99 protein-coding genes and 1 riboswitch (2 of these 100 only partly in view) are annotated in these 115343 nt (G+C 66.7%); of the genes, 38 read left to right on the top strand and 61 right to left on the bottom strand.

Annotated elements, in window-relative coordinates; all coding sequences use genetic code 11:
* Both METUNV2_RS0101610 and METUNV2_RS0101605 read left to right on the top strand, forming a co-directional pair.
* Positions 1-8596, top strand: the 3' portion of a protein-coding gene (locus METUNV2_RS0101610; protein ID WP_018227772.1) for a non-ribosomal peptide synthetase. The gene continues 1652 nt to the left of window position 1, outside the view; only the last 8596 of its 10248 coding nucleotides appear in the window; its start codon lies beyond the left edge, outside the window; the stop codon is at positions 8594-8596.
* Positions 8586-9284 (top strand): 4'-phosphopantetheinyl transferase family protein, encoded by a 699-nt coding sequence (locus tag METUNV2_RS0101605; RefSeq protein ID WP_018227771.1) that lies wholly within the window; start codon positions 8586-8588, stop codon positions 9282-9284. Before METUNV2_RS0101610 ends, METUNV2_RS0101605 begins: the two co-directional genes overlap by 11 nt.
* Positions 9285-9302: 18 nt before the next feature.
* On the opposite strand, the gene METUNV2_RS0101600 is transcribed toward METUNV2_RS0101605, so the two are convergent.
* From METUNV2_RS0101600 to METUNV2_RS0101565, 8 genes are all read right to left on the bottom strand, one after another.
* A complete protein-coding gene (locus tag METUNV2_RS0101600) occupies positions 9303-9854 on the bottom strand; it encodes a cohesin domain-containing protein (RefSeq protein ID WP_018227770.1) in 552 nt (183 codons plus the stop codon).
* A gap of 47 nt (positions 9855-9901) precedes the next feature.
* Positions 9902-12850, bottom strand: coding sequence for a fibronectin type III domain-containing protein (locus METUNV2_RS0101595; protein ID WP_018227769.1), 2949 nt, complete (start codon positions 12848-12850; stop codon positions 9902-9904).
* Positions 12851-13059: 209 nt separating this feature from the next.
* Positions 13060-13632: a PqiC family protein gene (locus METUNV2_RS0101590; RefSeq protein ID WP_018227768.1), complete on the bottom strand. Its 573-nt coding sequence runs from the start codon at positions 13630-13632 to the stop codon at positions 13060-13062.
* The gene (locus tag METUNV2_RS0101585; protein WP_018227767.1) at positions 13629-15278 is read right to left on the bottom strand and encodes a PqiB family protein; all 1650 of its coding nucleotides are present in this window, start codon (positions 15276-15278) and stop codon (positions 13629-13631) included. Before METUNV2_RS0101585 ends, METUNV2_RS0101590 begins: the two co-directional genes overlap by 4 nt.
* Before the next feature lie 4 nt (positions 15279-15282).
* The gene (locus tag METUNV2_RS0101580) at positions 15283-15924 is read right to left on the bottom strand and encodes a paraquat-inducible protein A (protein ID WP_018227766.1); all 642 of its coding nucleotides are present in this window, start codon (positions 15922-15924) and stop codon (positions 15283-15285) included.
* A complete protein-coding gene (locus METUNV2_RS0101575; RefSeq protein ID WP_018227765.1) occupies positions 15921-16544 on the bottom strand; it encodes a paraquat-inducible protein A in 624 nt (207 codons plus the stop codon). Before METUNV2_RS0101575 ends, METUNV2_RS0101580 begins: the two co-directional genes overlap by 4 nt.
* A gap of 65 nt (positions 16545-16609) precedes the next feature.
* Complete coding sequence (locus METUNV2_RS0101570) at positions 16610-17071, bottom strand: tellurite resistance TerB family protein (protein WP_018227764.1); 462 nt, start codon at positions 17069-17071, stop codon at positions 16610-16612.
* Between the two features lie 80 nt (positions 17072-17151).
* The gene (locus METUNV2_RS0101565) at positions 17152-17817 is read right to left on the bottom strand and encodes an SDR family NAD(P)-dependent oxidoreductase (RefSeq protein ID WP_018227763.1); all 666 of its coding nucleotides are present in this window, start codon (positions 17815-17817) and stop codon (positions 17152-17154) included.
* Between the two features lie 158 nt (positions 17818-17975).
* Here METUNV2_RS0101565 and METUNV2_RS0101560 point away from each other — a divergent pair, with 158 nt between their 5' ends.
* Entirely contained in the window at positions 17976-18929 is a 954-nt protein-coding gene (locus METUNV2_RS0101560) for a LysR family transcriptional regulator (protein ID WP_018227762.1), read from the top strand.
* A gap of 17 nt (positions 18930-18946) precedes the next feature.
* Here the strand turns inward: METUNV2_RS0101560 and METUNV2_RS0101555 are convergent, their stop codons facing one another.
* Positions 18947-19894: a LysR family transcriptional regulator gene (locus METUNV2_RS0101555; RefSeq protein ID WP_018227761.1), complete on the bottom strand. Its 948-nt coding sequence runs from the start codon at positions 19892-19894 to the stop codon at positions 18947-18949.
* Positions 19895-20030: 136 nt separating this feature from the next.
* Between METUNV2_RS0101555 and METUNV2_RS0101550 the strand changes: the two genes are divergently transcribed.
* The 7 genes from METUNV2_RS0101550 to METUNV2_RS0101520 all read left to right on the top strand — a co-directional run bounded on the left by METUNV2_RS0101550 (position 20031) and on the right by METUNV2_RS0101520 (position 24674).
* On the top strand, positions 20031-20897 hold the full coding sequence (locus METUNV2_RS0101550; RefSeq protein ID WP_018227760.1) for a pirin family protein: 867 nt from the start codon (positions 20031-20033) through the stop codon (positions 20895-20897).
* A gap of 110 nt (positions 20898-21007) precedes the next feature.
* Entirely contained in the window at positions 21008-21628 is a 621-nt protein-coding gene (gene ycaC, locus METUNV2_RS0101545) for an isochorismate family cysteine hydrolase YcaC (protein WP_018227759.1), read from the top strand.
* Between the two features lie 153 nt (positions 21629-21781).
* The gene (gene sigJ / locus METUNV2_RS0101540; protein WP_018227758.1) at positions 21782-22651 is read left to right on the top strand and encodes an RNA polymerase sigma factor SigJ; all 870 of its coding nucleotides are present in this window, start codon (positions 21782-21784) and stop codon (positions 22649-22651) included.
* Positions 22652-22731: 80 nt separating this feature from the next.
* Positions 22732-23196 (top strand): carboxymuconolactone decarboxylase family protein, encoded by a 465-nt coding sequence (locus tag METUNV2_RS0101535; RefSeq protein ID WP_018227757.1) that lies wholly within the window; start codon positions 22732-22734, stop codon positions 23194-23196.
* The gene (locus METUNV2_RS0101530) at positions 23193-23606 is read left to right on the top strand and encodes a cupin domain-containing protein (RefSeq protein ID WP_018227756.1); all 414 of its coding nucleotides are present in this window, start codon (positions 23193-23195) and stop codon (positions 23604-23606) included. Before METUNV2_RS0101535 ends, METUNV2_RS0101530 begins: the two co-directional genes overlap by 4 nt.
* A 79-nt stretch (positions 23607-23685) precedes the next feature.
* Complete coding sequence (arsC, locus tag METUNV2_RS0101525) at positions 23686-24054, top strand: arsenate reductase (glutaredoxin) (RefSeq protein WP_018227755.1); 369 nt, start codon at positions 23686-23688, stop codon at positions 24052-24054.
* Positions 24051-24674: a 3'-5' exonuclease gene (locus METUNV2_RS0101520; RefSeq protein ID WP_026187784.1), complete on the top strand. Its 624-nt coding sequence runs from the start codon at positions 24051-24053 to the stop codon at positions 24672-24674. Before arsC ends, METUNV2_RS0101520 begins: the two co-directional genes overlap by 4 nt.
* 131 nt (positions 24675-24805) lie before the next feature.
* Here METUNV2_RS0101520 and METUNV2_RS0101515 read toward each other — a convergent pair whose 3' ends face one another.
* The 7 genes from METUNV2_RS0101515 to METUNV2_RS0101485 form a co-directional block, all read right to left on the bottom strand.
* The gene (locus METUNV2_RS0101515) at positions 24806-25306 is read right to left on the bottom strand and encodes a GNAT family N-acetyltransferase (RefSeq protein ID WP_232415581.1); all 501 of its coding nucleotides are present in this window, start codon (positions 25304-25306) and stop codon (positions 24806-24808) included.
* Positions 25307-25396: 90 nt separating this feature from the next.
* Complete coding sequence (metH, locus tag METUNV2_RS0101510; protein ID WP_018227752.1) at positions 25397-29080, bottom strand: methionine synthase; 3684 nt, start codon at positions 29078-29080, stop codon at positions 25397-25399.
* An 86-nt stretch (positions 29081-29166) separates the two neighbouring features.
* A riboswitch (SAM riboswitch) is annotated at positions 29167-29245 on the bottom strand.
* Between the two features lie 52 nt (positions 29246-29297).
* Entirely contained in the window at positions 29298-29681 is a 384-nt protein-coding gene (locus METUNV2_RS0101505; RefSeq protein WP_018227751.1) for a c-type cytochrome, read from the bottom strand.
* A gap of 171 nt (positions 29682-29852) precedes the next feature.
* Positions 29853-30227 carry a hypothetical protein gene (locus METUNV2_RS0101500; RefSeq protein WP_018227750.1) on the bottom strand — a complete coding sequence of 125 codons (375 nt, stop codon included), beginning with the start codon at positions 30225-30227 and terminating at the stop codon, positions 29853-29855.
* Between the two features lie 47 nt (positions 30228-30274).
* Complete coding sequence (locus METUNV2_RS0101495; protein ID WP_018227749.1) at positions 30275-31489, bottom strand: THUMP domain-containing class I SAM-dependent RNA methyltransferase; 1215 nt, start codon at positions 31487-31489, stop codon at positions 30275-30277.
* A gap of 36 nt (positions 31490-31525) precedes the next feature.
* A complete protein-coding gene (locus tag METUNV2_RS0101490; RefSeq protein ID WP_018227748.1) occupies positions 31526-31954 on the bottom strand; it encodes a CopD family protein in 429 nt (142 codons plus the stop codon).
* Between the two features lie 11 nt (positions 31955-31965).
* Positions 31966-32904 carry an NAD(P)H-binding protein gene (locus METUNV2_RS0101485; RefSeq protein ID WP_269745062.1) on the bottom strand — a complete coding sequence of 313 codons (939 nt, stop codon included), beginning with the start codon at positions 32902-32904 and terminating at the stop codon, positions 31966-31968.
* 22 nt (positions 32905-32926) lie between these two features.
* Between METUNV2_RS0101485 and METUNV2_RS0101480 the strand changes: the two genes are divergently transcribed.
* Entirely contained in the window at positions 32927-33940 is a 1014-nt protein-coding gene (locus tag METUNV2_RS0101480) for a CDP-6-deoxy-delta-3,4-glucoseen reductase (protein ID WP_018227746.1), read from the top strand.
* Between the two features lie 8 nt (positions 33941-33948).
* Entirely contained in the window at positions 33949-35091 is a 1143-nt protein-coding gene (locus METUNV2_RS0101475; protein WP_018227745.1) for an EAL and HDOD domain-containing protein, read from the top strand.
* 31 nt (positions 35092-35122) lie between these two features.
* Here the strand turns inward: METUNV2_RS0101475 and ruvA are convergent, their stop codons facing one another.
* The 34 genes from ruvA to METUNV2_RS18780 all read right to left on the bottom strand — a co-directional run bounded on the left by ruvA (position 35123) and on the right by METUNV2_RS18780 (position 69036).
* On the bottom strand, positions 35123-35698 hold the full coding sequence (gene ruvA, locus METUNV2_RS0101470; protein ID WP_018227744.1) for a Holliday junction branch migration protein RuvA: 576 nt from the start codon (positions 35696-35698) through the stop codon (positions 35123-35125).
* A gap of 134 nt (positions 35699-35832) precedes the next feature.
* Positions 35833-36369, bottom strand: a complete 537-nt coding sequence (gene ruvC, locus METUNV2_RS0101465; RefSeq protein WP_018227743.1) for a crossover junction endodeoxyribonuclease RuvC — start codon at positions 36367-36369, stop codon at positions 35833-35835.
* Positions 36370-36374: 5 nt separating this feature from the next.
* A complete protein-coding gene (gene ptsP, locus METUNV2_RS0101460; RefSeq protein WP_018227742.1) occupies positions 36375-38123 on the bottom strand; it encodes a phosphoenolpyruvate--protein phosphotransferase in 1749 nt (582 codons plus the stop codon).
* Between the two features lies 1 nt (position 38124).
* Positions 38125-38394 carry an HPr family phosphocarrier protein gene (locus tag METUNV2_RS0101455; protein WP_018227741.1) on the bottom strand — a complete coding sequence of 90 codons (270 nt, stop codon included), beginning with the start codon at positions 38392-38394 and terminating at the stop codon, positions 38125-38127.
* Positions 38381-38788, bottom strand: a complete 408-nt coding sequence (locus tag METUNV2_RS0101450; protein WP_018227740.1) for a PTS sugar transporter subunit IIA — start codon at positions 38786-38788, stop codon at positions 38381-38383. Before METUNV2_RS0101450 ends, METUNV2_RS0101455 begins: the two co-directional genes overlap by 14 nt.
* A 55-nt stretch (positions 38789-38843) precedes the next feature.
* Positions 38844-39659, bottom strand: coding sequence for a symmetrical bis(5'-nucleosyl)-tetraphosphatase (locus METUNV2_RS0101445; protein WP_018227739.1), 816 nt, complete (start codon positions 39657-39659; stop codon positions 38844-38846).
* Positions 39656-41542, bottom strand: coding sequence for a polysaccharide biosynthesis protein (locus METUNV2_RS0101440; RefSeq protein ID WP_018227738.1), 1887 nt, complete (start codon positions 41540-41542; stop codon positions 39656-39658). The genes METUNV2_RS0101445 and METUNV2_RS0101440 overlap by 4 nt, the downstream gene beginning before the upstream one ends.
* On the bottom strand, positions 41539-42507 hold the full coding sequence (locus tag METUNV2_RS0101435; RefSeq protein ID WP_018227737.1) for an MraY family glycosyltransferase: 969 nt from the start codon (positions 42505-42507) through the stop codon (positions 41539-41541). Before METUNV2_RS0101435 ends, METUNV2_RS0101440 begins: the two co-directional genes overlap by 4 nt.
* On the bottom strand, positions 42504-43454 hold the full coding sequence (locus METUNV2_RS0101430; protein WP_018227736.1) for an NAD-dependent epimerase/dehydratase family protein: 951 nt from the start codon (positions 43452-43454) through the stop codon (positions 42504-42506). The genes METUNV2_RS0101435 and METUNV2_RS0101430 overlap by 4 nt, the downstream gene beginning before the upstream one ends.
* Positions 43454-44212: a glycosyltransferase family 2 protein gene (locus METUNV2_RS0101425; RefSeq protein ID WP_018227735.1), complete on the bottom strand. Its 759-nt coding sequence runs from the start codon at positions 44210-44212 to the stop codon at positions 43454-43456. The genes METUNV2_RS0101430 and METUNV2_RS0101425 overlap by 1 nt, the downstream gene beginning before the upstream one ends.
* Positions 44213-44254: 42 nt before the next feature.
* On the bottom strand, positions 44255-44935 hold the full coding sequence (locus tag METUNV2_RS0101420) for a CatB-related O-acetyltransferase (RefSeq protein WP_018227734.1): 681 nt from the start codon (positions 44933-44935) through the stop codon (positions 44255-44257).
* Entirely contained in the window at positions 44932-45912 is a 981-nt protein-coding gene (locus METUNV2_RS18790) for a glycosyltransferase (RefSeq protein WP_018227733.1), read from the bottom strand. The genes METUNV2_RS0101420 and METUNV2_RS18790 overlap by 4 nt, the downstream gene beginning before the upstream one ends.
* Positions 45882-47753, bottom strand: coding sequence for an asparagine synthase (glutamine-hydrolyzing) (gene asnB, locus METUNV2_RS0101410; protein ID WP_026187779.1), 1872 nt, complete (start codon positions 47751-47753; stop codon positions 45882-45884). Before asnB ends, METUNV2_RS18790 begins: the two co-directional genes overlap by 31 nt.
* Positions 47753-48802 carry a glycosyltransferase family 2 protein gene (locus tag METUNV2_RS0101405; protein WP_018227731.1) on the bottom strand — a complete coding sequence of 350 codons (1050 nt, stop codon included), beginning with the start codon at positions 48800-48802 and terminating at the stop codon, positions 47753-47755. Before METUNV2_RS0101405 ends, asnB begins: the two co-directional genes overlap by 1 nt.
* A gap of 36 nt (positions 48803-48838) precedes the next feature.
* Positions 48839-49540: a CDP-alcohol phosphatidyltransferase family protein gene (locus METUNV2_RS0101400; RefSeq protein WP_018227730.1), complete on the bottom strand. Its 702-nt coding sequence runs from the start codon at positions 49538-49540 to the stop codon at positions 48839-48841.
* Positions 49541-49552: 12 nt separating this feature from the next.
* Complete coding sequence (locus tag METUNV2_RS0101395; protein WP_018227729.1) at positions 49553-50314, bottom strand: phosphocholine cytidylyltransferase family protein; 762 nt, start codon at positions 50312-50314, stop codon at positions 49553-49555.
* A gap of 2 nt (positions 50315-50316) precedes the next feature.
* Entirely contained in the window at positions 50317-50934 is a 618-nt protein-coding gene (locus tag METUNV2_RS0101390) for a gamma-glutamyl-gamma-aminobutyrate hydrolase (RefSeq protein WP_018227728.1), read from the bottom strand.
* Positions 50931-51719, bottom strand: coding sequence for a class I SAM-dependent methyltransferase (locus METUNV2_RS0101385; protein ID WP_018227727.1), 789 nt, complete (start codon positions 51717-51719; stop codon positions 50931-50933). The genes METUNV2_RS0101390 and METUNV2_RS0101385 overlap by 4 nt, the downstream gene beginning before the upstream one ends.
* Positions 51720-51762: 43 nt before the next feature.
* Entirely contained in the window at positions 51763-52488 is a 726-nt protein-coding gene (locus METUNV2_RS0101380) for a formyltransferase family protein (protein ID WP_018227726.1), read from the bottom strand.
* Positions 52478-53113: a hypothetical protein gene (locus tag METUNV2_RS0101375; protein WP_018227725.1), complete on the bottom strand. Its 636-nt coding sequence runs from the start codon at positions 53111-53113 to the stop codon at positions 52478-52480. The genes METUNV2_RS0101380 and METUNV2_RS0101375 overlap by 11 nt, the downstream gene beginning before the upstream one ends.
* Positions 53110-53625: an adenylyl-sulfate kinase gene (locus METUNV2_RS0101370; RefSeq protein WP_018227724.1), complete on the bottom strand. Its 516-nt coding sequence runs from the start codon at positions 53623-53625 to the stop codon at positions 53110-53112. The genes METUNV2_RS0101375 and METUNV2_RS0101370 overlap by 4 nt, the downstream gene beginning before the upstream one ends.
* 11 nt (positions 53626-53636) lie before the next feature.
* The gene (locus METUNV2_RS0101365) at positions 53637-56012 is read right to left on the bottom strand and encodes a PEP-utilizing enzyme (protein WP_026187777.1); all 2376 of its coding nucleotides are present in this window, start codon (positions 56010-56012) and stop codon (positions 53637-53639) included.
* Positions 56009-57928, bottom strand: coding sequence for an LIC12162 family transferase (locus METUNV2_RS0101360; protein WP_081618492.1), 1920 nt, complete (start codon positions 57926-57928; stop codon positions 56009-56011). Before METUNV2_RS0101360 ends, METUNV2_RS0101365 begins: the two co-directional genes overlap by 4 nt.
* Positions 57901-58593 (bottom strand): acylneuraminate cytidylyltransferase family protein, encoded by a 693-nt coding sequence (locus METUNV2_RS0101355; RefSeq protein ID WP_026187776.1) that lies wholly within the window; start codon positions 58591-58593, stop codon positions 57901-57903. Before METUNV2_RS0101355 ends, METUNV2_RS0101360 begins: the two co-directional genes overlap by 28 nt.
* A gap of 28 nt (positions 58594-58621) precedes the next feature.
* Positions 58622-59290: a class I SAM-dependent methyltransferase gene (locus tag METUNV2_RS19430; RefSeq protein WP_198288836.1), complete on the bottom strand. Its 669-nt coding sequence runs from the start codon at positions 59288-59290 to the stop codon at positions 58622-58624.
* A 15-nt stretch (positions 59291-59305) separates the two neighbouring features.
* Entirely contained in the window at positions 59306-60307 is a 1002-nt protein-coding gene (locus METUNV2_RS18785) for a GNAT family N-acetyltransferase (protein WP_018227720.1), read from the bottom strand.
* 3 nt (positions 60308-60310) lie between these two features.
* On the bottom strand, positions 60311-61354 hold the full coding sequence (locus METUNV2_RS0101345) for a nucleotidyltransferase family protein (protein ID WP_018227719.1): 1044 nt from the start codon (positions 61352-61354) through the stop codon (positions 60311-60313).
* Positions 61355-61357: 3 nt separating this feature from the next.
* Positions 61358-62452 carry an N-acetylneuraminate synthase gene (gene neuB, locus METUNV2_RS0101340; RefSeq protein ID WP_026187774.1) on the bottom strand — a complete coding sequence of 365 codons (1095 nt, stop codon included), beginning with the start codon at positions 62450-62452 and terminating at the stop codon, positions 61358-61360.
* Positions 62445-63197, bottom strand: a complete 753-nt coding sequence (locus METUNV2_RS0101335; protein WP_198288835.1) for a hypothetical protein — start codon at positions 63195-63197, stop codon at positions 62445-62447. Before METUNV2_RS0101335 ends, neuB begins: the two co-directional genes overlap by 8 nt.
* Positions 63198-63495: 298 nt before the next feature.
* Positions 63496-64659, bottom strand: a complete 1164-nt coding sequence (neuC, locus tag METUNV2_RS0101330; protein ID WP_026187773.1) for a UDP-N-acetylglucosamine 2-epimerase — start codon at positions 64657-64659, stop codon at positions 63496-63498.
* Positions 64656-65816 (bottom strand): LegC family aminotransferase, encoded by a 1161-nt coding sequence (locus tag METUNV2_RS0101325; RefSeq protein ID WP_018227715.1) that lies wholly within the window; start codon positions 65814-65816, stop codon positions 64656-64658. The genes neuC and METUNV2_RS0101325 overlap by 4 nt, the downstream gene beginning before the upstream one ends.
* A gap of 8 nt (positions 65817-65824) precedes the next feature.
* Positions 65825-66832 (bottom strand): NAD-dependent 4,6-dehydratase LegB, encoded by a 1008-nt coding sequence (locus METUNV2_RS0101320; RefSeq protein ID WP_026187772.1) that lies wholly within the window; start codon positions 66830-66832, stop codon positions 65825-65827.
* 21 nt (positions 66833-66853) lie between these two features.
* Positions 66854-68632, bottom strand: coding sequence for an ABC transporter ATP-binding protein (locus METUNV2_RS0101315; RefSeq protein ID WP_018227713.1), 1779 nt, complete (start codon positions 68630-68632; stop codon positions 66854-66856).
* Positions 68629-69036, bottom strand: coding sequence for a MarR family EPS-associated transcriptional regulator (locus tag METUNV2_RS18780; RefSeq protein ID WP_018227712.1), 408 nt, complete (start codon positions 69034-69036; stop codon positions 68629-68631). The genes METUNV2_RS0101315 and METUNV2_RS18780 overlap by 4 nt, the downstream gene beginning before the upstream one ends.
* Positions 69037-69126: 90 nt before the next feature.
* Here METUNV2_RS18780 and waaA point away from each other — a divergent pair, with 90 nt between their 5' ends.
* Positions 69127-70389, top strand: coding sequence for a lipid IV(A) 3-deoxy-D-manno-octulosonic acid transferase (waaA, locus tag METUNV2_RS0101305; protein ID WP_018227711.1), 1263 nt, complete (start codon positions 69127-69129; stop codon positions 70387-70389).
* Here the strand turns inward: waaA and METUNV2_RS0101300 are convergent.
* Positions 70376-71563, bottom strand: coding sequence for a TIGR03790 family protein (locus METUNV2_RS0101300; RefSeq protein ID WP_026187771.1), 1188 nt, complete (start codon positions 71561-71563; stop codon positions 70376-70378). The two genes, waaA and METUNV2_RS0101300, sit on opposite strands and share 14 nt — an antisense overlap.
* A 94-nt stretch (positions 71564-71657) precedes the next feature.
* Between METUNV2_RS0101300 and METUNV2_RS0101295 the strand changes: the two genes are divergently transcribed.
* The 3 genes from METUNV2_RS0101295 (at position 71658) to METUNV2_RS0101285 (ending at position 75339) form a co-directional block, all read left to right on the top strand.
* The gene (locus tag METUNV2_RS0101295) at positions 71658-73112 is read left to right on the top strand and encodes an MBOAT family O-acyltransferase (RefSeq protein ID WP_018227709.1); all 1455 of its coding nucleotides are present in this window, start codon (positions 71658-71660) and stop codon (positions 73110-73112) included.
* Between the two features lie 20 nt (positions 73113-73132).
* Positions 73133-74227 carry a hypothetical protein gene (locus tag METUNV2_RS0101290; protein WP_157281244.1) on the top strand — a complete coding sequence of 365 codons (1095 nt, stop codon included), beginning with the start codon at positions 73133-73135 and terminating at the stop codon, positions 74225-74227.
* 101 nt (positions 74228-74328) lie between these two features.
* On the top strand, positions 74329-75339 hold the full coding sequence (locus METUNV2_RS0101285) for a zinc-dependent alcohol dehydrogenase family protein (RefSeq protein WP_018227707.1): 1011 nt from the start codon (positions 74329-74331) through the stop codon (positions 75337-75339).
* A 121-nt stretch (positions 75340-75460) separates the two neighbouring features.
* On the opposite strand, the gene ypfJ is transcribed toward METUNV2_RS0101285, so the two are convergent.
* The 7 genes from ypfJ to scpA all read right to left on the bottom strand — a co-directional run bounded on the left by ypfJ (position 75461) and on the right by scpA (position 86756).
* A complete protein-coding gene (gene ypfJ / locus METUNV2_RS0101280) occupies positions 75461-76339 on the bottom strand; it encodes a KPN_02809 family neutral zinc metallopeptidase (RefSeq protein ID WP_018227706.1) in 879 nt (292 codons plus the stop codon).
* A 41-nt stretch (positions 76340-76380) separates the two neighbouring features.
* Positions 76381-79251: a CHASE domain-containing protein gene (locus tag METUNV2_RS0101275; protein WP_018227705.1), complete on the bottom strand. Its 2871-nt coding sequence runs from the start codon at positions 79249-79251 to the stop codon at positions 76381-76383.
* Positions 79248-79631: a response regulator transcription factor gene (locus tag METUNV2_RS0101270; protein WP_018227704.1), complete on the bottom strand. Its 384-nt coding sequence runs from the start codon at positions 79629-79631 to the stop codon at positions 79248-79250. The genes METUNV2_RS0101275 and METUNV2_RS0101270 overlap by 4 nt, the downstream gene beginning before the upstream one ends.
* 145 nt (positions 79632-79776) lie before the next feature.
* A complete protein-coding gene (locus tag METUNV2_RS0101265) occupies positions 79777-81768 on the bottom strand; it encodes an acetyl-CoA carboxylase biotin carboxylase subunit (protein ID WP_018227703.1) in 1992 nt (663 codons plus the stop codon).
* A 196-nt stretch (positions 81769-81964) separates the two neighbouring features.
* Complete coding sequence (locus tag METUNV2_RS0101260; RefSeq protein ID WP_018227702.1) at positions 81965-83497, bottom strand: acyl-CoA carboxylase subunit beta; 1533 nt, start codon at positions 83495-83497, stop codon at positions 81965-81967.
* An 18-nt stretch (positions 83498-83515) separates the two neighbouring features.
* A complete protein-coding gene (meaB, locus tag METUNV2_RS0101255; RefSeq protein WP_018227701.1) occupies positions 83516-84490 on the bottom strand; it encodes a methylmalonyl Co-A mutase-associated GTPase MeaB in 975 nt (324 codons plus the stop codon).
* 112 nt (positions 84491-84602) lie between these two features.
* The gene (gene scpA / locus METUNV2_RS0101250; RefSeq protein ID WP_018227700.1) at positions 84603-86756 is read right to left on the bottom strand and encodes a methylmalonyl-CoA mutase; all 2154 of its coding nucleotides are present in this window, start codon (positions 86754-86756) and stop codon (positions 84603-84605) included.
* 305 nt (positions 86757-87061) lie between these two features.
* On the opposite strand from scpA, the gene METUNV2_RS0101245 reads away from it, so the two are divergent.
* From METUNV2_RS0101245 to METUNV2_RS0101220, 6 genes are all read left to right on the top strand, one after another.
* Positions 87062-87727 (top strand): GntR family transcriptional regulator, encoded by a 666-nt coding sequence (locus METUNV2_RS0101245; protein ID WP_018227699.1) that lies wholly within the window; start codon positions 87062-87064, stop codon positions 87725-87727.
* A gap of 121 nt (positions 87728-87848) precedes the next feature.
* On the top strand, positions 87849-88664 hold the full coding sequence (locus METUNV2_RS0101240; RefSeq protein ID WP_018227698.1) for a spherulation-specific family 4 protein: 816 nt from the start codon (positions 87849-87851) through the stop codon (positions 88662-88664).
* A 291-nt stretch (positions 88665-88955) separates the two neighbouring features.
* Positions 88956-90647 carry a SulP family inorganic anion transporter gene (locus METUNV2_RS0101235; protein ID WP_018227697.1) on the top strand — a complete coding sequence of 564 codons (1692 nt, stop codon included), beginning with the start codon at positions 88956-88958 and terminating at the stop codon, positions 90645-90647.
* A 105-nt stretch (positions 90648-90752) separates the two neighbouring features.
* Positions 90753-91793, top strand: coding sequence for an aliphatic amidase (locus tag METUNV2_RS0101230; RefSeq protein ID WP_018227696.1), 1041 nt, complete (start codon positions 90753-90755; stop codon positions 91791-91793).
* Entirely contained in the window at positions 91790-92620 is an 831-nt protein-coding gene (locus tag METUNV2_RS0101225) for a CbbQ/NirQ/NorQ/GpvN family protein (protein WP_018227695.1), read from the top strand. Before METUNV2_RS0101230 ends, METUNV2_RS0101225 begins: the two co-directional genes overlap by 4 nt.
* Positions 92604-94277, top strand: a complete 1674-nt coding sequence (locus METUNV2_RS0101220) for a nitric oxide reductase activation protein NorD (RefSeq protein WP_018227694.1) — start codon at positions 92604-92606, stop codon at positions 94275-94277. Before METUNV2_RS0101225 ends, METUNV2_RS0101220 begins: the two co-directional genes overlap by 17 nt.
* A 13-nt stretch (positions 94278-94290) precedes the next feature.
* On the opposite strand, the gene METUNV2_RS18775 is transcribed toward METUNV2_RS0101220, so the two are convergent.
* Entirely contained in the window at positions 94291-94959 is a 669-nt protein-coding gene (locus METUNV2_RS18775) for a DUF642 domain-containing protein (protein WP_018227693.1), read from the bottom strand.
* Between the two features lie 167 nt (positions 94960-95126).
* Positions 95127-96059 carry a LysR family transcriptional regulator gene (locus METUNV2_RS0101210; protein WP_018227692.1) on the bottom strand — a complete coding sequence of 311 codons (933 nt, stop codon included), beginning with the start codon at positions 96057-96059 and terminating at the stop codon, positions 95127-95129.
* A gap of 157 nt (positions 96060-96216) precedes the next feature.
* On the opposite strand from METUNV2_RS0101210, the gene METUNV2_RS0101205 reads away from it, so the two are divergent.
* The 7 genes from METUNV2_RS0101205 to METUNV2_RS0101175 all read left to right on the top strand — a co-directional run bounded on the left by METUNV2_RS0101205 (position 96217) and on the right by METUNV2_RS0101175 (position 105693).
* Positions 96217-98379, top strand: coding sequence for a xanthine dehydrogenase family protein molybdopterin-binding subunit (locus METUNV2_RS0101205; protein ID WP_018227691.1), 2163 nt, complete (start codon positions 96217-96219; stop codon positions 98377-98379).
* Positions 98380-98460: 81 nt separating this feature from the next.
* On the top strand, positions 98461-98919 hold the full coding sequence (locus METUNV2_RS0101200; RefSeq protein ID WP_018227690.1) for a (2Fe-2S)-binding protein: 459 nt from the start codon (positions 98461-98463) through the stop codon (positions 98917-98919).
* A gap of 11 nt (positions 98920-98930) precedes the next feature.
* On the top strand, positions 98931-101141 hold the full coding sequence (locus METUNV2_RS0101195; RefSeq protein WP_018227689.1) for a xanthine dehydrogenase family protein molybdopterin-binding subunit: 2211 nt from the start codon (positions 98931-98933) through the stop codon (positions 101139-101141).
* 64 nt (positions 101142-101205) lie between these two features.
* The gene (locus METUNV2_RS0101190; protein WP_018227688.1) at positions 101206-102234 is read left to right on the top strand and encodes an XdhC family protein; all 1029 of its coding nucleotides are present in this window, start codon (positions 101206-101208) and stop codon (positions 102232-102234) included.
* Positions 102235-102343: 109 nt separating this feature from the next.
* The gene (locus tag METUNV2_RS0101185) at positions 102344-102931 is read left to right on the top strand and encodes a nucleotidyltransferase family protein (protein ID WP_018227687.1); all 588 of its coding nucleotides are present in this window, start codon (positions 102344-102346) and stop codon (positions 102929-102931) included.
* A gap of 141 nt (positions 102932-103072) precedes the next feature.
* Entirely contained in the window at positions 103073-104200 is a 1128-nt protein-coding gene (locus tag METUNV2_RS0101180; protein ID WP_018227686.1) for an HD-GYP domain-containing protein, read from the top strand.
* Between the two features lie 71 nt (positions 104201-104271).
* Positions 104272-105693: a hypothetical protein gene (locus METUNV2_RS0101175; RefSeq protein WP_018227685.1), complete on the top strand. Its 1422-nt coding sequence runs from the start codon at positions 104272-104274 to the stop codon at positions 105691-105693.
* Between the two features lie 25 nt (positions 105694-105718).
* Here METUNV2_RS0101175 and METUNV2_RS0101170 read toward each other — a convergent pair whose 3' ends face one another.
* On the bottom strand, positions 105719-106564 hold the full coding sequence (locus tag METUNV2_RS0101170; protein WP_018227684.1) for a S1 family peptidase: 846 nt from the start codon (positions 106562-106564) through the stop codon (positions 105719-105721).
* Positions 106565-106656: 92 nt separating this feature from the next.
* Between METUNV2_RS0101170 and METUNV2_RS0101165 the strand changes: the two genes are divergently transcribed.
* From METUNV2_RS0101165 to METUNV2_RS0101120, 9 genes are all read left to right on the top strand, one after another.
* The gene (locus tag METUNV2_RS0101165; RefSeq protein ID WP_026187769.1) at positions 106657-107514 is read left to right on the top strand and encodes an urease accessory protein UreD; all 858 of its coding nucleotides are present in this window, start codon (positions 106657-106659) and stop codon (positions 107512-107514) included.
* A 16-nt stretch (positions 107515-107530) separates the two neighbouring features.
* A complete protein-coding gene (locus METUNV2_RS0101160) occupies positions 107531-107833 on the top strand; it encodes an urease subunit gamma (protein ID WP_018227682.1) in 303 nt (100 codons plus the stop codon).
* A 7-nt stretch (positions 107834-107840) separates the two neighbouring features.
* Entirely contained in the window at positions 107841-108119 is a 279-nt protein-coding gene (locus tag METUNV2_RS0101155; RefSeq protein WP_018227681.1) for a hypothetical protein, read from the top strand.
* 15 nt (positions 108120-108134) lie between these two features.
* Positions 108135-108461 carry an urease subunit beta gene (locus METUNV2_RS0101150; protein ID WP_018227680.1) on the top strand — a complete coding sequence of 109 codons (327 nt, stop codon included), beginning with the start codon at positions 108135-108137 and terminating at the stop codon, positions 108459-108461.
* Between the two features lie 67 nt (positions 108462-108528).
* Positions 108529-108744 (top strand): hypothetical protein, encoded by a 216-nt coding sequence (locus METUNV2_RS0101145; RefSeq protein WP_018227679.1) that lies wholly within the window; start codon positions 108529-108531, stop codon positions 108742-108744.
* Between the two features lie 7 nt (positions 108745-108751).
* The gene (gene ureC, locus METUNV2_RS0101140) at positions 108752-110476 is read left to right on the top strand and encodes an urease subunit alpha (protein ID WP_018227678.1); all 1725 of its coding nucleotides are present in this window, start codon (positions 108752-108754) and stop codon (positions 110474-110476) included.
* 63 nt (positions 110477-110539) lie between these two features.
* Complete coding sequence (locus METUNV2_RS0101135; protein WP_018227677.1) at positions 110540-113323, top strand: type I restriction endonuclease subunit R; 2784 nt, start codon at positions 110540-110542, stop codon at positions 113321-113323.
* A complete protein-coding gene (locus METUNV2_RS20065) occupies positions 113320-114849 on the top strand; it encodes a restriction endonuclease subunit S (protein ID WP_081618490.1) in 1530 nt (509 codons plus the stop codon). Before METUNV2_RS0101135 ends, METUNV2_RS20065 begins: the two co-directional genes overlap by 4 nt.
* Positions 114746-115343, top strand: partial view of an ATP-binding protein gene (locus METUNV2_RS0101120; protein ID WP_332309786.1) — the 5' portion only. Its footprint extends 1001 nt past the window's final position; 598 of the gene's 1599 nt are visible here — the first part of the coding sequence; the start codon lies at positions 114746-114748; the stop codon falls past the right edge of the window. Before METUNV2_RS20065 ends, METUNV2_RS0101120 begins: the two co-directional genes overlap by 104 nt.

Raw genomic sequence — 115343 nt, 5'->3', positions numbered from 1 at the left:
CGTACAGCTCGACACCTCGCCGGACTGGGCGGTCGCGCTGATCGGCATCATGAAGGCCGGCGCCACCTGCCTGCCGCTGGACATCGCGCTGCCTGACGCCCGCGTACGCTGGATGCTGGACGACGCGGAAGCGGTGCTGTGCATCGCGCAGCAGACACATGAGGACAGTGAGCGGCTCACGCTGCGGCCGGACGATGCCGCACTGGCCGGCGAACCGGAAAGCGACCCGCGCCCGGACATCGACGGCAGCAGCGCCGCCTGCGTGCTCTACACCTCCGGCTCGACCGGCGAACCCAAGGGCGTGCTGCTGGAGCACGGTGCGCTGTGCAACCGCATGCTGTGGCTGGGCAGCACCTTCGGCCTGGGTGCGGACGACGCCATGCTCACGCAGGCGTCGCCCGGCTTCGACGTGTCGGTCGGCCAGCTGTTCGCACCGCTGCTGCACGGCGGCCGCTGCGTGCTGGTCGACGCCGCACGCCGGGCCGACGGCAGCGCCCTGCTCACGCTGACCCGCGCGCACGGCGTCACGCTGTGGGACGTGACGCCGGCCATGCTGCATCTGCTGGTCGATGAAACCGATTTCCCACTCTGCGGCACGCTGCGGCATGTGTTCTGCGGCGGCGAGGCGATGGACGCAGAACTGGGCCGACGCTTCGCCGCCCGCTCGCAGGCCCGGCTGCACAATCTGTACGGGCCGACCGAAGCGGCCATCGACACCACCTGGTGGACCTGGCAGAACGGCAGCGGAGACCTGCCGACCGATGCGCCCGCTGAAGCGCCCCCCATAGGCCGGCCGATCGCCAACGCACTGGTGCGGGTACTGGATGCGGAAAGCCAGCCGGTGCCGGTCGGCGTGGAAGGCGAACTGTTCATCGGCGGCGCCGGTCTGGCCCGCGGCTATCTGAAGCGACCTGCGCTGAACGGCGAGCGCTTCGTGCCCGACCCCCTGTCGACGGCGCCCGGTGCACGGCTGTATCGCACCGGCGACCGCGTGCGCTGGCGTGCCGACGGCAGTCTGGCTTTCGCCGGACGGCAGGACAGACAGCTCAAGCTGCGCGGTTTCCGCATCGAGCCGGGCGAAATCGAAGCTGCGCTCGACGCGCTGCCCGGCGTGCGTCAGGCCGCGGTCATGCCGGACGAGAACGGCCGCCTGATCGCCTGGGCCGCCGGCGACGGACTGGACCCGGCCGCGCTGCGCAACGCGCTGGCGCGCACCCTGCCCGACTACATGCTGCCGTCGTGCATCGTGCTGCTGGCCCAGCTGCCGCTGACGCTGAATGGCAAGATCGACCGTGACGCGCTGCCCTGGCCTGCGCAGGACATCACTGCCGAAAGCGCAGGCGCGGCACGCACGCCCAGACAGCAGGCGCTGGCCGAACTGTGGGCCGACGTGCTGGAACGTCCCCAGATCGGCCCGGACGCGCACTTCTTCGAACTGGGCGGTCACTCGCTGCTGGCCGCCCGGCTGGCCAGCCGCATACGCCAGCTGTTCGAGGTCGACCTGCCGCTGCGCGCGGTGTTCGACGCGCCCACCGTCAGTGCGATGGACACGCTGCTGCATTCGCTGCGCGGCGATGGCAGTCCGCCGCCGGCACCTCAGCGCGTCGCCCACGATGATGAGCTGCCCTGCGCATTCGCGCAGAGCCGCCTGTGGTTCATGGAACAGTGGGGAATGAGCGCCGGCCTCTACCATGTGGTGAGCCGCTGGCAGCTTGAAGGCGCACTGGACACGGCCGCGCTGCAGGCCGCGCTCGACGCACTGGTCACCCGCCACGAAGCGCTGCGCACCGGCTTCATCGAGCGCGACGGCGAACCCCGCCAGCGCCTGCTCTCCAGCGCCCACTGCGCCATCGAGTTCATCCCGCACGAAGGGCTCGACGAGCACGCACACCGACCCTTCGATCTGGCCCAGCCCCCGCTGCTGCGCGTCGCACTCAGCACCGCCTCTGCCAGCTCCGCGCCCGACCGCCATACCCTGCAGATCGTCATCCATCACATCGTGTCCGATGGCTGGTCGGTGTCCGTGCTCAACCGCGAACTGGCCCAGCTCTACGCCGACGCCCTGCACCACCGCACCTCCGCGCTGCCCGAGCTGCCGCTGCAGTACCCCGATTTCGCGCTCTGGCAGCGACAGGCCCTGACCGGGCCCGCCTTCGACCGCCTGCTCGAGTTCTGGCGCCGTGAGCTCAACGAGCTGCCCACGCTCGCACTGCCCACCGATCACCCGCGTCCGGCCCGCGCCGACCACCGCGGCGCACGCCTGCCGATCACCGTCGATGCCGCCCTCACCCACGACCTGCACGCGCTCGCCCGACAGCACGGCTGCACCCTCTACATGGTGCTGCTCGCCGCATTCCAGCTGCTGCTCGCGCGCTACTGCGCACAGCGCGAGGTCGTCGTCGGCACGCCGGTCGCCGGACGCAGCCACCCCAGCCTCGACCCGCTCATCGGCTTCTTCGCCAACACCCTGGTGCTGCGCGCCGACGTCGATCCCGCGCTGTCCGTTCCCCAGCTGCTCGAACGCGTACGCGCCACCTCGCTCGCCGCCTTCGACCACGCCGACATGCCGTTCGAGAAACTGGTCGAGGCGCTGCGACCGGTACGCGACCCCGCACGCAATCCGCTCTTCCAGGTCATGTTCGCGCTGCAGAACGCGCCGGCGGACACGCTGGCGCTGTCCGGGCTGACGGTGTCCGCCGAAGGTACGCCGCACGTCCATGCGAAATTCGACCTGATGCTGGATCTGAGCGAGCGCGACGGTGCGCTCGACGGCGTGTTCGAGTACGCCAGCGCCCTGTTCGAGCCGGCCACCATCGAACGCATGGCCGGCCACTACACCACCCTGCTGCGCGCATTCGCACGCCACCAGGACAGAACCGTCGCCACCCTGCCCCTGCTCACCGACACCGAGCGCGCGCTCATCGTCGAGCGCTGGAACGACACCGCCGTACCCCGCAATCCGGCCGACACCCTGGTGTCGCTGTTCGAACAGCAGGTCGCACGCACGCCCCATGCCATCGCGCTCGTCCATGCCGGCTCCACCGTCGGCTACGACGCGCTCAACCGCCGCGCAAACCGCCTCGCCCACCGACTGCACGCACTCGGCGTCGGCCCCGACGTGGTGGTGGCGGTGCGCATGCAGCGCAGTGTCGATCTGGTGGTGGCGATACTCGCTACGCTGAAGGCCGGTGGCGCCTGGCTGCCCATCGATCCGGACTTTCCGGCGGCACGGGCGCAGTTCATGCGCAACGACGCGGCGGCGCCTGTGCTGCTCACGCAGCGTGCGCTGAAGGACAGCGTGGATGCGAGCGATGCCGTCGTTCTGTGCGTGGATGATGCATCGGCTTCGGGCGACGACACTGAGCAGGATCTGCCGCTGCTGGCGGGCCCCGATCACCTGGCCTACGTCATCTATACCTCGGGCTCGACCGGCCAGCCCAAGGGCGTCATGGTGAGCCACGCGGCGATCTGCAATCACATGCACTGGATGCTTTCGGCATTCGGCTTCGGCGCCGATGACCGCATCCTGCTGAAGACCGGCATCTCCGCTGACGCCTCGGTGTGGGAGCTGCTGGCGCCGCTGCTGTGCGGCGGACAGATGGTGCTGGCCGACGAGGGCATTCCGCGTGACCCGGCGCTGCTGGCCCGCCAGGTCGTGCGCGACCGCATCACCGTGATGCAGACCGTACCGTCGCTGCTGCGCGCGCTGGTCGAGGAACACGGCTTCACCGGTGCGCCGTCGCTGCGCCAGATGTTCTGCGGCGGCGAAGCGCTGGCACCGGACCTGGTGCGCAGCTTCCTCACCGGCTCGACGGCCCGGCTGCACAACCTGTACGGGCCGACCGAAGCGGCCATCGACGCCACCTGGTGGACCTGCAGCGTCGATGACGACGAAGTACCGATCGGCCGCCCGATCGCCAACATGCGGGCGCACGTGCTCGATGAGTCCATGCAGCCGGTGCCGGTCGGCGTCGCCGGCGAGCTTTACCTCGGCGGCATCGGTCTCGCGCGCGCCTACCTCGGCCGTCCCGAACTGAGCGGCGAACGCTTCCTGCCCGATCCGCTGTCGGCGACGCCCGGCGCACGGCTCTACCGCACCGGCGACCGCGTGCGCCGACGCGCTGACGGAAGCCTGATCTTCCTGCAGCGGACCGACCACCAGATCAAGCTGCGCGGTTTCCGCATCGAGCCGGGCGAGATCGAGGCCGCGCTGACCGCCGATCCGTCGGTGGCCGAAGCGGTGGTGGTGCTGCGCGAGGACAGCCCGGGCTGCGCCCGCCTGATCGGCTACGTGCGCGGCACGAATGGAGATCCGGACACCGCCGCACTGAAGCGCACGCTGGCGCAGTCCCTGCCTGCCCATATGGTGCCGGCAGCACTGGTCGCACTCGACCGCCTGCCGCGCACCCCGCACGGCAAGCTCGACCGCGATGCGCTGCCTGCTCCGGACCTGTCCGTCAGCCACGACAGCGGCAGCACGCCCCGCACGCCGGTCGAAGGCATGCTCTGCGAAATGTGGGCCGACGTTCTGGGCCTGCCGCAGGCGACGCCTCACAGCCATTTCTTCGAACTGGGCGGCCACTCCCTGCTGGCCGTCCGGCTGATCAGCCGCATCAGCCGGATGTTCGATGTCGAACTGCCGCTGCGCACGCTGTTCGAGCTGCCCACACCGGCCGAACTGGCACCCCGGCTGCAGGCGCAGCGGCTGACCACGCCGCTGGATGACGGTACGGTGACCTCGCCGGACGATGCGCGCGCGCCCTGCACGCCGGCTCAGGCCGCCCTGTGGTTCATCGAACAGTGGACCGATCATCCGGGGCTGTATCACATCGTCGAACGCTGGCGGCTTCCGGGCAGTCACGACGAAGGCCTGCTGCAGGCCGCGCTGAATGCGCTGCTGGCCCGCCATCCGGCGCTGCGCACCGGTTTCATGGACGTCGATGGCACGCCGGTGCAGCAGATCGCCGCCCATGCCCACTGTCCGCTCGAGCGGATCACCGAAGACGGTGCAGAGGCCCATGCGCTGCGTCCGTTCGCGCTGGACAGCCCGCCGCTGGCGAGAGCGGCGCTCTGGACGGGGGATGACGGTCACACCATCCTGCAGTGGGTGGTGCACCACATGGTGTCCGACGGCTGGTCGCAGGGTGTGCTGCGCCGCGATCTGTCTGCGCTCTACGACGCCCTGCTGCACGACCGGCCGGCCTCGCTGCCCCCGCTGCCGCTCACCTGCGCCGACCATGCCGCCCGCTTGCAGGCCCGGCTCGCCGGTCCGCGCGGGGCTCACCTGCTCGCCTACTGGAGCGCGGCACTGGATCAGCTGCCGGTACTCGAGCTGCCCACCGACCGACCGCGGCCGGCGCAGCCCGACCATCGGGGAGGCAGCGTCACCTGCGTACTCGACGCCGCACTGACCACACGGCTGCGTGCGCTCGCCCGGCGCAACGGCTGCACGCTCTACATGGTGCTGCTCGCCGCCTGGGCACTGCTGCTCGCGCGCTGGAGCCGGCAGGACGACATCGCCATCGGCACGCCGGTGGCCGGGCGGGACCAGAGCGAATTCGATGGCGTGGCGGGGCTGTTCGTAAATACGCTGGTGATGCGCATCGCAATTGCGGCCGACCAGCCGCTGCCGGAACTGCTGGCCGACGTGCGCAACCGGGTACTGGCCGCCTTCGACCACTCGGACCAGCCATTCGAAGGCCTGGTGCGCGCCCTTCAGCCCGCGCGTGACCGCGGGCGCAATCCGCTATTCCAGACGCTGTTCGTGCTGCAGCCGGCCGACGACATGCGACTGGCGCTGGACGGCCTCCCGGCCGAAGCGCTGCCGGTCGACCGGCCTGTCGCCAAGTTCGACCTCACGCTGGAAGTCCGTGACAACGGCGACACGCTTCAGGCCGCACTCGAATACGCCAGCGCACTGTTCGACCACGCAAGCATCGAGCGCATGGCCGGTCACTTCCGCACATTGCTGGACGGTTTCGTTGCGGCGGATGCCGCCGCAGTCACCGACCTGCCGCTGCTGACCGCCCGCGAACGCTCCACGCTGGATGAATGGAGCCATGCCGGCAGCCACGACCTGCCGACCGACGCGACCCTCGCGCAGCTGTTCGAACAGACGGTGCAGCAGCACCCGGCAGCCGTGGCGCTGATCGGCGACGGTGTCGTGCTCACCTACACCGAGCTGAATGCGCGCGCCAACCGCATCGCCCACCGGCTGCGCATGCTCGGTGCCGGCCCCGACCAGTGTGTCGGCCTGTGCATGAAGCGTTCGCTGGAGCAGGCGATCGCCCTGCTGGGCATCGTCAAGGCGGGCGCCGCCTATCTGCCTGTGGATCCGGACTATCCGGCCGCACGCATCGACTACATGCTGCGCGATGCCGGCGTGACCATCGTGCTGGCCGCACCCGATGCGCCGGCGCTCGAAGGCGTGCAACGCCTGCATCCCGACGACGACGCCATCCGCAACGCACCGGCCGGCAACCCGCCGCCCGCCGGAAACGCGCGCAACCTCGCCTACGTGCTCTACACCTCGGGCTCGACCGGCCAGCCCAAGGGCGTCATGGTGGAGCAGCGCAGCGTGGTCCGTCTGGCGCGCCCCGGACCGGACAGGGCCTATGCGAAGCTGGATGCCGACGAAACCTTCCTGCTGCTGGCGCCGCCCACCTTCGACGCCGCCACCTTCGAACTGTGGGGCGCGCTGCTCAATGGCGCACGCTGCGTGGTGTATCCGGAAGCCGTGCCGACCGCGACCGGGCTGGAAGCGGTCATCCGCAGACACGGCATCAGCACGCTCTGGCTGACCGCGGCGCTGTTCAACACCCTGATTGACGAACGACCGGAGGCGCTGCGCGGGCTGCGCCAGCTGCTCACCGGCGGCGAGGCGCTGTCGGTGGCACATGTGCGCCGCGCCCAGGCCGCGCTGCCCGGCGTGACGCTGATCAACGGCTACGGTCCGACCGAAGGCACCACCTTCACCTGCTGCCATACCATTCCATCGCCGCTGCCGGAGGACTGCAGCGCCATTCCGATCGGCCGGCCGATTGCCCACACCACGGCCTGTGTGCTGGACGCCGCGATGCAGCCGGTGCCGGTGGGCGTGGAAGGCGAGCTGTACATCGGTGGCGCCGGCGTTGCGCGCGGCTATCTCGGCCGACCGGATCTGAGCGCCGAACGCTTTGTGCCCGATCCGTGGTCGGCGGACGCCGACGCCCGGCTCTACCGCAGCGGCGACCGGGTGCGCTGGCGTGCCGACGGCACGCTGGATTTCATCGGCCGCAACGACGACCAGATCAAGCTGCGCGGCTTCCGCATCGAACCGGGCGAAATCGAGGCCGCGCTCGCCGCCCTGTCCGGCGTGCAGCAGGCCGCGGTCATGCTGCGCGCGACACCGGCCGGCGAACGGCGGCTGCTGGCCTGGGCCGCCGGAGAAGGTCTGGACGGCAGCACGCTGCGCGCCCGGCTGGCCGAACGGCTGCCGGACTACATGCTGCCGTCGGCGGTGATCGCGCTCGACCGTTTCCCGCTCACCGCCAACGGCAAGCTTGATCGCAACCGCCTGCCCGATCCGGTCAGCGCTGGCGGAAGCGCCCAGGGCAGCCGGCCACGCGATGCGGCCGAACGCCACCTGCTGGCGATCTGGGAAAGCCTGTTCGGCCGCGACGGGCTGTCGGTGGAGGACGATTTCTTTGCCATCGGCGGACATTCGCTGATGGCGGTCAGGCTGGCCGACGCCATCGAACGCAGCTTCGGCCTGCGGCTTCCGCTGGATACCTTCTGGTTCCGCGCCCGTACCGTGCGCGCCATCGCCGGTCTGCTGCGCGACGCCAGCGGCCACGTGCGCTGGCCGCTGCGGGTGCCGATACGCGCCAGCGGCAAGCGTCCGCCGCTGTTCTGCGTACACACCATAGGCGGCAATCTGTTCCATTACTTCGAGCTGGCGCGCGCGCTGCCGGAAGACCAGCCGGTGATCGGCCTGAACGCGGTCGGCGTCGGCGGCGGTGAGCCGGCCCGCACTTCGGTGGAGGCGATCGCCGCCGACTGCATCGCGGCGATGCGCGAACAGCAGCCGCACGGGCCCTACCGCATCGCCGGCTTTTCCAGCGGCGGCACGGTGGCGTTCGAAATGGCGCAGCAGCTTCACGCAGCCGGCGAGCAGATCGCCTTCCTCGGCCTGCTCGACACCTGGGCGCCCGGCGTATACCGGCGCCCGGCGGGCAGCGGGCTGATCGGCCGGCTGCGCGCGCGCCTGCGACCGGTACTGCAGCGCGACCGGCTCACCCACGCGCTGCTGCACACGCTGGGCCTGAAGCCGCCAGGCGGCTTTCCGGACGGCGCCTCGGCGCACTGGTGGGCGCACTGGAGCTACCGTCCGCGCATGTACGCGGGTCAGGTCGACCTCTACATCGCGGACGTGTCGCGGCTGGAGGCAAGCGACCCGCTGCTGGGCTGGTCACGCCGGGTCGGCGGCAACCTCACCCTGCATTCGGTCAGCGGCAGCCACGGCCTGATGATGAAACCGCCACATGTGGACGCGCTGGCCGGGCTGATCCGTCAGCGTCTGGAAGAGGACTGCGCAGGGGAAAACCATGCCGGATGAGTCGTGCCCGCTGCTGCAGGGCGCAGCCGTGCACCTGTGGCTGGCCGAGCGCGGCGACGACGTGGACGACAGCACGCTGAGCGCGGAAGAGCGCGCACGCGCGGCACGCCTGAAACAGCCACAGGACCGCGCCCTGTTCGTGCTCGCCCACGCGGTGCTGCGCGACCTGCTGGCGCGTTACACCGGCCAGCGAGCATGCGATCTGGCGCTGACCACCGGCGCCTACGGCAAGCCCAGCCTGCCTGCCGGCAGTCACGACGATCTGCGCTTCAATCTGTCGCATTCGGGCGATGTGGTGCTGGTGGCACTGGCCCGCGGCCGCGATCTCGGCGTGGATGTGGAAGCGGTCAGCGCACACGACGATCTGGACGCGGTCGCCGCCCAGGTGTTCGCCGACGACGAGAGGGCGGCCATCGCGGCCGCCGGAGAGCGCCGGCTCGATGCCTTCCATGCGCTGTGGACCCGCAAGGAGGCCTGCGTGAAGGCCTGGGGTCGTGGGCTGGGCATTCCGCTGCGCGCCTTCAGCGTGCTGCAGTCGGGCGGCAGCGGCATTCTGTGCCCGGACGACGCACAGGCGAATCGTCTGAGCTGCCGCAGCGTGGCCATGCCGCCGGGCTATGCCGCCGCGGTCGCCGTGTCCGGCGAACCGGGCGATCTGGTATGCCGGCGCTGGCGCGCGCCGGCCTGACGATCAGCAGCCCGGCATTCAGCCGCGGCGGCGTACCGCCAGCGACAGCAGGCCGAGACCGGCCAGCATCATCGCGTAGCTGCCGGGTTCCGGCACGCTGAGCGCAAGCGCGTGCGTGGCCTGCACGTCCAGCGTCGGTGCCATCAGATAGACCAGACCGTGGTTGAAATTGCCGGCTGCATCGCTGCCCAGCGCGATGGACGTGCTGCCCGAACCCAGCACTTCGAACGACAGCGTGGCCAGCGTCAGCGCGCCCTGCCCTTCATCGGCCACACCCGGAAAGGCGGAGCCGGACAGCAGGACACCGGTGAATGCCGAATCGTCGCTCCAGGCGGGTGCCAGCGACACGCCCAGCAGCTTCAGCAGGCTGCCGTCGAAGGACAGGTCCATGCCGAACGCCAGCAGTTCGTCGCCGGCGCGTTCGCCGTCGAAGGGCTGCTGCAGCAGCACGTCCAGCGAGAAGGTCTGGCCGACCGAGGCGGCCGCGGTGCCGGACAGCGATACGGTGGCGGCCTGGGCCGACAGGGTGCCGGCAGCGATCAGCGCGGCGACGAGGGTTTTCATCATCATGGGGAATCTCCTTGCGAGGCGGGGCACTCAGGCCCCGCCATCGGTCATCACTGCTTGGTGAAAAGTGCGTACCAGAGCTTGTAGTCGGCCTGGGTGATGCAGCGGTCGGCGTCGAAATCGGCCAGCGGCTGATAGCGCGCATCGCCCTCGCAGCTGCCCAGCGCCGCGCGCTGCGCGTCGCGGTCGGCGATGTCGATACGGCCGTCGCCGTTGATGTCACCACGCTTGCGCACAGTGAAGGACACGCGGAGCGCGGCCTCCTGGTAGCCGTCGTTCAGCAGGAAGGCGACGTAGTACTCGCCGGCAGCCAGACCGCTGAACGAAGCCGTGCCAGCGGCACCGCCCGCGTAGCGCCACAGCACCGACGGGCTGCTGCTGCCCGGCGTCTGGGTCGAACGGTAGATGCCGATCCAGTCCTTCGCATTGCCCGGCATGCCCGACCAGTTCACCGCCAGCGCGTCACCGGTGCGGATCAGGTTGCCGGTCACGCCGAACACCCGCGGATCCGGTTGCGGCTCGCTGCCGGCGCCGACCGTGAAGGCCACTCGGTTCGACACTTCGGTGTAGGAGTCGTTGATGTAGAGCGCGAGGAAGTACTCGCCGTCCGGCAGCGCTTCAGCCGGCGACAGGCTGCCGCCCGCACGGCCATCGACGTAGTAGTAGGCCACCAGCAGGTCGATGCCCGGCGTTGCACCCTTGCGGAACACGCCGATGTAGTCCTTGGCGGTACCCGGACCGTCGGAGAAGCGGATGTCCAGACGCTCGCCGCTGGCCAGCGCGCTCTTCACCAGGCTCACGCTGGCGATTTCGCTGCCCACCGCGAACGGCACGCGTTCGGAAATTTCGAAGTAGGCGTCGTTGATGAAGAAGGCCGCGTAGTAATAGCCCTTGTTCAGCGCGCCCAGCGTGACGCTGCCGGCTTCGGTCGGCGTGTAGGCCCACACGGTGGAACCGATGCCGCCCGGCGTCTGGCCGACGCGATACACGCCGATCCAGTCTTTCGCACCGGCCGGCGCGCCGCTCCAGGTGAAAGTCGGTCGCTCGCCGGCATTGAACTGCGTCTTGCTGATCGCCAGTTCAGGCATGTCGCCGACGTAGAAGGGCATGCGCGGCGCGATCTCGACATAGCTGTCGTCGGTCATGAAAGCGACGTAGTACTCGACGCCGGCCGCCAGACCGGAGAAGGCGAGCTGGCCGTTGATGCCGGACACATAGCTCCACTTCACCGACGGCGACGCCGAACCCGGCGTCTGGCCCTTGCGATAGACCGCCACCCAGTCCTTCGTCTTGCCGCGGCCATTCATGTACTCGATCACCACCGGCTCGCCCGGTGCCCACACCTTCTTCGCCAGACGCAGCGCCGGATCGCCGTCGGCACTGCCTTCGACCTTGAAGCTGCGCGCGTCCGACCACGGCGACCACTCGGCATTCGCGTCGCGATGACGGGCGCGGATGTAGTAGCTGCCGTTGTTCAGGCCGTACTGCTGCACGGTGTAGGTTTCGATGTCGACGCCGGCGTGGATGTCCACCGGTTCGTAGTCCGGCGCGCCGGTGTCGCCATAGACGTTCTCCACGTCGCGGATCAGGTCGACCACGGTGCTGGTGAAGGCAGCATCACGCGAGATCTGGAACTGGGTGCTGTTCAGCGCCATGCCGGACGGCGACTGGAAGGGCGACAGCGTGAAGCCGTGCGGCAGCGTGACCACTGCGCCGTCGGCGCTGCCGGTCAGTTCGGGCCTGTTCGGGCCGGCAGCATCGAGGTGACGTTCGAACTCGTCGACCAGCCGGCTGCTGTAGGCGAAGCCCAGCTTGGGGTGGCCTTCGGCATACGACGACACCTTCATCGTGCGCGCATCCAGATCGAAGTCGATCAGCTGCCAGGTCCAGTTGGCGATGGTTTTCTGCACGTCATCCATGTCGCGCTCGGTCGACTGGCCCCAGAACTGGTCCCAGGCGGTGCCACCGCTGATGATGTGATAGGTCGGCCAGTCGCGGGTCTGGCCACGCGCGTACAGGTGATGGTGAGCGCCGATGTTCAGCGCGTGCTTGCGGGTACCGGCCAGTATCGGCATGGCGGTGTCGCGGAACCACTGCGATATGTCGCCGACGTACTGCTCCGCCTGATAGGGCCGATGCACCACGCTGATCACCCAGTCCACGTCCGGATCGACGTTCGCGGCGGCCACCACCTTGCGCAGCCATTCCGCCTGCGCGGCGAAGTTCGACTCCGAATTCAGATAGACCAGCAGCACGCGGCCGACCTGATGCGCGTAATAGCTTTCATCGGCGGCAGCGGCGATGCCCTTGTAGCTGATGCCGTCGTAGAAGTTGTGCGCGCGCCAGTTGGCCAGGCCCGGGTCGTAATAGGTTTCGTGATTGCCCAGCGCGGTCATGATGGCCAGATTGCCGGACACCACCGCCGACGGCTTCATGTGCACGAATTCGTAGTGATCCAGCGTGCCGACGTCGACCTGGTCGCCGTTGTTCAGCATCAGGTGCACCGCCTCTTCCAGCGGCTGGCCGGTCAGCGCCTGGATCTTGGCCTTCGCCGCCTGCAGCAGCGGCGTGTGGCGGTCGTCGTTGCGCAGCTGGTGGTCACCGGTCACCAGAATGCGGAAATGACCGCTCTTGCGCGCTGCGGTCGGCTGGGTGCGGAAGCGGAACACCGGCGACAGCTGGCTGCCGGTGCGCACGCGATAGCTGTACAGCGTTTCGGGTTGCAGGCCGGTCAGCTGTACGCCGTGCAGCCGGTAGGTGGCCGCCAGCGTCTGGGTGGCGCCTGAGGCGGTGCGGTTCAGCGGGCCGCCATCGACACCGTATTCGACCACCGATTCATCGCCTTCGGCGGTTTTCCACGATACCCAGATCGAGTTCGCGGTGGGGGTCTGCAGATAAGGGGTGATGTCGGCGGCGACGGCGCTCAGTGTCGCGCAGCCGCAGGCCAGTGCCAGGGTAGCGCGGCGCAGCCGGCTTGCCAGGGTAGTGCGTGCAGTCATGTCGGGGTGCATCCGGAAAAAGACCGCCGGATTACACCGACCCCGCATTACATCTTCCGCCGCCAGCGACGCAGCCGGCATAGGCCTTTTGGCTCACCGCCCGGCGGAAACCTGCACTGCGACAGGGACTTGGCGCAGGAGGGGCGACACGCCAGCGGATGCGGCCAGGCGCCGACTGTATCGCTGCACCGGGCGCTACAGATGGACGCTCAGCGCAACGCGCCGGCGATGTCGGCGGCCAGCGCGTCCACCAGCCGGCCGTGCGCGGCGACCAGCGCTTCGTAATGTGCCGCCGCCACCGGCTCGCTGCGGCTGAACCGGCCGCTCGCAACTTCACGGCCGTCGCGCCGCGCCGACCATGCGGCATCCAGCGTGACCGACGAAAAGCCCTCGGCGTCAAACCGGAGCACATCCACCGGTACCGTGATGTCCGGGCGCGCGATGCTGTGCTGCGGCGCGGCCACCACACGCGCCAGACCGCCTTCGCGCGCGACCGACGCCGCCAGCCTGCGGGCGACCTCGGACTTCAGGGCGCCGGCCCAGCGATGACCGTCCGCCTGCTCGGCACGCGTGCCGTCGATGCGGCGCACGATCTGCAGACGGTCCACCGTCTCCGGCAGCGACACCGGGCCGATCACCACCGTCGGCGAGGCGGCGCCCACGCCCACCTGCAGCGATTCCGCGGCCAGCGTGTACAGGCGGGGCGCAGGCGAACTGCCGCAGCCGGCAAGCATCAGTGCGGCGCACAGGGCAAGGGCCCGTGCAAACGAAATGCGGATCACGGTTTCTCCTCCGGTTTGCCGCGCAGCAGCGCTTCCGGGTGGCGCTCCAGCGTGTCGGCCAGATGGCGCAGCGACTGCGCGGCACGCGACAGTTCCTGCAGGCTGTCGCGCAGGTCCTGCTGCAGCGGCGCGTCGCTGGCCAGCAGGCGGCGGCCATCGGCGACCGCGGCGCGCGCCTCGGCCATGGCCTGACGGGTTTCGTCCACCGTGGCGCGCACCTCGTTCGACGCCAGTCCGTCCAGCCGTGCCATCAGCGCTTCGGTGCGCTCGACCGCGCGCGCCAGACCGGCGATGGCGGTGCGCGTTTCGGCGGCGATGTCGTCCAGCGGCAGGCGGTCGAGCTTGCCGGCGATGCGCGCCAGCGTGGCCTGCAGTTCGTCCAGACTGCCACGCTGGGTGGGCAGCTGCGGCGGCTTCGCCGCCCAGCTGACGCCGGCCTTGCCGGCACCCGGGAAGAAATCGAGCGCAACGTAGAGCTGGCCGGTCACCAGGCTGCCGTTGCGCAGCTGGGCGCGCAGGCCGCGCGCCACCAGCCGGTCGACCAGCGCGTGGAAGGCATCGCCGCTCATGTCCTGCCGGCCTGCGTCACGTGCGCGCATGCGCTCGGGGAACACCGCGATATCCACCTTGAGGCCGACATCGGCCGCATCGACGTCGACATCCGGCTCGATGGCGATCACCTCGCCGATCTGTATGCCGCGGAAATCCACTGGCGCACCGACAGACAGGCCACGCACGGTTTCGGTGAAGCGCAGCCGCCACACCTGGGCGCTGGCGCTGGGCTGCTTCAGCGCCTCGGCACGGGTGGTGAACACCTTGAAATCGGCGTCCGCAGCGGCCGGTTCGGTGTCGCCGCCTTCCGGCGTCTCGAAAGCCAGTCCGCCGGTGAGAATGGAACTGACCGATTCGGTGTTCAGCTGCAGGCCATCGGCGCCCAGCCTGAGATCGATGCCGCTGGCGTTCCAGAAGCGGGTATCCACCGTCACGTACCGGTCGTAGGGCGCCTTGATGAATACCTGGATGTCGAGATGACGCCCCTGTTCGTCCAGCCTGAACGCAGTCACCTGGCCGACCGGAATGCGGCGGAAATAGACCGGCGTGCCGACATCCACCGAGCCGAGATTGTCGGCGTGCAGCGCGAAGCTGCGGCCGGGCACGTCGAGCGCGATCACCGGGGCATCCTCCAGCGCCACGAAATCGCGGCGGGAGGCGTCGGTCTTGCCGGCATCCATGCCGACGTAGGCACCGGACAGCAGCGTATCGAGCCCGGACACCGCGCTGCCGGACACGCGCGGCCTGACCACCCAGAAGCGGGTGTCCTCGACCAGCAGCCGCTCCGCCTCACGCGCCATCTGCGCCTCGGCCTGCACATGGGCACCGTCGTTCGACAGCTTGACCCGGGTGATCACGCCGACATCGATGTCCCTGTACTTGATGCGGGTCTTGCCCGGTTCCAGCCCGGCGCCGGTGCGGAACTGCAGCGTGATGACCGGCCCCTGTTCCAGATAAGTGCGCGCAGCGAGGAACAGCCCGATCAGCGCAGCCACGAGGGGAATGATCCACACCAGCGGAATGCGGAAGCGGCGCGGCGGCTCGACCACCGCGGCCGGCAGCGCATCGGGCGGAGAAGGACGCGGATCGGACATCGGTTCAGTCATGGCGGGCAAGGTCGTCCGGCCCGGCAAGCGGGTCCCAGATCAGGCGGGGATCGAAACTCATGGCGGCGAACATGGTGAGCACCACCACCGCGCCGAAGGCGATGGCGGCCGGGCCGGCCTCTATGGTGGCGATGCCGCGGAAATTGACCAGCGCCACCAGCAGCGTGATGACGTAGATGTCCAGCATGGACCAGCGGCCGACGAATTCGACCAGCCGGTACAGCCGCGCGCGCTGCATCAGCCGGCGACGCGAACGGCGCTGCACCGATGCGGTGAGCCAGGCCAGCGCAAGAATCTTCAGCAGCGGCACCACGACGCTGGCGAAGAACACCACCGCCGCCAGCGGCCAGGAGCCGCTCTGCCACAGGAACACCACGCCGCTCATGAGGGTGTCGCGCTGGGTGCCCAGCAGCGACGAGGTGGTCATCATCGGCAGCAGGTTGGCCGGCACGAACAGGATGGCCGACGCGACGATGAGCGCCCAGGTGGTCGATATGCTGGCCGGCTTGCGCAGATGCAGCGGCGCGTGGCAGCGCGGGCAGCGCAGATGCGCGCCGCCGGCATGGCGCGCCAGCTGACCGCAGACATGGCAGCTCATCAGCCCGGCCTCGCGTGCGGTCAGCGCCAGCCTCATGCGCCAGCCCCCGCTGGCGGCGCCTGCCACAGAAGCCGGGTGTCGAAGGCGCGGCCGGCCAGCGTCACGGTCAGGATGAGCGCGGCCATCGCCCAGAAGGCCGGGCCGAGCAGCACGGTGGCCATGTGCGACAGCTTCACCAGCGATACCAGCATGCCGAGCAGGAACACCTCGACCATGCCCCAGGGCTGCACCGAGCGCACCAGCCGGAAGAAGGGCGCCATGCGCGGCGATACCCGGCCCAGACGCAGCGGAATGAGCACCACCAGAATCATTGCCAGTTCAAGCAGCGGGAACAGCAGCGCGGTGCCGAACACCAGCGCGGCCACCGGCGTCATGCCTTCGGACCACAGCGCCTGCACCGCGCCGATCAGCGTCACCTCGACCCGCCGCCCCTGCATTTCGAGGCCGACCAGCGGCCAGGCATTGGCGATCACGTAAAGAATGGCGGCGGTCAGCGTGAGCGCCAGCGTGCGATCGAGGCTGTCCGGCGGATTGCGCGCGAGAAAGGCGCCACAGCGCACGCAGCGCGCGGTCTGGCCGGGCGCGAGCGCGGGCTCGGTCTGCAGCAGATCGCATTCGTGACAGGCGAGGGTCTGGGCGGGCAGCGTGAGGGACATGGGAGGCGCCGGAATATCCGGAGGGATTGTGTGCGGACCCGCCGCCGCGCGCAATCCACGGGCTGTCAGCGCGCGCCGACAGCGTCTCGTGCGGCCAGCTTGGCGGTGATGTAGTCGGCGTGCGGAATGTAGAGCAGCTCGGCCACCTTCTTCATCACGTGCGCCTCATGCGCATGCAGATGACCGTCGGCATAGGCGACCTGCCACATCAGTTCGATCACGCGCAGCTTGCGCGCGGCGTCGAAGGCGCGGTTGAGCTGGCCGGTGAAGCGCTGGTAGTCGTAGGCCTCGGCGGCGGTCGTGGTGGCCAGTTCGATCAGCCGCTCGACCTCGTCGTCGGCCAGCGCGAACTTGTCGCGCAGCGCCTGCATCACGGCGGCGCGCTCGGCGTCGCCGATCTCCGGATCGGCGCGCATCACCTCGACCAGCAGCACCGCGGTCGCCAGCTGCAGCTGGTGTTCGGTGGCGGCCGGACCGGCCGCCGGTGCGGAGAAGCTGTCGAACAGGTCTTTCAGGGTACGGAACATCGGAATCCTTGAATGCCGTGCGGAGCGCACGGCATTCAAGAGTAGCGCGCGGCAGCGGATGTTCCCCTGCCGCCCCCGGTTCAGGCGACCACCGTTTCCCAGGTCCATTCGCCACGCGGCTGGGCGTGCAGGGCCCGGAAGGCGTCCGCCACTTCATTCGCCTTGTCGGAGCCGGGCGCGACCAGGGTGCTGACGGTGACCGTCGCCACATGGATGCCCTGCTCGCGCGCCGGCTCGAACAGCGCGCGGGCGGCAGCACGCAGGCCGGCCTTGGCGACACTGATATTGATGAAGGCCGGCGTCGGCTCGACGCCGAAACCGCCGCCGGTCAGCAGAATGCTGCCCTCGCCGCGCGCTGCCATCACCGCCTGCGCGGCCTGCACCGCGGCCAGCGCGCTGGTCAGATTGGTGCGCAGGTCGCTGTCAAGGCTGCCCACGGTTTCCTGCGCCAGCGTGCGCGGCTGCAGCGCGCCGGCCGCGTCGTAATGCAGCACGCCGGCGTTGTAGTGCAGCACGGCCAGATCCTGCGCGTGGCGGCGCACCAGTGCGGCCACGGCCTGCGGATCGGCCGCGTCTATCGTGTCGACCTCGACGGTGGCGCCGGCCGCACGCAAGGCCTCCACCCCCGAAGCAATGCTGCGACCGCTGCGCGCGGCAAACACGATGCGGAAGCCGTCACGGGCGAAGCGCTCGGCCGTGGCAAGGGCGATGCCGGGGCCGGCACCGATGACGAGATAGGTTTTCATGACAGAGATCCTTTGAAATGACGAGAGGGGTACGCAACCCTGCCCGGCCAGTGGCATCCGCGATGCAGCGGCCGGGCAGTTGCGGCCACGATAGGCAGCCGGACTCTGTCCGTGAATCCCTATAAAATCGCATTCACCATGAACCGTTGGTTCTCAATATGAGCCGGGATCGCAGCGCGCACCTGTCGCCCACCCAAGGCGGGAAATCAGCCCCCGGCCTGAGCGCCCTGCTCGCCTTCGACAGCGTCGCGCGTCACCTGAATTTCGCGCGCGCCGCGGCAGAACTCGATGTCACGCCGACCGCGATGTCGAAGATCGTGAAGACGCTGGAAGCGCAGCTCGGCGTGCGACTGTTCAACCGCACCACGCGCAGCGTCGGGCTGACCGAACACGGCGCGCAGCTGCTGGGCTCGCTGGCGCCCGCGCTGGAGCAGATCCGCCGTTCGGTGCAGCAGGTTGGCGAAACCGCCGCCCGCCCGCGAGGCCTGCTGCGCATCAACACCTCGCACGTGGCTTTCGTATCGCTGATCCAGGCGCACCAGGCCGACTTCCTGCGGCAGTTCCCGGACATCGCGCTGGAAGTGGTCATCGACAACCAGATGGTGGACATCGTGGCCGGCGGCTTTGACGCCGGCATACGGCTCGGGCACGCGGTACAGCGCGACATGGTGGCGGTACCACTGGGCGCGGCGCAGCGGACGGTGGTGGTGGCCGCGCCGGACTACCTCGCACGGCACGGCGCTCCCGCGGCGCCGGAGGACGTGCTCGAACACGCCTGCATACGCCAGCGTTTCGGCGCGATGGGGCGCTACTTCGAATGGCGTTTCGAGCAGGACGGCCAGCGCGTCGCGATCGAGCCGCCGACCCGTCTGGTGCATACCGAAATGCGCTGCGTGCTCGACGCCGCACGCCAGGGGCTCGGCCTGGCCTTCGTCTACCGGCAGTTCGCCGACGAATACCTGCGCAGCGGGCAGCTCGTGCCGCTGCTGCAAACCTGCTGTGCGCCGGCGGAAGCCTTCTATCTGTACTACCCGCACCGGGTACAGATGCCGGGCAAGCTGCGCGCCTTCATCGACTTCATGCAGGACCGGAACCGGCCGGCCTCTGCCTGACAGGGCGCGGACCGGCATCACACGCTGACGCGGCTGGCGGACGGACGGCCCGCCACCGGCAGGTCGGACGGCAGCTGCGCGAACTCGCGCGCCAGGTGATCGACCAGCCCGCGCACCGCCGGCAGCAGGCCGCGCCGCGACGGGAACACGACGTGGGCGATGCCGCAGCGCGGCGCCCAGTGCGGCAGCACGTCGATCAGCCGCCCGCTGGCAAGGTCGTCGCGCACCATCATGGTCGGCAGCTGGGCCACGCCGATACCGTGCAGCGCGGCACTGCGCAGCGTGGCCAGATCGTCGGTCACCAGTCGCGGCGCGTGCCGGACTTCGGCGCTGGCGCCGTCCGGGCCTTCCAGCGCCCACAGGTGTTCGCGCTGCGCCGGCCCCCAGGCCACGCTGGCCACCGACGCCAGATCGGCCGGCACGCGCACCTCGCCCAGCGGCGCGACGACATCCGGGTGGGCGACCAGACGCTGCAGGCTGTCGCCCAGCACCTTCATCACCAGATCAGTGTCCTCCAGCGGCGGAAAGCGCACGCGGATAGCGAGGTCGAAGCCTTCGCGGATCACGTCCACGCGCCGGTTGGTGCTTTCCACATGGATCTGCACCCGCGGGCAGGCCGCCATGTAGCGGCTCAGCATGTCGGCCACCTGGTATTCGAGCAGCGCGGTCGGGCAGGCCAGCCGCACGATGCCCTGCGGCTCGGCACGGGTGCGCTCCACCGCCTCCTGCGCCGCCTCGGCTTCGACCAGCATGGCCACGCAGTGGCCGTAATAGGCCTGGCCGACTTCGGTTACCGCGAAGCGGCGGGTCGAGCGCTGGATCAGCCGCACGCCCAGCTTCTCCTCCAGCAGCGCGATGCGCCGGCTGAGCTTGGACTTGTGCATGTCCAGCGCGCGGGCGGCGGGCGCGAAGCCGCCGTGCTCGACCACGCGGGCAAAGAAGTACAGATCGTTCAAATCCTGCATGGCCTCTCCCATCGTTCCACCAATAGAACGCTGAATAGCGATTTTGCGGTCTAGCGGGCCGATTGTCGCGTATCTAGTATTCACCTCAACGCAGCACGGTTCAGACGGAACGGTGCGAACGAACAGGAGAAACGCCATGAAGAAGATTGCAGGTCTGTACAGCGCCCCCCGCCAGCACTGGGTCGGCGACGGTTTTCCGGTGCGTTCGCTGTTTTCCTACGATTCGATGGGCCGTCACGTGAGCCCCTTCCTGCTGCTGGACTACGCCGGCCCGGCGACCTTCGAGCCGTCGGACACGCCGCGCGGTGTCGGCCGCCACCCGCACCGTGGCTTCGAAACGGTCACCATCGTCTATGAGGGCGAAGTCGCCCACCAGGACTCGACCGGCGCCGGCGGCGTGATCGGCCCGGGCGACGTGCAGTGGATGACCGCCGGCGCCGGCATCATCCACGAGGAATTCCACTCGCCGGACTTCACCCGCCGCGGCGGTCCGCTGGAAATGGTGCAGCTGTGGGTGAACCTGCCGGCGCGCGACAAGCGGGCAGCCCCCAGCTACCAGCACCTGGCGCAGACCGACATTCCGGTGGTCGAGCTGGCAGGCGGCGCCGGACATCTGCGCGTCATCGCCGGCGAATACGCTGGGCACAGGGGGCCGGCCCGCACCTTCACGCCCATCAATGTGTGGGACCTGAAGCTGAAGGCCGGCGCCGACCTTGAACTGACGGTGCCGGAAGGCCACACGCTGGCGCTGGTGGTGCTGCACGGCCTGATCCGCGCCAATGGCAGCCAGCCGGTGCGCGAGGCGCAGATGGCGCTCTACCACCGCGAGGGCAGCGGCTTCTCGATCACCGCGGACAGCGACGCCACCGTGCTGCTGCTGGCCGGCGAGCCGATAGACGAACCGATCGCCGGCTACGGCCCCTTCGTGATGAACACGAAGGATGAAATTCGCGAGGCGATCGACGATTTCAACAGCGGTCGTTTCGAAGCCGCGACAACCTGATCCGTTTCACCCCCTGCGCGCACCGGGGCGCGCAGGGACCACTCCGCCGGGAGCCACAAAGGCCAAAGCCACCCACCCGGCACCCAACCTCAACTGCAAGGAGAATTGCCATGACCACGACCTACAAGAAGCTGAACAAGGACGACGCCGTGATGCTGCTGGTGGACCACCAGGCGGGCCTGCTGTCGCTGGTGCGCGACATCGATCCGGACAAGTTCCGCAACAACGTGCTGGCCACCGCCGATCTGGCCAAGTACTTCAAGCTGCCCACCATCCTGACCACCAGCTTCGAACAGGGCCCGAACGGCCCGCTGATGCCGGAACTGAAAGAGCTGTTCCCGGACGCCCCCTACGTCGCCCGCCCGGGCCAGATCAATGCCTGGGACAACGAGGACTTCGTCAAGGCGATCAAGGCCACCGGCCGCAAGCAGCTCATCATCGCCGGCGTGGTGACCGAAGTGTGCGTCGCCTTCCCGGCCCTGTCGGCGATCGAGGAAGGCTTCGACGTGTTCGTCGTGACCGACGCCTCCGGCACCTTCAACGACATCGCCCGCCACTCCGCATGGGACCGCATGTCGCAGGCCGGCGCCCAGCTGATCAACTGGTTCGGCGTGGCGTGCGAACTGCACCGCGACTGGCGCAACGACGTCGAAGGCCTGGCGACGCTGCTGTCCAACCACATCCCGGACTACCGCAACCTGATCACCAGCTACAACGCGCTGAAGGGCTGAAGCCGGACGCGCGACGGGCCTGAAGGGATGTGAGGGCGACGGGTGTTCGCGGACGCGGACACCCGTCGTCGCCGTGCGCCTGGCGCCGGCATGTCACAACGGCCCGGGTGTCTGCGTCTACAGTGTCGCCCTGCATACGCGCCCCGCACTGACATGTCCGACCTCGCCCGCAGCTTCGATCCGCACCGCACCCGCCTTGCCGGCATCGCCTACCGCATGCTGGGTTCGCGCGCCGACGCGGAAGACGTGGTGCAGGATGCCTGGCTGCGCTGGCACGAATCGGCGCCGGAAGACCTGCGCTCGGCCGAGGCCTGGCTGGTGACCACGGTGACCCGGCTCAGCCTGGACCGCCTGCGCGCCCGCAAGGCGGAAACGCAGCACTACATCGGCCCCTGGCTGCCGGAACCGCTGGACGCAGCCGACCCGATCGCGCCGGAGGCGCGGCTGGAACTGGCCGACAACCTGTCGATCGCCTTCATCGCGGTACTCGAACGCCTCACGCCGGACGAGCGCGCCGCCTTCCTGCTGCGCGAGGTGTTCGACTACGACTACCCCGAGGTCGCACGCGCGCTCGAACGCAGCGAAGCCGCCTGCCGCCAGCTGGTGCATCGCGCGAAAGCCCGGGTCGCCGACCGGCGGCCGCGCTTTCCGGTGGACCGCGACGCTCACCTGCGGGTACTGCGCGCCTTCATGGCCGCAGCGGAGTCGGGCAAGCGCGACGACATCGAAAGCCTGCTGGCCGAAGACGCCCTGTCGATCTCGGACGGCGGCGGCAAGACCTGGGCCACGCTCAGGCCACTGCACGGCGCCCCCCGCATCGCCTGGCTGTACTACGCGGTGGCGCGCAATCCGGACATCTGCCTCGAATGGCGCGAAGGCACGGTCAATGGCGAACCGGCCATCCTGCGCTTCCGCAAGGGCGTGCTGCATTCGACGCTGTCGGTGGTGACCGACGGCGAGCGGGTGATCGCGCTGTACGGCGTACTGAACCCGGACAAGCTCACCGGCTTCAGCGTCAACTGAGCCGGTCACACGCGCCGCCGCTGATCCGTCTTGTCGATGCGCGCACCGATATCCGGAGCGCCCAGACAACGGAGGGAATCATGCACGGCCTGCGCCTGCCCTATGTCCGCCTCGCCGCGGATGCCTACAAGACGCTGCATGCGCTGTCCGACCTGCTCGGTCGCGGCACGCTGGACAGGACACTGATCGAACGCATCCATCTGCGGGTGTCGCAGATGAATGGCTGCGCCTTCTGCATCGACATGCACGCTGCCGCGCTGCGCGGCCTCGGCGAAGACGCGCAACGCATGGACACGCTCGCCGGGTGGCGCGAATGCAGTTTCATCGACGACGCCGAACGCGCCGCGCTGGACTGGGCGGAAGCGCTCACCCGCATCGGCAGCGGTGCGGCGAACGATGGGCCGGACGACGCACTGTTCGATGCACTGAAGCGGCACTTCGAGGACGTGCAGATCGCCGAACTGACCTTCGTCGTCGCCACCATCAACGCCTGGAACCGCATCGCCATTTCGATGCGCCAGCCGGTCGAACGGAGAGCAGCATGAGGGCCGGCGCAGGGCGACTGAGCGCACTCGCCGCACTGCTGCTCGCGCTGGTCATGCCGGCATGCGCCGCCGATCACGCACATGCGGGCGGCGGTGTGGCACTGCGGCTGAGTCAGACGCTGCAGCCGGGTCTGGACGAAGGCATCCTGCTGGTGGTGACGCTGGCACCGGGCGAAATCAGCGCGCCTCACCGTCATGACGCGCATGTATTCGTCTACATGCTCGAAGGCGAAGTGCTGATGCAGGTGCAGGGCGGCCCCGAACGGCGGCTGAAACCGGGCGACGTGTTCGAGGAGAAGCCGGGCGACATCCACACCCAGGCGCGCAATCTGAGCGCCACGGCGCCTGCGCGCTTCGCGGTATTCATGGTGAAGAAGGCCGGCCAGCCCGCCGTGCTGCCGGTGAAGTGAGCGGCGGAACGCGCCCGCGCCTGACCGGGCCGGGCGCGCTCTGCTATCGTCCGGCCATCCACTCTGACCGGACGCCCTCATGGATTTCGACGTCACCGTCCATCACAACCCGAAATGCAGCAACTCGCGCGGCGTGCTCGACATCCTGCGCGAGCGCGGCATCACGCCGCGTGTCATCGAATACCTGCAGACGCCGCTCGACGCCGGCCAGATCGCGGTGCTGGTCGCCGCCTGCCAGGTGCCGGTACGCGAACTGATGCGCAGCAAGGAAGCCATCTACGCCGAACTGGGGCTGGACAGCGAGACGCTCGACGACGACGCGCTGATCGCCGCCATTGCCGCTCACCCGGTGCTGCTGAACCGCCCCATCGTCGTCACCCCGCTGGGCGCGAAGCTGTGCCGGCCACCGGACACCGTCGTGTCGCTGCTGCCGGCGGCCGCGGCATGAGGAAGATGGGGCCGACCAAGGCCGAAACCGACGCCCTGCCGCCCTTCGCCGGGCTGACGCTGGAACGGATCGAAGTACCGGCCACACCGGAGGCGCTGGCAGCCGCCATCGACGCGCTGCGCAGCGCCGGCGAAGCCGGCTTCGACACGGAATCAAAACCGACCTTCAAGCCGGGCGAAGTGAGCAGCGGACCGCATCTGGTGCAGTTCGCGCTGCACGATCGCGCCTGGCTGCTGCAGGCCGGCAACCCCGCCCATCGCGCGGCCATCGTCGCACTGCTGGAAGACCCGGCGCTGCTGAAAGTGGGTTTCGGCCTGTCCGCCGACCGCGCGCAGATCCGCGCCAACCTCGGCGCCACGCTGCGTGCGGTGCTGGACCTCGACGCGGTGTTCCGCCGCCGCGGCTACAACAGTTCGATGGGCGCACGCGCCGCGGTCGGGCTGACGCTGGGCTGCAATTTCCGCAAGTCCAAATCGGTCACCACTACGAACTGGGCGATGCCGCGGCTGACCGACGCACAGAAGCTCTATGCGGCCAACGACGCCTTCGCCGCCTACTGCGTGTATCGCACGCTGTCGCTGAGCGCGCAGGAAAGACAGGCGCTGCTGCCGGACAGCTGAACCGCTGCCTGCAGGCGGAGCGCCGATTTCGCCCGGTGGGCGCGGCGCCTCCGCCGCGATTGCGACCACCGTCAGGGAAAGTGCTGTGCGCAGCCGTATCGCGGACGGGCGCTGCTCTAAAAGCTTGCTGATCAGCCGAGCGCGCGGGTCATGTAGCAGGCACCTTCGCCATAGCTGTCCAGCGCATGCGTAACCTCCGCCGGCCGGTAGCCGCGCAGCCCCCAGTACGCGGCGGCCTGGCCGACCGCCACCAGCGCAGAGCATTGCAGGCCGCGGCACACCGCCGCGTCGTGTGCGGCTTCGTACAGTGCCGCGGCGACACCGCCGCCGCGCGCAAGCGCATCGACCGCGCAGTCGTGCAGATACCAGTGGGTGGCCGGACGGGGCAGCGCATCGAGCACGGTGTCGAGTGCCGGCGGCTTGCCGGCGTGCCAGGGATGGGACAGCAGATAGCCGAACAGCCCGCCCTGCGGATCGACGGCCACCCAGCACAGGTCGGGCGCCAGCGCCATCCGGTTCAGATAGACCGCAGCGGATTCCGGTTCGAAGGCGGCCGTTGCATAGGCCGCGGCCTGCAGGCGCAGGATTTCAGGGACATCGGCCGCCTGCATCGGCCTCAACACATGTTTCATCGTTTCGTCGAAGCGGCCGCACCGGCGCTTCGTATTACAAGGGCCGCGCGGCAGGGCAAGCACGCCACGCGGCCTGACACAGACCGTCGGTCAGATCACCGGCGCAAGCCAGCGCTTCATGACCGGCTCGGGCATGCCCTTGCGGGCCGCCAGATCGGCCACCTGATCGGCACCCACCTTGGTGATCGCGAAATACTGCGCGTCCGGGTGGGCGAGGTAGAAGCCGCTCACCGCCGCGGTCGGCAGCATGGCGTAGCTTTCGGTCAGCGACACGCCGATCGCCGCCTCGGCATCGAGCAGACGGAACAGATCGCCCTTCTCGGTGTGGTCCGGGCAGGCCGGATAGCCCGGCGCCGGCCGGATGCCGCGGTACTTCTCGGCGATCAGCGCCGCGTTGTCGAGCTGTTCGTCGCGCGCATAGCCCCAGTCCTCGCGCCGCACCTTGGCGTGCAGATACTCGGCAAAGGCTTCGGCCAGACGGTCGGCCAGCGCCTTCAGCATGATGCTGCTGTAGTCGTCGTGCGTCTTCTCGAACTCGGCCAGCTTGGTTTCGATGCCGATGCCGGCGGTCACCACGAAGGCGCCTGCCCAGTCGGCCACGCCACTGGCGCGCGGCGCAACGAAATCGGACAGGCAGTAATGCGGTTTGCCGGCCGGACGTTCGTGCTGCTGGCGCAGGTTGTGCCAGGTCATCGTGGTATTCAGACGCGTCTCGTCGGCATAGAACTCGATGTCGTCGCCACGGCTGTTGGCCGGCCACACACCATAGACCGCGCGCGCGGTGAGCCACTTGCCGGCGATGATCTGCTGCAGCATGGCCTGCGCGTCGGCCAGCAGCTTGCGCGCTTCCTCGCCGACGACGGCATCGTCGAGGATGGCCGGATACGGACCCGACAGCTCCCAGGTCTGGAAGAAAGGGCCCCAGTCGATGTAGTCCACCAGCGCGGCCAGATCCTGATCGGCGATCACCTGGCGGCCGACCGTGTTCGGCTTCTCGGGAATGACCTCGCTGCCCCAGCCGCAGCAGTAGGCGTTGTCGCGCGCATCGTTCAGCGACACCAGCTTCTGGCCCTTCTTGGCCGCGTGCTGTTCACGGATCTTCACGTAGTCGGCCGCCACTTCTGCGGCATAGGCCACGCGCTGTTCCTTCGACAGCAGGCTGGTCGCCACACCGACCGCGCGCGAGGCGTCGGGTACATACACCACCGGGTGGTCGTAATGGGGCGCGATCTTGATCGCGGTGTGCGCACGCGAGGTGGTGGCGCCGCCGATCAGCAGCGGAATGTCGAAGCCCTCGCGCTTCATTTCCGACGCGACGTGGCTCATTTCCTCCAGCGACGGCGTGATCAGGCCGGACAGGCCAATGATGTCCGCCTTCTGTTCGCGCGCGGTGTGCAGAATGCGGTCGCACGACACCATGACGCCGAGGTCGATCACCTCGTAGCCATTGCAGCCGAGCACCACGCCGACGATGTTCTTGCCAATGTCGTGCACATCGCCCTTCACCGTGGCCATGACGACCCGGCCCTTGGTTTCGCCGGCCTTCTTCGACGCCTCGATATAGGGCTGCAGATGCGCCACCGCCTGCTTCATCACGCGGGCGGACTTCACCACCTGCGGCAGGAACATCTTGCCGGCACCGAACAGGTCGCCCACGTGGTTCATGCCGGCCATCAGCGGGCCTTCGATCACCGCCAGCGGCGGCATGCCTTCGGCTTCCAGCCGTGCGCGCACCTCTTCGGTGTCCTCGACCACGAATTCGGTGATGCCCTTGACCAGTGCGTGCTCCAGCCGTTTCTCGACCGGCCATTCGCGCCAGGCCAGATCCTGCGTCGATTCCTTCGCCTGACCCTTCACCGTGATGGCGAATTCGACCAGCGCGTCGCCGGCCCCCGGGTGGCGATTGAGCACCACGTCCTCGACCTTGTCGCGCAGCGGCTGCGGAATGTCTTCGTATACGCCCAGCTGGCCGGCGTTCACGATGCCCATCGACAGACCATTGCTGATCGCGTGGTACAGGAACACCGTGTGGATCGCCTCGCGCACCGGGTCGTTGCCACGGAAGGAGAAGCTCACGTTGGACACGCCGCCTGACGTCTTGGCGTACGGCAGGTTCTTGTGTATCCAGCCCACCGCTTCGATGTAATCGACCGCGTAGTTGTCGTGCTCGGCGATGCCGGTGGCGATGGCGAAAATGTTCGGATCGAAGATGATGTCTTCCGGCGGGAAGCCCACCTGTTCGGTCAGCAGCGTGTAGGCGCGCTGGCAGATTTCGGTCTTGCGCTGGTAGGTGTCGGCCTGGCCCTTTTCGTCGAAGGCCATCACGATGACCGCGGCGCCGTAGCGGCGCGCGAGCCTGGCCTGGCGCAGGAATTCGGCCTCGCCTTCCTTCATCGAGATCGAATTGATGACGCCCTTGCCCTGGATGCACTTCAGGCCGGCTTCGATCACGCTCCACTTCGACGAGTCGAGCATGATGGGCACACGCGAAATGTCCGGCTCGGAGGCGATGAGCTTGAGGAAGCGCTCCATCGCGGCGACCGAATCCAGCATCGCCTCGTCCATATTGATGTCGATCACCTGGGCGCCGTTCTCGACCTGCTGGCGGGCCACAGCCAGCGCGTCGTCGAAGCGCGATTCCAGGATCATTTTCGCGAAGGCGCGCGAGCCGGTCACATTGGTGCGCTCGCCGACGTTCACGAACAGCGAATCGGCACCGACATTGAACGCTTCCAGCCCGGACAGGCGCAGCTTGCGCTCGATCTCCGGCACGACGCGCGGCGCCATGCCGTCCATCGCCTGCGCGAACGCGGCGATGTGGTCAGGCGTGGTGCCGCAGCAGCCGCCGACGATGTTCAGAAAGCCGGACTGCGCCCACTCGCGCAGGTGATTCACCATGTCGGCCGGCGTTTCGTCGTATTCGCCGAAGGCGTTCGGCAGGCCGGCGTTCGGGTGGGCGGACACGTGGGTGTCGGCCAGGTGCGCCAGTTCCTCGACGTGCTGGCGCATGTCCTTCGGGCCGAGCGCGCAGTTGAAGCCGAAGGAGATCGGGTTGGAATGGCGCAGCGAATTCCAGAACGCCTCCGCGGTCTGGCCGGACAGCGTGCGGCCGGAGGCATCGGTGATGGTGCCGGAAATCATGATGGGCCAGCGGCGGCCAGCCTCGTCGAAGAACTGCTCCAGCGCGAACAGCGCGGCCTTGGCATTCAGCGTGTCGAAAATGGTTTCGACCAGCAGCAGGTCGGCGCCGCCCTCGGTCAGGCCGCGCGCCGCGGCGACGTAGTCCTCGACCAGCTGGTCGAAGGTGACATTGCGGAAGCCCGGATCGTTCACGTCCGGCGACAGCGAACAGGTGCGCGAGGTCGGGCCGAGCACGCCGGCGACGAAGCGCGGCTTGTCCGGATTCTTCGCGGTGTATTCGTCGCACGCCTCGCGCGCGATGCGCGCACCTTCGACGTTCAGCTCATGGACGATGGCTTCCAGGCCGTATTCGGCCTGCGAAATCGTAGTGGCGTTGAAGGTGTTGGTTTCGATGATGTCCGCGCCGGCCTCGAGGTAGGCCGCATGGATGCCGCGGATCACGTCCGGCCGCGTCAGCAGCAGCAGGTCGTTGTTGCCCTTGAGGTCCTTCGGGTGATCGGCGAAACGCGTGCCACGGTAGTCGGCCTCGACCAGACGGTGCTTCTGCACCATGGTGCCCATCGCGCCATCCAGGATCAGGATGCGGCGGGCCATCAGGGCCTTGAGCTGTTCGGTGCAGTCTGGACGAATCATCGGGTCTCTCCGTGGAGCGGCGACCCGTGATCATCGAAAGGCGGGAGACAGAAACGAAAAACCCGCCGGACGCGGAAAGCGTGCTGACGGGTCGTGGGCAGCTCGCTTTAGCGGCATTTATAACGCGCCCGCAAGCTGGAGGCTCAAATCGGCGCGGACCCGCACCTTAAGGGGGTGCGGGGTTCAAGTCAAGCCGGGCGCCCGGCCCGGCACGGCTTCACTTCGTGTTCAGCGACAGGATCCAGCCCACCAGCTTGCCGGCGTCGGCTTCGTTGATCGCGACCGCGTTGGGCGGCATGGCCAGACCGGCGGCCTTGCCCTTCCAGTGGCTGTCGTAGGGGTTGGAGCCCTTCATCACGGTCTGGGTGAGCGTCTTCTGCGCGTCCTTGTTGCCGGCGTAGCGCGCGGCGACGTCGCGCCAGGCCGGGCCGACCGGCTTTTCGCCTGCCTTGGTCGAGGGCTCGACGCTGTGGCACACGGTACAGCCGCTGCTGCCGGCCAGCTTGACCATGGCGGCGTCGGTGGCGGCGTCGGCGGCGAAGGCGCTGCCGGCGGTGAGCGAAAGAGCACCTGCTGCAAGCGCACAAAGAATGGTTTTCATGATGAAACTCCCCTGATGAATGAATGGCATGGCGTCCGGACGGTGCTCGTGAAACCGTTGAGACGTCTCATGCCGTCACGCTAAGGCCCTGCCAGCCGTAGGGGATTGATGTGCATCAAGCGCATGCTGCAACGCGCAATCTATCGCTTCGCGCACGAAGCGCCGCGGCGCTCAGAAGCAGTTCGCTTCCGCCAGCTGCAGCCGGCAGCTCCACTGGAACTGCTCGCGCAACTGTTTGACCGAGCGCTGGAACATGGCGGTCGGTTCGGCCAGGATGGCGTCCGGCAGCGGCACCGTGGGCGGGGCACCGGTGCTGTTGGTAAAGAAGCGCAGGAAGCAGGTTTCTTCCTTGCCGCAGCGCTGTTCGATCACTCGCGTGTAGTAGTCGCGGTCGCGCGCGGAGGCCTCTGGCACCACGATGAACTGCATCAGGCCGAGGCTGCCGGCCAGCGTCCAGTCATTGGCGGCCGGCGCGGCGGCGCCGGCGGGCAGCGCGCACGCGATCAGCGCGGCGCACATCCATGTCTTGCAGGGCGTGAAGCGCATCCGGCAGTCCTTTCAAGGGCGACGCCCGATCAGACTGCCGGCAGGCCTCAGGGTTCGCCGGCGGCGGTGGGCTTCGGTCCGCGCAGGCTGCCTTCGACCATGCGGTACTCGAACAGCCGGCATTCCAGCGCACCGTTGAACAGCGGCGTGCGCCGGCTGGCCTTCAGCTTGATCAGCTTCGGGAAGTCCGGATCGGCGGTGATGAAATGGCAGCGCCAGCCGGCGTAGCGCTGCTTCAGCAGATCGCCGAGCTTCGGGTAGAAGGCGTCCAGCGCCGGTTTGTCTTCCAGTCGCACGCCGTAGGGCGGGTTGGTCACCATCACGCCGTGGTCGGTAGGCGGTTCGCGGTCGAGCAGATCCGCCCCCTCGACCCGCACCACCCAGGGCAGCTTTGCTGCCTGCAGGTTTTCCTTGGTGCGCGCCAGTTCGCGGCCGGAAATGTCGGAGCCGAAGATGGGCAGTTCGCGCGGCGGCTGGGCGCGCGCGGCAGCAGCATCGCGGACGGTCGCCCACGCACCGGCGCTGAAGGGCGTGAGATGTTCGAAGGCGAAACTGCGACCGAGGCCGGGCGCGATGTCGAGCGCCATCTGCGCCGCTTCGATCAGGAAGGTACCACTGCCGCACATCGGGTCGAAGAAGGGCTCCACCTTGTCCCAGCCGGACAGCATGATGATGCCGGCGGCGAGGTTTTCCTTGATCGGCGCCTCGACTGCGGCCACCTTGAAGCCGCGCTTGTACAGCGGCTCGCCCGAGGTATCGAGGTAGAGCGTGGCTTCGCGGTCGGTCAGGAACACGTGGGCGCGCACGTCCGGATTGGCGGTGTCGATGCTGGGCCGCTGACGGGTCTGTTCGCGCATGCGGTCGCAGATCGCGTCCTTCACCCGCAGCGTCACGAAATCGACGCTCTTCAGCGGCGAGCGCACCGCAGTCGTATAGACGCGCAGCGTGCGCTTGGGGCTGAACCAGCGTTCCCACTGCAGCCCGTAGGCCAGCTTGTAGATGTCGTCTTCCTTGCGGTACGGCCCCTGACCGACGCGCCACAGCACGCGGGTGGCGATGCGGCTTTCCAGATTGACGGTATAGACCAGCTTCCACTCACCGGTGAAGCCGACGCCACCCGGCACCACCTTCACATCGGCCGCGCCGAGGCGGGTCAGTTCCTCGGCCAGCACCGGTTCAAGACCGCGCGGACAGGGCGAGAAGAAATGCTGGCCCGGCTTCAGTTCCGGCTCTTCGCGGACCACGCGGCGAACGGCGCGCACGCCGGGTCTGGGGGAGTTCGAAGTTGTATTCATGGCTCAGAAGGGCTTCAGCACGACGAGGATGACCACCGCGAACAGCACCAGCACCGGCGCTTCGTTGAACCAGCGGTACCAGACATGGCTGCGCGTGTTGCGCCCGGCCTCGAAGTCGCGCAGCAGCCGTGCGCAGTAATGGTGATAGCCGATCAGCAGCAGCACCAGCGTGAGCTTGGCGTGCATCCAGCCACCGGAGATGCCCTCGCCCAGCCACAGCCACAGGCCGAAACCGACCGCGAGGCCGGACAGCGGGCCCATGAAGCGCAGCAGCTTGCGCGACATCAGCAGCAGGCGGTCGCGCACGGCGACTTCCTCCGGGCCGAGCATGGCGAGGTTTACGAAGAGGCGCGGCAGGTAGAACAGGCCGGCGAACCAGCTGGTGACAAAAACGATGTGCAGGGCCTTGGCCCACAGATAGCTGCTTTGCATGGTCGACAGGGTCAGGAGGTCGTGGAAGAGGAATTCAGTGCGTCGGCGAGCACCGCGTCGACATCGGGCCGCGCCAGCCGCAGGCGCAGTTCGCGCTTCATGCGGCGGTTGTCCAGCACCCGCGATTCGCTCATGAAGGAGAGCGTCATCGGGCTCAGCCGCTCGCCGGCTTCGGCGCGCGACACCCGCGGCGGGCGCGGCAGCGCGCAGGCATCGGCCACACGGTCGAAATAGTCGGCCATCTTCAGCCGGGTGTCGTCACTGGCATTGAAAGTACGCCCGCCCCGCGCGCGATGCAGCGCCGCCCAGGCCAGCCGGGCGAGATCGGCTGCGTCGATGTGATTGGTGTGCACGTCGTCCTCGGCGCGCAGCACCGGATCACCGCGGCGCAGGCGGTCGAGCGGCAGGCGGTCCGGCCCGTAGATGCCGGGCGCGCGCAGGATGGATACCGCGACGCCGCGGCGTGCCAGCGTACGCACCGCGCGCTCGGCATCGACCCGCCGCTTGCCGCGGGCGCTGGCGGGGCGCAAGGGCCGGGTTTCCGGCACCACGGCGCCGGCGCAGTCGCCATAGACACCGCTGGTGCTGATGTAGCACAGGCGCCGCACGCGGCCGGCGGCCGTCAGCGCGTCGACCAGCGCGCGACTGCGCGCATCGGTCGCACCGCCGGTATTGGGCGGCGGCGCGAAATGCCAGACCCAGCGGGCAAGCGACGCAATGCGTCGCAGGCTGCGCCGGTCGTCGAGGTCGGCCCGCACGCAGCGCACGCCCAGCGGCCGCAGCGCAGCCGCTGAATCACCGCTGCGGGCAAGCGCCAGCACGCGCACGCGACGCGTCAAACCGGGCAGGGCGCGACGCGCGACGTCGCCACAGCCTACAATCAGCAGTCTTGACCGCGCGCCGCACCATGCAGCAGGGGCGGACCGTCGCGACCGTTTCGTTCTGTTCATTACCGGATTGTCTCACGCAGCCATGTCCTATCAGGTCACCCTCCAGCCCAGCCAGCACTGTTTCACCACCGATGCCGAAACCCGCCTGCTCGACGCCGCGCTCACTGCCGGCTTCAACCTGCCCTATGGCTGCCGCAACGGCGCCTGTGGCTCGTGCAAGGGCAAGGTCCTGTCCGGCACGGTCGATTACGGCCAGCATCAGGCCGCCAAGCTGACCGATGCCGAAAAGACCCAGGGCTACGCGCTGTTCTGCGTGGCCACCGCGCGCTCCGACCTGGTGCTCGAATGCCGCGAGGTCGGCGGCCTGAAGGACATCGCGGTGCGCACGCTGCCGACCCGGGTACAGGAAATCCAGAAGCTCGCGCCCGACGTGATGCTGCTCAAGCTCAAGCTGCCGGCCAACGAGCGCCTGCAGTTCCTGGCCGGCCAGTACATCGATTTCCTGCTGAAGGAAGGCAAGCGCCGCAGTTTCTCGATCGCCAATGCGCCGCACGACGACGAATTCATCACGCTGCACATCCGCGAAGTGCCGGGCGGCCATTTCACCGGCCACGTGTTCAACAGCATGAAGGAGCGCGACATCCTGCGCTTCGAAGGCCCGCACGGCAGCTTCTTCCTGCGCGAGGACGTGGCGCGCCCGGTGGTGATGGTGGCTGGCGGCACCGGCTTCGCGCCGATGAAGGCGGTGATCGAGCACGCGATCAAGGTGGGTTACACGCAGCCGATCACGCTGTACTGGGGCGCGCGCACGAAGCAGGACCTGTACATGAACGAACTGGCCGAAAGCTGGACCGCCGCCCTGCCCGGCTTCCGCTACGTGCCGGTGCTGTCCGAGCCCGCCGCCGGCGACGCCTGGACCGGCCGCACCGGCCTGGTCCATCAGGTGGTGATGGCCGATCTGCCCGACCTGTCCGGGCACCAGGTGTATGCCTGCGGTGGCCCGGCCATGATCGACGCGGCCAAGGACGACTTCACCCGCCAGTGCGCGCTGCCGATAGAGCACTTTCACGCCGATTCATTCACCTATTCGACCTGATCCACCTCATGAGCCCGAACGTCTTCCTCACCCGCGAACCGGTCGTCAACAAACAGCGTGCGATCACCGCCACCCGCATGCGGGTGCACGCCCCGGACTGCGCCACCGCGGTCCGCGCACTGGAAGCGCTGGGCGAGGACTGGCCGCTGGCCCGCCCGGTGTTCGTCGGGCTGGCCGGCTGCACGCCGGACGCCACGCTGGCCGACTGGATTGCACCGGAAGGCGCCATGCTGGAAGTGAACGCGCCGTCGCTGGCCGACCCCGTGACCGCAGCGGCGGTGGGCCAGCTGGCCCAGGCCGGGCTGCCGCTGGTGCTGTCCGACTACAAGGCCGGTATCGGCCTGCCGGCCGGGCTGAATTTCCGCTTCGTGATGGCGGATGCCCGGGTGCAGCCCTCCACCATCCAGGTGGCGGGCATTCCGCTGGCCACCGGCATCGAGGACGTGACCGGTTTCGACGCCGCAGTGAAGGCCGGCTACGGCGGCGCCACCGGCTGGTTCTTCAAGGCCGGCCTGCAGGCCGCGGCCGGCAAGAAGCTGGCGCCCGGGCATGCGCAGATCGTGCGCGTGCTGAATCTGGTGCGCCACAATGCCGACGTGCAGAAGATCGAAACCGCACTCAAGCAGGACGTGGCGCTGTCCTTCAAGCTGCTGCGCTACATCAACTCGGCCGGTTTCGGTCTGATGTGCGAAGTGCAGTCCTTCCGCCACGCGGTGGTCATCCTCGGCTATGAAAAGCTGAACAAGTGGCTGTCGCTGCTGCTGGTGACCGCGGCCAAGGATCCGTCGGCCCCGGCGCTGATGCAGGCGGCGATCGCACGCGGCCGGCTGATGGAAGTGCTGGGCGCCGAATTCTTCCCGCGCGAGGAACACGACAATCTGTTCATCGCCGGCGCTTTCTCGCTGCTGGACCGCCTGCTGGGCGCACCGATGGAAGCGGTGCTGGAAGAAATGACGCTGCCGGAGCGCATCAGCGACGCGCTGCTGGGCCGCGACGGCGCCTACACGCCCTTCCTCAAACTGGCGCGCGCCTGCGAGGAGCCCACTGCCCACGCACTGGCCGAACTGACCCATTCGCTGGGCCTGCAGCCGGATGCGGTCAATCGTGCCCAGCTCAGCGCACTGAAGTTCGCGGACTCGCTGGAGTTCTGAGCGGGGCGCGGCCCCGCCGCTGCCCCCCGTTTCAGGCCTTGGACAGCGCCTTCAGCGCCAGCCGGATGCCGTCTGACACGCCCACGCCTTCCGGCAGGGTCTTCAGCGCAGCCTGCGCCTCACGATCGCTGTAGCCGAGCGCGACCAGCGCGTTCAGGATGTCGGCACCGGCATCCGGCGTGACCGCAGCCGCCAGCGACACCGTGGGCATCAGCTTGTCGCGCAGTTCCAGCAGCAGGCGTTCGGCGGTCTTCTTGCCGATGCCCGGAATCTTGGTCAGGCGGCCGGCTTCCTGCGCCGCCACCACGCGCGCCAGTTCATCGACCGACATGCCGGACAGCACCGCCAGCGCCATGCGCGGCCCGATGCCGCTGATCTTCACCAGCTGGCGGAAAGCCGCCAGCTCGGCTGGCGCGCCGAAACCGAACAGGAAGTGACCGTCCTCGCGCACCACGAAATGGGTGTGCAGCGTCACTCGTTCGCCGGTGGCCGGCAGGTTGTAGAAGGTGCTCATCGGCACATCGACTTCATAGCCCACGCCCTGTACATCGAGCAGGATGCGCGGCGGATTCTTTTCCAGCAGGGTGCCGGTGAGGCGACCGATCATGAGGACTCCTGGGTGGAAGGATGGGGTGCCGGGTCAGGGTGCCGTGGGAGCGGCGCCACCGCCGCGATTCTGGCCGTGAGCAGAAGAAAGCGCCTTGCACGGGCCGCGTCGCGGCAGGGGCGCCGCTCCCGGAATCAGGCCGGACGACGCGCGATGATACGCCCGCCGCGACGGCGTGCCCCCGGCCCGCCGATGGCGCCCATGCCGCGGGCGGCGTGCGCATGGCAGATGGCGCAGGCCAGCGCATCGGCGGCGTCGGCACCGGGGGCTGCGGCCAGCGCGAGCAGGCGGGCCACCATGTACTGCACCTGATCCTTGTTCGCCTTGCCGTGGCCGACCACCGCCTGTTTCACCTGCAGCGCGGTGTATTCGGCCACCGGCAGGCCGGTGGCGGTCAGTGCCGACAGCGCGGCACCGCGCGCCTGGCCCAGCAGCAGCGTCGATTGCGGATTCACGTTCACGAACACGATTTCGACCGCCGCATGCGTCGGCTGCCAGGTATCGACCACTTCGCGTATGCCGGAAAACAGCGTGGCGATGCGCGACGGCAGCGGCTCGCGCTCGTTCGAGGTGATGCGGCCGCTGGCAACGTAGCGCAGCTGTGCGCCCTCGGCTTCGAGCACGCCGAAGCCGGTGATGCGCAGGCCGGGGTCTATGCCCAGGATGCGCATGCGGCTCACTGCACCGGCGTGCTGCCGGCGTTGATGCGCTCAAGCTGCTCGCGGATGCGGATCGGATCGTCAGAGCGCAAGAGCTTGATCACGCGCGGCGCCACATCGCCGCAGTCGCAGCGCAGCACCTCGCGCTTCACCTCCAGCAACTGCGACGGATGCATCGAGAACTGACGCAGTCCCATGCCCAGCAGCAGGCGGGCGAACTGCGGTTCGCCGGCCATTTCACCGCACACCGCAACCGGCATGCCCACCCGCTTGGCCTGGGCGATCACCTGCTGCACCAGTCGCAGCACCGCCGGATGCAGCGGGTCGTACAGATGGGCCACTGCCTCGTCGGCACGGTCGATCGCCAGCGTGTACTGGATCAGGTCGTTGGTACCGATGGACAGGAAGCTGAAGTGGTTCATCAGCGTGCCGAGCGCCATCGCCGCCGCCGGAATCTCGACCATGGCGCCGACCTCGACCCGGTCGTCGAACTTGCGGTTGGCTTCGCGCAACTGCTGCTTGGCGAGCGCGATCATCGCGAGCGCGGATTCGATCTCGTGCTGGAACGCCACCATGGGCAACAGGATGCGCACCTTGCCGTAGTGGGCGGCGCGCAGGATGGCGCGCAGCTGGGTGACGAACATGCGCGGCTCGGCCAGGCAGTAGCGGATGGCGCGCAGGCCCAGCGCCGGATTGGCTTCGCTGCGCTCGGCGCCGCGCAGGGCCTTGTCGGCGCCGATGTCCAGCGTGCGCAGCGTGACCGGCTTGCCCTTCATCGCCTGCACCACGCTGCGATAGGCCTCGAACTGTTCGTCCTCGTCCGGCAGCGCGTCGCGGTTCAGGAACATGAATTCGGTGCGGAACAGGCCGATGCCGTCGGCCTCGACCTCCTTCACCTGCTCGACGTCCTGCGGCAGTTCAATGTTGGCGAACAGCTGCACCTGTTCGCCGTCCAGCGTGGTGGCGACCGCCGACGTGAGGTGCTTGAGCTTGGAGCGCTCGATCTCGATCTCGCGCGCGCGCAGCCGGTACTCGTCGAGGATGCGCTCGTCCGGATTGATGATGAGCGCGCCGCGCAGACCGTCGACGATGAGCAGGTCGTCGTCCTGGATCAGCGTGCGCGCGTGGTGCATGCCGACCAGCGCCGGAATGGCGAGGCTGCGCGCGACGATGGCGGTGTGCGAGGTGGCGCCGCCGAGATCGGTCACGAAGGCGGCGATGCGCTGCGCCTTGAACTGGATCGTGTCGGCCGGCGACAGGTCGTGCGCCACCACGATGCTGTCGGTGTCGCGCCGGCGGGTGCTCATGCGGTTGCGCTTGCCGGCCAGCGCCTTGATCACGCGCTCGACCACCTGCACCACGTCGGCGCTGCGGCTGCGCAGATAGGCGTCGTCGATCTGTTCGAACTGTTCGACCAGGCGGTCCATCTGGCGCTTGATCGCCCATTCGGCGTTGCAGCGGCGGCTGCGCACGTATTCGCAGGCTTCGTCGAACAGCGTCGGATCGTCGAGGATCATGCTGTGCAGGTCGACGAAGGCCAGCAGTTCGCCTCGCGCCTCGGTGCTGTCGTTCAGCAGCCCGCTGCGCAGGTCGGCCAGTTCGGCGCGCACCGCGTCGAAGGCGGTGCCCAGCCGGGTGACTTCGTCCTCGACCTTGCGTGCGGTCACCGTGTAGTGGGCCACTTCCAGCGTCGCGTGCGACACCAGATAGGCGTGACCGATGGCGATGCCACCTGACACCGCCAGGCCATGCAGCGTGAAGGTCACTTCACTCGCCCTCGCCGAACTTGTCCTCTATCAGTGCCACCAGGGCACTCATGGCCTGATCGGCATCGGCGCCTTCGGTTTCGATCACGATGGTCGTCCCCTTGGCGGCAGCCAGCATCATGACGCCCATGATGCTCTTGGCGTTGATGCGCCGGCCATTGCGCTCCAGCCACACCTCGCAGCCGTGGCGGCTGGCGACCTGGGTGAGCTTGGCCGAGGCCCGCGCATGCAGGCCGAGCTTGTTGGTGATTTCGATCTCACGTCTTGGCATCGCGCCCCACCTTCATCGCCATCACTCCATCGCGGCCACCGCTGACCGCCTTATTGACCAGACCGTGCAGATCCTCGCGCTCACGGTAGGTGAGCGTACGCAGCAGCATCGGCAGATTGACGCCGGCGACTGCCTCCACCCGGTCCGGCTCGCACAGCTTGAGCGCGAGGTTGGCCGGCGTGGCACCGAAAATATCGGTCAGCAGCAGCACGCCTTCGCCGCTGTCGACCACCGACATGAGGCGGCGCGCCATCGGCAGCAGATCGAGCGGATCGTCCTGCCCGGACACGCCGAGCTGCGCGATCTGGGGCGGCCGCGTGTTGAGCACGTGGCAGGCGCACTGGATCAGCGACTCGCCGTAACTGCTGTGGGTTATCAGGAACAGCCCGATCATGGTGGGAAGTCTCCGTGTCGAGGCTGCATTCTATGCGGAGCGGCGCCGTGTGCGGCTACATCCGCGCACAGCGCTCGCAGTCCACCTGCACCGCGGCGCCGTCCTCCAGCCGCACTGCGGTGAGCTGACCGCCCCACAGACAGCCGGAATCGAGCGCGATCAGGTTGGGGGCGGTGCGGTAACCCAGGGCCGACCAGTGGCCGCACACCAGCGTGTGGGTGCGCCAGCGCGCGCCTTCGATGGCGTACCAGGGCAGATGACCGACCGGCGGTTCGTCCGGCTCGCCCTTGCTGTGGAAATCCATGTGCCCGCCCGGCGTGCAGAAGCGCATGCGGGTCATCGCATTGACGATGACGCGGAGGCGGTCCCAGCCGGCCAGCGTATCGCTCCAGGCCGCCGGCTCGCTGCCCCACATGCGGGCCATGAACTCGACATGATCCGGGCCGCGCAGCGCCTGTTCGACCTCGCGTGCCAGGCCGAGCGCCTGCGGCACGTCCCAGTGCGGCAGCAGGCCGGCATGCACCATCGCATGCGGCCCGTCGACATGCATCATCGGCCGGTGACGCAGCCAGTCCACCAGTTCGTCGCGGTCCGGTGCGTCCAGAACATGGTGAAAGGTATCGAGCCGGTGCAGCTTGCCGTGGCCGGCCGCGATCATCAGCAGCGACAGATCGTGATTGCCCAGCACGGTGACCGCCGCATCGCCCAGGTCACGCACGAAACGCAGCGTTTCCAGCGACTTCGGACCGCGGTTGATCAGATCGCCGACGAACCACAGCCGGTCGCGCCGCCGGTCGAAGCCGCAGCGTTCGAGCAGGGTTTCGAGCGGGTCGAAACAGCCCTGCAGATCGCCGATGGCCCAGGTGCTCATGCGCCGCTCACGCGTTCGCCCGAGGCGGGCGCGGTCGGCAGCGGCGCCGGGCCGTCGTTCTGCGGCGCGTACTCGGGCACCCACTGCGCCAGTTCGCCGCGCAGTGCCGGCGGATCGGCCGGCAGCCCGGTACCGAGCCAGCGCTCCAGCCGTGCCAGCCAGAGTTCGTCATCGACCGAGCGCGCCCGCGCGATACGCACTTTGGGGTGGTGCGTCGGCCGCGTGGTTTCGTCGCTGGCCAGCAGTTCCTCGTACAGCTTTTCGCCCGGCCGCAGTCCGGTGAATTCGATCTTGATGTCGGCTTCGGACATGCCGGACAGCCGGATCATGTCGCGCGCCAGATCGGCGATGCGCACCGGCTCGCCCATGTCGAGCACGAATATTTCGCCGCCCTCGCCCATCAGCGCCGCCTGCAGCACCAGCTGAGCCGCCTCGGGAATCGACATGAAGTAGCGGATGATGTCCGGATGGGTGACGGTGACCGGGCCGCCGCGGGCGATCTGCTCCTGGAACAGCGGAATGACGCTGCCGGAAGATCCGAGCACATTGCCGAAACGCACGCAGACGAAACGCGTGCCCCCCGCGCCCTGCATGGCCTGGCACACCATTTCGGCCAGCCGCTTGCTCGCGCCCATCACATTGGTCGGATTGACCGCCTTGTCGGTGGACACCATGACGAAGCGCTCGACGCCGGCCGCCACCGCCGCGCGCGCGATCACCAGCGTGCCCAGCGTGTTGTTGCGCAGCGCCTCGGCGGCGTTGTCGCTCTCCATCAGCGGTACGTGCTTGTAGGCCGCCGCATGGAACACCACCTGCGGCTGGGCCTGCTGCAGCACCGCGCGCATCCGTGCCGCGTCCTTCACGTCACCGACCAGGCAGCGCAGCACCAGCCCCGGGTGCAGCGACTGAAGTTTCTGCTCGATGCGGTAAAGCGCGAATTCCGACGATTCGAACAGCACCAGCACCGCCGGCTTCAGGCGGGCGATCTGCACGCACAGTTCGCTGCCGATCGAGCCGCCCGCGCCACTGACCAGCACGGTACGCCCGGCGATCAGATGCTGCAGCCCGTTGTTGTCCAGCTGCACCGGTTCGCGCCCGAGCAGATCCTCGATCTCGACCTTGCGCAGCGCCTCGATGGACACCTTGCCGGACATGACGTCCTCGATGCCGGGCACGGTAAACACCTCGGCACCGGCCGCGGCCGCCAGATCGGTGGCGGCACGGATGCTGGCGCGGGCCGCCGACGGCATGGCCAGAATGACGTGTCGCGCCTTCTCCGCCTGCAGCACCTCGGGCAGGCTGGACACCGGCCCATAGACCGTATGCCCCGCCAGTTCGCGCCCCCACTTGAGCGAGTCGTCATCGACCAGACCGACCACACGCCAGTCCGGGCTGCGTTCGAGTTCCTTCACCAGGATGGCGCCGCCGCGGCCGGCGCCGACCACCACCACCGGTTTGCCCTGGGCGATCAGGCCGCCGTAGAGACGGTGTTCCTTCCACATCCGGTAAGCCACCCGGCCACCGCCCATCACGATGAGCAGCAGCAGCGGATAGAGCACCAGCAGTGAACGCGGAATGAGCAGCGGCCCCGGCCGGTACAGCAGCATCATCAGCCCCAGCACCAGGGTCGATGCCATGACCGCCTTCAGCACGCGACGCAGGTCAGGCAGGCTGGCGAACACCCACATGCCCAGATAGAGGCCCGCCCAGCGGCAGATGATGGCGTGCATCGGCAGCAGGATGGCGCCACCGCTGAGCATGAGGTCGGTGTACTGGTGCGGCCAGACGAAGTTGAAGCGCAGCAGGTAGCCGCCGACCCAGGCGATCACCATCGCCAGCAGGTCGAATGCGTACGCCATCAGCGAACGGATGTTGCGATTCATCGAGTGTCCTGAGTGTCGTTCCAGGCGCGCCAGCGGCGGTCTATCCAGAGCCCGGCGGCAAACAGAGCCGCAGCCGGCAGCGCCAGAATCCAGGCTGCGCCCGCCGCGCGGGCGACCAGTGCGCAGGCCGCGCACAGGGCCATCAGCGCATAGGAAAACCATGCGGTACGCGCATGTCCAAAACCGGAGCGTACCAGCCGCTGGTAGAAATGTTCGCGATGGGCCTGCCAGAAGCGCTCACCGCGCAGCATGCGGCGCGCCAGCGTGACACTGGCATCGACGATGAAGGGCGCGAACACCACCGGCACGAACCAGGGTGCCCAGGCGCCACGCAGCGCGCCTTCCAGCCCCAGTGCGGCAGCCATGAAACCGAGCGGGATGGAACCCGCGTCGCCCATGAACACCCGGGCCGGGTGCAGATTGAACCGCAGGAAACCCGCCGCGCCACCCGCCAGCGCCGCCGCCACCACCGCCAGATCAGCCTGGCCGGCGGACAGTGCGGCCAGCGCACAGGCGCCAAAACCGGACAGCGCCATGCCGCCGGCCAGCCCGTCAGAACCGTCCATGAAGTTGTACAGATTGGTCATCCATACCGTCAGCACCGCCACCGGCAGCGCCAGCAGCCAGGGCAGGCCGGCCAGTGCGACCAGCGCCGCGGCCGCGACGAAGTGAATGGCGAAACGCAGACCGGTGGACAGGCCGTGGCGGTCGTCAGCAAAGGACACCAGTACCAGCACGGCTGCCGGCGCCGCCCACAGCGGTGCTACCCCTGCGGTCAGCAGCGCGAGCACAGTGCCAGCCACGATCCCCCAGCCCCCGACGCGCGGCGTCACCCGTGTATGCAGCGACCGGTGGTTGGGCTCGTCGGTAGCCATGCGCCAGGCCCAGCCGGTACGCAGCAGCAGCCAGAGCACAGCGGCCGCCCCGCCTGCCGACACGGCTGCCGCCAGCAGCGCCCCGTTCATGACCCGGCCTCCACCACCGCACGACGCAGCGCCTCATGCGCTGGCAGCGGCGGTGTCCAGCCGAGCACCCGGCGCGCCTTGCCGATATCGACTTCGAGATTCCCGCACAGCCGCTCGGCGTCGGTCGAGCGGCCGACCAGCGCGGCAGCGGCGCGCAGCAGCGCAACCGGTACCGGAAGCAGGCAGGCGCGCCGGCCCTGGGCCTGCGCGACGATGCGCAGCAGATCCGGCGTGGAAAGACTTTCGCCGTCACCGGCCAGAAACACCTGTCCGGCTGCAGCTTCGCTGTGCAGGCAGGTCACGATCAGATCGACCAGATTGTCGATGGCGACCAAGGTGCGCCGGTTATGCACCGCGCCCAGCGGCAACGGCACGCCACGCGCCATCCAGCACACCAGACGCGCGAAATTGCCGGGGGCCGCCGGCCCATAGACCAGCGGCGGGCGGAGCACGACCCACTGCATGCCGGCTTGTGCAGCGACTTCACGCAGCACCTGTTCGGCCTCGAACTTGGAGCGGGCATACGGCCCCTGCGGCGCCGGCGCATCGCTTTCAGTGAACGGATGATCGGCACGCGGACCATTCACGCCGATCGAACTGATGAATACGAAACGGCGCACGCCAGCGGCGGCGGCCTGCTCCGCAAGGCGTCGGGTGCCCTCGACATTGGCCACGCGAAAGGCCGAGCCTGCCGTTTCGTCGCCGGTCGCCTCGACATGAACGTGGGCCGCGGTGTGCACCACCGCATCGGCACCGGCCAGCAGCGCGGACCAGTCCGCATCCGGTCCCAGTGCCGGGCCACGCAGCGCATCCGGCCCGCCCTTGCCCGGCGTGCGCACGACCGCACGCACCGGCACCCCGTCCGCGCGCAGACGACGCACCAGTGCGCCGCCGACGAAACCGCTGGCACCGGTCACCACGACCGGGCTGCCCGACAGGCCCGCCATCAGTCCGGACGCGCCACGAACTGGCGACCGCGCGACAGCACCTTGGACAGTGCGAAGCGCGGCAGCGAGAACGGCAGGCCGTGCGATTTCAGCGCGTCGGCAATCTCGCGGTTCTGCCGCCAGATGTTGCCCAGGCTGCGGTTGGTGGTGCCGCCCATGCGCATCTTCACCAGCAGCTTGGGCAGATAGCGAGCACGCACGCGGGCCACTTCGAGGAAGCGCGACATGATTTCAACGTCGGCCGCGATGCGGTAGCGCAGGTCGAACAGCCCGTGCCGCGCATACACCTCGCGACGCGCGAAGAAGGTCGGATGCGGCGGGCACCAGCCGCGCAGGAACAGCCCGGGACGGAAATCGCTGGACTGCCAGTAGCGCACGATGCGCGAGGTGTCGTCCTGCCGCACGTAGCAGAGATCGCCGTAGCACACCTCGATGCCCGGATCCTCGAACACGCCGGCCACCGAGGACAGCACGTCAGACGACGGATAGAAGTCGTCCGCGTTGATGAAGCCGACGATGTCGCCGGTCGCCCGACGGATGCCCTTGTTCATCGCGTCATAGATGCCCTTGTCGGGTTCTGACACGAACACCTTTACATGGCCGCCCTCGCGCTCGACCAGCGCCTGGGTGCCATCGGTCGAACCACCATCGATCACGATGTGCTCGACATCCGGATGGTCCTGGGCGGCCACCGACGCAAGGGTGTCGCCCAGCGTGGCGACCGAGTTGTAACAGACGGTGATGATGGAAATCTTCATGTATCTATCGACGGCTTGCGAGCCTGAGACGTGCGGCTGCGATCACGATGAATGGCGGCGGTCGAACTCGACCAATTGCTGCACGGCCTGATCGCCGGGCTGCCGGAACAGCGGGGCCGCGGCGCGAATCTTTTCCAGCGGCCACGACCACCAGGCAAGTTCGAGCAGCGCCCGGATGGACGCGTCCGGATAGCGGAAACGGATCACCCGTGCGGGCACGCCGCCGACCACCGCGTAGGGCGCGACATCGCGGGTGACCACGGCGCCGGCGGCGACGATCGCGCCGTCCCCGATGGTCACACCGTCGAGCACCATCACGCCCGCGCCTATCCACACGTCGTTGCCTATCGTGACATCGGCCACTTCGTCGAAATGCAGCGCATCGACGAAGGAAAAGCCGGCCTGCGCCCGGGGCGAAAAGAAGGCGGGATGGGTGGACAGCCAGTGCGTCGGATGGCGGCTCAGGCCGCCGATCCGGGTGCGAGCCCCGATGCTGCAGAAAGCGCCGATCCGGCAGTTCTGCACGCGCGCGCCGCCGATGTAGCTGGCCCGACCGACGCGCGCACTGAAAGCCAGTGTACCCGGCGTCAGCTGGTTGTAGCCCTCGAAGGTGGAGCGATCGTCCGCATAGCTGAACACGGATGCATGGAAGCCGGGCAGGCGGCGGGCCAGCGCCCGCCGGCGCACCAGCACCCAGCGCAGCAGATCGAGTACCCGGCTCATGACCGCACCGTCTGCCGGGCAGGGTCGGGCCACCCGACAAGACGCCGCAGCGGCGCAAGCTTCCGGTAGGCGAAATTCACGTAGCGGAGCCACTGCACCCGTCGGTAGTAACGGGCGAGCGTCGCCTTCGCGGCAGGGGACTCGACCGGTTCCGCCACCTCGACCTTGAGCCGCCCGCCCTGCAGCTGGACCGCATAGGGATCGAAACGCCACTCGGCGCAATGCACGCCGCTGCCGTCGATGCCGATATTGCTCACCAGCGACCGGACCGGGTAGAGGGACATGCGGTCGGCGAGCAGAGAGGCCGCATACCAGCGGATGAACCACGAATCGTTGCGGCCGGCGATCTGGTCCTTGAGCATGCGGGTGTAGTCGTGAGGCCCGTTGGCATCGAACGCGCCCAGCAGCTGCCGCGCCTCGAGTGCCTGCAGAAGCGCCGCCCCGTCAGACCGGAACAGGGACCAGCGGTCCTTCCAGGTGGCCCAGCCCCAGCTGTGCGGTGCGCGCAGAAACAGGGTGTCGGCCGGGGTATCGAACATCACCGGATACATGTAGCCGCATACGCTCAACACCCGCGGGTCATCGGCATAGGCAGCGAGCGCGTCGTTCATGAAGGACAGGAAACCGGGCGCGGTGGCCAGATCGTCTTCCAGCACGATGGCCCGGCCGAAGCGTTCGGTCAGATCGCTGACGCCCTCGATGATGGACCGGGCCAGACCCATGTTCGCGCTGCGCTCGACCACGGTCACCTGCGCAAATCCGGTCACGGTGCGGACGTAGGCACGCACCTGCTCCACGAGCGGCGCAGCGGCAGGCGTGCGCGGGGCATCGGAAAAGATGAACAGCGGAGACGCCGCGGCCCCTTCGTTCGCGGCCAGCGCCTCGACGGTACGGCGCGTATGTTCCGGACGGTTGTAGACGAAGAGCGCGATCGGAGCGCGGGTATTTACTGTTGAGATAGGCAGCGGCGCATCCATAGTTCGGTACTCACCAGTCGATACACGTGATTGCCGCTGCCCTTGCGGCCCGAGGCGTGCCGGTCGATCAGGCGTGCAAGTGCCGCGCGGTCGCAGTATCTGCGTATGCAGGCGTCAGGCGCCAGCAGCAGATCGCGCACGAAGCGCCCGTTGTCTTCCGCCATCCACCGCTCCACCGGCGTGGGATAGCCCTGCTTGTCTTTTCGGGCCGAAATTTCCGGCTGCCCCGCCTGCAGCAAGTAGCGTCTGAGCAGCCATTTTGTACGCCCATCCGCAATCTTGAACGTCTCATTGCGGGCGAACAGCCATTCGACCAGACGGTAATCCATGAACGGCAGACGGGATTCGACGCCATGCGCCATGCTGACCGCGTCACCGTACTGCAGCAGCGCCGGAAGGATATTTCTCGAATGGTCCTGGAGCAACCGTGCGGTCAGCAGATCGTGGCCCGCCGCCCGGCTGCCTGCCGGATGCGCTGCAGCGGCCTGGCCCTGCATGGACGCGCGGAAGGCCGGATCGAGCGCTGACGCCGCGCCGGCCAGCCCGCGATTTGCCGTGATCAGCACCGGGAAGAGCTCGCGCAGCAGCCACTTGAACAGCACGGGCGCCGAAAAGGTCTGCGCTGAGGTCCTGACGGTGCGGACCAGCGCGCCAAGGTCGGCGAACCCGCGCATGTCGCGCAGATGCTGCAGCACCGAAAGCGCCGCGTACTGCGGGTAGCCGCCCAGCGCCTCATCCGCCCCCTGACCTTCGAGCAGCACGTACACGCCCTGCTGGCGTGCGGTTTTCATCAGGTGCCACAGCGGATAGACCGCCGGAGAATAGCCCGGACTGTCCATGTGCCACGCGATGTCCAGCAGCGTGTCCAGCCAGGACTGCTTCGGCGCTTCGACCTCCAGCGGCACGCTTCCGTAGGGACGGGCGGCAGCGGCGGCCCATCGCGCCTCGCCTCGCTCGTTTCCGCCATAGACCGACGTGAAGCACTGCAGGCCTTGCGGAGACAGACGCTGTGCCGATGCAAGGATGGCGGTGGAATCGAGCCCGCCGGACAGCGTGAGGCCCACCTTGACATCGCTGCGGGTGCGCAGCCGGACCGCATCGTCCAGCAGGCACGCAAACTCGCGGGCAGCGTCCTCCGGATCCTGCACGACGGACGCCGGGGCAGGGTAATCCCAGTAGCGGCGGATCTTCGGTGCGCCGGCATCCGGACCGAACTCGGCGTAGCAGCCCGCGGGCAGCGCTTTCACCGCTTCATAAAAAGTGTCTTCACCGGCGTGCAGTTCGCCTGCCGACAGAAACCGGAAGACGGTCGCATCGTCGGCTCGCCGCAGTTCGGGCGACAGTTCCAGCAGGGCCTTCGGTTCGGACGCGAACGCCAGCCCCTCACGGGTGAGTGCGTAATGGAAGGGCTTCACGCCGAAGCGGTCCCGCGCCATGAACAGGGTGCGGGTCGCCGGCTGCCAGATCGCGAACGCCCACATCCCGTTCAGCCGGTTGAGCGCCTGCGCACCCCAGGCCCGGAAAGCGTGGAGGAGCACCTCGGTGTCGGTGGCGGTGCGGAACACGTGCCCAAGCGCCGCCAGCTCGGCACGCAACTCGAGGTAGTTGTAGATCTCGCCGTTGAAGGTGATCACGTTGCCGAGCGCGGGATCCTCCATGGGCTGACGCCCTGCGCTGCTCAGATCGATGATGGACAGCCGGCGATGCCCGAGCAGGATGCCGTCCGCGGCATAGATGTCGCCATCATCAGGGCCGCGATGCCGCAAGGTGTCGAGCGCCCTGGCGAAACGCGCCCGCCCGTCCGTTGATTGCGTGGTGACCCACCCGAGAATGCCGCACATCAGCTCGACCCCGCACCCTGGGCAGCGGAACGCGTGCTCAACCTTGATTGCATGCCGGACCTGAATCGACGGAGCACCCGGCGCGCCTTGATCAGAACGACCGCAAGCTTCCCGAGCGGCGCCGGCATGTGCAGCATCAGTCTGAGCGTCAGGTTCACATACGGCACGCGGCTGGCCGCCTGCTTCATGCCCTCCAGCAGAGGGGCATCCACGCTGAGCCGGCAGGCACTCAGCATGATGAGCACGTACACGAGCTGGTCGTAGATTTTCCGGTACTGCGTCCGGATGAACGCAGGCCCCAGCCAGTCGCAACGCCGCTCGACACGGTCCAGCATGATGTAGTTTCCGAAAACGATGCGAGCATAGGACAAAGGCTTGAATTGCCAGCCATTGACCGGCGTCAGTCCGACCACGTAGTTCCCGTCCAGGTGGCACCAGCGGATCGCGCGCGAGGACTCGACGAAGGCCCCCACCTGACAGAAGTACGTGCCGAAATAGTGACTGATGTCCACGCCCTCCCAGAGCGCCCTCTTCATCACGAACAGCGGAAGAAAGGTGGGCAGCCAGCCGCCGGTTCGGGCCAGAAAGCTGTCTATCCCGACGCCGAACTCATGCTGATCGCCGGCTACCGGCCGGATGGACGCACCGTCGCTCTTGGCCTCTTCAACCCGCGTGTAGTTCAGGTGCAGGAAATCGAGTTCCGGACGCGCCAGGATCATCGCCGCAATCGCATCCAGCCCCTCGTGAAACAGGCGGTCGTCCTGACCGGTCAGCCACACGAAGCGCCCACGCGCGCGCGCCACGCAAGCGGCGAAATTGCGGTCCATGCCGAGATTGTTCTCGTTGCGAAAGCACCGGAGACGGTGATCGGACTGACTGACCCGAACGACGAAATCCCAGGTCTCGTCGGTCGAGCAGTCGTCCGACACCACGATCTCGAAATCGCTGCGCGATGAGCTCAACAGCTCGGTGATCAGCGCCTCGATGTACGGGTGACCGTTGTAGGTCGGAATGCAGACGGATATCAGTGGAGAAGTGCTGTCGGACATCGTTGAACCGGAAACATGCAGAGCGCCGCGGATCGCCTATTTGGGCAAGCCGAGCATGATGTGGATGCAGCGCGCAGCGCGAAGCGCGGAGAGCATCAGAAAATAGCTCAGTCCGAGAATCGCCCCACTCTCACCGAGCGGCAGAAGAAAGAAAACCAGCAAGGTGTGCCCATTGATGGTCAGCAGCGCGGCATTGAGGGACTGTACGAACGATACCGTAGGAGGTGATGCCGCAATTCTGGTGTCAGGCTGCGCCGCAGCCGAGTCGCTCCGGCGCTGACGCGCAACGCTCAGATCATGGTTGATCACCATGTAGAACATGAAGAAGAAAATGGCCGATGCCGACAGCACCCAGATCTGGGTCGATTCATAACGGCACCCACAACCCAGGATCACGAGGAATATCTTGCCCAGGTCACTGGAGTGATCGTAGCGGAAAGCTGTCTTCCGAATCTCTCCGGTCATGCGTGCGACCGTGCCGTCGCAGAAATCCAGCAGAACTGCTCCAGCCCAGAAGAGATAGAACCAGGCATCCAGCTGTAAGGTCAGTGCGTACGCAGCAAGCGCCGCAGATAGGAGGGACAGCGTCGTGATCTGATTCGGACTCAGGCGCAATGCCCTGAGAACACGCGCAAAAGGGTATGCGAACCGGTACATGGCCAGCAGCAGCAGGTTGGCGCCTACCGCCGTACGGTTGGCGTACCGATCAGAGAAAAACTTCGCAAGCGCCGCCTTCACCCGGATATCACCTCACAAACCGGCCGCAATGCATGCAAGACGCTCGCACGTGACCGGCGACTGCAGATCGCTCACGGTATCGACCTCAACCCAGCCGCCCTGCATCTTGACCGCCGACAGGGCATTGCCCTCATCGATCATGAGCTGCAGCAGATCGGTCATGTAGGCCTTCTCCGGCGATTTGCCGCGCAGCGCGCCGGCGGCACGGGCGCGATGGAAGGTGTCACGCAGGATGTCGAGGCCACGCGGCGAGAACTTCATCAGCCCCATGTACTGGCCCTGGATCTGTTCCAGCGACACCGGCTTCTGGCCGATCTCGATGATGCGGCCGGCTGCGTCCATGCGCAGGGTTTCGGCATCGTCCAGCGGGTTCTCGTTGCGCGCCCGCCAGTACTGCTCCCAGTCCAGATCGATGGTCACCGCGATGTCGGCGGTCGACGCCAGCAGCGCACGCAGGACGTCGCGCGAATAGACGATGTCGCCATAGGCCAGCACCAGATCGCCCTGCAGCGCCGACTCGGCACTGAACAGCGTCCACACCATATTGGTTTCCGCATAGCGCGGATTCAGCTCGAGCCCCAGACCCGGGCGTTTCAGCATGTCGCTGCGATAGCCGCCGATCAGCGTGATGTCGGCCACCCCCTCGCTGCGCAGCACCGCGAGCTGGCGGTCGAGCAGGCTCACGCCCTCGACCTCGACCAGGCATTTCGGGCGATCCAGCGTGTAGGGACGCAGCCGGGTACCTTCACCGGCAGCCAGTATCAGAGCCTTCATTCTCATTCTCCAGTCAGCAGTTGTCGGGCACGCGCCAGTTCGGTGTCTCCGAACGGTGCCTCGCGCTCCGGATGCCACATCCAGCCTTCCCAGCGCAGGGTGCGGTGACGCATCGCCTCGATGCTTCCGTCCGGTGCGGTGGCCAGCACTGCGTAGTCCCGGGGGCAGGCAGCGACACCCCAGTTGTGGAAGCTGTTCACCTCGGTCGGCAGCGCACCGGATGCCGCCAGATCGCCGAGAAGTGCGTGGCGCGTACCGGCGTGACCGGTCAGCGGCACCAGCGCGCCACCGGCGTGATGCGCCATCATCTGCATGCCACGGCAGATGCCGAGCACCGGCAGTCCGGCCAGCTCCGCGTGCCGCAGCAAGGCGGTTTCGGTGCGGTCACGTTCCGGGCTGTCGCCGATGTCGTTGCCGCCGGACAGCAGCAGGGCCGTCGGTCGCATCGCATCAAGCCAGTGCGGCAGATCATCTCCGAGCGTGTTCGGCACCGGCACCGCCAGCGCACCCAGCGCGGCGACCCAGCCGGTGAGCCGCTGGTCCAGCGCATCGCGGTTTTCCGCGCGCGCCGTCAGGCGGTCGACCCGCTGGCTGATGGCGACGACCGGGCGGGCACTCATGGGCGGCGGGCGATCAGCACATAGATGTTGCAGAACTGGTCGGGCAGACAGCGCATCAGCGCGTTCTGCAGCAGCTGGCCCAGTCCGGACAGGCGATAACCCTCGGCACGCGCGCGGTTCTCGTCGAACACCTTGTGGGTGCGCGCGCGGAAGAAAGCGAACTTGTAGAGGATGGGCATGTTCTCGACCGGCGACACCGACTCGACCACGAAGCCCGCGCGCTCGAACAGTGCGGCGAACTCGCGGCGGGTCAGGTTCATCTTGTGAAAGGCGGTGCCCGCCGCCTTGCCGCTCCGGCGCGCACGCCGGTCGGCCAGCCCGTCGGTCAGACGGGTCTGGATGTTGTCGGCGCGGAAGGACGCGCACACCCGCCCGCCCGGTTCGAGCACGCGAAAGGTTTCCGCCACGGCGGCGTCCAGGCCGTGCTCCAGATTGTGGTAGAGCCCGTAGGCAAGCACGTAACGGAAGCGGCCGTCCGGGTACTGTAGCCGGGTGATGTCGCCGGTTTCGACCTTGAGCGTCGCATCGGCTTCACGCAACTTATCCACCGCGACATCGATGTAATCGATGCCGGTGATGTCGTAACCCCGCTCGTGGAAATAGCGCAGGATGCGCCCTGCCCCGCAGCCGGCCTCGAGAATGGCGCCGTCGCGGGACGGCACGGTCTGGAGCGCGTACTTCAGCGGGTACACGCCCTCGTTGGTCATCGCGCTGTCGGCCGGAATGTCGGCCCAGCGGGAGGCCCAGTAGTCCTTCACGCCGCGGCTTCGGTAGGTGATGCGCATCTGTGATCCAGGGTTCTGCGGAAATGTCCGTCCGGCGGCTTGCTCAACGTCCGCCAAGAATGGCGAGATGCTTGAGCACCGGATGAATGATGTAGTAGGTGTCGCCACCGGCATTGTCCGGCAGTTCGAAGGTCCAGTCGCCGTCGCGGCGCCAGGCTTCCAGCGTATCGATCAGTACCCTCGCGCGGGCGGCCGAATCATAGACGTGATCGATGCGGGTGCGCAGCGCCGGCGGGGCAAAGCGCCGGCGACGGATGACCGGGCCGCAGTCGATCTCGGCGGTCAGGAAAATCGCCGATGCACCGATGGCCCCTTCTGCCAGCAGACTGAAGTAGTTGGTGGTACTGCCCTTGAACTCGGGCAGATAGCCACCGTGCACATGCAGAAAGCGCTTGCCGGTGGCCAGCACCTCACCCCGCAGCAGCGCACCGCCATAGCCGGAATAGACCAGCACCTGCGGCGCGGACTGCGCGATCAGCGCCACCACCGCCGGATCGTTGATGTCGCGCGAACCGGACACCGCACAGGGCAGCCCGAGCCGCTCCAGCCATGGACGCAGCGGTGCGGCGGGATCGAAATCCGCTTCCGGCCAGGCCGCGTCGGCGACCGCATCGGAGGTGCCTGCAGCCGCCTGACCCGGCATGGTGGCCGGCGTGTCGGCGTCGAGCAGCAGCACCCAGGCGGGCATCAGTCTGCGCCGCTCCATCGCCGCCAGATAGGCGCGGGTGCGCGAGGTGTCTGCAGCGATCAGTCCGAATTCATGCGACATCGAGGGTCACTCCCTGTGCGGCGGCCAGCGCCGCAACGGCGTCGAGCTCGGCAGCCACCAGCAGCGCCAGAAGGCCCGGCGGGCAGGCCTGGCGCAGCACATCGGCATCGAGCGACAGCAGCAGATCGACCAGCTTGAGCAGCGTGCTCAGATACTGCAGCTGCCCGGACAGTGCATGTGCCAGCGCCAGACACAGCGCCAGTTCGGCATAGCGCGCCGGATCGCGCGCCTCGCCCTCGCCCTTGCGGAAACCCGGCGCATAAGCGGCATACAGCTTCTTGCTCACCTCGAAGCGCTGGATGACCCGCACCAGCCACGGCTGCGCCGCCGCAGGGTCGCCGCTGGCGAGCACGCCGAGCAGCGCAGCCAGCAGCGGCTGCAGCGGTGTCGGTTCAGCCGGCGAGAAGGTGTCCGGCCGCTGTGCCGATGCAAGCGCGCGCGCCGCGGCGGCAAGTGCGTCCTTCAGCCCACCCGGCGGCGGACCGTCCGTACCCTGCAGATGGCGTGCAAGCCGCTCCCGGCGGTCGTCGGCATAGGCGGCAAGAAAATCCTGCCCGCCATACGGCGCGTACATGTAGGCATGCGGCACATCCAGCCGGTTCTCGGCGGCATACGGATAGTTCACGCGCCGGCTCCGCAGATGCGGTCCGCGATGGCGGGCGCATGGGCCAGCAGCGCATCGAGCGACCCATTGTTGACGATGAGCAGATCCGGCGACGACGGCCGAGGAAATTCAAGATCGAGTCCGGCCACATCGCGGATCTCGCCGCGCGCATGGCGTGCGTACAGGCCCTTGGAATCGCGCTGGCGCAGCACCTCGATCGGCGTGTCGATGAACACCTCGTAGTACTGCCGCAGATGCGTGCGGCACCACTCGCGCGATTCCGGAAAGATGGACAGGATAGCGCACACCACGTCGATGCCCTGGGCATCGAGGAAGGCGCACAGGCGGCAGATGCGTTCAGCATTTCGACGGCGGCCGTCGAGATCGTGGCCGAGATCGTTGCCGAACAGTTCGCGCACCCGGTCACCATCGAGCAGCACCACCTGCCGTCCGCGCGCGCGGACGGTGCCCACCAGCGTTTCGGCCAGCGTGGTCTTGCCGGCGCCGGACAGTCCTATCAGCCAGACAACCATGTCTTTTCCGTTCAGTGCAAGGGGGTGATCAGGCCGGCGGAACAGTCGAGACTGAGCCGGCGGGCCTGCAGAAAAGCTTCGAAGCGCTGCTCGCCGCAGCCGATGGCGGCCGGAATGCCGAACTCGGCGCAGCGTATCGCCATGTGCGAATTGGCGCCGCCGTACTTGGTGACCAGACCGGCAATGCGCTGCGCGAATATCCAGTCATAGCCGGGATCGGCGTTCTCGATCAGCACGATGCGGCCTTCCAGCACAGGAGCGACCTGGCGCGCATCGAGGCAGACCAGATCTGCGGTCACCTTGAGGCCGGTGATGAAATTCGGCTGGCTGACCTGAAACGGCACGACATGCACGCCGGCTTCATCGAACAGCACCTGTGGCAGCCGGATCGCCGAGGTGAGTGCATGACGCTCGGCTTCGCGTTCCGCGATCGAGCGGAGGCGCTCCTCCACCGATGCATCGGCACTGCACAGCGCAACATCGAGCAGCGGGCCGACCGGCACATGCGACATTTCCTCACGGCTCAGGCCGTGGCGCTCTCCGAAGTCGGCGATCAGTTCCAGCATGGCGCTGACCGAGCGGGTAAACACGAACTTGCCGTACTCGCGGCCAGCGATCGCGGCCGCGCAGTACGCCAGCAGACGATCGCAGTCCATGCCCTCCAGCGCCTCCTCCCGCAGCAGCGAATCGATTGCGGCGCGCTGCCGGGCATCCGGTTCAAAGGCTGACGGATGCCCGCCCGGCTCGCCCTGTGCCGTGCCACCGGAGGTGGCGAAGTCCTGCATCTGGTCATAGCGCGGCGACAGGATGTCGTAGGTACCGGGGCGCAGATGGCCGTACCGCTGCATGAAGGCATCGCGGGCCAGCGCACCGGTCTGTAGCCGCCGCATGTCGTCAACCAGGTCGCCGGCCACGGTGCGCACGCCGGCCTGAAAGCGGGCCACGTCATCGGCGGACAGCGCGCCGCGCGCCACCAGCGACAGCAGCAGGGTGCGCGCGATGAAGCCGTGGCGCGCCAGCACCGCGAACGGCTCGGTGCCCTGCCGGCTGCAGTCCTCGATCATCGGCAGCAGTGCGCACAGGCCGCTGTCCGCCGCCGGCAGCCGTTGTGCGGCCAGTGCGTCCACCCGCGCCAGCGCGGCGGTGATCGCCCCCTCGTCCTCACCGCGCAGCAGCGGCAGCGTGAGCCTGCGCAGCGCATCGCGGAACAGCCGGCGTTCGTCGGCCGACAGCGCATCGCCCACCAGACGGTCGAGCTTGTCGTCGACATCGAAACTGAAGGTGGTGATGGCCACCTCGAACTCGATCTTGTCGTGCAGTTCCGGATGCGCGCGCAGTCGCGCCACCCAGGCATCGACCAGTTTGCCGGAGACCGTCGCCGGCAGATCCGCCGGCAGGTAGGAATGAAAACTGAGCCGGGTATCGATGAAGGGCTGACCGGCCAGCGACACCATCAGGGCCTGACCGGAGGGCGTGGCGTAACCCATGCTCGCGCGGGCGCGCCGCCACGCATGGTCGGTGATCAGCGTACGGTACAGCGACAGCGCGAGCGCACGCGGCGCGCGACCGATCATTTCCGCCGGATTCCAGTCCGGCATCTGGCCAAGCACGGTGGTGTGACCGAACACGCCGTGCGCCGGACGCAGACGCTCGCGCACGAAGGTCTGGATGCCGCGCAGCTCGGCGTCGATGCGTCGGGCCACCGCCCGGTTCCAGTTCGGCTGGGTGGTGATCGCGCGCACCTGCAGCAGATAGGGCTGCAGCGCCTCATCGAGCGCGAACTCGATGTCGAGGAACTGGCTGCCGAGCAGCTGTTCCAGTTCTTGCACCGCGGCAATCAGTCGCTGGAAGCGTTCCGACCGGATCGCGTCCGCGGCGCCGCGGTGAATGCAGAGCGTGCGGTTGGCGTACTCGCCACCGCCCGAAGTGACCGTATTGGTCAGCCCGGACACGTCGTCATAATTGATGACGTAGTAAGGAGCACCGGTATTGAGATCGTGGGTGAACACCACGCCGCTCATCACCGTATTGCGGAGAAAGACCTGAACGATGACTTCGTCCCGCCCCCTTACGTCGGAACCGCAACGGTCATAGCTTGCAATGACCGTCTCTATGGCTGCGGTGAGTGCGGCACGGTCCTGCAGATCGACGTCCAGCACTGAATCATAGGCTCCGGCCTTGGATGAAAGGCTGCCATCCTCATCAACGGCCGAAGAACGCACGACGACCGCCGCACACTGCAATTCCGTCTGGATGCGTTCCAGTACCGCATCACGGTTGCGTTGGAAATCAAAGACGGAAAAGGAAACGAACGCCGGTACTCGACTGCATCTGACCTGAGGAAGCAGGCGTGCAAGCATTCCCGCCTTAGATGCCACTGCTGTCATGAATGCTCCTCTGCAGTCTGTGCAGGTACAGCGGTGAAACGTCCATGCATCAGCGCCAGAACGTGCGCCTGCAGGGCCTCCTCCGAACCGAGATTACGGCGAAGGAACGCTGACCGAGCTGTCCTCACAGAACTGCTGTTCCACCATGCATCGGGATCATCGAGGATGGTTTCAAGGAAATCTGCCGCCTCGGTAGGATCAGGATGAAAGATCCGGGCAGAGATCAATTCGTCGAAGAAATCTTGGTACTGTTCTTCAAGGTAATACGAAGCTTGATTGAAAAGCACGATGGTGGGTACATCAGCCAGAAGCGCCTGGATATATGTTGTGGAACAGTAGTCAGTGACAACTACTCGGCACCGGTTAAGCAATTGAGTACTGCTGCCCTGACCCTGGTCATCAAGCACGCCAACTCGATTCAGCAGCGATGCAGCGAACCGCCTGTCGAGGCTGTGAACGCCGAACGTTTCCCGCTTCCAGGCGGGATAATCACGATAGTAGATACGCTTGCATATCTCTGGCGCGAGGCCATCAAAGAATGCATTTTTCATGGCGAGATAGCGTGCGGAGTTAATCGTCCCCGAAGTGCTGTAACCGGCGCTGGTCACTGTCGGTCTCGTCACACAGACGCCAGAAACGTACAGAACGTCGATATCCGGTCTGACACGGCGGCCCTCGATCCAACCAAAACATGACCCGGCGGGTACGACCTTGGAATACCGGGCATCTGCCCAGCCTAGCGACAGGTACACATCAACTTTGCGAGACATGTACCAGACCATGTTTCCTAAATACTGCTGCTGCAGATAGTTATGCTCACACAGAGCAACGGAAATGCCGCTCTCCGCACCCACTCCGCACAGAAGCAAGGAATCTTCATCCAGGCTTTCATTGACGATCCAGCGGAGGTCAGTCAATCCCGCGAGCCTGCTCCGCGCCGCCTCCATTCGTCCGGATAATGTCTCCAGCCAGCTGGCCGGCGCCGACATGCGCAGTGACTCGAAGAACAGACGATCAAAGTCATCAGCCCCCTCCGGGGGCTCTGCCAGAACGGCGCGCCAATCGTGTCTGACCACGACCGGTTCTCCAGACGGAAACGATTGGGGCAGTTCAAACCGGACCCGTCCCAGTGATCGCAATTCAATGCGCTGGCGCGCTTCAGTGCGCCAGTAGAGATGAGTGGCCAGGAGGCGGGGAGAGACCCATCTTCGCAGCACGCGTACGAGCAACTCGGGGAGCAGCTCGCGCCGACGTCTCCACAGTCGGGCGAACCGTCCAGAACCGGGCATGACCGCTTGTGCACGCCGGGGCTCCGGAGCCAGCTCCCTGTCCGGCATGTGTGCCTCCATCAATCGGAGCCGGTCCGGAAAGAGCCGAGCATAATCGGTCACCAGACGTTCGTCCCCGCCCTCCTCGAATTGAAAGCACTGACGGTATGCGCCCTCATTCGGCGGCACCCAGCCTGCCCTGCGCTGGCTCGCGGAGCGGACAAAAGCTGCACCATTCACCTCTGCGAGCAACTCACACGCCCTGATTATCCGAAGGACATTGCTGACATGCATCAGCAATGACATGCCCATGACACGTTCCCAGAACAGATCCGGGTGATTCAATCCGTGGATGCGTCGCAGACGATTGGCCAGCAACGGAACATATCGCGCATAGCGTTGACGTTCGCAGGTTGCGGCATGCGCGAACGCATCCTTGTTCTCCGGTTCAGTTTCAAGCACGTGCAGCGCAGAAAACGCCGCGCCATGTTGCTCAACCAGGCGCGCAGATACATCACTGCCCAACACCCACCATCGGGTCGCCACAGGCACATGCGGCGCACAAGCGGAGTGAGCGATCAGCAGATTCCCTGTGCCAGTCGTTGCATGCGCGTCTGACATCAGGGCCTCACTCCACAGGCGAGACATTCCGCAATCCGCCAGTCGAACTCTGTGTCGATATCAACCGCCTCAGCCGGATCATCCATAACCAGCGGCTGGGCGCCTGGCGGCACGAAAGATCGCTTGCTCCTCAGGCATTCCGGGGTGATGAGATAGAAGGCTCCGTTGATCATGTAGGCAGGAGGAAGATCCTGCGAGCGAACATCCCTGGGCGCATCCGGCATGAATGAGATCAATCGCTGGTCTTCGATGCGGTAAGACCAGTACGGATGGGTACTTACGGGAGAAACCCCGACGAGCGCATTGCTCCCGCATTGCTGAAAGAGAGCCAGACCGGCCTCCACTGACTCACGCCGGCGCAGCGGTGATGTGGGCTGCAACAGAAGCAGCGCGTCCACGGTCCCGTGCTGCATCTCAAACCAGTCGAGCGCGTGGAGCGCTACATCGACGGATCCTGCGATGTCCGTTGCCAGATGAGCAGGTCTGAGCCAAGGAACGCGAGCTCCAGCAGACGAGGCCACAGCGGCGATGCCCGGATCGTCGGTGGATACCAGCACGTCCACTACGCCTTCGACACCCCGTACGGCATCCAGTGTCCATACGATCAACGGCTTCCCGGCAAGATCACGGACATTCTTGCCCGGAACTCTCTTGGAACCGCCGCGAGCTGGAATGAGAGCAAGAACCTTCACGCTGTTTCTATCATCGGCAATGGCTGGATCAGGGACGAGAGGCGGAGATGAGCCACTCCTTCACCACACTGGTACGCCCGTCGTAACTTGCACTGAGCATTTCGATCGCGTCGGCGCGATACGGGGCAATGAGTTCGGGAATGTCACCCAGGCGAGTGAAACGACACATTCCCTTACCCATCAACGGACCCTCGGCGCACCGCCATGCATCACGCCCAGCAGGCTCTCCGGTACCGTCGCCCCAGCTGCCTTCAGCGAAAGTTCGGGAGAACAACCGGCCACCGGATCGCGTGACCCGCGCCGCTTCCGCATAGATCGCGCGCGCCGATTCGTAGCCATTGCATGAGAGCGCCTCGATATCGATTACCGCATCAAAATGACCGTCGTTGAACGGGAGCTCCCCGATATCGCCAACGTGCAGGGAACTGTGCTCGCGCCACCCCGGTGATTCCGCATCAAGTCGGCGGGCGGCACGCTCGACCGCGGTCGGTGACCCATCAACTCCGCAAAATGCAAAGCCCTCTCGGGCAAGAAACCAGAGATTCGCTCCAGGACCACACCCGAGTTCAAGAAAGCGCACATCCTTTCTGTTGGGTGCGCGGTAGTAGCCACGTGCAACAAAGCGGATCAGTTCTTCTCCAGGATACTTTCCCCATTCCTGGCTGGCGAAGATATCTTCCCAAACGGGATCCCACATGATGACTCTGAGCTCCTATCGATAAAACAGCACCCGCGTCGACGCGGTGATTTGAATGTTCATGCGGGCGGCAATGCCCGCGTAGAGATCGATGTCATGAATGGCGCGGCCGACACGAAATGTCCTCCGCAGGCGAGAGAACCCGGCCTTGAAACGCAGGAGTGCATTGCCGGGATCACGGTCGGTGCCGCCTCCCAGGTAAAGCCGATGCAAGCCGCTTTCCCTGGCCATTCGGGCAGCTGCATCAATCAGCAGATTGGTGGCAGCGAGCGCGCGCCCCTCCTCCGTGGTGGCCGAAAGATGATATTCAAGCGTGAGTGCGCCAGCGAGGAAAAGCCCGGCCGACATCCACTCGTCGTCGCCAATCCGGCGGCAAACCAGCAACCGAATACCGTTCAGGCCAGCCAGGCGCGAGAAGTATTCATCTCCGAACAGATAGAAATCATCAGCGCCAAGCCGCGCCATACCCTCGCGGTAAAAAGACGCGAAACGGGACGCAATCTCGCTGGAGGGACAGGCCACGACCTCCAGCCCGAATTTCTCTGCCTTGCGCACGGCTGTCCGGCTCCTTACCTCATAGCCCGCACGGATATCCGGAACGCTCACATCCATTACAACGGTGGCGCGGTCCTCGTGCACCTCACCGCCGTAGACCTGCCATTCCGACGCCATCGGATGAAGGCGAACGAATTCGGCAACCACGCCATGGGTACGACACCAGGCGGCATACTCGCGCCAGATTTCGGCTGGTGACAGCCGAAAACCTGGGCTCGAGACAGGGCCGCCATAGCCATAGGCCGACTGAAAGTCGCTGCTCGTCTCGCCCGGAATGCGGGCACGGTGCACCGCATGCAGCCAGAAATCCGCGCCGCTTCGGCGCGCGACGAAAACCGGATGCAGACAAGGATCACGCCCCGCATCAGCCACAACATAGGCCGGTGCAAGCGTGGCGATCCGACGTTCCGCCGGCAGCGATTCGTACAGGCCAGTCGCATCCGACAGGCTGATCTCCTCCATCGATTAGAAGTCCGTCTGCGCGCGCTTGAAATCGTCCGGCCGCCCGATGTCAAGCCAGTATTCGTGGATCGGAAACATGGCGACCTTGCGACCATCTCCGAGGAGAGACTGGACCAGATCCGGCATGTCTATCCTGCGCGGCGGGCGTACTCGGGCGATGGCCTCCGGCGATACGACATAGATGCCCGCATTGACGAAGAAGCGGTGGACCGGCTTTTCCACGATGCCCGTTACCTGCATGTCGCTTCCTTCCACCACCCCGAACGGTACCTGCATGTCGTACTCACGCACACACAAGGTCATGGCCGACTGCTGGGATAGATGGAAATCAAGAAGAGCGGCCGGGTCCAGTCGGGTAAGTACATCGCCATTCATGACAATGACCGGCTCCTCACCCAGATCAGGCAGAAGACCCAGTGCACCACCAGTGCCGAGAGGGGTGTCCTCCTCGACATACTTGATGCTGATGCCCCAGCGGTCGCCGTCACCGAAGTGTTGCTTGATCCGTTCGGCGAGATAGTGAACCGAAATGTAGAAGCGGTGGAAGCCCGCAGCGATGAAACTCTCGAGTATCGATTCGAGGATAGGCTTGCCACCGACATTCAGCAGCGGCTTCGGACAGTCGTCAGTCAGCGGTCGAAGACGGGTGCCGAAGCCGCCTGCCATCAGGAAGACCGGCGTATCGCATCGTGGTGAAGCCAGAAGATTGTGATAGGTTTCAAGGCCTTGCAACACACCATCGGCGTCAACCAAGGGAATGTGCAGGAGGGAATGCGCTTCCATCAATTTGCGCAGCACCTCCTTTGGCTGTCCGGCCAGCGCAGTGCGTGGCTGAGCGTTCATCACTGAGCTGACCTGTGCATCCAGCCCGACCCGGTTCAGCAACGCTCGACGAACATCGCCATCAGTCAGTATGCCCAGCAGACAGCCGGCAGCATCGACCACCATGACCAACCGAAGCCCGCCGCCGTCGAGCACACGCAATGCGTCGTTCAGGGTCGCGTCAGATGCGACAAGTATCTGACGCCAAGGAGCAGATGCCGCCATCGCTCAGCTTCCGTCCCGCTCAATCAGTTCGTCCGCGTCGAAATCGCGTACCGCGGAACGCCCGAGCATGTCCCAGTAGTCGAACGGCGATATCCCGCTTCCAGGCCGCTTGCAGGTCAAATTCTCCGCCGTCCAGCGCTCTCCGCGAACCACCGGTCGAGCAGCGACCAAACTTCTCCTCGCGATCACTCGATTGCCTGCCTCGACCGGAGCCATGCGCTTCCGGCCTTCGCCAAGCGCGCTTTCGATTGCTCTGACACCCGCTACCATGTCCCGCAACTCCTCCGGCTCCAGCGAGGCCCGGTGATCAGGCCCTGGCAGCGTGCGATCCAGCGTGAAGTGCTTTTCTATGACGCGCGCGCCACGTGCCACCGCTGCCAACGGAATGACTATGCCGGGGGTATGATCAGAAAGGCCGGTCGGCAAGCCGAACGCCGCTGAAAGGGTATCCATCGCTCGCAGATTCACCTGATCGAATGGAGTCGGGTATTCAGTGGTGCAATGCAGGAGCGACACTTTCTCCTGCAACACGGCCTGTCCTTCCGTGCTATCGAACGCATCGGCAAAAGCCTGTCGCGACGGAACCCCGGCTCTGCCGAGATATCCATAGGCCAGAACGCCAAGAGCGCTTTCGACTTCGCCCAGACTACTCATTCCAGTAGACAGAATGACTGGGCGCCCGAAACGGGCGACATGCAAAAGAAAGGGAGCGTTGGTAATTTCTCCGGACGGCAGCTTGATCAGCTCCAATCCGAGCGCTTCAATCAGAAACGTCGCGCTGTCAGGATCAAACGGCGTCGACAGGAAGCGAATACCGATCTGCTCGCAGTGACGCACGAGTGCTCGATGACTTTCCGCCGACAGTTCAAGCTTGCGCACCATGTCGAGCTGGCTCTCATCGTTGCCAGTATTGGATATCTGGTACTCGGCCTTCGGCGCCAAACGACTGACCACCGCTTCAGACCTGAAGGTCTGAAATTTCACGGCGTCAGCTCCTGCAGCACGGGCCACGTCGATCAGTTGGATCGCCATCTCGAGCGAACCATTGTGATTCACGCCTGCTTCGGCGATCACGAACACGCGCTGTCCATCATTCATTCATCTTCTCCACGCAGTCACGCAGCGCATCGCGGATGCGTCGCATATCAGATTCGTCATATCGCTGATCTATCGGCAGACTGAGCACCTCAGATGCAAGACAGCGCGCTTCGATCGACGCCTCGCTCCCCAGTTTCCAGTGAACAGGGCAGTAGATCGCATGCGCGGAAAGTGCCGCACGCAGTTCATCTCGTTGGCCCTGCGTGACACGAATCACATAGGTCAACGGCACCTCATCTGGCCCAAGCGAACGATGGAGAGGCTGCACCCCGTCGAAGCCTTCGCCCACCAACGCACTTAACGACAGCCAGTTGGACCGGCGGCGATGGTTTGCCTTGACCACGTCAGCCCGATCCAGAATCTGACTTGCCATCCATGAGCAGTGCCGGGGCGGTGCATTCGACAGACGGGCCTCGGACGCAGCCACCCACTCCAGGTAGCGGCCTTCACCTTCGGGAAGGTCACGGATCAGCTGCGCAGCAGTCCGCTGCGCGACGAAATCGTCATCCGGACACTCCAGCACCGCCTCCAGGTCGTCAAATCGCGTGGCAAGCAGTGCACCATCCGAAACCGGCCACCATTTGCGGAGACTGGCGATCACGTAGTCACCGGTCCGGCCGCACTCTGACGTGTAAGGCGCCTGGACACAATCCTCAAGCAGCAACCCCTGGCCGGCGGCAGATGCCCAGTCAATCATTCGGCGATTGAATCGGCCGAAGTAATGCACGCACAATACGATGTCCATCTGGCCCGGTGCAGGCAGGCCAGTCGCGGCGGACGGATGCGGCCCATCGGCATAGGTCCTGACTTCCACGGCTAGGCGGGCCGCAACATCCGGCACGCTCGGACATACATAGTCTGGCAACCACAACGCGCCCCCCGGACGACGACGCTTCCAGTCACGCAAGGCGAGCTGCAAGGCGGAGCGGCCGGTGTCGCACCGGACCATCCTGTTCGCCCCTCCAAACACTGGCCATGCAGCGCCACGCACCGGGCCCAGCAACATAGCCGGGTACAGCGGCATCTCGCCGCCTATTGGCCGCTCACACATCATGAAAGCGCTTCCTCAGAACACGAGGCAGCGCCTCTTCCGCGAGCAGGCGACATATCTGCACCGATGCGTTGCAGTCGCCGTAGAGCGAAACCGTTTGCGGCAGTTCTGATCGAAAAGCCGGACTCAACGCACGAGCCAGAGCAGCCTGAATCGCATCCGCATGCCCCTCGCAATCGATGATCGAAGCAGCTTTCAGACGTCCTTCCTGGCGGGGCCCGATATTGACCGTGGCCACCTTCAGTGCCGGCGCCTCGACAATGCCGCTAGATGAATTTCCGACGACTGCGTCCGCAAGCCTCATCAGACTGAGGTATCGGACCTGCCCGAGCGAGGTGGCGCAGACTGTCGGCCCGGAGCGAGCAAGCGCCCAAGCTTCCGCCAGTTCGGCAAGACGGCGCCCTCCTGCGTCTGCATTGGGACGGGTCAGAACAACCGTCGCCGCCGGATAGGCATCCAGAGCGGATGTCATCGCACTGAAGGCATGCTCCGGATCTTGATCACCCAGGGTCACCGGATGATAGGTAACCAGAAAGAATGGGGGACGGATCGAAATGCCCAGATCGCGCTCGAGTTCCTCGCGCGTCAGCACCTGCAGGCGGTTCACTGAATCCAGTCCTGGGTCACCCACATTGAATACGCGCTCGGGCTGCTCGCCCAGCTGCATCACCCGGCGCCGATAAGGCTCGGCAGCGACGAAATGGAACCAGGACGCTTTGCTTATGGCGTGCCGTATCCAGTCGTCCACCGCACCTTCAGTCACTTCGCCTCCGGAAATGTGCGCAACCGGAATGTCCATCAGCGATGCAGCCTGCGCTGCAGCGAGAATTTCGTATCGGTCCCCAAGCACGACAACAACGTCGGGAGCAAGCCGGCGGAAGCTGTCCGCAAATCCGATCAGCCCGAGCCCTAGCGACTTCACCATGCCTGTACGACTGTCGCTTGCAAGCTGCGATTCGACGACATCATCCAGGCTGAAACCGTCCTGCTCGATTTCACGCACCGTCAGTCCGAACTCAGGCGCAAGGTGCATGCCGGTCACCACCACTTGCAGCGTGAGATCGGGATGCGCAAGGATCGATTGCATCAAGCCACGCAACAAGCCGTACTCGGCACGACTGCCGGTGACGACGCAGACTTTACGCAGGGGACTCAAGGCATGTCCTCGACACGCGGACTGCTGGGAAGGCTCACTACCCGGTCGGCAAGCCACTCCGCATTCGCCAGCTCACCAGCCGGGGCGGACGCATACATCGGCAGACAATTCATCAGCTGCCAGATCGGGCGCGTACCCACGCCCGCGGCGGTCGTGATCGAGAGCAGGTGATCGCGTGCCATCCGGTCTTCGCAAATGACGGCGTTCAACCAGTAATTCGATCGACAGCCTGCAGGCTCATCGACGAACCGGTATTCACTGTCCAAGAAGAAATCGCGGTAACGATCAGCCAGCGCCCGCTTGGCACCGACAAAACGCTCGAGCTGCTCAATCTGTGCGCACCCCAGCGCCGCATTCAGATTCGGCAAGCGGTAGTTGTAGCCCACTTCGTCATGCACGTACTCATAGGGATGCGACAACTTGGCGGTCGTCGTCAGATGTTTGGCGTGCCGGGCCATGGCCGCATCTTCGAACAGCATCATGCCCCCGCCACCTGTAGTGACGATCTTGTTGCCGTTGAAGCTGAGCACGCCAACCTGACCGAAGCGTCCGGTATGTCGTCCTTGGTACAGACTGCCCAGCGACTCAGCCGCGTCCTCAACCAACGCGACCCCCCAGTCCTCGCATACCCGGACCAACGCGTCCAGACGGACTGGATGGCCGAAAGTGTGCATCGGGACGCAGGCGCGCAGCACCTGCCCCGTCGACTTCAGCACGGCCCCCTGCTCGCGACGCTCCGCGTGCTGTTCGAGATAAGCGCTCAGAGCGGTGGGCGAAAGCCCCAACGTATCGGTATCGACATCGATGAACAGCGGCGACGCACCGCAGTAGGCGATCGCGTTACAGGTCGCAACGAACGTGAGCGGCTGGGTGATGACCAGATCTCCAGGCTGCACACCGACAAGGCGAAGCGCCGAATGCAGTGCCGCGGTACCGTTTACCGTCGCCACTGCCGCCACCGCCCCGGTGTATGCGCTCACCATCTGCTCGAATCGGTCGACGTATGCGCCCACGCTGGATACGAATGTGGACGCCACGCAGTCCCGCACGTAATCCTGCTCTCGTCCGTCAAAGCACGGCGCGTGCAGCGGCACGATCGCGCCTCCCGGATAGAGCGTACGTACGAAGTCGACAATGTCGTTGGATGCGGAACTCATCGGCTGGCCTAAATGTTGTAGATGTCCGACTTGTAGCCCGCCAGATTGGCAGGATCACGGAACCACTCGATGGTCTTCTGCAGCCCCCGGCGAAAGCCCTCAACACCGGCGAATTCGGGGCGCCAATTGAACAGCTGCTCCGCCTTTGCATTGCTGGCCCACAGCCGTTCAACTTCCGATTTCGCGGGCCTGAAACGCGCCTCATCAGATTCGATATCGAGCTCCACGCCCATCAGCTCGGCGATCAATCGAGCGGTATCACCGACCGAAATCTCATAATTGCTGCCTACATTCACAGTCTCGCCAGCCCACCCATCCGACTCCAGCGCAGCGATGAACCCGCGAACGGTGTCGCCCACGAAATTGAAATCCCGTGTGGGCGAGATAGCACCGAGACGGATCCGGCTGCGTCCGCTTGCCAGCTGGATGATGATCGACGGAATGACTGCGCGGGCCGACTGCCGGGGACCATAGGTGTTGAACGGACGCACCGTCACCACCGGAAGACCGAAAGAAGCATGAAAAGAATAGGCAAGCTGGTCTGCAGCGATCTTGGTCGCCGAATACGGAGACTGTCCAGCCAGCGGATGTTCTTCCGTGATCGGCACGAAGCGCGCGGTGCCATAGACTTCGCTGGTCGAGGTGTGAATGACCCGGGAAATCCCCATGTCGCGCGCAGCCTGCAGCACATTCAGCGTGCCACGGACATTGGTATCCACATACGCATCGGGCGAATGATATGAAAACGGAATTGCAATCAACGCAGCCAGATGCAGCACCGCATCACAACCCTTCATGGCCTCTCGCACACCGTAGGGATCGCGTACATCCCCGGCAAACACCTCGAACTGCCCCTTCAGTTCGGCTGGTACATGATCGAGCCAGCCCCACGAATTGAAGGAGTTGTAGAACACGAAAGCGCGTACCGAATAACCGGCGCGCACCAGCGCTTCTGTCAGATGGGAACCGATGAAACCATCGGCGCCGGTCACCAGAATCTTCCTGTTTCCGCTCATGGGAATTTGCTCACCTCTGAATCACTCTGTTTCGGTCACGGGGATGCGCGAAGACAGCACCTGAGCCGCCTCCCCTTCTGCCACTACCCGTCCTGCGTCCAGACGATAGATGCGGTCACAGTGCTCGACGGTACTCAAGCGGTGCGCTACGACAATGATGGTTTTCACGCCGTGCATAGCTCGTATGGCGTTCATCACCTCGCGCTCCGTATCCACATCCAGCGCACTGGTGGCTTCGTCGAGGACGAGCACATCCGGGTCGTGGTAGAGGGCGCGGGCAATCCCGATACGCTGACGCTGACCGCCGGACAGGCGCACACCACGTTCACCGATCGCGCAATCCAGCCCTGCAGGAGAAGCGGTCACAAAGGCTTCGAGTTGGGCAAGGCGGACTGCTCGCCATACCGCCGCCTCATCGACCTGCTCCGGTGGCACCCCGAAGGCCACGTTGGCGCGCAAAGTGTCGTCTGTCAGGTAGATGGTCTGTGGTACGTAGCCGATACAGCGGCGCCAGGCGGGCAGGCTATTGGCCACGTCAGCGCCGTCTACCTCAAGTCGCCCTTCCTGTGGCTCCAGCAGACCGAGCAACACGTCGACCACGGTACTTTTACCCGCGCCACTCGAGCCGACAATTCCAACGGTCTCACCCTTGGCAACACGCAGCGACACTTCGGTTATCGAAGAGTGCGCAGCCGACGGATACCGGTAGCTTGCCTTCCGCAGGCCAATCTCGGTGGAAAACGGCAAACTCTTCTCGCGCTCGTTACCGTTCAATTTCATTGCCGGAGTCGCCACCAGCTCGCGCGCCACCATATCGGTCACCACCTGACCGTAGCGCAAATTCTGTAGTGCGGTCAGTACGCGATTCATTGAAGGCATCAGCCGGAAAGCAGCTGCAGCAAACAGGCCAACCGTCGGCAACGCATCGATTGCCGAATGCCCCCTAAGTGCCTCCAGGACAACCAGCAACGCGACCGCGCAAACGGCCAGCGTCTCCAACCAGAGTCGGGGCAGCTGCTGCAGCCCCGCTTGGCGCGCAGCAGCATATGAATTAGCGACATTGTGTCGATCAAATGCGTCGACAAAGCTCGATTCCCTGCCGAACAACTTGACATCCTTCACGCCACCCAGCCCCTGCTGCAGGTGCTGCAGCCGGAGACCTTCCTGCCTTTGTCGTTCGCTGCCCCATTCCGCTGTCTTCGCTCGTGCGAAGAGATGGAAGGCGACCGACGCACCTCCCACGAATACGGCGACGAGCAAGGTACCCACCGGCTCCATCCAAAGAAGCACGCCCCCAAGCCCCAGCAGCACCATGGACTCTGCCAGCAGCAGCATTCCCGGCATCAGTGCATGACTTGCAAAAAAATTGGCCTCGGTAGTCACATTTCGAATCAGCTCGGCTGAATTGTGCTCAACGTGAAAGATGTAGGGCTGTGCGAGGTAATGCACAAACAGCCGATGTGACACGTCTGCCTGAACGTCATAGGCAAAGCGAGCCTGCATCTGGCTCAGGGCGGCCAGATAAGCGTTCTTGAAGATGTAGACGAATGCGAGTACGGATACGACTGCCACAGCAACAGAATCCGGCCCAAAGCGCGCGGACCAGAGGGCGAATTGCGCGGAGATTTGCCCGCCACCCAGAAAGTCCTGACGGGTCATCACGCTGATCACCGGAATGACCAGACTGACCCCGAGCATTTCAAACAGCACACCCACGAGCATGAGTACCAGTAAGCGCAGCGCAATCCGTCGATGAGCCTCACCCAACACCCCGGAAACCTGACAGAACGCATCTCTCACCGGGCACCTCCGGACGAGGCTGACGCATTGCCGCCCCCGTCTGATGCAACCTCGTGCGCCGCTGCAGTCTCAGAAGTGCACGTCACATTGCCAGCCTCCCTCCTCAGCTCGGCAATCTCTGCACATACCTTGTCATACTCTGCAAGCTTGAGCTTCAGATAGCGCAGCGACACCCGCGCCTTCTCCTCGAAACCGGCCGGGGTCAGGAAATACATGTAGGCGAGCTTGTTGCGGCTGTTGCGGAAATTGCGGGCCTTGACCAGGCCGCGCTCGATCAGCGCATTGAGGCAGAAATTGACCTTGCCTACACTGATGCCCAGCGCCTGCGCGAGCTGTCGTTGCGACAGTTCGGGGTTTGCTTCCAGCAGTTTCAGCAGGCGGTATCGGGTCTGTTCGTCGAGCATCGTGCGTTCATTGATTGAACGCGCGAATTACACACGCAGCCGCCCTTACTGTCAATTCGGCCGACATCCGGCTGCTATGCTCGCGCCCTCATGATGCGCGCCTTCTACACCCTGATCTGGCTGCTCGGCCTGCCGCTTGCGCTGTTGCGCACCCGGCTGCGCGGCCGACGCGAACCCGGCTATCTCGAAGACATCGGCGGTCGTCTCGGCCTGGGCAAGCAGCCCCCCGCCCGTCCCACGCTCTGGCTGCATGCGGTGTCGGTCGGCGAAACCCGCGCGGCGGCGCCGCTGCTGGCGGCGCTGCGCGCGCGCCACCCGGACCACCGCATCCTGATCACCCAGATGACCGCCACCGGGCGCGCGACCGCACGTCAGCTGTATGGCGATTTCGCAGAATTCGCCTGGCTGCCCTGGGATCTGCCCTGGGCACAGCGCGCCTTCCTGCGTCGCTGGCAGCCGGCGCTGGGTGTCGTGATGGAAACCGAAATCTGGCCGAATCTGCTGCGTGAATGCCGCCGGGCCGGCGTACCGGTGGTGCTGGCGAACGCGCGGCTGTCGGCGCGCTCGGCTGCGCGCTACGCGCGACTGGGCGGTTTCGTACGTGCGGCACTTCAGGACTTTTCGGCGCTCATCGCCCAGACCGGGGACGATGCAGCGCGGCTGTCCGCACTCGGCGCGCGACAGGTCGCGGTAGCCGGCAACCTGAAGTTCGACATCGAACCGCCGGCCGGTCAGCTCGACCTGGGCCAGCGCTGGCGCCAAGCGCTCGGCGCGCGTCGCGTGCTGCTGCTGGCCAGCACCCGCGAAGATGAGGAAACCCTGCTGCTCGACGCCCTGTTGCCGGCACTGCCGGCCGACGTGCTGATCGCGCTGGTGCCGCGTCACCCGCAACGCTTCGATGAGGTGGCCGGACTGGTCCGGACGCGAGGCCTGAAACTGCGCCGACGCAGCGCCGGAGAACTGCCGGACGCGGACACCCGGATCTGGCTGGGTGACGCGATGGGCGAAATGTTCGCCTGGTACGCGCTGGCAGATCTGGCGCTGATCGGCGGCAGCTGGCAGCCGCTGGGCGGGCAGAACCTGATCGAGGCCTGCGCGGTCGGCTGTCCGGTCATCGTCGGACCACATACCTTCAACTTCACTCAAGTCACCGCCGATGCGATCGCCGACGGAGCCGCCCGCAGAGCGAACGATCCGTCGGAAGCGGCGGCGCTTGCCGCGCAACTGCTGGCCGCCCCACCCACCCTCGCCGCAATGGGTACAGCAGGCCTGGCCTTCGCCCATGCTCACCGCGGCGCCACCGAACGCACGATGGCACTGATCGGGCCGCTGCTGCCGCCTACCTCACCCTGACCGCACCCGCCTGAACATTGAGCCGCTGCCGGCCGTGGCCGGGTGGAATCTGCACGGTGCCGACCAGACGATAGGGGCCAACCACACTGGGCGCGGTCTCGATCACCGCCCGGCGTCCGGCTGCGGAATGGCTTTCCAGCCACCAGCCCTGCTCGTCACGCGAGGTGCGCATGCCGAAAGGGCGCGCCAGCGGTTCGCCGACGAACACGCCTTCGCCCGGCCAGGCCACGCTCTTCCAGTAGGCCTCGATCAGCGTGTCGCCCTCTGCATAGAAGGTCATCAGGATGCCCGGGTGCGGGAACTTGCCCAGGTGGTTGCACGGTTCGACCACCGTGCCGTAACTCGCGGTAGCGCCGGCCCTGAGCCATTCCAGCACGCTCATCTGCGACGGATTGTCGAGCAGCTGGCCGCCGAAAGAGGTCAGGTGGTCGGCCGGCGCGCCGGGTAAAAAGCCGAAGCCGTCCAGCCCCGGCACCCGCACCGCGCCGGTGAAATAGCCCAGCACATCCTTGTGCCCGACGGCTTCGGCCGCCGTCACGCTGAGCACCTGCAGCCCGGTCAGGCGGTCCACTACTTCATCGAAATAGGTCGCTCTCACATTGCGCGCCGCGTCTTCGGTGCGCACCAGATAGACATGGCCTTTCGGGTAGCTGTAATCGGCCGCGATACCGCGGTCGATCAGCCGCCTGACCTGGTCCACCGATTCGCCGGCAAGCATCATGGCCGGCTTCGGTCGGGGCGCATCAGGTGCGGCGTTGCGCCCGCCGTTGAACAGCCCGCTGGCCTGGGTCGGCCCGCAGCTGGCGGAGCAGAAGCGCTCGTCGTAACCGAAGGCGAAAGCCGACGTGATGCTCATGCACCCGGCCCGCCAGGGCTTGGTCCAGGCCAGCGCAAAGGCCTGCACGCCATCCGGCAGCTTGCCGTTCACCTCGGCGTACAGCGCCTCGAACTCCTGCCGGCTCAGCGCCGCACGGTCATGCGGCAGCCTGACCTCGATCACGTTGGTTTCGGGAATGCCGCGGCGAAGACGGTAGTAAGTGCCGGCATCGACACTGGCAGGGTCCGACACATTGATCACTACCGCCAGTTCGGCCGGGCCGAGGGCCAGGGCGGCCGCGGTAGGGCAACTTGCCGCCAGAACAGTCAATGCGCGCAAGGCAACGCGCCGCAGCATCAACGCTCCTCTGACCTTGCCCCGGCAGAGAGCCGAAATGAGACAATCCGCCGCTGTTCCGAAGACCGGCAACCGGCGGCAGCCCGGCCATCGCATGCTTTTCAACTCCTACACCTTTCTGTTTGTGTTCCTGCCGCTCACGGCCATCCTGTTCTTCACGGTGGCCCGATACAGCCATCGCGCAGCTGCAGCCTCTCTGGCACTCGCGTCCCTGATCTTCTACGGCTGGTGGAACCCTCTCTTTGTCGGTCTGTTGCTCTTGTCCATCGCATTCAATTATGTGATGGGACAGGTAATAGACCGATGGCGGAACCACTCCCGCCGGCCCCTGATTGCTGCCATTACCATCAACCTGTGCGCGCTTGCCTATTACAAGTACGCCAATTTTTTCGTTGATACGCTGAACGCGCTCAGTGGTAGCCACCTTGCGCTTGAGACCATCCTTCTGCCGCTGGGCATTTCCTTCTTCACCTTCACGCAGATTGCTTTTCTCGTCGATGCGCAGCGCGGACAGGCGCGCGAACGAAATCCGTGGCACTACCTGCTTTTCGTAACCTACTTCCCTCATCTGATCGCAGGGCCGGTGCTGCATCACGCCCAGATGATGCCGCAGTTCGGTCTCGCGTCGACCTACCGGCCAGACATCGGCAACATTTCGGCCGGGCTGAGCATATTTATCATCGGCCTGTTCAAGAAGATTGCCTTGGCCGACCATTTCGCGGGCTATGCCAACCCTGTCTTCGACGCTGCAGGCCACGGACTGCAACCAGGCACAGCCGAAGCTTGGGCTGGCGTTCTGGCTTACACGCTTCAGCTCTATTTTGATTTCTCGGGCTACTCCGACATGGCCGTCGGGCTGTCCAGGATGTTCAACATCGCACTGCCGATCAATTTCAATTCCCCCTACAAGGCCACTAGCGCCATCGACTTCTGGCGCCGCTGGCACATGACACTGTCCGCCTTCCTGCGCGACTATCTCTATGTGCCGCTCGGGGGTAACCGAAAAGGTGCAACGCGTCGCTACACCAACCTGCTGATCACGATGGTTCTGGGCGGGCTGTGGCACGGTGCCAACTGGACCTTCGTACTCTGGGGTGCTTTGCACGGACTGTTTCTCGTGATCAATCACGGATGGAGAAACCTGTGCGCCCGGCACTGCCTGCCCCGCCCGCCTGGTGCAGCCCTGCTCAGCGCAACACTGACCTTCGTTGCGATCACACTGGCGTGGATTCCTTTCCGCGCCACAAGCATTGACGCAGCCACAACGCTCTTCCACGCCATACTGCCTTTGACAGGCGACACACCGATGACCGAAGCAGTACAGCTCGGCCTGCGTGCCCGAGAAGTGTTGCCATCTCTGGCGCTCGGTCTCGGCATCGTCTGGCTGACACCGAACGTGGCTCAGCTGTTCGGGCTATTGGACAGCGAATCAAGCACGCGGCTGCAATGGAAGTTCACGCCCCGGTACGCGATGGCATCGGGCGCGATGCTCGCCCTCGCCATTCTTGGCCTGACCCGTGAAAGTCCTTTCCTCTATTTTCAGTTCTGATGACCGGAACCTGCGCTGACATGGGCCCGCGCTACCTCGTTCAACTCGTTGCATCAACCGTCCTGCTGCTTGCCGGTGTATGTGCGCTGAATCTGATCATAGACCCGGCAGGCCTGTACGGACTGAGGAAGAACTCGCCCGAGCACTATGCACGCGTTCTTGCAAAGAGCGAGTACGGTCTCTGGTGGCCTGCCGATTCCTTTGATGAAAGGGCAATCAAGGCGGGACTGCTGCGCTTCGGCCCTCCTGCTGACTGCATCGTGATCGGCAGCAGTCACGCAATGCAGATCGGGAGTGCCGTACTGCCCCCCAGTCTGCGCGCCGATTGTGGCAGCCTGCTGAACGCGGCGGTCAGTGGCGCAGGCCTCGAGGACCATCTGGCTCTGGCTGCGATCACACGAAGATCCCGCACCCCACGCCACATCGTGTTCGGCATCGCGCCGTGGACATTCGCGTTCGGCAAGGACGTGCGATGGACGCGCTACGCGGACGATTACGCCGAAGCCCGCCGCCTGACTCAGGGCAAGGAGACAACCGCTTCTCCTCAGTTGGATGCGATACGCAACCTGGTAAGTCTCGAATATACGCAGCGCTCCATAAAGGCAGCACTGAAGCGATCACCTGGCCAGCAGGCAATCATGCCGGCAGGCCCGCCAGCGATTGACCCTGAGATGGGCGGACAGCACGCAGTGCTGCGCAGCGACGGCAGCCTGGTGTACTCGGCCGACTACATTGCCCGCGCCAGCCAGGCCGCCATCCCACCGGGCGGCAGCGCATACAAGACAGAGGGTGCGTTGAATGAGCCAGAGGCCATCGCACTCTACCGTTCGATGCTGGAGTGGCTGATGCGCGAAGGCATAAAACCGGTGTTGCTGCTGACACCCTACCATCCGACCGTCTGGGATGACGCAAACTCGGCTAATCGGCGCGCCATGCTGCAGACCGAAGCCATCGTTCGCGACATTGCCCGATCACTGTCACTGCAAGTTATCGGCAGCTACGATCCGCTACTTACTGGATGTACCAGCAGCGAGTTCTTCGACTTCATGCACGCACGCGCTAAATGCCTGGACCGGCTTGAAGTCTTGCCAGCTACGGCCGGGGTGGCTCAATAGGCACGCCGTTGCGAGACACCTGTCCGCAGCACCCCATGGCAACATCGCGCGCGCAGTCCCAGCCCCTGCGCAGACGACAACATTCCACGGAGGTCTTCCGAATGCGTTACCAAGCCTATCGCGAACAGTGCAATGCCGACAGCCTGACCCTCATCGAAACCGATGTGCCGCGCCCCGGCCCGGGTCAGGTGCTGGTGAAGATGCGCGCCGCGTCGCTGAACTACCGCGACCTGTTCATCCTGCAGGGTCTTTACCCGGGCGTGGATTCCAAGGACCTGATCCCGCTGTCCGACGGCGCCGGTGAAGTGGTCGAGGTGGGCGCGGGCGTGGATCGCTTCGCCACTGGCGACCACGTGATCGGCACCTTCTTCGAAACCTGGATTTCCGGCCGTCTGCAGCCGGCGTATTTCGGCAAGACGCTGGGCGGCACCACCGCCGGTGTGCTGACCGAATACCGCCTGTTCCCGCAGGAATCGCTGGTGGCCAAGCCGGCTCACCTGAGCTTCGAAGAGGCGGCCACGCTGCCCTGCGCCGCGCTGACCGCGTGGAACGCGCTGTTCGAAGGCCCGGCCCCGCTGCGTGCCGGCGAACGCGTACTGGTGCTGGGCACCGGTGGCGTATCGATGTTCGCGCTGCAGCTGGCCCACGCGGCCGGCGCCGAAGTGATCGCCACTTCGTCCAGCGACGCCAAGCTGGAAAAGGCGAAGTCGCTGGGCGCGAGCACGCTGATCAACTACCGCAACCATCCGGAGTGGGACCAGGAAGTGCGCAATGCCACCGGCGGCGCTGGCGTGAACCATGTGGTCGAGGTCGGCGGTCCGGGCACGCTGCAGCGCTCGATCGCTTCGCTGGGCCAGAACGGTCAGGCCCACCTGATCGGCGTGCTGACCGGCGGCGAAATCAATCCGCTGCCGCTGCTGTTCACCACCTCGACCGTGCGTGGCGTGTTCGTCGGCTCGCGTGAAATGTTCGAGTCGATGAATGCGGTCATTTCGCTGCACAAGATCCGCCCGGTGATCGACCGCGTGTTCGGCTTCACCGAAGCCCGCGCGGCGCTGGCTCACCAGCAGAGCCAGGCCCACGTCGGCAAGGTGGTGGTGAGTATTGGCTGAGGGGGCTAGGGGCTAGGGGCTAGGGGCTAGGGGCTAGGGGCTAGGGGCTAGAGGCTAGAGGGCGGAATCCGGCGCGCACCGAGGGTTCCCCTAGTCCCCAGCCCCTAATCCCTGGCCTCTCTCACAGCGTTTTCGCCGAAAAGGTATCGCAGCTCGCGAAATCGCCCTTCTCAAGCCCGCGCCTGAACCAGCGCACCCGCTGTTCGGCGCTGCCGTGGGTGAAGCTTTCGGGCACCACCACGCCACGCGCCTGCTTCTGCAGCGTGTCGTCACCGATCGCGGTGGCGGCACGCAGCGCCTCCTCCACGTCCCCCTGTTCGAGAATCGAGCGCGAACGGTTGGCGTGGTGCGCCCACAGGCCGGCGAAACAGTCGGCCTGCAGCTCCATGCGCACCTGCAGCCGGTTGGCACCGCGCTCGTCGGTACGCTGTTTGGCCTGCTGAACCTTGTCGGCGATGCCGAGCTGGTTCTGTACGTGATGACCCACTTCGTGCGCGATCACGTAGGCCTGGGCGAAATCGCCCGGCGCACCGAAACGCGTCTGCAGATCACGGTAGAACGACAGGTCCAGATAGACCCTCTGGTCGCCCGGGCAATAGAACGGGCCCATCGCTGCCTGACCGGTGCCGCAGGCGGTCTGCGTGCCACCGGTGTAGAGCACCAGGCGCGGTTCGCGGTACTGGCTGCCGGCTGCGCGGAACAGCGCACCCCAGGTGTCTTCGGTATCGGCCAGCACGCGTGAGGTGAAACGCGCCAGCGCGTCCTGCGCCGGGTCGCCGCTGGCCTGAACACCGGGCGCAGCCGGAGCATGCTGAGCCTGGGGCGCCTGCAGCCCGCCGGCCACGTTCATCACCACCGACGGATCAACCCCGAAATACATGGCGACCAGCGCCAGCACGATGGTGCCCACGCCGATGCTTCGGCCACCGACCGGAAAGCCGCCTCCGCCGCCTCGCCTGTCTTCGATATTGTCGCTTTCCCGTCCGTCGTCCAGTCTCATGCTGTGCTCCCGCAATCTGCAAGGCACCCATGATAGGCGGATCAGGTGGTGGCGGTATCCATCACCGGCAGCCACAGCGTGATCGTGCTGCCTTCACCCGGTGCGCTGACGATTTCGATCTCGCCGCCGTGCAGGTCCATGATTTCCTTCACCAGCGACATGCCCAGGCCGGTGCCCGGAATATTCCCGGAAGGGTCGGCGCGGTAGAAGCGTTCGAAGATGCGCGACTGCTGCTCGGCGGTCATGCCGATGCCGCGGTCGGCCACCCGTATGCCAGCCATCAGCCGCGAAGTGCGCGCAGCCTCGACCACCGACAGCGTGACCGGTTCACCGCCCGGCGAATACTTGAAGGCATTGGTGATGACGTTGGTGAGCGCGCGCACCATTTTCTCGTGATCGACCCGCACCCGTGGCATGGCCTTGGGCAGCTCAAGCTCGATGCGGCGGGTGTCTTCCGGCGTGACCAGCCCCTCGATCGCGGCGTTGATGAGCATGCGCACCGGCAGATCTTCGTAGCGGAAATCCTGGCCGGCGCGCGCCTCGATGCGCGCCAGATCGAGCAGGTCGTTGATCAGGTTCACCAGCACCCGCGACTGGCGGTGGATGATGCCGTACATGCGTCGACGCGCGGTATCGTCGTAATCGCGATTCATCAGCAGTTCGGCAAAGCCGAAGATGGAAGCCAGCGGCGTACGCAGTTCGTGCGCTGCGGTGCTGAGAAACTCGCTCTTCATCCGGTCGATCTCGAACTGCTGGGTGATGTCGCGGAAGTAGAGCACCGTTTCCGACCGTCCCTGCGGCGCCACCCGGGCGCTGCGTTCGATCACCCGGTGCTCGGGCCGCTTCAGCCAGAGCCGCTGCGGCTCGTCGCTTGAACGATCCAGCAACAGCTCCGGCCACGGCTGCTCCGGGTCGGCCAGCGCATGCATGCGGCGCTCGAATTCGGCGGCCGTCATGCCCAGCAGTTCGCGCTGCGGAATTTGCGTCATGCGCACGAAGGCCGGATTCACGTTGGTGATCGTGCCTTCGGCATCGACCGTGACGAAGCCGTCGGGTGACAGCGCGAACACGGTATGCAGGCGATTGGTGCGCCGGATGAGCTTCTGTTCGAACTCGACCCGCTCGGTAATGTCACCGAACACATCCACATAGTGGGTCAGCCGTCCATCGTTGTCGCGCACCGGCGACGACGACAGGGCCAGCCACAGTGGCCGTCCGTCCGCACGCATGACCTCTGCCGTGGTGGTGAAGGGCTTTTCGTGCGCAATGGCCCAGCGCATTTCCTCCCCCACCCGATCGGGCGCACCGGAATCCAGCGCGTAGGAATAGGGCTGCCCGATCACGCTGGCCGCGGTCCGGTCGGTCAGGCGTTCGAAGGCCGCATTGACGTACACCACCGGATAGCCGGTGGTCTGCACATCGCGGATGAGCACGGCTTCGCTCGACGATTCAAGCGCGCGATCATGCAGACGCATCCGGGTCTGGGCCGCCAGCTGTTCGCTCACGTCACGCAGCAGCAGCGTATGCACCACCCGTCCGTCGCGCATGAAGCCGCTGGCCGATACCGTCACCGGAAAGCTGCGACCGCCAGAACGGGCACCCTGCGTGTCCTGGTGAAGCGCCCAGCGCCGGCCGGACTGCGCCTCTGCCAGACGGCCGGCGAACCAGGTTTCGTCCAGACCGGGCAGCAGGCGCGCCAGCGGCAGGCCGATCACTTCATCAGACCGACGGCCGAACATGTCGGCAGCCGAACGGTTCATCGTGAGCACCATGCCGCTTTCGTCGGTGGTGACGATGCCATCGGCGGCGGTGTCGAGCACCGCCGACAACCGGCTTTCGCTGAGCGCCAGCTCATGGGTCATCGCCTGCGCGCTGCGGTGGGCTCGCGCGCTGATCGCCAGCTGCCGCAGCAGGTGGAACAGCAGCGCACTGAGCACGCTGCCCATCAGCGGCACCAGCCACAGCACCAGGTGGTCGGACTGGAAATCCGCCGGCGCCCGGGTACGCACCGTCCATACATGCCCGCCGAACTCGAGCTCGCGCCTGTCCTCCAGGCCGGACAGGCTCTGGCCGGGCACCGCATTGGTGTACAGCAGCGATTCGTCGCCGGTGTCCCGGCCATCGTGAATATGCACCACCACCCGATCGGCGTAGCCGCGCAGCGCATTGCCGAACAGGTCATGCGCGCGGTAGGGGCTGTAGGTGTAGCCCTGCAGCGCCCGCCGGCGCGCCTCCACCGTGTCGGTCGCCATGCCGCGGGCGTACAGCGGGTAATAGAGCAGGAAACCCGGCTGCACCGCCTGCTTGTCCTCCTGCACCAGGGTGACCTTGCCGGACAGCGCGACATCGCCGGCATCGCGGGCGCGGCTCATGGCGGCCGAGCGCGTGGGCTCGGAATTCATGTCGTAGCCGATGGCGCGCCGGTTGAGCGCGTTCAGCGGGTGCAGATAGAGAATGCTGTGGTATTCGTCGCGCGGCGTATCCGGCCGTATCCGGTAATCCGGAACGTCCTTGCGCACCAGCGTCTCGTGGGCAGACTTTTCCGCGTCGGTCATCCGCACCGTCAGGCCGACGCCAAGGATGCCCGGATAGTTGCGAGGAAGGTTGAGCTCCTCGACATAGTCCCGCCATTCCTCGCGCGTCACCTTCTCGCTGCCGCGCACCAGGCCGGCCGCACCACGCAGGATTTCCTCGTGGGCCACCATGCGCCGGCGCATCTGGGCGACCACCTTGTCGACCTCGCTCTGGAAGCGCTGTTCATCGACGGTTGCCAGCCGGGTCCACAGCAGCGCACTGATCACGACCGTGATCAGCAGGCCGAGCGAAAGCGCCGGCCAGGCCAGCCAGTCAGGAATTTCGAATCGATGGCGCAGACCGGTATCGTCGGGCTGCGCCGCCGCACCGGCCATCATCGCGGGAAGGTGCCTCCGAGCAGCGCACCGATGCGGTCGAGCAGCTCCATCGGAGAGAAGGGCTTGGTCAGATAGGTATCGGCGCCGGCATCGCGGCCGGCTTCGATGTCACGCTGCTGACCGCGGGCCGTCAGCAGGATGACCGGCACCGCTGCCGTTTCAGGCCGCGCACGCAGCCGCCGGCACAGTTCCAGCCCGTCCATGCTGCCGGGCATCATGACGTCGAGCAGCACCAGATCCGGTTTCTGCTGCTGCATCTGTGCCCAGCCGATGTCCGCGTTCTCGGCTTCGACCAGATCGAAATCGCCCAGCTCCAGGGTCATCCGGATCAGCTGCCGTATTTCCGGCTGGTCTTCGACCACGGCAATCCGGGCGCTCACCGGGCGACTCCGGCGTACAGGCGACAGCGGCGGGAACAGGGGGGCATGCGCGACCTCGCGGAACGATGGTGTCCGCAAGCATAACGACCCTGACGCCTTCATGCTTGAGCGCGAGCCACATCACGTGGATCGCGCCCGTATCCGGTCAGCCGGCGGCAAACACCAGGATGACCTGATCCACCGCCAGGCTTTCGCCCGCCGCGGCCGACACCTTCTCGACCACGCCGTCGCGCTCGGCGCGCAGGATGTTCTCCATCTTCATCGCTTCGATCACCGCCAGCCGTTCACCGGCCTTGACCGCCTGCCCCGGCTTGACCGCGACTTCGCGCAGCAGACCGGGCATCGGCGACAGCAGGAAGCGCGACATGTCGGGTGCGGCCTTGACCGGCATACGGGCCAGCAGTTCGGCCGCACGCGGGTTCATCACCTCGGCGTCGACCCGCACGCCGCGGTGCTGCAGCCGGTAGCGCAGACCGATGCGCTCGACCTGCACCTCGAAGGGCCGACCGTCCAGCTCGCCGCGATAGACCGGGTCCGACACCTTCCAGTCAGACACCAGCCGGTGCGGCTTGCCGTCGATCAGTACCACATGGTCGTCGCCCTCCACCTCGAGTTGCACGAAGTGGCCGACGCCGCGCAGCCGCACCACCGCCTCCGGCTTGATGCGGAATTCGTGGCCCTGCAGCTGGCCGACGATGCGCGACGCGCGCTCGTTGTAGCGCTGGTGCACGCTGGCCGCCACCGCCAGCAGCAGCGGCTCGTCCTCGAACTTGGCAGCGGCCGGGTCGAAGCCCTGCGGGTATTCCTCGGCGATGAAGGCAGTGGTGAAGCGGCCGGCGGCGAAGCGTTCGTGGCCCAGCACCGACGACACGAAAGCGATGTTGTGGTTGGGGCCGCGGATGACGAAGGCGTCCAGCGCGTCGCGCAGACGGGCGATCGCCTCTTCACGGGTGCGGCCGTGGCAGATCAGCTTGGCGATCATCGAGTCGTAGTGCATCGACACTTCGCCGCCTTCATAGACGCCGGTATCGACTCGCACTGCGGCCGACTGCGCCGGCGGCCGGTACTTCACCAGGCGGCCAACCGAAGGCAGGAAGCCGCGCGCCGGGTCTTCAGCGCAGATGCGCGCCTCCATCGCCCAGCCGTCCAGCTTCACGTCGGCCTGATCGAAGGTGAGCGGCTCGCCGGCGGCGACGCGGATCATCTGTTCGACCAGATCGAGGCCGGTGATCAGTTCGGTCACCGGATGCTCGACCTGCAGCCGGGTGTTCATTTCCAGGAAGTAGAAGGACTTGTCGCGGCCAACCACGAATTCGACCGTGCCGGCCGACTGGTACTGCACCGCCTTCGCCAGTTTCACCGCCTGTTCGCCCATCGCGCGCCGGGTGTCGGCGTCGATGAAGGGCGACGGCGCCTCCTCGATCACCTTCTGGTGACGGCGCTGGATCGAGCACTCGCGCTCGTTCAGATACAGCACCTTGCCGAAGGCGTCGCCCAGCACCTGGATTTCGATGTGGCGCGGCTCTTCGACGAATTTCTCGATGAACACGCGATCGTCGTTGAAGGCGTTCTTTGCCTCGTTGACGCAGGAGGCGAAGCCCTCGTGCGCCTCGGCGTCGTTGAACGCCACACGCAGGCCCTTGCCGCCACCGCCGGCGCTGGCCTTGATCATGACCGGATAGCCGATGCCGCGCGCGATCTCGACCGCGCGCTCCGGGCTTTCGATCGGGTCGTTCCAGCCCGGAATCGTGTTCACGCCGGCTTCCTTGGCTAGCTTCTTCGACGCGATCTTGTCGCCCATGGCGGCAATGGCGTGCGTCTTCGGGCCGATGAACACGATGCCCTCGCGCTCCAGCGCCTCGCAGAAGGATTCGTTCTCCGACAGGAAACCGTAGCCCGGATGCACCGCCTGTGCACCGGTCGCCTTGCAGGCGGCGATGATCTTGTCAGCGACCAGATAGGACTCGCGCGCCGGCGCCGGGCCGATGCAGACAGCTTCGTCCGCCAGCTCGACGTGCAATGCGTTGGCGTCCGCCTCGGAGTACACCGCGACGGTGGCGATGCCCATGCGGCGCGCGGTGCGGATGACGCGGCAGGCGATCTCGCCGCGGTTTGCGATCAGGATCTTTTCAAACATGGCGGGTCTCCGCGGCGAGATCGCGCTGCGAGTCGCCGCGGTTCGCGATCAGGGTTTTCGTAAACATGTTCAGTGCTCCACTACGGGAAGTCTGCTCGGAATTGCGCTGTGGGAGCGGCGCTTGCACGGAGACCGCGGCCCTTACCGGCCATGATCGCGGCGAAGACGCCGCTCCCACAGAATCTCGCGTCCTGCATCACAGCGGAATGTTGCCGTGCTTGCGCCACGGGTTCTCGATCTGCTTGTCGCGCAGCATGGCCAGCGAGCGGCAGATGCGCTTGCGCGTTTCGCGCGGCATGATCACGTCATCAATGAAACCGCGCTTGCCGGCGATGAAAGGATTGGCAAATTTCTCGCGGTACTCGGCTTCGCGTGCGGCGATCTTTTCCGGATCGTTCTTCTCTTCGCGGAAGATGATTTCCACCGCGCCCTTCGGTCCCATCACCGCGATTTCCGCACTCGGCCAGGCGAAATTCACGTCGCCGCGCAGGTGCTTGGAACTCATCACGTCGTAGGCGCCGCCATAGGCCTTGCGCGTGATCACGGTCACCTTGGGCACGGTGCATTCGGCGTAGGCGTAGAGCAGCTTGGCGCCGTGCTTGATGATGCCGCCGTATTCCTGCGCGGTGCCCGGCATGAAGCCCGGCACGTCGACCAGCGTGATGACCGGAATGTTGAAGGCATCGCAGAAGCGCACGAAGCGCGCCGCCTTGATCGAGCTCTTGATGTCCAGACAGCCGGCCAGCACCAGCGGCTGGTTGGCGACGATGCCCACGGTGCTGCCTTCCATCCGCGCAAAGCCGACGATGATGTTCTTCGCGTAGTCCGGCTGGATCTCGAAGAAGTCGCCGTCGTCGACCATCTTCAGGATGAGCTCCTTCATGTCGTACGGCTGGTTCGCGTTCGCCGGCACCAGCGTGTCGAGACTGGTGTCCAGCCGGTCGGCCGGATCGGTGCTCGGGCGCACCGGCGGCTTTTCGCGGTTGGACAGCGGCAGGTAGTTGTACAGCCGGCGCGTGTACATCAGCGCATCGACGTCGTTCTCGAACGCGAGGTCGGCCACGCCGGATTTCGTCGTGTGCGTGCCCGCACCGCCGAGATCTTCGGCACTCACCTCTTCATGCGTCACCGTCTTCACCACTTCCGGGCCGGTCACGAACATGTAGCTCGAATCGCGCACCATGAAGATGAAGTCGGTCATCGACGGCGAATACACCGCACCGCCGGCACACGGTCCCATGATGACCGAAATCTGCGGAATGACGCCCGAGGCCATCACGTTGCGCTGGAACACTTCGGCATAGCCGCCGAGCGACGCCACACCTTCCTGGATGCGCGCACCGCCCGAATCGTTGAGCCCGATCACCGGCGCACCCACCTTCATCGCCTGGTCCATCAGCTTGCAGATCTTTTCCGCGTGCGACTCGGACAGCGATCCGCCGAACACCGTGAAGTCCTGCGAGAACACGAACACCAGCCGGCCGTTGATGGTGCCGTAGCCGGTCACCACGCCATCGCCCGGCACCGAGTCGTCGGCCATGCCGAAGTCAGTGCAGCGGTGTTCCTTGAACATGTCCCACTCTTCGAAGCTGCCCTCGTCGAGCAGCACTTCGATGCGCTCGCGCGCGGTGAGCTTGCCGCGCGCGTGCTGCGCGTCGATGCGGCGCTGGCCGCCGCCGAGGCGGGCCTGCTCGCGCTTGGCGTCGAGCTTGCGGATGATGTCTTGCATCGTCAGTCCTCCGTAAATTCAGTCCATCGCCTGCAGCAGCCGCAATGCGGCCGCCGATGCAGGCAGGGTGCCGGCGGCCACCGCCGCGCGGATGTCCGGCAGCGCAGCTCGCACCGCCGGGTGATGTTCGAAACGGTGACGCAGGCCCTGGTCGACCAGCGCCCACATCCAGTCCAGCGCCTGCCGGCTGCGACGCGCCTCCCAGGCGCCGCTGGCCTGCATGGCATCGCGGTAGCGCAGGATGGCCGACCAGAAATCCTCCAGCCCGGCGTGCTTCACCGCCGACACCTTGAGCACCGGCACCGTCCAGTCGGGTGAGGCGGCGCGCAGCAGGTGCAGCGCGCCCTTCATCTGCTGCATCGCGCGCTCGGCAGCGGTTTCATCGAGATCGGCCTTGTTGAATACGACCAGATCGGCCAGTTCGACGATGCCCTTCTTGATCGCCTGCAGATCGTCGCCGGCGTTCGGCAGCTGCAGCAGCACGAACACGTCGGTCATGCCGGCGACGGCGGTTTCCGACTGGCCGACACCGACGGTTTCGACGATGACCACATCAAAGCCGGCCGCCTCGCACACCAGCATGGCTTCGCGCGTGCGCGCCGCCACGCCGCCCAGACTGCCGGCCGACGGTGACGGACGGATGAAGGCGTCCAGGCTCAGCGACAGATGCTCCATGCGGGTCTTGTCGCCGAGGATGGAACCGCCGGTGACCGTGGACGACGGATCGATCGCCAGTACGGCCACCTTGTGACCGCGCGCAATCAGCGCCAGACCGAGCGCTTCGATGAAGGTGGATTTGCCGACGCCGGGCACGCCGGAAATGCCGACCCGGATCGAGCGGCCGGTGTGCGGCAGCAGCGCGCGCAGCACCTCGCCGGCGCGCAGCTGGTGATCGTCGCGCGTCGATTCGATCAGCGTGATGGTCTTGGCCAGCGCGCGGCGCTGGCCAGCCAGTACGCCGTCGATGAGTGTCTGGTCGGCAGGCGTGCTCATGGCTGACCCATGTCTGGCCCACCGCAGCCATCGCGGCGGGGGCGCCGCTCCCACGAACCTGCGGCGCGCGGCGCCTCGCCGGCGCAGAAGCAGGCGTCGGTCGGAAACCGTCTCACGCGACCTTCGCCCGGATCGCGTCCAGCGTGTCTTTCGCAGCCTTCGGGATCGGCGTACCCGGGCCGAACACGCAGGACACGCCGTGACCGTACAGTTCGTCGTAGTCCTGCGCCGGAATCACACCACCGACCACCACCACGATGTCGTCCGCGCCCTGGGCACGGAGAGCCTCGATCAGCTGCGGCACCAGCGTCTTGTGGCCGGCTGCCAGCGTCGATACGCCGACCGCATGCACGTCGTTCTCGATCGCCTGCCGTGCGGCTTCTTCCGGCGTCTGGAACAGCGGTGCGATATCCACGTCGAAGCCGAGGTCGGCGAAAGCGGTGGCGATCACCTTGGCGCCGCGGTCGTGACCGTCCTGGCCCAGCTTGGCGATCAGGATGCGCGGGCGACGACCTTGCTCTTCGGCAAACTGGCTGACCTCCTCCTTCATCGCGCCCCATCCTTCGTCATCGGCCACCACGGACTGATATACGCCACTCACCGCCTGCGTGCTCGCGCGGTGACGGCCCCACACCTTTTCCAGCGCATCCGACACCTCGCCCACCGTGGCGCGCGCGCGCATCGCGGCGACCGACAGTTCGAGCAGATTGCCCTGGCCGGATTCGGCGGCGGCGGTCAGCGCCGCCAGCGCGGCATTCACCGCGGCGGCGTCACGGCTGGCGCGGATGCGCGCCAGCTGCGCCACCTGCGACTCGCGCACCGCGACATTGTCGATCACCAGCACGTCGAGCGCGTCTTCCTTGTCCAGCCTGTACTTGTTCACGCCGACGATGACATCGCGGCCGGAATCGATGCGCGCCTGCTTCTCGGTCGCGCACTTCTCGACCTGCAGCTTGGCCCAGCCGGATTCGACCGCCTTGGTCATGCCGCCCATCTGTTCCACTTCCTGGATGATTGCCCAGGCGTGGTCGGCCATGTCCTGGGTCAGCTTTTCCATCATGTAGCTGCCGGCCCAGGGGTCGATCACATTGGTGATGTGGGTCTCTTCCTGCAGGATGAGCTGGGTGTTGCGCGCGATGCGGGCCGAGAACTCGGTCGGCAGCGCGATCGCCTCGTCGAAGCTGTTGGTGTGCAGCGACTGGGTGCCGCCGAACACCGCCGCCATCGCCTCGACCGTGGTGCGCACCACGTTGTTGTACGGGTCCTGTTCGGTCAGCGACCAGCCCGAGGTCTGGCAGTGGGTGCGCAGCATCTTGGACTTCGGGCTTTTGGCACCGAAGCCCTCCATGATGCGGCTCCACAGCAGTCGTGCCGCGCGGAGCTTGGCCACTTCCAGATAGAAGTTCATGCCGATGGCGAAGAAGAAGCTCAGTCGCCCGGCGAATTCGTCGACGTCCATGCCGCGCGCCATCGCGGTGCGCACGTATTCCATGCCGTCGGCCAGCGTCAGCGCCAGCTCCAGGCCCTGGGTCGCGCCCGCTTCCTGCATGTGGTAGCCGGAAATCGAGATCGAGTTGAAGCGCGGCATGTTGCGCGCGGTGTATTCGATGATGTCGGCGACGATGCGCATCGACGGCTGGGGCGGATAGATATAGGTGTTCCGCACCATGAATTCTTTGAGGATGTCGTTCTGGATCGTGCCCGACAGCTGGGCCTGCGGCACGCCCTGTTCCTCGCCGGCAACGATGAAGCCGGCCAGCACCGGCAGCACCGCACCGTTCATCGTCATCGACACGCTGATCTTGTCGAGCGGAATGCCGTCGAACAGGCGCTTCATGTCTTCCACGCTGTCGATCGCCACACCGGCCTTGCCGACGTCGCCGACCACCCGGGGGTTGTCCGAGTCGTAGCCGCGGTGGGTGGCCAGGTCGAACGCCACCGACACACCCTGCGCGCCGGCGGCCAGCGCCTTGCGGTAGAAGTTGTTCGATTCTTCGGCGGTCGAGAAGCCGGCGTACTGACGGATGGTCCAGGGCCGGGCGGCGTACATGGTGGCCTGCGGGCCGCGCACGAAGGGCGCAAAGCCGGGCAGCGTGTCGGCGCTGGGCAGACCGTCGACGTCGGCGCGGGTATACAGCGCCTTCACCGTCAGGCCTTCCGGCGTTTTCCAGTCCAGGTTGGCGGCATCGCCGCCGGGCGCGGATTTCGCGGCAGCCTTCAGCCACGCTGCGTATTCAGGGTGGGCGCTGCCCGTCGTGTCGGCCATGGTTCTGTCCTTGCGCTGTACTTGCGTATTGCGGGTCGGCGCCGGGAGCGGGCATGCACGATGCCGGCTTGACTCAGCGCGCAGCGGAGAATACTTTATCCATAATTATGAATGCAAGCGGATGTTGCGGTGCGATAATCGCGGCGTCCAGAACATCCTTTCCTGCGCAAGAAAACGGAAGAAGCGACGCCTGAGCAGATGCGTCACCCGGCTGCCGGGCTGGCCCCGTACGTACCGCCTGCCAGCGTATTCAGCCCGGGCCGGGTCGATCCTTCAGCATTCCTTCGCGGTAGAACAGCAAGCCCATGAACAGCGAAACCCTGACCCCTGCCGCCGAAGCGATCGCCCCGCGTGCTCTGTATATAGAGGTGGCCGACCGGCTGCGCCGGCTCATCCAGAGCCATGCGATGGCGCCCGGCGAATGGATAGACGAACAGGCGCTGGCCACCCAGTACGGCATTTCACGCACGCCGCTGCGCGAGGCGCTGAAGGTGCTGGCGACCGAAGGCATGGTGGTGCTGAAGCCGCGTCGCGGCTGCTACGTCGCGCAGATCAGCGGCGGCGATCTGGAAGAGATCTATCCCATCATGGCGCTGCTGGAGGGCGAATGCGCCGCCAGCGCCGCCCGCCGCGCATCGGACGCTGACCTGGCCGAACTGGGCGGGCTGCATCAGGCGCTCGAACACAGCGCAGCCGCCCGTGACATCGACCGCTTCTTCGACGCCAACCAGCGCTTTCACCTGCTCATCCACCACATCGCCGGCAACCGGCGCCTAGCGCAGATGATCGACGAACTGCGCGCGGTGCTGAAGCTGCAGCGACACGATTCGCTGTATCTGGAAGGCCGGCTGGTCGCTTCGCTGGAAGAGCACCGGGTACTCATGGCTGCGCTGCAGGCACGCGACCCCGAAGCCGCCCGCCGTGCGATGCAGGAGCACATCGAAAGCAGCCGCAAGGCGCTGAGCAGCTGAAGCGCGTCGGGCGGCACCGGCCGGGTGCCTTCAGATGTGGCCGTGGCGGCCGTAAAGGCGATTGCTTCCCCGCCGCTACCGGCGCAGGATGCATCCGCCCCGCTACGCTCCCGGAGTTCCCGTGAAAACCGCTGTCGCCACTGCCCTGCTTGCCTTCATCATGCCGACTGCGCATGCCCTCGAACTGCTGGTTCCCGCCTACTTCTACCCGGCCGACGATGGCGCCGCCTCCTGGCAGGCGCTGGCGGCCGCGGCGCCCGGGGTCGGCATCACCGCCATCCTGAATCCGGACAGCGGCCCGGGCGCAGCGCTCGACCCGTCGTACGGCTCGGTGGTCGATGGCCTGCAGGCCGCTGGCGGCCGCGTGATCGGCTACGTGCATACCTCTTACGGCACGCGCAGCGCCGCCACCGTCAAAGCGGAAATCAGCCGCTACTACACGCTGTATGGCGTGGACGGCATCTTCATCGACGAAATGTCGAATGACGGTGCGAAGCTGGGCTACTACCAGTCGCTGCACGACTACATCCGCGGGCTGGACGCCGACGGCTACATCGTCGGCAATCCGGGCACGCGTACCGCCCAGGGCTATCTGGCGACCGCCGACGTGCTGGTCACTTTCGAAAGCCCGGCCGCCGAGTACGCCGGCTACGAAGCCGACGCCTGGACGCAATCGCAGGACGCGTCGCGCTTCGCCCACCTGGTCTACGAAGTGCCGGACGCCGCGGCGATGCAGGCCACGATCGCCCGAGCCCGCGCGATGAATGTCGGGCATGTCTATGTCACCGACGACGACATCAGCAATCCGTGGGACAGGCTGCCGTCCTACTGGGCCGAAGAAGTCGGCGCCGTGGCCGCGGTACCCGAACCCTCCGCCTGGGCGATGCTGGCCGCCGGCCTGGGTCTGATCGCCAGCCGGCTGCGCCGTCGTCAGTAATACGATCGCGATCATCGCGTAGGTCGCCGTCTGCGTGCGCAGGCCCTTGGCCTGCACACCCTACTTGCCAGTGCACAGTCCACCGTTCTCGCGGGATTGCTTGCCATCGGCGAGCGCACTCGGCCGCTCTGGACAAGCCGCGCCAGCCGGCCTGACAATCGGTTCATGAAACCCGGGCGCCTCCGCACATGCCGCTGACACCGACCAAACGCTGGGTCGTACTGCGCCATACCGGCCACGGGCACCCGTCTCCGCATCGCTTCCTGCGCGCCTTCTCATTGCGGAGACATCATGACTTTCAGCTTCAGACCCAAGCTTCTTGACACCCTGCCCGGCTACGGCCGGGGCGCGTTCGCCGGCGATCTGTCCGCCGGCCTCACCGTCGGCGTGCTGGCACTTCCGCTGGCCATGGCCTTCGCCATCGCCAGCGGCATGTCACCCACCGCCGGCATCTGGACCGCCATCGTCGCCGGCTTCCTGATATCGGCGCTGGGCGGCTCGCGGGTACAGATCGGCGGTCCGACCGGCGCCTTCATTCCCATCATCTACGCCATCGTGGCCGACTACGGCGTGCAGAACCTGCTGGTCGCCACCACGATGTCCGGCGTCATGCTGTTCGCGATGGGCGCCTTCCGGCTGGGCAGCATGATCCGTTTCATTCCGCTGTCGGTGGTGATCGGTTTCACCAATGGCATCGCGGTGGTCATCTTCATTTCGCAGATCAAGGATTTTCTCGGCCTGAAGACCGACGCGCTGCCGGGCGAGTTCTTCGGCAAGATGCGCGCCTTGTTCGACGCACTGCCCACGCTGGACCCGGCCACGCTGGCGTTGTCGCTTGCCTCGCTGGCCGTACTGCTGGGCTGGAACCGGGTCGCGAAGCAGGTCGCCTGGATGCGCCGGCTGCCCGGGCCGCTGGCGGTGCTGGTGATCGCGACCGCCGCCAACGCCGTGCTGCAGTTCCCGGTCGATACGATAGGCAGCCGCTTTGGCGGCATTCCGCGCGAACTGCCGCAGATCGCGCTGCCGGCGCTGTCGCTCGGCCTGCTTGGCAAGCTGATCGCACCCGCGCTGGCGATCGCGCTGCTGGGCGCGATCGAATCGCTGCTGTCGGCGCGCGTCGCCGACAGCCAGATCGACGACCGGCACGACCCCAACCAGGAACTGATGGCGCAGGGCATCGCCAACGTCGCGGCCCCGCTGTTCGGCGGTTTCGCCGCCACCGGCGCCATCGCCCGCACCGCCACCAATGTGCGCACCGGCGGCCGCACGCCGGTGGCCGGCATGCTGCACGCGGCGGTGCTGCTGGTGATCGTGCTGGCGGCCGCACCGCTGGCCGCCCACATCCCGCTCGCCACGCTGTCCGCCATCGTCGTGGTGGTGTCGGTGAATATGGGCGAATGGCATGCCTTCGCGCCATCCGAACTGCGGCGCTATGCGATGCCCTACCGCACCATCCTGCTCGCCACCTTCTTCGTCACCGTGGTGTTCGACCTCACGCTGGCGGTCGAACTGGGCATGCTGCTGGCCAGCCTGTTCTTCATCTGGCGCATGTCGGACCTCACCCGCATAGACCGGGTGCCGCTGGAAGAGCACTACGGCGTCGAGGCACTTGCGCGGCCCGACGGCACGCCGCGCATCCTGGCCTGGCGCATCAGCGGTTCGCTGTTCTTCGGCGCCGCCAACAAGCTGGAACATCTGCTGCTGATGCAGGACGGCCATCCGGACGCGGTCATCCTCGATCTGGAAAAGGTGATCAGTATCGACACCACCGGGCTGGACATCCTGCGTACGCTGCACCGGAACCTGTCGCGGCGCGGCACCGTGCTCGTTCTGTGCGACCTGAACGAACAGCCGGCATCGCTGATCCGCCGCTCCGGCTTTGCCGACGCGATCGGCGAGGCGAACATCGCCGGCAACCTGACCGACGCGCTGCTGATCGCGCAGTCGACGCACGCCCGCGACGCCGCGGTGCGCTACACCTGAACACGGTTCCCGCGCCCCGATACGTCGTTCACCGTATTTGCAGTACCCGCCGCATTCGCAGAATGGGAGGCCTCTCTTCCACCCATTCCGCAGCGGAGGCCACTCATGCACCACGGGGACATTTCGAGCAGCAAGGACACGGTCGGCGTCGCGGTCGTCAATTACAAGATGCCGCGCCTGCACACCAGGGCCGAGGTGCTGGACAACGCGCGCAAGATTGCCGACATGATCGTAGGCATGAAGTCCGGCCTGCCCGGCCTCGATCTGGTCATCTTCCCCGAGTACAGCACGCACGGAATCATGTACGACTCGAAGGAGATGTACGACACGGCTTCGGCCATCCCCGGCGAGGAGACGGCCATCTTCGCGGCGGCCTGCCGGAAGGCCAAGGTGTGGGGCGTGTTTTCGCTGACCGGCGAACGGCATGAGGAACACCCGAACAAGGCGCCGTACAACACCCTCATCCTGATGAACGACCAGGGCGAGATCGTCCAGAAGTACCGCAAAATCATGCCCTGGGTGCCGATCGAAGGCTGGTACCCGGGCGACTGCACCTATGTGTCGGACGGCCCCAAGGGCCTGAAGGTGAGCCTCATCATCTGCGACGACGGCAACTACCCGGAAATCTGGCGCGACTGCGCGATGAAGGGCGCCGAACTGATCGTCCGCTGCCAGGGCTATATGTACCCGGCCAAGGAGCAGCAGGTGACGATGGCGAAGGCCATGGCCTTTGCCAACAACGTCTATGTCGCAGTCGCCAACGCCGCCGGTTTCGACGGCGTCTACACCTACTTCGGCCACTCGGCCATCGTCGGCTTCGACGGCCGCACGCTGGGCGAATGCGGCGAAGAAGAGATGGGCATGCAGTACGCCGCGCTGTCCAAAAGCCTCATCCGCGACTTCCGCAAGAACGGCCAGTCGGAGAACCACCTGTTCAAGCTGCTGCACCGCGGCTACACCGGCCTGATCAATTCGCGCGAAGGCGACAAGGGCGTGGCGGCCTGCCCCTACGACTTCTACTCGAAGTGGATCAACGATCCGGAAGGCACGCGCAAGGCGGTCGAAGCCTTCACCCGCGACACGGTCGGCACCGAAGAGTGTCCGATCGAAGGCCTGCCCAATCCGGCCACCGTCGGTCACAAGTGAAACTGCACGACCCCGTGGCGCCGGACGACGCGCTGGGCGACTGGCGCGTCCGGGACGAACCCTGGTACGCACCGGTCAGCGACGAGATCACCGCCTTCGAGGCCGCGCACGCACGCGGCCTGCCGCTGATGCTCAAGGGGCCGACCGGCTGCGGCAAGACGCGCTTCGTCGAGCACATGGCCTGGCGGCTCGGCCTGCCGCTGGTCACCGTGGCCTGCCACGAAGATCTGTCGGCCGGCGACCTGATCGGCCGCTTCCTGCTCGACGCCGGCGGCACCCGCTGGCAGGACGGCCCGCTGACGCGCGCGGTGCGCCACGGCGCGATCTGCTATCTCGACGAACTGGTCGAGGCGCGCGCCGACACCACGGTGCTCATCCACCCGCTGACCGATGCGCGCCGCCAGCTACCGCTGGCCGCCACCGGCGAACTGCTGCACGCGCACCCGGACTTCCGCCTGGTCGTGTCCTACAACCCCGGCTATCACGGCGTGCACAAGACGCTGAAGGCGTCCACGCGGCAGCGCTTCACCGCACTCGAATTCGGCTACCCGGAGGCGGCGCGCGAAGCGGCTGTCGTGATGCACGAATCCGGCGTCGACGCGGCGACTGCGCAGCAGCTGGTGACGCTGGCCGAACGCACGCGCCGGCTGGCCGGTGACGAACTGGACGAAGGTGCCTCCACCCGCATGCTCATCCACGCCGGCCTGCTGGTCGCCGAAGGGCGCGCACCGCGTGCCGCCTGCCTGCAGGCGGTCGCGGTACCGCTGACCGACGACCCGGAAGTCGGTCAGGCGCTGGCCGCCATGGTCGATGCCTGCATCGCCTGAAGCCGCGCCGGCAGGCAGCCGCTCACTTGGCATCTATCTGGATGCGCTGTGGTCGGTGCAGCCGCGGCTCGCCGTGCTCGCCACGGACGACGACCGCCCCCGCGCCATCCTGTCGCGCGCCGGCACACGACCGGTGCTGCATCTGCCGCCGGACGGCGCGCAACTCACCCGTGCCCGCGCCGCACATGCAGCGGCTCATCTCGTGCATGGCAGCGCACCACAGCCGCGCGCGAAACTGAAACCGATACAGCGCGCGCTGCTGGAAACGCTGGAGGACGCCCGCGTGGACTGGCTGGCGATGCAGGACCTGCCCGGCCTGCGCACGCTGTGGTCGCCCTTCCATGTCGCCGATGCAAGCTGGGGCATGGGCTTCGATGCGCTGCTCGCACGACTGGCGCACGCACTGTTCGACCCGGCGCACGCTGACGGCCACGCCTGGATCGCCAAAGTGCGTCGCCTGTTCTTCGCACCCGACGGACAGCTCGCCCTGGACACGCCGGACAGGCTGCGCGACGCGGCCTCGCTGCTCGGCCACGACATCGGCCAGATGCGTCTGCCCTTCAATCCGGCCGGCTGGCGCGTCGAACCGGCCTACCGCGACGACAATCACCACCTCTGGATCGCCGACGACAGCCTGCCGCCATCGGCCACGCCGCTGGAACGCGAGGACGCCGACAGCCATGGCGGCAGTGACGAGGACGAACAGCGCGCCGACCGGCCGCCGCCACAGGCCACCGGCGGCGCCGACCAGGGCGAATGCGGCGCTACTGCGCTGTGGTCGGAAGCACCGCTGCGCATGCTGAAGTATCCGGAATGGGATCGCCTGATCGCGCGGCTGCGGCCAGACTGGTGCACGGTGATCGAAAGCCGGCCGCTTGAAGCCGACGCCCGCGCGCTGCGCGCACGGCTGCTGTCCGCAGCGCGGCAGACGCGGCCGGATCGCCGTTGGCACGCCGGTCGCCCGGGCAGCGGCCGCGAGCGCGACGGCGAAGCCCTGCACACTGACGCACTGATCGAAGCCGGCATCGCGCTGCGCACACGCACCCGGCTGCCTTCAAGGCTCTATCGCGCACCGCGCCCGCACGACAGCGGGCGCGACGTGCTGCTGCTGATCGATGCGTCCGCTTCCACCGCCCTGCCTTGCGCAGACAGCCGGCCGCTGCTCGACCATCTGCGCGACGCGGCACTGCTCGCCGCGCATGCGCTGCAGCGTGACGGCCACATCGTCCGCGTGTGGGCGTTCGCCTCGGACACCCGGCACCGCGTGCGGGTGCAGCGCCTGAAGGACGAACGTGACGGTGCGCTGGATGCACGCGTGTGCGCCCGCGCCGCCGGCCTGCGCAGCCACGGTTCGACCCGGATCGGCGCTGCGCTGCGGCACGCGGTCGCGCACCCGCTGGGCATGCGACCGGCGGTCGTGGTGCTCACCGACGGCGAACCGCACGACATCGACGTGCACGACCCGCACTATCTGCTGGAAGACCTGAAACAGGCGGTGCGCGAAGCCCGGCGCGCCGGCGTGCAGGCCTGCGCCCTGCAGTTCGGTTCGGCCGACGCATCCGGTCTGCACCGGGCATTCGCCCGCGGCAGCGGACTTGCGGTACGCGACGGCGCTGCGCTGGACGACGCAATCCGGCGCGTACTGGGTGCTGGATGACGACAGCGGGCGATCAGCCCCGGCGGCGCGCCAGCATGCCGGTCAGCCCGAGTCCGGCCAGCAGCATCGCCCAGCCTTCGGGTTCCGGCACCGGCAGCGCGGCCAGCGACACGTTGTCGAGACCAATGCCCCAGTCATTGCTCAGGGCGCCGTTGGCGACACCCAGAAAGGTGATCCGGACACTGCCGGCATCGGCCACCCAGTTCAGCGTCTTGCGTTCCCAGTCCATGCCGCCGCCGGCGCCGGCCAGGTTGGTGAACAGCTGCGGCGTGCCGCCATTGATGCTGACCGACAGGGTGGAGGTGCCGAATCCGGGCGCCAGATAGTTGCCCAGATCGAAGGACAGCGCATACGTGCGACCGACGACGGTGCTCACCGCGTCGGATACGAGCCCCTTGTTATAGCCGACCGAGCCGGTCAGATCCATCCACTGGCCGCCGTGACTGGCCGGCAATCCGGACGCGTTGCCGTCGGTCAGCTGCACCTGCCCACCCACCACGGTCCAGCCGGTGATGGCGGTGGAGCCTACGTCGTAATAGGCATAGGGCACCGTTGAATTCGGCGCCTCGAACGACCCGTTGGCGAGCAGGTTGTCATCGGCGCTCGCAACCGACGCGAACAGCGGAAAGGAAAGGAGCGGGGACAGGAGGCACAGGGTACGGATCGGGCTGAACGGCTTCATCGAACGGATCTCCGGGTGTACGGGGTGGCCACAGCGTATCGATGCCGCAGCCAGACCGGGCTCAGGTAGCAAGATCCATTCCGCTGCCTTACCTCATGTTGCGTCAGTCACTTGCGTGCGGTGGCGCCGGTCGCTGTAAAGCCAGGCGACAAGCCCGGCGCCGGTGTTCAGGGCCGCCGGGGGGTGGTTTCGTTCACCGCCTGGAAGTAGTCGATGAACACGCGCAGGCGCTCCGGCATCTGCGCCCGACTCGGGAAATACAGATGGATGGCGGACATCGGCATCGCGTCATCGATCAGCACTGCCTTCAGCGAGCCATCCGCCAGATCGTCGGCCACCAGCGATTCCAGCGTCTGCACCATGCCCAGTCCGCGCCGGGCCAGATCGATCTCGGCATCGGCGTCGTTCACGATGTAGCGGCCATCGACCTCAACTTCGAGCGGCCGGCCGTCGCGCTGGAAGATCCAGCGCATGGTGCGGCCGCTGGAGGCATAGCGGTAGCGCACGCACTCATGGCGACCGAGGTCGTCCACGGTGCGCGGCGCCGGCCGCTGCGCCAGATAGTCGGGCGCAGCCACGGTAATCATGCGGTTGGGCCCGCCCATGCGCACCGCCACCATGTCGGCTTCGATGATGTCGCTCATGCGCATGCCGGCGTCGAAGCGGTCGGCAACGATGTCGGCCAGTCCATCGTCCAGCGCGAATTCGAGCTGCACGTCCGGGTGGCGCACCGCAAAGCCGGCCAGATGCGGCGCGATCAGCACCCGATAGGCCGGCCGTGGCATGTTGATACGCAGCGTGCCAGTGGCGCGGCCGCGCGACTGGGCCAGACTTTCGAGCGCGGCGCCGAATTCGTCCAGCCCGACCCGCACGCCGTCGTACAGCCGCTCGCCCTCTTCGGTCAGCGACACGCTGCGCGTGGTGCGGGTGAGCAGGCGTACGCCCAGCCGCTGTTCCAGCGTGCGCACCGACTGCGACAGCGCCGAGGCGGACACGCCCAGTTCGGCTGCCGCGCGGGTAAAGCTGGCGTGGCGCGCAACGCATTCGAAGGCGCTGAAGGCTGGCAGCAGGGCCGGATCAATCTTGAAGTTTGGCTTCATAAGTCTTGAAAGATTACCCAGTCGATCTAAAAAAACAAAGCGTCTATGTTTCGTACCGTGTCATGCGCGACGGCTGCGCATGCCCTGTTGCGGCGAACGAGTGCACCGGTGCCTCGCCGTGTTCGCCCACCCCGCTTCCGCTGCACGGAGGATTCCCATGAACATGACCGCCCCGCATGCCGGCCTGAGCCGGCGCAGCTTCCTGAAGCTGGGCGCAGCCGCTGGCGGCGGCCTGCTGATCGAGCTGAACCTGCCGGGCGCGCGCGCGCTGGCAGCCGATGCCGGCGGCTTCGCACCGAACGCCTTCATCCGCATCGGCCGCGACGGCGTCGTCACGCTCGTGATGCACAAGGTCGAAATGGGCCAGGGCACCTACACCGCCATCCCGCAGCTGATCGCAGAAGAACTGGATGTGCCGCTGGAGGCGGTGAAGCTGGAGCACGCGCCGCCCGACCCGAAATATGCCGAGCCCCTCATCGGTGCCCAGATCACCGGCGGCTCGACCTCGATACGCGGCGCCTGGAAGCCGATGCGCGAAGCGGGCGCGACCGCGCGCGTGCTGCTGGTGCAGGCGGCAGCGAAGAAATGGAATGCCGATGCGGCGACGCTCACCACCCGCGACGGCACGGTGATCGATGCCGCCGGCGGACGCCGCGCGAACTATGGCGAACTGGTCGACGTCGCGGCGACGCTGCCGGTACCTGCCACAGTCACCTTGAAGGACCCGAAGGATTTCCGCCTGGTCGGCAAGCCGGTGCGGCGCATCGACGCCGCCGGCAAGGTGAATGGCAGCGCCCGCTTCGGCATCGACGTCGTACTGCCCGGCATGAAGATCGCCACCGTCGCCGCGTCGCCGGTGTTCGGCGGCACGCTGGCCAGTGTCGACGAGGCGGCCGCGCTCAAGGTGCGTGGCGTACGTCATGTGGTGAAGCTCGACAATGCGGTGGCGGTGGTGGCCGACAATATGTGGGCGGCGAAACAGGGGCTGGCGTCCTGTAGCCCGCGCTGGAACGACGGCACGCACGCGAAGCTCGACACCGCGCAGATCTTCGCCCAGCTCGAGAGGTCGTCGGAAGGCCCGGGCGCGATCGCGCACAAGGCCGGCGACGCGGACGCCGCGATGAAGAGCGGCGCGCGCCGCATCGACGCCGTCTACCGCCAGCCCATGCTGGCGCACGCGACGATGGAACCGATCAACTGCACGGTCGAGCTGAAAGCCGACGGCCTGGACGTGTGGGTCGGCACCCAGGTGCCGGGCATCGCGCAGGCGGTGGCGGCGCAGACGGCCGGCCTGAAACCGGAACAGGTACGCATCCACAATCATCTGCTGGGTGGCGGTTTCGGTCGCCGGCTGGAAGTCGACTTCATCGCCCAGGCGGTGGCGATCGGCAAACAGGTGCGCGGTCCGGTCAAGATCGTGTGGTCGCGCGAGGAAGACATCCAGCACGACATGTACCGCCCGCCCTACCTCGACCGCATCAGCGCCGCACTCGATGCGAAGGGCATGCCGGTCGCGTGGACGCACCGCGTCGCCGGTTCATCCATCATGGCGCGCTTCTTCCCGCCCGCCTTCAAGGACGGTGTCGATCCGGACGCGGTCGATGGCGCGGTCGAACTGCCCTACGCGATTCCGGCCATGCGGGTCGAGTACCAGCAGGTCGAGCCGCCGGCCGTGCCGACCGCCTTCTGGCGCGGCGTCGGACCGACCCGCAACGGCTTCGTGGTCGAGGGCTTCATCGACGAGCTGGCCGCCGCAGCGGGGCAGGACCCGGTGGCCTACCGCCGGGCGCTGATCAAGGATGCCCGCACGCGCGCCGTGCTCGATCTGGCGGCACAGAAATCCGGCTGGGGTACGCCGCTGAAGACCACGGCCGGCAGCCGCGCCGGGCGCGGTGTCGCGCTGATGCACGTGTTCGGCAGCTACATCGCGCAGGTCGCCGAAGTCGAGGTGAACGCGGACAACGAAGTGCGCGTGCGCCGCGTCACCTGCGTCATCGACTGCGGCTTCGCGGTCAATCCGCTCACCGTGGTCGCGCAGATGGAGGGCGGCATCATGTTCGGCCTCACCGCGGCGCTGTGGAACGAAATCACGCTGGCCGACGGCCGCGTGCAGCAGAGCAATTTCCACGACGTGCGCATGATGCGGATGAACGAAGCGCCGCAGATCGACGTCCACATCGTGCCCAGCGCCGAGTCGCCGGGCGGCGTAGGCGAACCCGGCACCTCGGTGGCGATTCCGGCCGTGGTGAATGCGGTTTTTGCCGCCACCGGCCAGCGCGTGCGCACGCTGCCGATCTCCGGTCAGCTCAGAAGCGCCTGACAGATATCCATTTCAACGCGGGCCTGCCCGCGATTTTCATCCACCACCGGCGGCCCGACCGCCATCGATGAGGGCTCAACCATGGCAACGATCAACCTGAATGGCCGCGACGTCGCGGTCGACCTGCCGGACGACACCCCGCTGCTGTGGGCGCTGCGCGACGGCCTGAACATGACCGGCACCAAGTTCGGCTGCGGCATCGCCATGTGTGGCGCCTGTACGGTGCATGTCGACGGTCAGGCCACGCGCTCCTGCGTGACGCCGCTGTCGGCGGTGAAGGGCAAGAAGATCACCACCGTGGAATCGGTGGGCGAAGCCAAGGTGGGCGCCGCGGTGCAGGCCGCGTGGCAGAAGCTGGACGTGGTGCAGTGCGGTTACTGCCAGTCCGGCCAGATCATGTCGGCCACTGCGCTGCTGGCTTCGAACCCGAAGCCGACCGACGCCGACATCGACGCTGCGATGAGCGGCAACGTGTGCCGCTGCGCCACCTACGTGCGCATCCGCGCGGCCATCCACGAAGCCGCCAAGTCCCTGGCCTGAGGAGCGCACAGATGAATTTCCGCATCGAAAACGCATTCCAGACCACCCGCCGCGGCTTTCTGAAGAGCGGCGCCGGCCTGGCGCTCGCCGTCGTCGCACCGACGGTCGCACTGGCCGAAACCGGCGGCCCCGGCCACGCCGGCAGCGCAATGGTGGACGGCGAGTTCTCGCCCAACGCCTTCCTGCGCATCGGCACCGACGGCACGGTGACCGTGGTGTCCAAGCACCTCGAAATGGGCCAGGGCATTTACACCGGCCTGGCCACGCTGGTGGCTGAAGAACTGGACGCCGACTGGTCGCGCGTGACGGTCGAGGGCGCGCCGGCCGACGCCAAGCGCTACGGCAATCTGTTCTGGAAGGCGCAGGGCACCGGCGGCAGCACCGCCATCGCCAATTCCTACGAACAGATGCGCCGTGCCGGCGCCACCGCCCGCGCCATGCTGGTGGGCGCCGCCGCCGCGCAGTGGAAGGTGCCGGCATCGCAGATCACGGTGAAGAACGGCGTGGTGTCGCACGCCCCCAGCGGGAAGAAGGCCGGCTTCGGCGAACTGGCGGAAGCCGCAGGCAAACAGCCGGTGCCCGCCAGCGTGAAGCTGAAGGACCCGAAGCAGTTCAACCTGATCGGCCGCAGCGCACCGCGCGTCGACAGCCTGGCCAAGACCACCGGCCGCGCGATCTTCACGCAGGACGTGAAGCTGCCGGGCATGCTGGTCGCCGTGGTCGCCCACCCGCCGCGCTTCGGCGGCCGCGTGAAATCGGTCGATGACAAGGCGGCACGCGCGGTGAAGGGCGTGGCGGACGTGGTCGTCATTGCGAATGGCGTGGCCGTCCTCGCCTCTGACTACTGGACCGCGAAGAAGGGCCGCGACGCGCTCAAGGTCGAGTGGGACGAATCGCAGGCTTACCGCGGCAGCAGCGACGCCATCGTGGCCGACTACCACGAACGCGCGAAGAAGGCCGGCCTGGTGGCGCGCAACGACGGCAATGCCGAAGCGGCACTGGCCAAGGCCGGCAAGGTGTTCGAGGCGGAATACGTATTCCCCTTCCTCGCCCACGCGTCGATGGAACCGCTGAACTGCGTCATGAAGTTCGAGAACGGACAGTGCGAGGTGTGGAACGGCGAACAGCTGCACACCGCCGACCAGTTTGCGATCGCCAAGGCCTTCGGCATCGAGGCCGACCGGGTGAAGGTGAACATGGTGTATGCCGGCGGCAGCTTCGGCCGTCGCGCCAACCCGCAATCCGACTATCTGCTGGAAACCGCGCAGATCGTGAAGGCGATCAACGGCCGCGCACCGGTCAAGCTGGTGTGGAGCCGCGAGGACGACATGCGCGGCGGCTTCTACCGCCCGATCTACCTGCACCGCGTGCGCGCGGCGCTCGACGCGAAGGGCATGCCGGTGGCCTGGCAGCAGCGCATCGTCGGCCAGTCCATCATCGCCGGGTCGCCGTTCGAGCCGGTGCTGGTGAAGGACGGCATCGACGTGACCTCGGTCGAGGGCGCGGCCACGCTGCCCTATGCCATTCCCAACCTGAACGTAGACCTGCACACCACCAATGCCGACGTGAAGGTGCCGGTGCAGTGGTGGCGTTCGGTGGGTTCGACCCACACCGCCTACGCGACCGAGCTGTTCCTGGACGATCTGGCGATGGCCGCCGGCAAGGACCCGGTCGCCTACCGCCTGGCACTGCTGAAGAAGCACCCGCGCCACGCCGGCGTGCTGAAGCTGGCGGCCGAGAAGGCCGGCTGGAACAAGCCGCTGGCCCCGGCCGCCGACGGGGCGAAGCGCGGTCGCGGCGTCGCGGTGCATGAGTCGTTCAACAGCTTCGTCGCCGAAGTGGTCGAGGTGACGGTGCAGAAGGACGGCAGCTTCAAGGTCGACCGCGTGGTCTGTGCGGTCGATTGCGGTGTCGTCGTGAACCCGGACGTGGTGAAGGCGCAGATGGAAGGCGGCATCGGCTACGCGCTGGCCGCCGCGCTGACCGGCTCGATCACGCTGAAGGACGGCCTGGTCGAACAGTCGAACTTCAACGACTACCCGGTGCTGCGCATCAACGAAATGCCCAGGGTCGAGGTGCACATCGTGAAATCGGCCGCTGCGCCCACCGGCGTCGGCGAACCCGGTGTGCCGCCGCTCGCGCCGGCACTGGCGAGCGCGCTGCGTGCCGCCACCGGCAAGACGATCCACACGCTGCCGATCGGCGAACAGCTGCAGGCATGATCTGTCGCGGACGGTGCGCGGCCTGACCGGCGGCGTACCGTTCGCGGCTCACGGAGAGCCATCCATGGACAGTCTCGATCTCGAAGTCCTCACCCGCGCACGCGACTGGCTGAACGCCGGCCACCGCGTCATGCTGGCGACGGTGGTGCGCACCTGGGGCTCGTCGCCGCGCCCGCCCGGCGCGCTGCTGGCGCTGCGCGACGACGGCCGCGCGGTCGGTTCGGTGTCCGGCGGCTGCATCGAGGACGACCTCATCCACCGGCTGCGCCGCGACGGTCTGCCGCGCGATGCGCACACGGTGAGCTACGGGGTGACCGCCGACGAGGCGCGCCGCTTCGGCCTGCCCTGCGGCGGCACGCTGCAGCTGGTGCTGGAGCCGCTGGCCGACGCCGGCGCGCTGGACGACCTGCTGGCCCGGCTGGCGCGCAACGAACTGGCCACCCGCCGGCTCGATCTGGCCACCGGCCGCGCGACGCTGCACACCGGTCATGCCGACCAGGGCCTGCACTTCGACGGCCATACGCTGATCAGCGTGTTCGGCCCGCGCTACCGGCTGCTGCTGATCGGCGCCGGCCAGCTGTCGTCAGCGCTGGCGCGCATCGCCAGTTCGCTCGACTTCGCGGTCACCGTGTGCGACCCGCGCGAGGAATACAGCGAGGAATGGAATGTGCCGGGCACCGTGCTCAGCCGCGACATGCCGGACGATCTGGTGATCGCGATGCAGCCGGACGCGCGCACCGCAGTGATTGCGCTGACCCATGACCCGAAGCTGGACGACCTCGCGCTGATGGAGGCGCTGAAGTCGCCCGCCTTCTACGTGGCCGCGCTCGGCTCCCGCCACAACAACGACGCACGGCGCGAACGGCTGAAGGAATTCGATCTGAGCGAAGCGCAGATCGAGCGTCTGCACGGCCCGGCCGGTCTGTACATCGGCAGCCGCACGCCGGCGGAGATCGCGGTATCGATCGCCGCCGAGCTGGTGGCGATGAAGAACGGCGCCGCCGCCGACAGTCTGCTCAACGTACGTGACGCCAAGGCCGCGCTCGACATTGCCGCCGACACGCTGTCGTCGTGCGCGATCAATCCCACCTGACACGCGCGCCCACCGGCGCGCACCCGAACGGCGTACGGCCGCCGGGCGGACGGCACCCCCTCCGTCTTCCGCCCGGCGAGCCGGCACGCCGTACCCGACCGCGATGACGATGCGCGGCATCCTGCTGGCCGCCGGCTACGGCCGCCGCTTCGACCCGGACGGCCAGCGCAGCAAGCTGCTGGCGCCGATGGCGGACGGCCGCTGCGTGGCCGCACATGCGGCGCAGGCGCTGTGCGCCGCGCTGCCCGGCAGCCTGGCGGTCATCCGCCCCGGTCAGCACGCACTTGCAACCGTGCTGCGCGACGCCGGCTGCGAAGTTCTGGAAAGCACCGGCGCCGAAGGCGGCATGGGCCACGCACTGGCTGACGCGGTGCGGGCCAGCGCCGGCGCCGATGGCTGGCTGGTGGCGCTGGCCGACATGCCCTGGCTCGCGCCGGACCTGATCCGGGCGGTGGCCGCCGCAGTGCGCACACCGGACGACATCGCCGCGGCCGCGTTTGCCGGCCGGCGCGGTCACCCGGTCGCCTTTGGCGCCGCCCACCGCGCCGCGCTGTGCGCGCTGAACGGTGACCAGGGCGCACGCGAACTGCTGGGCAGCGGTTCGCTGCACCGGATCGACAGCCCGGACGATTCAGTGCTGCGCGACATCGACCGGCCGGAAGACCTGCCGCCGACACCCGCACCAGAAAACGAGTGACTTTTTCACACGCCATCAGGTAGGCTGATTCGCCCTCAGTCAGGCGCAAACGTTCAAGCCGGCATCGGCCCGGACGTTATGTCCCCTTACACGCCACTTCGCTCGCCACGCCGGTGCCTTCCGGGCATCGCACATGCACCCATGCAAGAACAGGTCAGCTACGAACATCTGGACGAGGACGGCGGCAATTCGCTCAACGAGCAGATGCGCTGGCTGCACGCCCAGGTGCGCCACCACCACCCGCAGGTGCACCGCATCGCGATCGCGCTGTACGACGCCCGCCACGGCCTGCTCAAGACCTATGTGAATTCCAGCGACGTGACCGACCCGCTGGCGCTGTACGAACGCCCGCTGTCCGAAGTGCCCTCGCTGGCCGAACTCGCCTCGCGTCACGAAACACGGGTGATCCACGACCTCACCCAGCTGCCGGCGCCGCATGGCGAGCACACGCTGTGGCTGCTCGGGCGCGGCTACCGCAGCAGCTACACGGTGCCGCTGTACCAGTCGGGTACGCTGCTCGGCTTCCTGTTCTTCGATTCGCGCAAGCCCGGTGCCTTCGACGGGCGGCTGCCGGAAGACCTGCAGATCTATGTGCAGCTGTGCCGGCTGTCAGTGCTGAACGTGTTCAATCTGTCGCACGCGGTCGAAGGCATGGTGAAGGTGGCACGCGGCCTGGCCCATCTGCGCGACATCGAAACCGGTCGCCATCTGGACCGCATGTCCAGCTACGTGCGGCTGATCGCCCAGCGGGTAGCCCGACACTACCGGCTCGACGACGAATTCATCGAACACCTCTACCTGTTCTCGCCGCTGCACGACATCGGCAAGGTGGGCATACCGGACAGCATCCTGCTCAAGCCGGGCCGGCTCACCGACCCCGAACGGCTGCAGATGCAGGCCCATGTCGACCTGGGCGTGAAGCTGATCGACGAAGTGATGCAGGAAGCCGGACTGGTGGCCACGCCCTATCTCGCCATCCTGCGCAACATCGTCGGCGGCCATCACGAACTGCTGGATGGCAGCGGCTACCCGCGCGGACTGCGCGGCGACGACATCCCGATGGAAGCGCGCATCGTCACCATTGCCGACATCTTTGACGCGCTGACCGCCGAACGGCCGTACAAGCGCCCCTGGAGCAACGACGAGGCGCTGGCCGAACTGGGCCGCATGAGCACCGCCGGCCAGCTGGACGCGCACTGTGTCAGTGCGCTCGCCAGCTGCATCGGCGAAGTGAGCGCGATACAGCGGCGCTTCGGCCTGTCCGGCTGACGGCATCGCCAGCCGGGCGACCGGCCCGCCCGCTCGCCTACAATGCGCGGGTCATCCCTGAGCCTGCCGTCATGTCCCGCCCGACTTCTACCTCCCATCGCCCGCTGGCGCGACGCCTGCTGCGCGTCGCCGGCCTGCTCGCCGGCGGACTGATCGCCCTCCTCCTGCTGCTGGTGGCGGTCGCCTGGCTGCTGCCGGACGCACCGCTGTCACCGGCCGCCCGCGCGCTGCTGACCGAGCCGCCGGCACCGCCCGAACAGGGCAACGGCGCGGTGCTGCTGGAAGGCCTGCGCGCCCCGGCCGGCAGCGACTACGCCGCCTTCGGCCGCAGCCGCCTGGCCGCCCAGCGCGCTCGCTTCGCGGCCACCGATGCCGCTCCGAACGACCGCACCGATCTGCCTGCCGACGCGCTGCCGCTGCCCGACACCGGCGCGCTGTGCGACCCACTGCGCCAGCCCTGCATCGAACGCTGGCTGGGCGACGCCGACCGGGTGAGCACACTGGTCGCCACGCACGGCGAACTGCTGGCACGGCTCGATGCGGTGATGGCCCAGCCGCGCTTCGAAACCCAGCAGATCAATCACCCGGACGCCCCGGTCACCGCCTTCGGCCCGCTCGCCGGGCTGTTGCGCCTGCGGCTGGCCGACGCCACGCTGGCGCTGGAAAACGGTGACGACGCGCGCGCCCTGGCAAGGCTGACGCTGCAGACCCGCTTCCTGCAGAGACTGCTGGCAGCGCCGGACGCCACGCTGATCCAGTCCATGGTGGCCGGCAGTCTGCTGCGCAGTCATCTGCTGGTACTGGGCGAATGGCAGCAGCGCTGGCCGGACAGCCTGAAGGACGACGCGGAGATCGACGCACTGCTGACCGAAGTGGATGTGGATACCGATCTGCGCGGCCCGCAGCGCCGCGAGGCCGCCTGGACCGCCGCCACGCTGCATCGACTGCGCAGCGGTGAGGTGGCCGGTCACAACGCAACGCGCTCGCCGCTGGAAACCGTGCTGCTGCCCGCTTTCTACAAACCGGACGCCACGCTGAACGACTGGGCAGCCCATGTCGACGCGCAGACCACCGCACTGGCCGCGCCGCCAGAACGGCGGCTGGCCGCGCTGCAGGCAGCCCAGACCACCTTTCTCGCCGGCCCGGCCGACCCTTACGCGCTGTCGCGCCTGCTGTACAACCCGGTCGGCCGCATGCTGCTGGCGGTGAGCGGCATCGATTTCGGCGACTACCAGCTGCGGCTGTACGACACCCGGGCGGTGGTCCGCCTGGTGGCCTTGCAGCGAGCGCTGCTGCTGACGGGCGACAGCGCGGACGACGCCCGGGTGACGGCGCAGCTGCAGGCCTCGCCACTGGCCGCCTCGCCCGACGGCGGCACGCGCCGCATCGGCTACGACCCGCAGACCCGCGCGCTGACCTGGCAGCCGCTGGGACAGACCGGGCCGGCCCTGAGGCTGGAAGGCGGCCTCTACCGGGTGCACCTGCCGCGCTGACGGCCGGCCCTGAGGCGCTCGCCTGTCAGGGCGCCGATGCGCCCCGTGCCAGCGCCTGTTCCAGCGTGTCGCGCGCTTCCGCTGCCGACGGTTCGCGCTCCAGCCAGCCCTGGGCGTACTGCGCCAGCGCGTCCCAGCGGCCTTCGTATTCGTACTGCACCGCCTGCAGGAAGGGCAGCCGGATGTCGCTGCGGTCAGCCCAGAACGGGTGGCTGTCGGCAGTGCGCGGCTGTATGCCGGCGGCCAGCACCTCGGGCACCCAGTCCGCCGGCACCGCGAAGAACATGGTCTGGTCCGGACTCAGCTTGTAGAAGGTGAGGATGCCCACCAGCCGCCCTTCCGAGTCGAACAGCCCGCCGCCGGAGGCGCCAGCGGCGAAGGCGGCGTTGCCGCGCAGCACCCGGCTGCCGTCCATCGCATACAGCTGCTTCACGCGGCCGAGGTCATAGGCGAAGCGGCCGGCGGTAAAGCCCAGGCTGAACACCAGATCGTCCTTGCGCAGCTGGCTGGCCGGCAGCAGCGGTGCGGCGCGGGTATCGATCTGGTCCGACTGCAGCACGCACAGATCGCGCCGCCAGTCTGCCGCCACCAGCGTCACCGGCAGCGCCTCGCCGGTCTGCACCACCACCGCGCGGCTGGCGTCGTTCAGCACATGGCAGCTGGTGGCCAGCAGCCCCGGCCCGACCACCACCGCCGAACCGGTCGCGGTACCGCGTGCGGACTTCGCATAGACCTGGAACACGGTGCGCGCCGCCGCCGGTACCCGGTCAAGCAGGCCGGGCGGTGGCACGGTATCGACCGCGGCGGCTGGGGTCGCCATCAGGATGCTGGACAGCAGCAGGAATGAGCTGGACGGGACAACGCGCTTCATGCGGAATCACCTCGCGGATGCGTGCGGCACACGACGTGCTTTGTCCGTCGGAAAGGGCCCACGGTTCCGCCCGCCTCCACGACTTCCGCGCCATGACGCCCGCCCCTGTTTCCAGCGACACCGCCGGCACCGATGCCGGCTGGCCAGCCTCCCTCAGTCTGGCCTACCGCGCGCTCGACCACCGCACCGTGCTGGCGCATCGCGCACATTGCGGCCCCTTGCGGGTGCAGAAGGCGCTCTACCCCGAAGGCCCGTCGGTGTGCCACACGCTGCTGCTGCACCCGCCCTCCGGCATCGCCGGCGGTGACCGGCTGCAGGTGGATGTCGAGGTCGGCCCCGGTGCCCACGCGCTGCTCACCACGCCCGGCGCGACCAAGTGGTACCGCAGCGCCGGCCCGCTGGCGCAGGCGGAACAGCGGCTGCGAGTGGCCGCTGACGGGCTGCTGGAGTGGCTGCCGCAGGAAGCCATCGTGTTCGACGGCGCGCGCGCGCGCGCCTCGACCTGCGTCGATCTGGCGGCAGGCGGCCGTTTCATCGGCATGGATCTGTGGTGTCTGGGCCGCACTGCCAGCGGCGAGCGCTACCGAAGCGGCCGGCTGGCGCTGGACACCCGCATCCGGCTGGGCGGCCGCACCGTCTGGCTGGAACAGGCGCGCATCGCCGGCGACGCGCCGCTGCAGGCGTCATCCGCCGGACTGGCCGGCGCACCGGTGTTCGGCACGCTGATCGCCGCCGGCCTGGACGCCGACGACGCGCTGCTCGCCGCCTGCCGGGCGCTGCCGGACCCCGGTGGTCACGGCGGCGTCACCCGCCTGCCTCATCTGCTGGTCGCGCGCTGGCGCGGCGACTGCACCCAGGCGGCGCGGGCATGGTTCGTGCATTTGTGGTCGCTCATCCGCCCGGCCCTGGCCGGACGACCGGCGCAGACACCGCGCATCTGGAACACCTGAAACGACCGACCGCACGATGGAACTGACTCCGCGCGAAAAGGACAAGCTGCTCATCTTCACCGCCGCGCTGCTGGCCGAACGCCGGCGCGCACGCGGGCTGAAGCTGAACTACCCGGAGGCGGTGGCCTACATCACCGCCGCCATCATGGAAGGCGCGCGCGACGGCCGCAGCGTGGCCGAACTGATGAGCCACGGCACGACGCTGCTCAGTCGTGACGACGTCATGGAAGGCGTGCCGGACATGATTCCGGACATCCAGATCGAAGCCACCTTCCCGGACGGTACTAAGCTGGTCACCGTCCATCACCCGATACCGTGAGGGCGGCATGAGCGACGACGACATGGAACTGGCGCGCCGCCTCGCGCGCTTCAAGCTGGGCGTGCGGCGCAGCCTGGGCGAATCGGTGAACCTCGATGCGCTGCGCACCGATCTCGATTACCGCACCCGCACGCTGGCCGACATCGAAGAACGCGCCGACGACGAGGAACTGCTGGTGAGCCTGCTGCTGGTGCGCGAAATGCTCGACCGGCGCGGTGACATCACCGCAACCGACGACAGCACCAGGCCCGGGCGCGATTACCGTTTTGGTGCGCGTTCCGGCTGACATGAAGGACTGGACATGATCCCGGGACAGATGCAGGTCGCCGCCGGCGACATCGAACTGAATGCCGGCCGCCCCACGCTCACGCTGGACGTGCGCAACAGCGGCGACCGGCCGGTGCAGGTCGGTTCGCACTATCACTTCGCCGAAACCAATGACGCGCTGCTGTTCGACCGCGTCGCCGCGCGCGGCTACCGGCTGGACATCGCGGCGGGCACCGCAGTGCGCTTCGAACCCGGCCAGATGCGCACCGTCACGCTGGTGGCGCTGGCCGGTGAGCGCCGGGTGTATGGCTTCAAGGGCCGCGTGCAGGGCCCGCTGGACAAGGCGCCGGGCGCCGGCTGAGCGCTGGCCCGGCTCGCCCCCAGAACACATTCCGAACCGATTCAATCTTCCTTGAAGGAGCACCGCAATGATGCAGGCACTGATGACCCTGACGCTGGCGTGGAGCGGCTACGCATGGGCCCACCCGGGCGAACACCACGGCAGTGCCGGCGACGCGCTGCTGCACCTGATGAGCGAGCCCGACCACGTGGCGCTGCTGATTGCGGCAGCGGTCGTCGGCGGCCTTGGCGGGCTCATGATGCGCCGCCGCGCGAAGGCCGCACGTCGCATGTTCAAGGACTGATCAACGCATGAGCACGCGCATCAGCCGGCAGGCCTATGCGGAAATGTTCGGCCCGACCACCGGCGATCGCGTGCGTCTGGCCGACACCGAGCTGTGGATCGAGGTCGAGCGCGACTGCACGATCTACGGCGAAGAGGTGAAGTTCGGCGGCGGCAAGGTGATCCGTGACGGCATGGGTCAGAGCCAGCGCTGCGCTGCGGAGGTGATGGACACCGTCATCACCAATGCGCTCATCGTCGACCACTGGGGCATCGTGAAGGCCGACATCGGCCTGAAGAACGGCTTCATCGCCGCCATCGGCAAGGCCGGCAATCCGGACATCCAGCCCGGGCTCAGTGGCCCCGATGCCATCGTGATCGGCCCGGGCACAGAAATCATCGCCGGTGAAGGCATGATCGTCACCGCCGGCGGCATCGACAGCCACATCCACTTCATCTGCCCGCAGCAGATCGAAGAGGCGCTGATGTCCGGCGTCACCACCATGCTGGGCGGCGGCACCGGCCCGGCCACCGGCACCTTCGCCACCACCTGCACGCCCGGGCCGTGGCACATCCACTCGATGCTGGCCGCGGCCGACGCCTTTCCGATGAACCTCGGTTTCCTCGGCAAGGGCAATGCCTCACAGCCGGCGCCGCTGCGCGAACAGATCGAAGCCGGCGTGATCGGCCTCAAGCTGCACGAGGACTGGGGCACCACGCCGGCCGCCATCGACACCTGCCTGTCGGTGGCCGAGGACATGGACATACAGGTCGCCATCCATACCGACACGCTGAACGAATCGGGCTTCGTCGAAACCACGATGGACGCCTTCAAGGGCCGCACCATCCACACCTTCCACACCGAAGGCGCGGGCGGCGGTCACGCACCGGACATCCTGCGCGCGGCCGGCCTGCCCAACGTGCTGCCGTCATCGACCAACCCGACCATGCCCTACACGGTGAACACCATCGACGAGCACCTCGACATGCTCATGGTGTGCCACCACCTCGACGCCGCCATCGCCGAGGACGTCGCCTTCGCAGAAAGCCGTATCCGCCGCGAAACGATCGCCGCAGAGGACATCCTGCACGACCTCGGCGCCTTCTCGATGATGTCGTCCGACTCGCAGGCCATGGGCCGGGTCGGCGAAGTGATCATCCGTACCTGGCAGGCGGCGCACAAGATGAAGGTGCAGCGCGGCACGCTGAGCGACCCGGACGGCCGCTCGCCGGCCGCCGACAATTTCCGCGTGCGCCGCTACATCGCGAAGTACACGATCAACCCGGCGATCACGCACGGCATCGGCCACATCGTCGGCTCGGTCGAGCCGGGCAAGCTGGCCGATCTGGTGCTGTGGCGCCCCGCCTTCTTCGGCGTCAAGCCCAGTCTGATCCTGAAGGGCGGCATGATCGCCGCCGCCGCGATGGGCGACCCGAACGCGTCCATCCCGACACCGCAGCCGGTGCATTACCGGCCGATGTTCGGCAGCTACGGCGGTGGCCTGAAAACTTCGCTCACCTTCGTGTCGCAGGCCGCACTGAACAATCCGAAGATCGCCGACCTCGGCCTCGCCAAGCGGCTGGAGCCGGTGCGCAACACGCGCGCCATCCGCAAGTCCGACATGGTGCTGAATGGCTGGCAGCCGCAGATCGACGTCGACCCGGAAACCTACGAAGTGCGCGCCGACGGCGAAGCCCTGGTCTGCGAACCGGCTGCGGTGCTGCCGATGGCGCAGCGCTATTTCCTGTTCTGAATGCCGCCGGCAAGCCCTTCGCGCTAACATCCCGGCCGGGATTCGGGATAGCGCGGGGGGTTCATGACGCCGGAAGGCAAGGCGCGGCAGCGGATAGACGAAAAGCTGGAACAGGCGGGCTGGGTCGTTCAGGACCTGAGCCAGCTTGATCTCAGCGCCGGCCATGGCGTCGCCATCCGCGAATACCCGACCGACACCGGGCCGGCCGATTACGTGCTGTTCGTCGACCGCGCACCGGTGGGCGTCATCGAAGCCAAGGCCGACGCGACCATCCTGACCTTCGTCGAGGAACAGACCGCCCGCTACGCTGCCAGCGCACTGAAGTGGCGCGTCAAGGCGGCGCCGCTGCCTTTCCTGTTCGAAAGCACTGGCCAGATCGTCCGCTTCACCGACCTGCGCGACCCGGCGCCGCGCTCGCGCGAAATCTTCCATTTCTTCACGCCTGGCGAGCTCGCCGAATGGCTGCGCCAGCCCGATACCCTGCGCACCCGCCTGGCGGCGAACATGCCCGCGCTGCCAACGCACAATCTGCGCGACTGCCAGATCGCCGCCGTCACCGGGCTGGAAAAGTCGCTGACGCAGAACAGGCCGCGCGCACTGGTGCACATGGCAACCGGCGCCGGCAAGACCTTCACCGCCATCACCGCCGTGTATCGCCTGCTCAAGTTCGGCGGCGCGAAACGCGTGCTCTTCCTGGTCGACACGCGCAACCTCGGCAAGCAGGCGCATCAGGAGTTCATGGCCTACACGCCGCCAGACGACGGCCGCACCTTCACCGAGCTGTACAACGTCCAGCGCCTGGCCGGCCCTCGCATCGACCCACATGCACAGGTGGTGATCTCGACCATACAGCGCATGTATTCGGTGCTGTCCGGCGAAGCCATCGACGACAGCGCTGATGACATTTCGCTGCATGAATTGCAGCCCGACCGGCAGCCGGGCAAGCAGCCTCGGCTGGTGCGCTACAACCCGGCCATCCCGGTCGAGACCTTCGATTTCGTCATCATCGACGAGTGCCACCGCTCGATCTACAACCTGTGGAAGCAGGTGCTCGACTACTTCGACGCCTTCCTGATCGGCCTCACCGCCACACCGGACAAGCGCACCTTCGGCTTCTTCAACGAAAACATCGTCGCCGAATACACCTATGAACAGTCGGTCGCCGACGGCGTGAACGTCGGCTACGACGTGTACGAGATCGAAACCGAAATCACGAAGAAAGGCGGCGAGCTGAAGGCGCGCGAATTCATCGACCATCGCGACCGGCTCACGCGCCGGAAGCGCTGGGCGCAGACCGAAGAGGACGAGGCCTACACCGGCCGCGACCTCGACCGTGCGGTGGTGAACCCGAGCCAGATCCGCCGCGTGATCGAAACCATGAAGCAGGCGGTCGAAACGCAGATCTTTCCGACCCGGCGCGAAACGCCCAAGACGCTCATCTTCGCCAAGACCGACAGCCACGCCGACGACATCATCCAGATCGTGCGCGAGGTGTATGGGCAGGGCAACGCCTTCTGCAAGAAAGTCACCTACCGCACCGACGAAGACCCGGACAGCCTGCTCGCCAGCTTCCGCAACGACTACAACCCGCGCATCGCGGTCACCGTCGACATGATCGCCACCGGCACCGACGTGAAGCCGCTCGAAGTGCTGCTGTTCATGCGCGACGTGCGTTCTCGCGGCTACTACGAACAGATGAAGGGCCGCGGCGTGCGCAGCCTCGGCTTCGACGACCTGAGAAGGGTGAGCAACAGCGCCGACAGCGCCAAGACCCGCTTCGTGCTGATCGACGCGGTCGGCGTCGAAAAATCGCTGAAGACCGACAGCCGCCCGCTGGAAAAGAAACCGGGCGTGGCACTGAAGGATCTGCTGCAGGGCATCGCCATCGGCCAGCGCGACGACGACACCGTTCTGTCGCTGGCCAACCGTCTGGTGCGCCTCGCCAAGCAGCTCGACGACAAGGCGCAGGCGCGCATCGAAAAGGCATCCGGCGGTGTGCCGGTCGGCGAACTGGGCCGCGCACTGATCAAGGCGCTGAACCCCGACGGCATCGTCGACACCGCACTTGCCACTGCGCGCGCGAAAGACATCGCGCGCAGCGAGGATACGCTCACCGAAGTCGAACTGTCCGCCGCCCGCACACTGCGCCTGGCCGCCGCCTGCGCGCCCTTCGACCGGCCCGAACTGCGGGAGCAGATAGAATCCGCCCGCCGCGAACGCGAACAACTGATCGACCACATCAACCTCGACACCGTCACCTTCGCCGGCTACAGCGCAAAGGCGGAAAGCGAGGCACAGACGGTGATCGCCCGCTTCGCCGACTACATCGCCGCGCACCGCGAAGACATCGATGCGCTGAACTTCTTCTACCAGCAGCCCTACCAGCGTCGCGCGCTCACCTTCGACATGATCGAAGACCTGCATGAAACCCTGTCACGCCCGCCGCTGCTGCTCACCAACGAGAGATTGTGGGCCGCCTACGCCCGCGTGCAGGGCACCCGGGTCAGCGGCGGCGACACCCGCCGCCAGCTCACCGACCTGATCGCACTGGTGCGCTTCGCCCTCGGGCTGGACGACGAACTGAAACCTTTCGCCGAACAGGTGGACCGCCGCTTCCAGGAATGGATATTCCGCCACAACGCGCAGCGCGCCACCGCCTTCACACCGGAACAGACCGAATGGCTGCGCCTGATCAAGGACCACATCGCCAGCAGTTACCGCATCGAACGCGACGACTTCGACTACGCAGCCTTTGCGGCGCGCGGCGGGCTGCAGAAGGCGTGGTCGCTGTTCGGCGAACAACTGGATGAGGTGATGAAGGAAATGAATGAGGAGTTGGTTGCTTGAGCCGCGTACTCCCTAAAGGTTGGGTCGAAGTAAGATTGGAGGACGCAGTAGAGCTCCTTGACTTCGAGCGCGAACCGGTCAATTCAGAGGAAAGAACGAAACGTCTTGCGGGCAAAAAGGAAGGCGAGCTTTATCCGTACTATGGAGCAACCGGTCAGGCCGGTTGGATTGATGACTTTCGATCAGAAGGCGAGCGAGTGCTTCTTGGAGAGGATGGAGCTCCATTCCTCGACCCTTCTCGCGACAAGGCGTACTGTGTGACTGGCCGATTCTGGGTCAATAACCATGCGCATGTACTTCAGGGTGTCGAAGCTCTGCTCGACAACAGGTTCCTGTGCCATCAACTCAACACCGTCGACTACCAGCCCCATGTTTCAGGCTCAACACGGCTTAAGTTGACGAGTTCGGCGATGAAGCGGATTCCGCTTGTTATCGCTCCGCGCCTTGAACAAAACCGCATCGTCGAAAAGCTCGAAGAACTGCTGTCCGACCTCGACGCCGGCGTGGCCGAACTGAAGGCGGCACAGAAGAAGCTGGCGCTGTACCGGCAATCGCTGCTGAAAGCCGCGGTCGAAGGCGCCCTCACCGCCGACTGGCGCACCCAGCGCGCCGCGCACGGCGAATCCCTGGAGACCGGCGCCGACCTGCTCGCCCGCATCCTCACCGAACGCCGCGCCCGCTGGGAAGCGCGACAACTGGCGAAGTTCGAGGAACAGGGCAAGATGCCGCCGAAGGGGTGGCAGGCGAAGTATCCCGAGCCGGTGCAACCTGATACCTCCGATCTGTCATCGCTGCCTGCCAGATGGATTTGGGCCAGTCTCGATATGTTGGGAGAGATCGTATCGGGTGTAGCCAAAGGATCAAAACAGACTCCGGGCGTTTCTTTGCGCGAAATAGCCTACCTGCGCGTCGCGAACGTTCAGCGTGGCTTTCTCGACCTTACCGAGACCAAGAAGATCATGGCGAGTGAGCGAGACATTGAAGAGCTGACGCTTCGGAACGGAGATGTGCTGTTCAATGAAGGTGGTGATCGTGACAAGTTAGGCAGGGGCTGGGTTTGGCGTGACGAAGTAGCGGAGTGCATTCACCAGAACCACGTCTTCCGCATGCGGCCTTATCTACCCGAGGTGCTGTCCGAGTTCGTTTCTCACCACGGCAATACGTTCGGAAAATCGTGGTTTCAGCAAGCGGGCAAACAGACGACGAATCTGGCTTCTATCAATATGGGCATTCTCCGGGCCTTTCCCGTTCCCGTGCCTCCCACCGATGAGGCAAGGGAAATACTCGAGCGAGTTTCCCAAGAGATTGAAGCGATCAAGTTGCAGGAAGCGTCGATTGAACTTGGACTTCGACAATCCACCGCCCAACGCAAAAATCTCCTCAAAGCCGCCTTCTCCGGCCGGCTCGTACCGCAGGACCCGGATGACGAGCCGGCCAGCGCCCTGCTCGCGCGCATCCGCGCCGAGCGCGAAGAACGTGTCTCAAGCGACCCAGCCCGACGCAAAAGGAGATCTGCGCATGCATGAAGCCTTGCCGGAGGGAGTGAGCCGAGCCCTGCTCAGATTGATGCTGCAGGCTCCCGAGAGCCTGCGCTTCGAATGCAAGCGCGTGTCCGGAAAAATGGTGGGCAAGGCGCTCGAAACGATCTGTGCGATGGCGAATACCGAGGGTGGTTCACTGCTGCTGGGCATGGAAGACCTCGCCAAGGCGAAAGGCAGCGACCGGCTGTACGGCATCGGCGAGAACCCGGAAGCCGTGGACGAACTGCAGCGCAAGCTGGCGACACATCTGCTGCCGGCGGTGGAAGACGTGAAGCTGCAGCGCCTGCCCTGCACATTGCGCGACGGGACAGAGGGCGCCCTGCTGCGCGTCGTCATACCGCGCAGTGACAAGGTGCACTCGATACTCGATGGCGGCACCTGGATGCGCGGCGAGGCTAGCAACCGGGTGATGAACGCAACCGAAATCACCGAACTGTCTTACCGGCGCGGCGTGCGCAGTGCGGAATCGGAGCCGGTTG

The organism is Methyloversatilis universalis EHg5 (assembly GCF_000378945.1).
In the GTDB taxonomy this organism is placed as follows: Bacteria; Pseudomonadota; Gammaproteobacteria; order Burkholderiales; family Rhodocyclaceae; genus Methyloversatilis; species Methyloversatilis universalis_A.
This window is presented reverse-complemented; position numbering and strand designations above follow the sequence as displayed.

Coding starts and splice junctions, on each gene's coding strand:
- METUNV2_RS0101605 (WP_018227771.1), top strand. CDS start 8,586: ATGCCGGATGAGTCGTGCCCGCTGCTGCAGGGCGCAGCCGTGCACCTG.
- METUNV2_RS0101600 (WP_018227770.1), bottom strand. CDS start 9,854: ATGATGATGAAAACCCTCGTCGCCGCGCTGATCGCTGCCGGCACCCTG.
- METUNV2_RS0101595 (WP_018227769.1), bottom strand. CDS start 12,850: ATGACTGCACGCACTACCCTGGCAAGCCGGCTGCGCCGCGCTACCCTG.
- METUNV2_RS0101585 (WP_018227767.1), bottom strand. CDS start 15,278: ATGTCCGATCCGCGTCCTTCTCCGCCCGATGCGCTGCCGGCCGCGGTG.
- METUNV2_RS0101580 (WP_018227766.1), bottom strand. CDS start 15,924: ATGAGGCTGGCGCTGACCGCACGCGAGGCCGGGCTGATGAGCTGCCAT.
- METUNV2_RS0101575 (WP_018227765.1), bottom strand. CDS start 16,544: ATGTCCCTCACGCTGCCCGCCCAGACCCTCGCCTGTCACGAATGCGAT.
- METUNV2_RS0101570 (WP_018227764.1), bottom strand. CDS start 17,071: ATGTTCCGTACCCTGAAAGACCTGTTCGACAGCTTCTCCGCACCGGCG.
- METUNV2_RS0101565 (WP_018227763.1), bottom strand. CDS start 17,817: ATGAAAACCTATCTCGTCATCGGTGCCGGCCCCGGCATCGCCCTTGCC.
- METUNV2_RS0101560 (WP_018227762.1), top strand. CDS start 17,976: ATGAGCCGGGATCGCAGCGCGCACCTGTCGCCCACCCAAGGCGGGAAA.
- METUNV2_RS0101555 (WP_018227761.1), bottom strand. CDS start 19,894: ATGCAGGATTTGAACGATCTGTACTTCTTTGCCCGCGTGGTCGAGCAC.
- METUNV2_RS0101550 (WP_018227760.1), top strand. CDS start 20,031: ATGAAGAAGATTGCAGGTCTGTACAGCGCCCCCCGCCAGCACTGGGTC.
- ycaC (WP_018227759.1), top strand. CDS start 21,008: ATGACCACGACCTACAAGAAGCTGAACAAGGACGACGCCGTGATGCTG.
- sigJ (WP_018227758.1), top strand. CDS start 21,782: ATGTCCGACCTCGCCCGCAGCTTCGATCCGCACCGCACCCGCCTTGCC.
- METUNV2_RS0101535 (WP_018227757.1), top strand. CDS start 22,732: ATGCACGGCCTGCGCCTGCCCTATGTCCGCCTCGCCGCGGATGCCTAC.
- METUNV2_RS0101530 (WP_018227756.1), top strand. CDS start 23,193: ATGAGGGCCGGCGCAGGGCGACTGAGCGCACTCGCCGCACTGCTGCTC.
- arsC (WP_018227755.1), top strand. CDS start 23,686: ATGGATTTCGACGTCACCGTCCATCACAACCCGAAATGCAGCAACTCG.
- METUNV2_RS0101520 (WP_026187784.1), top strand. CDS start 24,051: ATGAGGAAGATGGGGCCGACCAAGGCCGAAACCGACGCCCTGCCGCCC.
- METUNV2_RS0101515 (WP_232415581.1), bottom strand. CDS start 25,306: ATGAAACATGTGTTGAGGCCGATGCAGGCGGCCGATGTCCCTGAAATC.
- metH (WP_018227752.1), bottom strand. CDS start 29,080: ATGATTCGTCCAGACTGCACCGAACAGCTCAAGGCCCTGATGGCCCGC.
- METUNV2_RS0101505 (WP_018227751.1), bottom strand. CDS start 29,681: ATGAAAACCATTCTTTGTGCGCTTGCAGCAGGTGCTCTTTCGCTCACC.
- METUNV2_RS0101500 (WP_018227750.1), bottom strand. CDS start 30,227: ATGCGCTTCACGCCCTGCAAGACATGGATGTGCGCCGCGCTGATCGCG.
- METUNV2_RS0101490 (WP_018227748.1), bottom strand. CDS start 31,954: ATGCAAAGCAGCTATCTGTGGGCCAAGGCCCTGCACATCGTTTTTGTC.
- METUNV2_RS0101485 (WP_269745062.1), bottom strand. CDS start 32,904: ATGAACAGAACGAAACGGTCGCGACGGTCCGCCCCTGCTGCATGGTGC.
- METUNV2_RS0101480 (WP_018227746.1), top strand. CDS start 32,927: ATGTCCTATCAGGTCACCCTCCAGCCCAGCCAGCACTGTTTCACCACC.
- METUNV2_RS0101475 (WP_018227745.1), top strand. CDS start 33,949: ATGAGCCCGAACGTCTTCCTCACCCGCGAACCGGTCGTCAACAAACAG.
- ruvA (WP_018227744.1), bottom strand. CDS start 35,698: ATGATCGGTCGCCTCACCGGCACCCTGCTGGAAAAGAATCCGCCGCGC.
- ruvC (WP_018227743.1), bottom strand. CDS start 36,369: ATGCGCATCCTGGGCATAGACCCCGGCCTGCGCATCACCGGCTTCGGC.
- METUNV2_RS0101455 (WP_018227741.1), bottom strand. CDS start 38,394: ATGCCAAGACGTGAGATCGAAATCACCAACAAGCTCGGCCTGCATGCG.
- METUNV2_RS0101450 (WP_018227740.1), bottom strand. CDS start 38,788: ATGATCGGGCTGTTCCTGATAACCCACAGCAGTTACGGCGAGTCGCTG.
- METUNV2_RS0101445 (WP_018227739.1), bottom strand. CDS start 39,659: ATGAGCACCTGGGCCATCGGCGATCTGCAGGGCTGTTTCGACCCGCTC.
- METUNV2_RS0101440 (WP_018227738.1), bottom strand. CDS start 41,542: ATGAATCGCAACATCCGTTCGCTGATGGCGTACGCATTCGACCTGCTG.
- METUNV2_RS0101435 (WP_018227737.1), bottom strand. CDS start 42,507: ATGAACGGGGCGCTGCTGGCGGCAGCCGTGTCGGCAGGCGGGGCGGCC.
- METUNV2_RS0101430 (WP_018227736.1), bottom strand. CDS start 43,454: ATGGCGGGCCTGTCGGGCAGCCCGGTCGTGGTGACCGGTGCCAGCGGT.
- METUNV2_RS0101425 (WP_018227735.1), bottom strand. CDS start 44,212: ATGAAGATTTCCATCATCACCGTCTGTTACAACTCGGTCGCCACGCTG.
- METUNV2_RS0101420 (WP_018227734.1), bottom strand. CDS start 44,935: ATGAGCCGGGTACTCGATCTGCTGCGCTGGGTGCTGGTGCGCCGGCGG.
- METUNV2_RS18790 (WP_018227733.1), bottom strand. CDS start 45,912: ATGGATGCGCCGCTGCCTATCTCAACAGTAAATACCCGCGCTCCGATC.
- asnB (WP_026187779.1), bottom strand. CDS start 47,753: ATGTGCGGCATTCTCGGGTGGGTCACCACGCAATCAACGGACGGGCGG.
- METUNV2_RS0101405 (WP_018227731.1), bottom strand. CDS start 48,802: ATGTCCGACAGCACTTCTCCACTGATATCCGTCTGCATTCCGACCTAC.
- METUNV2_RS0101395 (WP_018227729.1), bottom strand. CDS start 50,314: ATGAAGGCTCTGATACTGGCTGCCGGTGAAGGTACCCGGCTGCGTCCC.
- METUNV2_RS0101390 (WP_018227728.1), bottom strand. CDS start 50,934: ATGAGTGCCCGCCCGGTCGTCGCCATCAGCCAGCGGGTCGACCGCCTG.
- METUNV2_RS0101385 (WP_018227727.1), bottom strand. CDS start 51,719: ATGCGCATCACCTACCGAAGCCGCGGCGTGAAGGACTACTGGGCCTCC.
- METUNV2_RS0101380 (WP_018227726.1), bottom strand. CDS start 52,488: ATGTCGCATGAATTCGGACTGATCGCTGCAGACACCTCGCGCACCCGC.
- METUNV2_RS0101370 (WP_018227724.1), bottom strand. CDS start 53,625: ATGGTTGTCTGGCTGATAGGACTGTCCGGCGCCGGCAAGACCACGCTG.
- METUNV2_RS0101365 (WP_026187777.1), bottom strand. CDS start 56,012: ATGACAGCAGTGGCATCTAAGGCGGGAATGCTTGCACGCCTGCTTCCT.
- METUNV2_RS0101360 (WP_081618492.1), bottom strand. CDS start 57,928: ATGTCTCGCCTGTGGAGTGAGGCCCTGATGTCAGACGCGCATGCAACG.
- METUNV2_RS19430 (WP_198288836.1), bottom strand. CDS start 59,290: ATGTGGGATCCCGTTTGGGAAGATATCTTCGCCAGCCAGGAATGGGGA.
- METUNV2_RS18785 (WP_018227720.1), bottom strand. CDS start 60,307: ATGGAGGAGATCAGCCTGTCGGATGCGACTGGCCTGTACGAATCGCTG.
- METUNV2_RS0101345 (WP_018227719.1), bottom strand. CDS start 61,354: ATGGCGGCATCTGCTCCTTGGCGTCAGATACTTGTCGCATCTGACGCG.
- neuB (WP_026187774.1), bottom strand. CDS start 62,452: ATGAATGATGGACAGCGCGTGTTCGTGATCGCCGAAGCAGGCGTGAAT.
- METUNV2_RS0101335 (WP_198288835.1), bottom strand. CDS start 63,197: ATGGACATCGTATTGTGCGTGCATTACTTCGGCCGATTCAATCGCCGA.
- METUNV2_RS0101325 (WP_018227715.1), bottom strand. CDS start 65,816: ATGAGTTCCGCATCCAACGACATTGTCGACTTCGTACGTACGCTCTAT.
- METUNV2_RS0101320 (WP_026187772.1), bottom strand. CDS start 66,832: ATGAGCGGAAACAGGAAGATTCTGGTGACCGGCGCCGATGGTTTCATC.
- METUNV2_RS18780 (WP_018227712.1), bottom strand. CDS start 69,036: ATGCTCGACGAACAGACCCGATACCGCCTGCTGAAACTGCTGGAAGCA.
- waaA (WP_018227711.1), top strand. CDS start 69,127: ATGATGCGCGCCTTCTACACCCTGATCTGGCTGCTCGGCCTGCCGCTT.
- METUNV2_RS0101300 (WP_026187771.1), bottom strand. CDS start 71,563: ATGCTGCGGCGCGTTGCCTTGCGCGCATTGACTGTTCTGGCGGCAAGT.
- METUNV2_RS0101295 (WP_018227709.1), top strand. CDS start 71,658: ATGCTTTTCAACTCCTACACCTTTCTGTTTGTGTTCCTGCCGCTCACG.
- METUNV2_RS0101290 (WP_157281244.1), top strand. CDS start 73,133: ATGGGCCCGCGCTACCTCGTTCAACTCGTTGCATCAACCGTCCTGCTG.
- METUNV2_RS0101285 (WP_018227707.1), top strand. CDS start 74,329: ATGCGTTACCAAGCCTATCGCGAACAGTGCAATGCCGACAGCCTGACC.
- ypfJ (WP_018227706.1), bottom strand. CDS start 76,339: ATGAGACTGGACGACGGACGGGAAAGCGACAATATCGAAGACAGGCGA.
- METUNV2_RS0101275 (WP_018227705.1), bottom strand. CDS start 79,251: ATGATGGCCGGTGCGGCGGCGCAGCCCGACGATACCGGTCTGCGCCAT.
- METUNV2_RS0101265 (WP_018227703.1), bottom strand. CDS start 81,768: ATGTTTGAAAAGATCCTGATCGCAAACCGCGGCGAGATCGCCTGCCGC.
- METUNV2_RS0101260 (WP_018227702.1), bottom strand. CDS start 83,497: ATGCAAGACATCATCCGCAAGCTCGACGCCAAGCGCGAGCAGGCCCGC.
- meaB (WP_018227701.1), bottom strand. CDS start 84,490: ATGAGCACGCCTGCCGACCAGACACTCATCGACGGCGTACTGGCTGGC.
- scpA (WP_018227700.1), bottom strand. CDS start 86,756: ATGGCCGACACGACGGGCAGCGCCCACCCTGAATACGCAGCGTGGCTG.
- METUNV2_RS0101245 (WP_018227699.1), top strand. CDS start 87,062: ATGAACAGCGAAACCCTGACCCCTGCCGCCGAAGCGATCGCCCCGCGT.
- METUNV2_RS0101235 (WP_018227697.1), top strand. CDS start 88,956: ATGACTTTCAGCTTCAGACCCAAGCTTCTTGACACCCTGCCCGGCTAC.
- METUNV2_RS0101230 (WP_018227696.1), top strand. CDS start 90,753: ATGCACCACGGGGACATTTCGAGCAGCAAGGACACGGTCGGCGTCGCG.
- METUNV2_RS0101220 (WP_018227694.1), top strand. CDS start 92,604: ATGCCTGCATCGCCTGAAGCCGCGCCGGCAGGCAGCCGCTCACTTGGC.
- METUNV2_RS18775 (WP_018227693.1), bottom strand. CDS start 94,959: ATGAAGCCGTTCAGCCCGATCCGTACCCTGTGCCTCCTGTCCCCGCTC.
- METUNV2_RS0101210 (WP_018227692.1), bottom strand. CDS start 96,059: ATGAAGCCAAACTTCAAGATTGATCCGGCCCTGCTGCCAGCCTTCAGC.
- METUNV2_RS0101205 (WP_018227691.1), top strand. CDS start 96,217: ATGAACATGACCGCCCCGCATGCCGGCCTGAGCCGGCGCAGCTTCCTG.
- METUNV2_RS0101200 (WP_018227690.1), top strand. CDS start 98,461: ATGGCAACGATCAACCTGAATGGCCGCGACGTCGCGGTCGACCTGCCG.
- METUNV2_RS0101195 (WP_018227689.1), top strand. CDS start 98,931: ATGAATTTCCGCATCGAAAACGCATTCCAGACCACCCGCCGCGGCTTT.
- METUNV2_RS0101190 (WP_018227688.1), top strand. CDS start 101,206: ATGGACAGTCTCGATCTCGAAGTCCTCACCCGCGCACGCGACTGGCTG.
- METUNV2_RS0101185 (WP_018227687.1), top strand. CDS start 102,344: ATGCGCGGCATCCTGCTGGCCGCCGGCTACGGCCGCCGCTTCGACCCG.
- METUNV2_RS0101180 (WP_018227686.1), top strand. CDS start 103,073: ATGCAAGAACAGGTCAGCTACGAACATCTGGACGAGGACGGCGGCAAT.
- METUNV2_RS0101175 (WP_018227685.1), top strand. CDS start 104,272: ATGTCCCGCCCGACTTCTACCTCCCATCGCCCGCTGGCGCGACGCCTG.
- METUNV2_RS0101170 (WP_018227684.1), bottom strand. CDS start 106,564: ATGAAGCGCGTTGTCCCGTCCAGCTCATTCCTGCTGCTGTCCAGCATC.
- METUNV2_RS0101165 (WP_026187769.1), top strand. CDS start 106,657: ATGACGCCCGCCCCTGTTTCCAGCGACACCGCCGGCACCGATGCCGGC.
- METUNV2_RS0101160 (WP_018227682.1), top strand. CDS start 107,531: ATGGAACTGACTCCGCGCGAAAAGGACAAGCTGCTCATCTTCACCGCC.
- METUNV2_RS0101155 (WP_018227681.1), top strand. CDS start 107,841: ATGAGCGACGACGACATGGAACTGGCGCGCCGCCTCGCGCGCTTCAAG.
- METUNV2_RS0101150 (WP_018227680.1), top strand. CDS start 108,135: ATGATCCCGGGACAGATGCAGGTCGCCGCCGGCGACATCGAACTGAAT.
- METUNV2_RS0101145 (WP_018227679.1), top strand. CDS start 108,529: ATGATGCAGGCACTGATGACCCTGACGCTGGCGTGGAGCGGCTACGCA.
- ureC (WP_018227678.1), top strand. CDS start 108,752: ATGAGCACGCGCATCAGCCGGCAGGCCTATGCGGAAATGTTCGGCCCG.
- METUNV2_RS0101135 (WP_018227677.1), top strand. CDS start 110,540: ATGACGCCGGAAGGCAAGGCGCGGCAGCGGATAGACGAAAAGCTGGAA.